This is a genomic window from Cryobacterium sp. Y29, from assembly GCF_002929825.1.
Classification (GTDB): Bacteria; Actinomycetota; Actinomycetes; order Actinomycetales; family Microbacteriaceae; genus Cryobacterium.
In genome coordinates this window covers 169,443-271,321 of sequence record NZ_PJJN01000034.1, presented here as the reverse complement: position 1 = coordinate 271,321, position 101,879 = coordinate 169,443, and the positions used below count along the sequence as shown (strand labels likewise).

93 protein-coding genes and 1 pseudogene (1 of these 94 only partly in view) are annotated in these 101,879 nt (G+C 64.2%); 56 read left to right on the top strand and 38 right to left on the bottom strand.

Annotated features, from left to right (window positions below; genetic code table 11):
• Nucleotides 1–289: 289 nt before the first annotated feature.
• Together CXY74_RS11575 and CXY74_RS11570 are read left to right on the top strand one after the other, a co-directional pair.
• Nucleotides 290–1,495 (top strand): lycopene cyclase family protein, encoded by a 1,206-nt coding sequence (locus CXY74_RS11575; RefSeq protein ID WP_158252356.1) that lies wholly within the window; start codon nt 290–292, stop codon nt 1,493–1,495.
• Nucleotides 1,496–1,557: 62 nt separating this feature from the next.
• Nucleotides 1,558–2,478: a Brp/Blh family beta-carotene 15,15'-dioxygenase gene (locus CXY74_RS11570; RefSeq protein ID WP_158252355.1), complete on the top strand. Its 921-nt coding sequence runs from the start codon at nt 1,558–1,560 to the stop codon at nt 2,476–2,478.
• A gap of 217 nt (nt 2,479–2,695) precedes the next feature.
• Here the strand turns inward: CXY74_RS11570 and ribA are convergent.
• Together ribA and CXY74_RS11560 are read right to left on the bottom strand one after the other, a co-directional pair.
• Nucleotides 2,696–3,292 (bottom strand): annotated as a pseudogene (gene ribA / locus CXY74_RS11565) (GTP cyclohydrolase II); the annotation flags it as partial.
• A gap of 95 nt (nt 3,293–3,387) precedes the next feature.
• Nucleotides 3,388–4,617 (bottom strand): NAD(P)/FAD-dependent oxidoreductase, encoded by a 1,230-nt coding sequence (locus tag CXY74_RS11560; protein WP_104200547.1) that lies wholly within the window; start codon nt 4,615–4,617, stop codon nt 3,388–3,390.
• 101 nt (nt 4,618–4,718) lie between these two features.
• Between CXY74_RS11560 and CXY74_RS11555 the strand changes: the two genes are divergently transcribed.
• The gene (locus CXY74_RS11555) at nt 4,719–5,387 is read left to right on the top strand and encodes a metalloregulator ArsR/SmtB family transcription factor (protein WP_104200546.1); all 669 of its coding nucleotides are present in this window, start codon (nt 4,719–4,721) and stop codon (nt 5,385–5,387) included.
• 64 nt (nt 5,388–5,451) lie between these two features.
• On the opposite strand, the gene CXY74_RS11550 is transcribed toward CXY74_RS11555, so the two are convergent.
• Entirely contained in the window at nt 5,452–5,949 is a 498-nt protein-coding gene (locus tag CXY74_RS11550; protein ID WP_104200545.1) for a MarR family winged helix-turn-helix transcriptional regulator, read from the bottom strand.
• A gap of 44 nt (nt 5,950–5,993) precedes the next feature.
• Here CXY74_RS11550 and CXY74_RS11545 point away from each other — a divergent pair, with 44 nt between their 5' ends.
• Nucleotides 5,994–6,902 carry an EamA family transporter gene (locus CXY74_RS11545; RefSeq protein ID WP_104200544.1) on the top strand — a complete coding sequence of 303 codons (909 nt, stop codon included), beginning with the start codon at nt 5,994–5,996 and terminating at the stop codon, nt 6,900–6,902.
• 89 nt (nt 6,903–6,991) lie between these two features.
• Here the strand turns inward: CXY74_RS11545 and CXY74_RS11540 are convergent, their stop codons facing one another.
• The 5 genes from CXY74_RS11540 to CXY74_RS11520 all read right to left on the bottom strand — a co-directional run bounded on the left by CXY74_RS11540 (nt 6,992) and on the right by CXY74_RS11520 (nt 12,375).
• Nucleotides 6,992–7,954, bottom strand: coding sequence for a RimK family alpha-L-glutamate ligase (locus CXY74_RS11540; protein WP_104200543.1), 963 nt, complete (start codon nt 7,952–7,954; stop codon nt 6,992–6,994).
• Between the two features lie 72 nt (nt 7,955–8,026).
• On the bottom strand, nt 8,027–9,601 hold the full coding sequence (locus CXY74_RS11535; protein WP_104200542.1) for an AbgT family transporter: 1,575 nt from the start codon (nt 9,599–9,601) through the stop codon (nt 8,027–8,029).
• A gap of 70 nt (nt 9,602–9,671) precedes the next feature.
• Nucleotides 9,672–11,000: a M20 family metallopeptidase gene (locus CXY74_RS11530; protein WP_104200541.1), complete on the bottom strand. Its 1,329-nt coding sequence runs from the start codon at nt 10,998–11,000 to the stop codon at nt 9,672–9,674.
• Nucleotides 11,001–11,111: 111 nt separating this feature from the next.
• Nucleotides 11,112–11,615 (bottom strand): SRPBCC family protein, encoded by a 504-nt coding sequence (locus CXY74_RS11525; protein ID WP_104200540.1) that lies wholly within the window; start codon nt 11,613–11,615, stop codon nt 11,112–11,114.
• Nucleotides 11,616–11,637: 22 nt separating this feature from the next.
• A complete protein-coding gene (locus tag CXY74_RS11520) occupies nt 11,638–12,375 on the bottom strand; it encodes a hypothetical protein (RefSeq protein ID WP_104200539.1) in 738 nt (245 codons plus the stop codon).
• Nucleotides 12,376–12,807: 432 nt separating this feature from the next.
• Between CXY74_RS11520 and CXY74_RS11515 the strand changes: the two genes are divergently transcribed.
• Nucleotides 12,808–13,101 (top strand): DUF1905 domain-containing protein, encoded by a 294-nt coding sequence (locus CXY74_RS11515; RefSeq protein WP_104200538.1) that lies wholly within the window; start codon nt 12,808–12,810, stop codon nt 13,099–13,101.
• Between the two features lie 135 nt (nt 13,102–13,236).
• On the top strand, nt 13,237–14,007 hold the full coding sequence (locus CXY74_RS11510) for a hypothetical protein (RefSeq protein ID WP_104200537.1): 771 nt from the start codon (nt 13,237–13,239) through the stop codon (nt 14,005–14,007).
• 95 nt (nt 14,008–14,102) lie between these two features.
• Here the strand turns inward: CXY74_RS11510 and CXY74_RS11505 are convergent, their stop codons facing one another.
• A complete protein-coding gene (locus CXY74_RS11505; protein WP_104200536.1) occupies nt 14,103–15,113 on the bottom strand; it encodes a heparan-alpha-glucosaminide N-acetyltransferase domain-containing protein in 1,011 nt (336 codons plus the stop codon).
• A 314-nt stretch (nt 15,114–15,427) separates the two neighbouring features.
• Between CXY74_RS11505 and CXY74_RS11500 the strand changes: the two genes are divergently transcribed.
• The 3 genes from CXY74_RS11500 (at nt 15,428) to CXY74_RS11490 (ending at nt 19,088) form a co-directional block, all read left to right on the top strand.
• Nucleotides 15,428–17,785, top strand: a complete 2,358-nt coding sequence (locus tag CXY74_RS11500) for a trehalase-like domain-containing protein (protein WP_104200535.1) — start codon at nt 15,428–15,430, stop codon at nt 17,783–17,785.
• Between the two features lie 101 nt (nt 17,786–17,886).
• Nucleotides 17,887–18,558 (top strand): TetR/AcrR family transcriptional regulator, encoded by a 672-nt coding sequence (locus CXY74_RS11495; RefSeq protein ID WP_104200534.1) that lies wholly within the window; start codon nt 17,887–17,889, stop codon nt 18,556–18,558.
• An 11-nt stretch (nt 18,559–18,569) separates the two neighbouring features.
• On the top strand, nt 18,570–19,088 hold the full coding sequence (locus tag CXY74_RS11490; protein ID WP_104126853.1) for a CarD family transcriptional regulator: 519 nt from the start codon (nt 18,570–18,572) through the stop codon (nt 19,086–19,088).
• Between the two features lie 255 nt (nt 19,089–19,343).
• On the opposite strand, the gene CXY74_RS11485 is transcribed toward CXY74_RS11490, so the two are convergent.
• From CXY74_RS11485 to CXY74_RS11455, 7 genes are all read right to left on the bottom strand, one after another.
• Complete coding sequence (locus CXY74_RS11485; RefSeq protein ID WP_104200533.1) at nt 19,344–20,402, bottom strand: YihY/virulence factor BrkB family protein; 1,059 nt, start codon at nt 20,400–20,402, stop codon at nt 19,344–19,346.
• Nucleotides 20,403–20,538: 136 nt separating this feature from the next.
• Nucleotides 20,539–20,712 (bottom strand): CsbD family protein, encoded by a 174-nt coding sequence (locus tag CXY74_RS11480; protein WP_104200532.1) that lies wholly within the window; start codon nt 20,710–20,712, stop codon nt 20,539–20,541.
• Between the two features lie 100 nt (nt 20,713–20,812).
• The gene (locus CXY74_RS11475; protein ID WP_104200531.1) at nt 20,813–21,418 is read right to left on the bottom strand and encodes a hypothetical protein; all 606 of its coding nucleotides are present in this window, start codon (nt 21,416–21,418) and stop codon (nt 20,813–20,815) included.
• Nucleotides 21,415–21,987, bottom strand: coding sequence for a DUF6286 domain-containing protein (locus CXY74_RS11470; protein WP_146070126.1), 573 nt, complete (start codon nt 21,985–21,987; stop codon nt 21,415–21,417). Before CXY74_RS11470 ends, CXY74_RS11475 begins: the two co-directional genes overlap by 4 nt.
• A 32-nt stretch (nt 21,988–22,019) precedes the next feature.
• Entirely contained in the window at nt 22,020–22,460 is a 441-nt protein-coding gene (locus CXY74_RS11465) for a hypothetical protein (protein ID WP_104200529.1), read from the bottom strand.
• Nucleotides 22,461–22,462: 2 nt separating this feature from the next.
• Nucleotides 22,463–22,657 carry a DUF2273 domain-containing protein gene (locus CXY74_RS11460; protein ID WP_233193350.1) on the bottom strand — a complete coding sequence of 65 codons (195 nt, stop codon included), beginning with the start codon at nt 22,655–22,657 and terminating at the stop codon, nt 22,463–22,465.
• Nucleotides 22,654–23,130, bottom strand: coding sequence for an Asp23/Gls24 family envelope stress response protein (locus tag CXY74_RS11455; RefSeq protein ID WP_104200527.1), 477 nt, complete (start codon nt 23,128–23,130; stop codon nt 22,654–22,656). Before CXY74_RS11455 ends, CXY74_RS11460 begins: the two co-directional genes overlap by 4 nt.
• 130 nt (nt 23,131–23,260) lie before the next feature.
• Here CXY74_RS11455 and CXY74_RS11450 point away from each other — a divergent pair, with 130 nt between their 5' ends.
• The 3 genes from CXY74_RS11450 to CXY74_RS11440 are packed head-to-tail and all read left to right on the top strand — an operon-like array spanning nt 23,261 to nt 24,818.
• The gene (locus tag CXY74_RS11450; protein WP_233193349.1) at nt 23,261–23,836 is read left to right on the top strand and encodes an RNA polymerase sigma factor; all 576 of its coding nucleotides are present in this window, start codon (nt 23,261–23,263) and stop codon (nt 23,834–23,836) included.
• On the top strand, nt 23,833–24,480 hold the full coding sequence (locus CXY74_RS11445; protein WP_104200525.1) for an Asp23/Gls24 family envelope stress response protein: 648 nt from the start codon (nt 23,833–23,835) through the stop codon (nt 24,478–24,480). The genes CXY74_RS11450 and CXY74_RS11445 overlap by 4 nt, the downstream gene beginning before the upstream one ends.
• On the top strand, nt 24,480–24,818 hold the full coding sequence (locus tag CXY74_RS11440; RefSeq protein ID WP_104200524.1) for a hypothetical protein: 339 nt from the start codon (nt 24,480–24,482) through the stop codon (nt 24,816–24,818). Before CXY74_RS11445 ends, CXY74_RS11440 begins: the two co-directional genes overlap by 1 nt.
• A gap of 63 nt (nt 24,819–24,881) precedes the next feature.
• Here CXY74_RS11440 and CXY74_RS11435 read toward each other — a convergent pair whose 3' ends face one another.
• Both CXY74_RS11435 and CXY74_RS11430 read right to left on the bottom strand, forming a co-directional pair.
• A complete protein-coding gene (locus tag CXY74_RS11435) occupies nt 24,882–25,508 on the bottom strand; it encodes a LysE/ArgO family amino acid transporter (RefSeq protein WP_104200523.1) in 627 nt (208 codons plus the stop codon).
• A 23-nt stretch (nt 25,509–25,531) separates the two neighbouring features.
• The gene (locus CXY74_RS11430) at nt 25,532–26,017 is read right to left on the bottom strand and encodes an Lrp/AsnC family transcriptional regulator (protein WP_104200522.1); all 486 of its coding nucleotides are present in this window, start codon (nt 26,015–26,017) and stop codon (nt 25,532–25,534) included.
• Nucleotides 26,018–26,166: 149 nt separating this feature from the next.
• Between CXY74_RS11430 and ald the strand changes: the two genes are divergently transcribed.
• Complete coding sequence (ald, locus tag CXY74_RS11425; protein ID WP_104200521.1) at nt 26,167–27,282, top strand: alanine dehydrogenase; 1,116 nt, start codon at nt 26,167–26,169, stop codon at nt 27,280–27,282.
• A gap of 41 nt (nt 27,283–27,323) precedes the next feature.
• Here ald and CXY74_RS11420 read toward each other — a convergent pair whose 3' ends face one another.
• Entirely contained in the window at nt 27,324–27,782 is a 459-nt protein-coding gene (locus tag CXY74_RS11420; RefSeq protein WP_104200520.1) for a MarR family winged helix-turn-helix transcriptional regulator, read from the bottom strand.
• An 828-nt stretch (nt 27,783–28,610) separates the two neighbouring features.
• Here CXY74_RS11420 and CXY74_RS11410 point away from each other — a divergent pair.
• Both CXY74_RS11410 and CXY74_RS11405 read left to right on the top strand, forming a co-directional pair.
• Nucleotides 28,611–29,873 (top strand): aldehyde dehydrogenase family protein, encoded by a 1,263-nt coding sequence (locus CXY74_RS11410; protein ID WP_233193348.1) that lies wholly within the window; start codon nt 28,611–28,613, stop codon nt 29,871–29,873.
• A gap of 46 nt (nt 29,874–29,919) precedes the next feature.
• Complete coding sequence (locus tag CXY74_RS11405) at nt 29,920–31,206, top strand: ATP-binding protein (RefSeq protein WP_104200518.1); 1,287 nt, start codon at nt 29,920–29,922, stop codon at nt 31,204–31,206.
• Nucleotides 31,207–31,263: 57 nt separating this feature from the next.
• Here the strand turns inward: CXY74_RS11405 and CXY74_RS11400 are convergent, their stop codons facing one another.
• Nucleotides 31,264–31,725 carry a hypothetical protein gene (locus CXY74_RS11400; RefSeq protein WP_104200517.1) on the bottom strand — a complete coding sequence of 154 codons (462 nt, stop codon included), beginning with the start codon at nt 31,723–31,725 and terminating at the stop codon, nt 31,264–31,266.
• Between the two features lie 293 nt (nt 31,726–32,018).
• Between CXY74_RS11400 and CXY74_RS11395 the strand changes: the two genes are divergently transcribed.
• The 3 genes from CXY74_RS11395 to CXY74_RS11385 all read left to right on the top strand — a co-directional run bounded on the left by CXY74_RS11395 (nt 32,019) and on the right by CXY74_RS11385 (nt 34,490).
• The gene (locus tag CXY74_RS11395; RefSeq protein ID WP_199183213.1) at nt 32,019–33,086 is read left to right on the top strand and encodes an ATP-binding cassette domain-containing protein; all 1,068 of its coding nucleotides are present in this window, start codon (nt 32,019–32,021) and stop codon (nt 33,084–33,086) included.
• Between the two features lie 146 nt (nt 33,087–33,232).
• Nucleotides 33,233–34,060 (top strand): ABC transporter permease, encoded by an 828-nt coding sequence (locus tag CXY74_RS11390; protein WP_199183212.1) that lies wholly within the window; start codon nt 33,233–33,235, stop codon nt 34,058–34,060.
• A 31-nt stretch (nt 34,061–34,091) separates the two neighbouring features.
• Complete coding sequence (locus CXY74_RS11385) at nt 34,092–34,490, top strand: VOC family protein (protein WP_104200515.1); 399 nt, start codon at nt 34,092–34,094, stop codon at nt 34,488–34,490.
• A 4-nt stretch (nt 34,491–34,494) separates the two neighbouring features.
• Here the strand turns inward: CXY74_RS11385 and CXY74_RS11380 are convergent, their stop codons facing one another.
• A complete protein-coding gene (locus CXY74_RS11380) occupies nt 34,495–35,355 on the bottom strand; it encodes a LysR substrate-binding domain-containing protein (protein WP_104200514.1) in 861 nt (286 codons plus the stop codon).
• 85 nt (nt 35,356–35,440) lie between these two features.
• Here CXY74_RS11380 and CXY74_RS11375 point away from each other — a divergent pair, with 85 nt between their 5' ends.
• Nucleotides 35,441–35,878 carry a DUF5997 family protein gene (locus CXY74_RS11375; RefSeq protein WP_104126833.1) on the top strand — a complete coding sequence of 146 codons (438 nt, stop codon included), beginning with the start codon at nt 35,441–35,443 and terminating at the stop codon, nt 35,876–35,878.
• A gap of 52 nt (nt 35,879–35,930) precedes the next feature.
• On the opposite strand, the gene CXY74_RS11370 is transcribed toward CXY74_RS11375, so the two are convergent.
• Nucleotides 35,931–36,593, bottom strand: coding sequence for an alpha/beta hydrolase (locus CXY74_RS11370; protein WP_104200513.1), 663 nt, complete (start codon nt 36,591–36,593; stop codon nt 35,931–35,933).
• A gap of 127 nt (nt 36,594–36,720) precedes the next feature.
• On the opposite strand from CXY74_RS11370, the gene CXY74_RS11365 reads away from it, so the two are divergent.
• Nucleotides 36,721–37,305 (top strand): NUDIX hydrolase family protein, encoded by a 585-nt coding sequence (locus CXY74_RS11365; RefSeq protein WP_104193455.1) that lies wholly within the window; start codon nt 36,721–36,723, stop codon nt 37,303–37,305.
• Between the two features lie 27 nt (nt 37,306–37,332).
• Here CXY74_RS11365 and CXY74_RS11360 read toward each other — a convergent pair whose 3' ends face one another.
• The 5 genes from CXY74_RS11360 to CXY74_RS11340 all read right to left on the bottom strand — a co-directional run bounded on the left by CXY74_RS11360 (nt 37,333) and on the right by CXY74_RS11340 (nt 42,189).
• Nucleotides 37,333–38,328 carry a nucleoside hydrolase gene (locus tag CXY74_RS11360; protein ID WP_104200512.1) on the bottom strand — a complete coding sequence of 332 codons (996 nt, stop codon included), beginning with the start codon at nt 38,326–38,328 and terminating at the stop codon, nt 37,333–37,335.
• A gap of 102 nt (nt 38,329–38,430) precedes the next feature.
• Nucleotides 38,431–38,922, bottom strand: coding sequence for a GNAT family N-acetyltransferase (locus tag CXY74_RS11355; protein WP_104200511.1), 492 nt, complete (start codon nt 38,920–38,922; stop codon nt 38,431–38,433).
• A 129-nt stretch (nt 38,923–39,051) separates the two neighbouring features.
• The gene (locus tag CXY74_RS11350) at nt 39,052–40,656 is read right to left on the bottom strand and encodes a DEAD/DEAH box helicase (RefSeq protein ID WP_104200574.1); all 1,605 of its coding nucleotides are present in this window, start codon (nt 40,654–40,656) and stop codon (nt 39,052–39,054) included.
• 251 nt (nt 40,657–40,907) lie between these two features.
• The gene (locus tag CXY74_RS11345; RefSeq protein WP_104200510.1) at nt 40,908–41,546 is read right to left on the bottom strand and encodes a DUF1684 domain-containing protein; all 639 of its coding nucleotides are present in this window, start codon (nt 41,544–41,546) and stop codon (nt 40,908–40,910) included.
• 46 nt (nt 41,547–41,592) lie between these two features.
• Entirely contained in the window at nt 41,593–42,189 is a 597-nt protein-coding gene (locus CXY74_RS11340) for a hypothetical protein (RefSeq protein ID WP_199183211.1), read from the bottom strand.
• A 58-nt stretch (nt 42,190–42,247) separates the two neighbouring features.
• Between CXY74_RS11340 and CXY74_RS11335 the strand changes: the two genes are divergently transcribed.
• Both CXY74_RS11335 and CXY74_RS11330 read left to right on the top strand, forming a co-directional pair.
• On the top strand, nt 42,248–42,688 hold the full coding sequence (locus CXY74_RS11335; protein WP_233193347.1) for an EVE domain-containing protein: 441 nt from the start codon (nt 42,248–42,250) through the stop codon (nt 42,686–42,688).
• Between the two features lie 36 nt (nt 42,689–42,724).
• A complete protein-coding gene (locus tag CXY74_RS11330; protein WP_104200509.1) occupies nt 42,725–43,990 on the top strand; it encodes a hypothetical protein in 1,266 nt (421 codons plus the stop codon).
• Between the two features lie 69 nt (nt 43,991–44,059).
• On the opposite strand, the gene CXY74_RS11325 is transcribed toward CXY74_RS11330, so the two are convergent.
• The 3 genes from CXY74_RS11325 to CXY74_RS18015 all read right to left on the bottom strand — a co-directional run bounded on the left by CXY74_RS11325 (nt 44,060) and on the right by CXY74_RS18015 (nt 46,170).
• Nucleotides 44,060–44,569, bottom strand: a complete 510-nt coding sequence (locus CXY74_RS11325; protein WP_104200508.1) for a SprT-like domain-containing protein — start codon at nt 44,567–44,569, stop codon at nt 44,060–44,062.
• 61 nt (nt 44,570–44,630) lie between these two features.
• A complete protein-coding gene (locus tag CXY74_RS11320) occupies nt 44,631–45,788 on the bottom strand; it encodes a sorbosone dehydrogenase family protein (protein WP_104200507.1) in 1,158 nt (385 codons plus the stop codon).
• A gap of 160 nt (nt 45,789–45,948) precedes the next feature.
• Nucleotides 45,949–46,170: a hypothetical protein gene (locus CXY74_RS18015; protein ID WP_233193346.1), complete on the bottom strand. Its 222-nt coding sequence runs from the start codon at nt 46,168–46,170 to the stop codon at nt 45,949–45,951.
• An 18-nt stretch (nt 46,171–46,188) separates the two neighbouring features.
• Here CXY74_RS18015 and CXY74_RS18010 point away from each other — a divergent pair, with 18 nt between their 5' ends.
• Entirely contained in the window at nt 46,189–46,500 is a 312-nt protein-coding gene (locus CXY74_RS18010; RefSeq protein ID WP_233193345.1) for a hypothetical protein, read from the top strand.
• Between the two features lie 77 nt (nt 46,501–46,577).
• Here CXY74_RS18010 and CXY74_RS11310 read toward each other — a convergent pair whose 3' ends face one another.
• Nucleotides 46,578–47,462, bottom strand: a complete 885-nt coding sequence (locus tag CXY74_RS11310) for a spermidine synthase (RefSeq protein ID WP_104200506.1) — start codon at nt 47,460–47,462, stop codon at nt 46,578–46,580.
• Between the two features lie 353 nt (nt 47,463–47,815).
• Between CXY74_RS11310 and rpoB the strand changes: the two genes are divergently transcribed.
• The 20 genes from rpoB (at nt 47,816) to CXY74_RS11210 (ending at nt 80,499) form a co-directional block, all read left to right on the top strand.
• Nucleotides 47,816–51,307 carry a DNA-directed RNA polymerase subunit beta gene (gene rpoB / locus CXY74_RS11305; RefSeq protein ID WP_104200505.1) on the top strand — a complete coding sequence of 1,164 codons (3,492 nt, stop codon included), beginning with the start codon at nt 47,816–47,818 and terminating at the stop codon, nt 51,305–51,307.
• 42 nt (nt 51,308–51,349) lie between these two features.
• Nucleotides 51,350–55,273 carry a DNA-directed RNA polymerase subunit beta' gene (locus CXY74_RS11300; protein ID WP_104200504.1) on the top strand — a complete coding sequence of 1,308 codons (3,924 nt, stop codon included), beginning with the start codon at nt 51,350–51,352 and terminating at the stop codon, nt 55,271–55,273.
• 272 nt (nt 55,274–55,545) lie between these two features.
• Nucleotides 55,546–57,216, top strand: a complete 1,671-nt coding sequence (locus tag CXY74_RS11295; protein ID WP_104200503.1) for a GspE/PulE family protein — start codon at nt 55,546–55,548, stop codon at nt 57,214–57,216.
• 18 nt (nt 57,217–57,234) lie between these two features.
• Nucleotides 57,235–58,467, top strand: a complete 1,233-nt coding sequence (locus CXY74_RS11290) for a type IV pilus twitching motility protein PilT (protein WP_104200502.1) — start codon at nt 57,235–57,237, stop codon at nt 58,465–58,467.
• Nucleotides 58,464–59,693 (top strand): type II secretion system F family protein, encoded by a 1,230-nt coding sequence (locus CXY74_RS11285; RefSeq protein ID WP_104200501.1) that lies wholly within the window; start codon nt 58,464–58,466, stop codon nt 59,691–59,693. Before CXY74_RS11290 ends, CXY74_RS11285 begins: the two co-directional genes overlap by 4 nt.
• A 149-nt stretch (nt 59,694–59,842) precedes the next feature.
• On the top strand, nt 59,843–60,274 hold the full coding sequence (locus CXY74_RS18310) for a type IV pilin protein (RefSeq protein ID WP_104200500.1): 432 nt from the start codon (nt 59,843–59,845) through the stop codon (nt 60,272–60,274).
• A gap of 37 nt (nt 60,275–60,311) precedes the next feature.
• Nucleotides 60,312–60,746 carry a type II secretion system protein gene (locus CXY74_RS11275; protein WP_104200499.1) on the top strand — a complete coding sequence of 145 codons (435 nt, stop codon included), beginning with the start codon at nt 60,312–60,314 and terminating at the stop codon, nt 60,744–60,746.
• A gap of 47 nt (nt 60,747–60,793) precedes the next feature.
• On the top strand, nt 60,794–61,321 hold the full coding sequence (locus CXY74_RS11270; RefSeq protein ID WP_146070125.1) for a hypothetical protein: 528 nt from the start codon (nt 60,794–60,796) through the stop codon (nt 61,319–61,321).
• A complete protein-coding gene (locus CXY74_RS11265; protein ID WP_146070124.1) occupies nt 61,312–62,718 on the top strand; it encodes a polymer-forming cytoskeletal protein in 1,407 nt (468 codons plus the stop codon). The genes CXY74_RS11270 and CXY74_RS11265 overlap by 10 nt, the downstream gene beginning before the upstream one ends.
• Nucleotides 62,719–62,724: 6 nt before the next feature.
• On the top strand, nt 62,725–63,813 hold the full coding sequence (gene pilM / locus CXY74_RS11260; RefSeq protein ID WP_104200496.1) for a type IV pilus assembly protein PilM: 1,089 nt from the start codon (nt 62,725–62,727) through the stop codon (nt 63,811–63,813).
• On the top strand, nt 63,810–64,478 hold the full coding sequence (locus tag CXY74_RS11255; RefSeq protein WP_104200495.1) for a hypothetical protein: 669 nt from the start codon (nt 63,810–63,812) through the stop codon (nt 64,476–64,478). The genes pilM (CXY74_RS11260) and CXY74_RS11255 overlap by 4 nt, the downstream gene beginning before the upstream one ends.
• Entirely contained in the window at nt 64,475–65,176 is a 702-nt protein-coding gene (pilO, locus tag CXY74_RS17730; protein ID WP_199183210.1) for a type 4a pilus biogenesis protein PilO, read from the top strand. The genes CXY74_RS11255 and pilO overlap by 4 nt, the downstream gene beginning before the upstream one ends.
• Nucleotides 65,177–65,501: 325 nt before the next feature.
• The gene (locus tag CXY74_RS11245; protein ID WP_233193344.1) at nt 65,502–66,674 is read left to right on the top strand and encodes a serine/threonine-protein kinase; all 1,173 of its coding nucleotides are present in this window, start codon (nt 65,502–65,504) and stop codon (nt 66,672–66,674) included.
• Between the two features lie 16 nt (nt 66,675–66,690).
• Nucleotides 66,691–72,798, top strand: coding sequence for an Ig-like domain-containing protein (locus CXY74_RS11240; RefSeq protein ID WP_146070123.1), 6,108 nt, complete (start codon nt 66,691–66,693; stop codon nt 72,796–72,798).
• Between the two features lie 19 nt (nt 72,799–72,817).
• The gene (locus CXY74_RS11235; protein ID WP_104200492.1) at nt 72,818–73,783 is read left to right on the top strand and encodes a MoxR family ATPase; all 966 of its coding nucleotides are present in this window, start codon (nt 72,818–72,820) and stop codon (nt 73,781–73,783) included.
• Nucleotides 73,780–75,168, top strand: coding sequence for a DUF58 domain-containing protein (locus tag CXY74_RS11230; RefSeq protein WP_233193343.1), 1,389 nt, complete (start codon nt 73,780–73,782; stop codon nt 75,166–75,168). Before CXY74_RS11235 ends, CXY74_RS11230 begins: the two co-directional genes overlap by 4 nt.
• Nucleotides 75,165–77,714, top strand: a complete 2,550-nt coding sequence (locus CXY74_RS11225) for a transglutaminase domain-containing protein (RefSeq protein ID WP_104200491.1) — start codon at nt 75,165–75,167, stop codon at nt 77,712–77,714. Before CXY74_RS11230 ends, CXY74_RS11225 begins: the two co-directional genes overlap by 4 nt.
• 21 nt (nt 77,715–77,735) lie before the next feature.
• Nucleotides 77,736–79,064 (top strand): DUF5684 domain-containing protein, encoded by a 1,329-nt coding sequence (locus tag CXY74_RS18305; RefSeq protein WP_158252353.1) that lies wholly within the window; start codon nt 77,736–77,738, stop codon nt 79,062–79,064.
• A gap of 3 nt (nt 79,065–79,067) precedes the next feature.
• Nucleotides 79,068–79,922, top strand: a complete 855-nt coding sequence (locus CXY74_RS11215) for a PP2C family serine/threonine-protein phosphatase (RefSeq protein ID WP_104200489.1) — start codon at nt 79,068–79,070, stop codon at nt 79,920–79,922.
• A gap of 109 nt (nt 79,923–80,031) precedes the next feature.
• Nucleotides 80,032–80,499, top strand: coding sequence for a hypothetical protein (locus CXY74_RS11210; protein WP_146070122.1), 468 nt, complete (start codon nt 80,032–80,034; stop codon nt 80,497–80,499).
• A 483-nt stretch (nt 80,500–80,982) separates the two neighbouring features.
• Here CXY74_RS11210 and CXY74_RS11205 read toward each other — a convergent pair whose 3' ends face one another.
• Nucleotides 80,983–82,617 (bottom strand): HNH endonuclease signature motif containing protein, encoded by a 1,635-nt coding sequence (locus CXY74_RS11205; RefSeq protein WP_104200487.1) that lies wholly within the window; start codon nt 82,615–82,617, stop codon nt 80,983–80,985.
• A 379-nt stretch (nt 82,618–82,996) separates the two neighbouring features.
• Here CXY74_RS11205 and CXY74_RS11200 point away from each other — a divergent pair, with 379 nt between their 5' ends.
• The 13 genes from CXY74_RS11200 to CXY74_RS11140 all read left to right on the top strand — a co-directional run bounded on the left by CXY74_RS11200 (nt 82,997) and on the right by CXY74_RS11140 (nt 96,424).
• The gene (locus CXY74_RS11200) at nt 82,997–84,718 is read left to right on the top strand and encodes a GspE/PulE family protein (protein WP_104200486.1); all 1,722 of its coding nucleotides are present in this window, start codon (nt 82,997–82,999) and stop codon (nt 84,716–84,718) included.
• A 195-nt stretch (nt 84,719–84,913) separates the two neighbouring features.
• Nucleotides 84,914–86,056 (top strand): type IV pilus twitching motility protein PilT, encoded by a 1,143-nt coding sequence (locus CXY74_RS11195; protein ID WP_104200485.1) that lies wholly within the window; start codon nt 84,914–84,916, stop codon nt 86,054–86,056.
• Nucleotides 86,057–87,286 (top strand): type II secretion system F family protein, encoded by a 1,230-nt coding sequence (locus tag CXY74_RS11190; RefSeq protein WP_104200484.1) that lies wholly within the window; start codon nt 86,057–86,059, stop codon nt 87,284–87,286.
• Between the two features lie 151 nt (nt 87,287–87,437).
• Nucleotides 87,438–87,890 carry a prepilin-type N-terminal cleavage/methylation domain-containing protein gene (locus tag CXY74_RS18300; protein ID WP_104200483.1) on the top strand — a complete coding sequence of 151 codons (453 nt, stop codon included), beginning with the start codon at nt 87,438–87,440 and terminating at the stop codon, nt 87,888–87,890.
• A 100-nt stretch (nt 87,891–87,990) separates the two neighbouring features.
• On the top strand, nt 87,991–88,389 hold the full coding sequence (locus CXY74_RS11180) for a hypothetical protein (protein WP_146070121.1): 399 nt from the start codon (nt 87,991–87,993) through the stop codon (nt 88,387–88,389).
• Between the two features lie 8 nt (nt 88,390–88,397).
• Nucleotides 88,398–89,072, top strand: a complete 675-nt coding sequence (locus CXY74_RS11175; RefSeq protein WP_104200481.1) for a hypothetical protein — start codon at nt 88,398–88,400, stop codon at nt 89,070–89,072.
• A complete protein-coding gene (locus tag CXY74_RS11170; protein WP_146070120.1) occupies nt 89,063–90,715 on the top strand; it encodes a polymer-forming cytoskeletal protein in 1,653 nt (550 codons plus the stop codon). The genes CXY74_RS11175 and CXY74_RS11170 overlap by 10 nt, the downstream gene beginning before the upstream one ends.
• Complete coding sequence (locus CXY74_RS11165) at nt 90,708–91,550, top strand: A24 family peptidase (RefSeq protein WP_104200479.1); 843 nt, start codon at nt 90,708–90,710, stop codon at nt 91,548–91,550. Before CXY74_RS11170 ends, CXY74_RS11165 begins: the two co-directional genes overlap by 8 nt.
• A 71-nt stretch (nt 91,551–91,621) precedes the next feature.
• The gene (gene pilM / locus CXY74_RS11160) at nt 91,622–92,674 is read left to right on the top strand and encodes a type IV pilus assembly protein PilM (RefSeq protein ID WP_104200478.1); all 1,053 of its coding nucleotides are present in this window, start codon (nt 91,622–91,624) and stop codon (nt 92,672–92,674) included.
• Nucleotides 92,671–93,330: a hypothetical protein gene (locus CXY74_RS11155; RefSeq protein WP_104200477.1), complete on the top strand. Its 660-nt coding sequence runs from the start codon at nt 92,671–92,673 to the stop codon at nt 93,328–93,330. Before pilM (CXY74_RS11160) ends, CXY74_RS11155 begins: the two co-directional genes overlap by 4 nt.
• A 4-nt stretch (nt 93,331–93,334) precedes the next feature.
• Complete coding sequence (locus tag CXY74_RS11150; RefSeq protein ID WP_104200476.1) at nt 93,335–94,003, top strand: hypothetical protein; 669 nt, start codon at nt 93,335–93,337, stop codon at nt 94,001–94,003.
• A gap of 221 nt (nt 94,004–94,224) precedes the next feature.
• Nucleotides 94,225–95,634 carry a type IV pilus twitching motility protein PilT gene (locus CXY74_RS11145; protein WP_304481666.1) on the top strand — a complete coding sequence of 470 codons (1,410 nt, stop codon included), beginning with the start codon at nt 94,225–94,227 and terminating at the stop codon, nt 95,632–95,634.
• A 142-nt stretch (nt 95,635–95,776) separates the two neighbouring features.
• Entirely contained in the window at nt 95,777–96,424 is a 648-nt protein-coding gene (locus CXY74_RS11140) for an A24 family peptidase (protein ID WP_158252351.1), read from the top strand.
• A 20-nt stretch (nt 96,425–96,444) separates the two neighbouring features.
• Here the strand turns inward: CXY74_RS11140 and CXY74_RS11135 are convergent, their stop codons facing one another.
• The 6 genes in view from CXY74_RS11135 to CXY74_RS11110 are tightly spaced (at most 9 nt apart) and all read right to left on the bottom strand, a layout consistent with a single transcriptional unit that may run on beyond the window.
• On the bottom strand, nt 96,445–97,305 hold the full coding sequence (locus tag CXY74_RS11135) for a type II secretion system F family protein (protein WP_104200474.1): 861 nt from the start codon (nt 97,303–97,305) through the stop codon (nt 96,445–96,447).
• A 9-nt stretch (nt 97,306–97,314) separates the two neighbouring features.
• Nucleotides 97,315–98,271: a type II secretion system F family protein gene (locus CXY74_RS11130; protein WP_104200473.1), complete on the bottom strand. Its 957-nt coding sequence runs from the start codon at nt 98,269–98,271 to the stop codon at nt 97,315–97,317.
• Nucleotides 98,268–99,758: a CpaF family protein gene (locus CXY74_RS11125; protein ID WP_104200472.1), complete on the bottom strand. Its 1,491-nt coding sequence runs from the start codon at nt 99,756–99,758 to the stop codon at nt 98,268–98,270. Before CXY74_RS11125 ends, CXY74_RS11130 begins: the two co-directional genes overlap by 4 nt.
• Nucleotides 99,755–101,068, bottom strand: a complete 1,314-nt coding sequence (locus CXY74_RS11120) for an AAA family ATPase (RefSeq protein ID WP_104200471.1) — start codon at nt 101,066–101,068, stop codon at nt 99,755–99,757. The genes CXY74_RS11125 and CXY74_RS11120 overlap by 4 nt, the downstream gene beginning before the upstream one ends.
• Nucleotides 101,065–101,811 (bottom strand): Flp pilus assembly protein CpaB, encoded by a 747-nt coding sequence (gene cpaB / locus CXY74_RS11115; RefSeq protein WP_104200470.1) that lies wholly within the window; start codon nt 101,809–101,811, stop codon nt 101,065–101,067. The genes CXY74_RS11120 and cpaB overlap by 4 nt, the downstream gene beginning before the upstream one ends.
• On the bottom strand, nt 101,808–101,879 hold the 3' portion of the coding sequence (locus tag CXY74_RS11110) for a TadE/TadG family type IV pilus assembly protein (RefSeq protein ID WP_158252350.1). It continues 945 nt past the right edge of the window; only the last 72 of its 1,017 coding nucleotides appear in the window; the start codon falls outside the window, past its right edge — the gene reads right to left on this strand; the stop codon is at nt 101,808–101,810. The genes cpaB and CXY74_RS11110 overlap by 4 nt, the downstream gene beginning before the upstream one ends.

Genomic DNA, 101,879 nt, shown 5'->3' with positions numbered 1-101,879 from the left:
ATCACGAGGGAGAACACGTTGTAGATGGTGTCGTACTGGGTCTGGGTTAGGGAGTCAGGTATCAAGATGTCCTCTACTGTCTACGAGCATTTGCCGAAATGACGGCGATCGAATCGAAAAATATAGCTAACCAAGTTATGTACCAAAACATACTCCGGCCGACAAGATTTTGCCAGCAAATTCGAGACCGATTCCGGGAAATGCTGATCGGTTTCGGGTTTCTCGCTAGGCTATTTTTGTAAATCACCCGATCCGCACCATGGCACGAGATCGAGTGCAAAGGAGTCGGATGATTCATGACGTGGACGCTGACCTCGTGATACTGGGCGCGGGCTTGGCCGGGCTCACTTTGGCGGCCCGGTTAGCTCGGGAGCGTTTCGGCGCGCGCGTCGTGCTGCTGGAACCTCGCACGGCCTATCAAGACGATCGCAGCTGGTGTTTTTGGCGACCGGAACAGCATGATCTGTCACATTTGGTCTCGCGACGTTGGAACACATGGACTTTTTCCGATGCAGCGGGTTTGACCGTTCGGCACCAGGTACCCGGGCTGGCTTACCAATACGTTCGGGGCAGCGATTTCTACGCGAGCGCGCAGGCCGACATTGCCGAGTCGCCGCGCGTCGAGCTATGCCTCGGGGTGCGTGCCGGCACGGTCACGGCGGTTTCGGGTGGCGTTCGGGTGGAGTCCAGCGCTGGCACGCTGTTGGCGCGTCAGGTGATTGATACCCGGCCCCGGGCTGCCGCGACGATGCTGTACCAGAGCTTCGTGGGACTCGAACTGGAACGTGATTGTCCGCTGCCGTTCGACCCTGGCGAGGTGACGCTGATGGGGTCCCTCGCGTCCGACGCCGAGGGCTTGGGCTTTGTGTATGCCTTGCCGCTGGGATCAAACCGCGCGATCGTGGAATGGACGCGGTTCGGCACGGCGCCGATCAACCGGGACCGCCTGGTCCTGGAGCTGGATCAGGTGCTTACCGGACTCGGCTTGGCTGACGCCCGCCGGGTGCGAAGCGAGGGCGGCGTGCTGGCTATGGGACTGGGCCGCCAGGCCGCGCCGCCAATCGCCGGCGTGGTGCATGCTGGCAACGCTGGCGGTGCGCTGCGGGCTGCTTCGGGCTACGGGTTCTTGCGCATTGCACGTTGGGCCCAGCTGTGCACGGAACGCCTGCTCGCGGGGCGGGAGGCCGTGGGACATCCGGAAGAACCTCGACTGCGACGCACCTTCGATCGCATTTTTCTGCAGGCTGTTCGAGCGCACCCGGAACGCACCGCAGAGTATTTTCTCGCCCTCGCCCGCGGCGTTCCCCCGGCCGCACTGGTGCGTTTCCTCAGTGACGGTGCGCGGGCCGCGGACTACGCGCGCATCATCTCCAGCCTGCCGTGGAGCCCCTTCATCGCCCAGCTGGCCGCGCCCACCGTGCTCAGCCCTGCACCGGCCCTGCCGGTCGCCGCGGACGTCACCGCAATGCCCAGCACGAGCACGAGCGAGCCGTGATGCCCGGCCAAACAGCTCCGTCTCGGCCGGGGTCCGCCCGCGTCAGGCCGCGGTGGCGCCGGGTGCCCGTCGAGACGGTGGTGTTCGCCAGCCTCGCCCTGCTCACCTTGGTCGTGCTCGGGTTGGGCCTGCCACTGCCCTCGCTCACGATTCAGATCGTGCTCCTCGGGGTGCTGGTTGGGATTCTGGGCCTGCCCCACGGCGCCCTCGATCCGCTGATCGCGCGCCGCGTCGGACTGTGGCGCACCCCACTGGGCTTCGCCGGATTCAACCTGGCGTACATTCTCGTCGTGATCGGCGTTGTGTTGCTTTGGCTGATCGCTCCGGTGGCGAGCCTGGTTACGTTCCTGCTCGTGTCTGCTGTGCACTTTGGGTCCGATTGGAATGCCGACCGGGCGTTGTGGCTGCGGTTTCTCGCCGGCTTCGGACTGCTCACTGTCCCGGCGCTGTCACATCCCGCGCAGGTGAGTGCCGCTTACGTGGTGCTGGCCGGAGACGGAGGCGCGATAGTGGCCAACGTGCAAGAGTGGCTCGGGCCGCTCGCCCTGGCCAGCTTGCTGATCGCCGCCCTGGTCGCCCTCCGACGTCGAGCGCACGAAAGCATTGAAATTCTGCTCGCAACCATGCTCGCGCTCGCAACAGATCCGCTCGTCTTCTTTCTGCTGTATTTCTGCGCGCTGCACAGTTTTCGCCACCTGAAGGCGGGGTTCCGTGCCGAACGTGGTGGTGGACGACTGTCTGCCCTGATGGTGATGGTTTACACCGTGGTGCCCATCCTTCTCGTGAGCGCAGTGCTGGTCTGGCTCGGCCCCGACGGCGCCCTCAGCGAGCAGATTCTGCAGGTAGTGTTCATCGGTTTGGCGGGACTAACCGTGCCGCACATGATCGTCGTCACTCAGGAAAACCGTCACCGGCGGGCGTCAAGACCACCCGATCATGTGGTGGGTGGCCGCGTCGCCAGTGGCCGGAAAGTTATTGATTGAGACGGTGAGGCGGTGAGGCGGTGAGGCGGTGAGGCGGTGGACCTGGAACGCTATTAGATACAAACCACGCCTAATTCGCGGGCGGCTGTGTTGGCGCGGAACTCTTGCGCAGTGCTGTCTTTTACCTCCGCATCAGTATGCGTGTGAAATTGATTGGGACTTATTGACCACCCGGGGTGGTGAGTAGACAAGACCCGGCGAGTCTTGCATTTCAGGATCAGAGTGCATGTTGAAGGAGATGTCCCATGCGATCACGTTTGGTGCGTAGATATGCGGAGTTGGCGGGATGGGCACCTGCTGTGAGTGATACGCGCTCGAGGACGGTGATCCCGTGCGCGGTGAGCTGGTCGACCTTGTCCGGGTTGTTGGTGAGCAGGCGCACCGCCTGCAGCCGGAGATTGTGGAGAATCGCAGCCGCGGCGGAATAATCACGGCCATCCGCGGGGAGACCGAGCGCGAGGTTCGCATCGAGCGTGTCTAAGCCGGCTTCTTGCAGTCGGTAGGCCTTGAGTTTGTTGACGAGTCCGATGCCGCGGCCCTCGTGGCCGCGCATGTAGATCACGACACCGCCATACTGATTGATTGTGTTGAGGGCGGAGTCAAGTTGGGGGCCGCATTCACATTTCTGAGATTCGAAGACTTCACCTGTCAGACATTCGGAGTGCACACGAACGAGGCAGCCGTCGGTTGGTGTGCCGGACACGACGGCGAGATGTTCGCTGCCGGTGACGAGGTCGCGGTAGGCGCGGAACTGGAAAGTGCCGTGCTTGGTCGGGACGGTCGTTTCGACTTCAAACGTGACACCGGACATCTCGATCGAACGAATGGTGCCGACACCCACTCCCTCCGCGGAGAGTACCGCGGTGGGTGCCCCCGAAGGGGTGATACTGAAACATGTTTCAGCCATGATCACAGCGATTCCAGTGGCACATGGGCATCCGTGAGCCGGGCGCGATCGACCTGGTTGCCGCGCCGGATGATGCCTTGCACGGCTTCGTTGACATCCCAGACATTCACGTTCATTCCAGCCACAACTTTTTCACCCGCGACCCAGAAGGCGATGAATTCACGGCCAGCCCGGTCGCCTCGATAGACCACCTCAGCTCCCCGCGCCAGGGGCCCGAATCCGGAGTACTCCATTCCGACGTCGAACTGGTCGGTATAGAAGTAGGGGATGTCGTCGAAGGACACCTTCTGGCCGAGCATCGACCGGGCCGCAGCCTTTCCACCATTCAATGCATTGGCCCAGTGTTCGCTGCGCAGTCGCAACTTCGCCACGGGATGGTAGGCATTGGCAACGTCACCCGCTGCGTAGATTGCCGGGTCGCTCGTGCGAAGGGATGCATCGACGGAGACACCGTTATCGATCGTTAGCCCCGCTGAGTCGGCCAGCTCAACGTTGGGCGTGGCACCAATGCCGACCAAGATGAGGTCCGCGGGAATGACCTCTCCGCTGGTGAGTTTCACAGCGGTAGCTCGGCCGTCCTGTCCGAGAACACTGTCAACGGACACCGAACGTCGCAGAATGACGCCGTTTTGTTCGTGGAGATCGGCGAACATTTGGCCGAGCTCGTCGCCGAGCGCGTTCGCCAAAGGGATCGGGTCGCGTTCAAGAATTGTCACGTCGTTTCCCAGGGTGCGCGCCGTCGCAGCTACCTCCATGCCAATCCAGCCCGAGCCGATCAAGATGAGGCGCAGGCTTCCGCCCGCAAGCAACGGGCGCAGCGTATCGGAGTCATCAAGCGTGCGCAGGTAGCGCACCCCGTCGAGGCCTGCCCCGGGAATCGACAGGCGGCGAGATGACGAGCCAGTGGCTAGTAACAGCTTGTTGTACGCGATGGCCTCACCGGCAGCGGTATGAATGAGTTGGCGGGGGGCATCGATGCGGGCAATAGAAGTGTCGAGGAGTAAGTCCACGTCATGTTGCGCGTACCAGTCCTGGGGATCTACGTAGACAGAGTCGCGGTCACTGGATCCGCTGAGGTAGTCCTTCGAGAGCGGGGGGCGGATATAGGGCCGGTGCGCTTCGGCGCCGATCAGTTGGATCGGCGCGGTAAAGCCTTCTTCGCGCAGCGTCCTGGCAGCGGACGCACCAGCAAGCCCTGCTCCGACGATGACATAACTCTGAGAATCCGGCATGTTTCCTCTTTACTGGTCTGCTGGCGAGCTTCGTAGCCCAACTTTAGGAGCCTTCCGTTTCTTTTGTCAAGATACTTTGTTTTAGAGTTACGATCATCACTATGAAGGAACAATCACGGACGGACGACATCTCCGCAATAGCGTCGCTCAGCGACCCGCTACGTCGCGCTTTGTTCGATCTTGTCTCCCAGAGCGCCACGCCGGTGGGCCGTGATGAGGCGGCCGAGGCGCTGGGCGTTCCGCGCGGGACGGTGGCGTTTCACTTGGAGAAACTTGCTCGATGCGGGCTGTTGGACACCGGATTTCAGCGCCGCACCGGCCGAACTGGTCCTGGAGCTGGACGGCCGGCCAAGCTGTACCGTCGCGCGGCCAACGAAATCGTCGTGTCCGTTCCGGGCCGATACTACGCTCTGGCCGGAGAGTTGTTGATTTCTGCCATCGAGCAATCTGACCGCACAGGGGAGCCCGCCCAGGAGTCGCTCGCTCGGGTGTCCGAAGAACACGGTCGTGCATTGGGCACGAGTGCCGGCTCATTGGACGCGGTGCTGCAGTCAACCGGATATGAGCCTTTGGATGATGGTGATGGCGGACTGCTTCTTCACAACTGCCCATTCCACCAGCTGGCGCAGAGTCATACCGAGACCATCTGCGCGGCCAACCTGGCCCTGCTGGAAGGGGTCGCGGAAGGTGCGGGTGAGCGCGCGCGCAAGGTGCAATTTGCACCGAAAGACGGATATTGTTGCGTGCGTATCGCCCGGAATGCCGAGTAGGCGGCAGGACCCGGCGCAAACCCCAAAGCGTTCACCGACGCAGCCCGCATCATCGGCCAGGCGCTCACTTGATGCAAATACTGGCGGCGGTACTGAGTCGTTGAAGGAGGTCCGCGAGAACGGTCTGCTCCTCATCGCTGAGCGCGGCGGTGATGGCAAGCTCGGTTTCGAGGTGATTGGGCAATGCCGTCTCGATGAGATCTCTGCCCGCATCGGTGAGTGCAACGAGCTTACCGCGACCGTCGCCGGGGTTTGCCTGGCGCGTGACAAGCCCGCGATTCTCCAGTTTGTTTAGTCGCTGGGCCACTGCGCTCGTTGAAATCATGGCCTCACGCGCCAACGCGAACGGGGTAATACGGTAGGGAACACCGCTTCTCAGAAGGGTCGCGAGCACGTCAAAGGCGGCAGCATCCAAGCCGTGCTGGGCGAATGTTCTGGCAAGTCGCGATTCCACGACGTGGGCGGTGCGACTTAATCGACCGATGACGGCCATGGGTGATACATCAAGGCTGGGCTTTTCTTTGCGCCACTGTTCAATGATTCGGTCAACGTGGTCCGGCATGACGCCATTGTACCAATTGCTAACCACTTAGGTATAATGACTAAGTGCTTAGCAATCGAACTTTCTTGTTGGTGACAACAGCTTTGGCCCCGGCGCTGTGGGGCACGACCTACCTGACAACCACGATGCTGCTGCCGGAGGATCGGCCGCTGCTCGCGGCTACGTTGCGCGCACTTCCTGCGGGAATCCTCCTTCTCCTGCTCTGCCGACGGTTGCCACGCGGCGCATGGTGGTGGAAATCCTGGGTCCTGGGCATTCTCAACATCGCAGCGTTCTTTGCGTTGCTCTTCATCGCGGCCTACCGACTCCCGGGCGGTGTGGCCGCGATCATGGGCGGTATTCAGCCGCTCGTCATCGCCCTTCTGGCCAGCCGCGTTCTCCACGAGCGTTTGACGGGCCGGGTTGGCATCGCCGGCGCTACCGGCCTATTCGGCGTGTGCCTCATCGTGCTCCAGGCCCAAGCCCGCCTCGACACCATCGGCCTCCTGGCCGCTCTTGGCGGAACCCTTTCCATGGCATCGGGGATCGTGCTCACCAAAAAGTGGGGGCAGCCCGCGCCCCCACTCACGACCACTGCATGGCAGCTCATCGCAGGAGGCCTCTCCCTCCTGCTCCTCATGCTCGTGATCGAGGGCCTTCCCGTTGCTCCCCTGACACCGCTTAACGTCGTCGGATATACCTATTTGTCGGTCATCGGCACCGCGTTCGCTTACGTCATGTGGTTTCGTGGAATCGCACAGCTTGCGGCAAGCACCACGGCCTTCCTTGGCTTACTCAGCCCCGTCGTGGCCATCCTCCTCGGCTGGATAATCGCCGACGAAGACCTCACCCCAGTGCAGATAGCCGGGATCGTCATCGTGCTCAGCTCAATCTCCGCCGCCATTATTTCCAGGCGCGCAACGCGTACGTGCTGCGGTGATGCTGATCTCTATTCTCAGCAGATCCGCATTTGACGAGGCTCACCGTTCGCGATCGCCGTGGGAGGGCATAATGTGCGACGTTACTCGTTTGGTGAGCAGTCCCCGGACCGGCCGCCCAGTACTCAGACTGCGAGCTTTTTGAGGTACCGCGCCAGGGCACGTGGAGCCGAACGAAGCGCCTCGGCCTCAACGGCCGCGTTGTAGTTCGTGTTGGTGTTCACGTCGTAGGTGAGCACTCGGCCGTCTTCGGCTTCGATGAATTCGATACCGCACACTTCCAACCCGTTCCGGCGCGCGAACTCGAGGTATTTCTCGATAATCGAGTGGTCGAAGTCTTCGCGCAGGCTGAACAGCTGCTGACCGGCTACGGGGGCGATAGTGGCGCCGGGAGGCATGATCAGCTCGCGCGTGATCGGGTCGATGGCGCAGGCATCCGCTGGGCACAGCTGGAAACCGCCGCGCGCGGTGTCGGCCTTGACGGCGTAGATGAACTCGCCGCCGACGATCTCGGCCCTGGTGATGAACGGTTGTGCAGCCTGGATGTATTCCTGAACCAGTGTGATGCCATCTTGCGGCTCCTCGAACTCGTCGGAAGCAACGTACTCGGCGAGCTCTTCGTGGCTCGTGAACTTGCGCACGCCCAGACCCTTGCCGCCCTGATTGTGCTTGGTCATGAACGGGGTGGGAAAGTCGCGTGCGGCGGTGAGGATTTGCTCGCGGCCCACCGCTGCCACGGTGCGCGGGGTGTCGATGCCAACGGCCTTGAGCGCGACCAGCTGCTCGACCTTACTCATTTCAAGCTCGAGCACACGTCGGCCGTTGACCGTGCGGCGGCCGTGGGCCTCGAGCCAGGCCAACACGGCGCGGGCGTAATCTTTGGACTTTCCATGGTCACGCGTGTGAGCGGATGCGCTGATGCGCGACCAGAAGATTCCTTCCGGTGGTACCGAATCCAGGTCGAGAACGCCGTTGGTGAGCAGCCATTCCTTCACCTCCATACCCTCTGCTTCAAAGGCCCGGGCGAACGGCGCAAACCATTCGGGGTTCTCGTGCAGGGCATAGATCGTGGGCTGGCTAACAGTCATGAAAATCCTTTCGGGTTGCACTGATCGTAAGGAGGCCCCGACGCAGGGTATTCCTTGGGTCTTGCGTCGTCACTACTGCGGGATCATGATGCCGTTGCCCGGGCCCATCGGCAGGTCGAAAAAGAAGAAGACACTCAGCACGGCCACCCAGGCGAGCCAGAACGTGACTGCGAAGGGCAGCATGCGGGCGATTATGGTGCCGAGCCCCGCCTGTGGCTCGTATTTGCGCAGCATCGTGAGGAGCACGATCATGTACGGATTGAGGGGGGTGAGTACCTGGGTGGCCGAATCGCCGACCCGGAAAGCACCCTGGATGAAGGCGGGTTCATAGCCAAGTAACACGAACAGTGGCACGAACACGGCGGCCATCAGCGTCCACATGGCCGAACCGGAAATGATGAAAAGGTTCAGCAGCGAGGCGAGCAGCACGAAGGCAACGACGGCCGAAAATCCGGTGAGGCCGATGGACTCAAGGCCCCCGGCTCCGGCAACGGCCAGCCAGCTTCCGATTCCGGAGAAATTGAACAGGGCGACGAACTGGCCGAGGATGAACGCGAGCACGAGGAATCCGCTCATGTCCTTGATGGCGTGCCCCATCACGCGGGGTACGTCACTGCCCCTGGCGATGGTTCCGGTGATCTTGCCGTACACCAGCCCCGGAATCACAAACGTGGCGAAAACGATGAACACGATCGAACTCAACAGGGGCGAGCGAGGCAGGAACCCGCCGTCTTCGTTTCGCCACGGGGATTCCGGAAGGAGCACGCCGACGAGGATCACTCCGGCGACGACGACGCCCGCCACGAATGCCCAGAACAGGCCACGATTTTCGGTGTCCGTGAGCCGCGTGTTCATCGCGGCGGGACCCGACGCGTTGTCGTCGTCGATGATCTCCTCGCGCGCGATCCCTTGGCGGCCTAGCCGCGGTTCGAGGATTTTGTCGATCATGAAGCCGGCCAGGGCGATGAGTACGACCGCGGAGACCACATTGAAGAAGTAGTTTGAAACCGGGGTCACAACGGAACCGGCATTGGGTAGGTTCTGTGTGACCGACGTGGTGATTCCGGCGAATAGGGCGTCGAGGCTTGTCACGAACAGCGAGGTCGAGTAGCCGGCACCTACGGCGGCAAACCCGCCGAGCAGCCCGGCGACGGGATGCCGGCCGGCGGCCTTGAACACCAGGGCTGCAAGTGGGGGGATCACCACGAATGCTGCATCCGACATGATCGACCCCACGACCCCCACGAACGCCACGGCGTAGGGCAGCGACCAGCGCGGCGCCGAACCGAAAGCCTTACGGATCAGCGCAGCGAGCAGGCCGGACTTCTCGGCAACACCGACCGCGAGCAGGATGGGTAGCACCGTCGCCAGCGGCGGGAAGCCCACGTAGTTGACCCCAATGTTCTGGGTGAACCAGGTGAGCCCCTCGGCGGTGAAGAAGCCCTTGATCACTGTGATCTCGTCGGTCCCGGGCAGCTGCACCGTGACGTTGGCCCAAGCCATGGCGGTCGACGCCACCGCCGTGAGTGCGAACAGCAGCAGGAAGAGCATGAACGGGTCGGGCAGCTTGTTGCCGACGCGTTCGATTCCGCCAAGGACACGGTCGATCAGAACGGTGCGCCGAGTGGGGATCTGTGCTGAAGACATGGGGACTACCTTGCGTCGGATGGAACGAAACGATCGGTGTGAGCGGAGTTAGGCAGTGCCCGGTGAGGCGTCAGTCGAAGAAGTGCGGCACATCGATGGCGCCGCCCTGCTCCGCGAACTCTGTGGCCACGCTTCGGCGCAATTCGGCGTCGCAGAGAAAATCCAGGGCGGTGAGGGCGAGACCGCAGGCGCCGTCGAGGGCGCCCGACTCTGCGGCATCCGTTGCGGCGGCCGCCGCGAATTCACGGGTGTGCAGGGCAACGTCGGATGCCGCAATCTTGATCAGTGGGTGGATACCGGGGATGCGATGGCTCACGTTGCCGAAGTCGGTGGACGCTGCGATGGTTTCCGACACCACGCCAAGCGGGAGTGGCTGGCGCCCGCGGCGCTGCTGGGCGGCGACCCAGCGACCGGTGAGCGCGCTGTTCGTGCGCACGGGGAGTGAGGGGGCGTGCTCGTCCCAGTCGATCTCAACACTCGTTCCCGTCATCAATGCCGCGCCGCGCGCGATGTCGTCCAGTCGCACGCTGAGGTCTTTGAGCGTGTCCGCGAACTTGGAACGGGCGTAGAGCTTGAGTACTGCGCGCTCGGGAATGATGCTCGGCCGTGTTCCCCCCTCACTGATTACAGCGTGCACGCGGTCTACCGGCGGCAGCTGTTGGCGTAGCAAGCCAACGGCCTGGTACGCCAGGGTTGCGGCGTCGAGCGCGTTGCGACCCATAAAAGGTTGAGCGGATGCGTGCGCCGCGACGCCCGTGAACGTCACGGTGAGCACGCGCCGGCCGAGCCACACCTGGTCGGCGAGGTCGTAGCCGTATGGGTGCACCATGATTGCGGCGTCGATGCCATCGAAGGCGCCATGCCTGGCCATTACTTCTTTGCCGGAAAAGCCTTCCTCGGCGGGAGTACCGAGAAAGAACACCCGGCCTCTGAATGCGCTGGGATTCTCCTTGAGAGTGTTGGCCAGTGCGAGGAAAGCGCCGACTCCGGTGGCGGCGATCACGTTGTGCCCGCAGCCGTGCCCGACGTCGGGCAAGGCGTCATACTCGCTGAGAATAGCGATGGCCGGGCCGTCGGCTGAGCCGATCTCGGCGCGGATCGCCGTGTCGAGTCCGTGCACGCCGAGCTGCGCGTCTATCCCATAGCGACCGAGCAGCTCCACCAGATAGGCGGAGCTTCGACGCTCGGCGAAGGCGATCTCCGGGTCGGCGTGCAGGGTGTGAACGACGTCGTTCAGGTCTGGGGCGAGCGCCTCTACCTGGCTTTCGACCGCGCTTACGAGTTCCTCCGGGGCCCCGGAGAAAGGCGACGGCACCGACTCATAGGTCTGTATCCTGCGGGCGGTTTCGGCCTGAAGCTTCTGCAGATACGTGGTACTCGGCACTGTGGAATGGCTCATATATCCACCCTAGACAGGGAGACTACCCGGTGTCGCCGTGCTGACCCATGCCGTCATCTTCAGAACCGGTGCTGGTAGCAGACATAATACGGCCACGGACGAGCGGCCCGGTCATGCCGGCGATTGCTCCCCCGACTTTAGGGAAACCTCGGCGATCCGCTTGATCGCGGCGAGGGTTTTCGGGATGCCGTCGAGGGCTTGCTGGGTACGGTCGGTGATCTGCGCGTGGGCGTCTCCGCCGAACTTCTCCTTGAACATGGCGATCCCGCCCGGCAGGAAGTCCCAAGACTCAGTGAGTTTCGTCCCGGTCTTTGCGGCCGCGAAGCTGAAGCCCCAGCGGACGAAGCTGCCGCCCACCACCCAGGCGAACTCGTGACCGCGCTCTGCCGTCACCACCTCAGACCGGGTCTGCCAGGTCCGGTGCGGGAGCTCGTTGCGCCCGGTGAACCAGGCGCCCACCCGACCGGCCTCGGCTTCGTCGTCCCACCAGCACGATGTACAGACCGGGCTCCATTCGCCGGTGCGGGTGATGTCGGAGAGTAGGTCGTAGAGAAACGTGGCCGACGCCTCGACGATGACCGACTCCTGGTGGCTGAGGATGCGTGTCTCACTCATGCATTTACCCTAACGAACGGAGTCACTTCTTCTGCCGCCGACTGCCGCCGTGCCAGTCCTCCTGCTTTCCGGCCGTGTCCGTGTCGACTCCGAACGCGGCCAGCTGTGGCTGCTCGCGCAAGCTGCGTTTGAGCTCGGCAAAACCCGGGAAGCGTGCCAGAGCGACCACGTGGTCCCACAACTCGGCCGCCGAGTCCTCGTGGGGCAGCCGGCTGATCACCGGCCCGAAGAAGGCAACACCGGCGGGCGGCTCGAAGTGGATGATGGGCGTGCCCACGTCTTTTCCTGTCAGCGAGAGCGCCTCGTCTGTCTCCTGCTGGATCTCCAGGTCCCATGATTCGTCATCGAGAGCTTCCGCCAGCTCGAGCGGCAGGCCCGCCTCGGCGAGGATCGGCTCCACGAACTTACGCGTCCCGCGGAGCTCACGTACCTCGCCCTCGGTCCGCTGGTCGTCATAGCCGGGGGCAGTGTCGAAGATGTGGGTCCCGAACGCGGCGTACAGCGGCGCTACCGCCTCGCGTCCGTGCTCCGCTCGCGTCCGAGCGGCTACCCGCAGGAGCCGAAGCCCCGCGGTGTGTCCAGCCTCGTACTCGGGAGGAAAGTGCGCGTCGTAGTCGACCCGGGCATTAATCAGGCGCAGCGAGATGAACCGCCAGTCCACGGTGTAGTCGCGCTGCTTTTGCACCTGTCGCACCCACTTGCTGGTCATCCAGGCAAACGGGCAAACCGGGTCGAAGTAGAAGTTGATGTCGGCGTCCATGCGACCACCCTAGGACAGTGCCGCACACACGACCGAGATCGACCTGTCGAGGTGGGCACGACGGGCGCCCTCTCACTCGATCGGTGCTTGCGCTGGATCAGGACGGTGGTGAGCTGTTGCGTGGACATCGAGCACCTGCGCACCCTGCTGAGAATCACCCGTTGGGCGCTGGGGGCGGATCCTGGGGCTGCACACTGGCCCTCATTTACGCCGAGCGCTATCCTCAGCACATGCGTACCCTGGTCTCCGTCACGATGACAGAGTCCTCGTTTTACCGAACCGCTATTTCCGGTTACAGTTCGCACGCATCGTGGCGGGCTATTTCTCACACGAGGCTTGGCTCGAAGAGGACCAGCTGCTGCGGAATGCCGACCTTCTCGCCAAATTCCTTGGCGTGCGTTTCAGAAGCACTAGAGAGATAGGAGAGGAATCATGCCTGCCCAGGAGGACTACCCGCACAATATCGATGCCACCTTCACGGCGACAGTCACCACCGAGCGCAACAGCGGCTGGACCTGCGTTGTCATGCCTGAGTCGGGAATTTTTTTCGGCACCAGAAAGCCTGTGAAAGTTGCCGGCACGATCGACGGGCATCCTTTTCACGCGACACTGCTCCCGATGGGCGATGGAACGCACATGGTTCCGCTCAAGGCAGCCCTGCGCAAAACAATCGGCAAAGTGATCGGCGATGAAGCTGAAGTTCACCTCGATCAACGATTCAGCTGACCGCGATATCGGTCGAAATCCAGTCGTCGGCCGCCCGTCATCTGTCGGACTGGTTGACGCCTGTGCCATGTCGACAAAAGTGCGGCCAGACCGCATGCTGCTGGGAGACCACCCCGTGGTCGATAAACTTTGGGTATGTCAGACCAGCACTTCGAGCAGGATGAAACCCTGCGCCTGCCGACCATCCAGTTTCGCGTCGTTCTCGATCTGGGCCCCCGGCTCGCCGCGGCCGTCACCCTACCGGCGGAGCTGGCGCACCCCGACCTGTTCGCCGACCGCGACGATGAGGGCGGGGCGCTCAACCTGTCGATCGACTTCGACAGTGGCCAGCTGCACGTGCTGCTCGACGAGGCCGGACCCAGCTTTCACTACCACGGCACAAGCGATCCGTTCGAGAGCCCGTGGCCAGCCGATCAGACCGAAAAATTGCTCGAGTGGGCGCTCATCCTGGTGCAGGAGATCGACGCCCTCGATGAACTGCTCGACTCGATCTTTGAGGCCGCCGAGTGGTTCGAGCAGGGGTTTACACTCTACGTTCCCGAGACTGAACCGACCCAGCTCGAACTGATTGAAGTCGGAATCATCGGCGAGCTGCTGACGCTGCCGTGGCTCGGTTCTGGGCGCGTCGACCACGAGCATGTCGAGGGGGATAACCACCCGATCGCCCTGCTCTGGAACATGAACAACGACGACCCCGACACGCCGATCGCCCGAGCCTGGCTCGACCTGGAGTCCGGCGAGCCGCGAACGGCCGCCGAGCCGGGGGTGGACTGGAACGCCGTAGCCATGAGTGAAGACGAGGTTCTGGAGTGGCTCGTCGGTATCTACACGAACCACCACGTGGCCCCGACACCCGAGGCGCAGATCATGCGGGCGGCGCTGGAGCGCATTGGCGGCATCCGCTGAGCCGACATTAATGTTGTGTGGCTGGTCATTTTCGACTCGGCGCACTGTTGGTCGGGTTGATGGCGGGCATCCGTGTCACGCGCAGCCGCGCGTCGCTAGCGAAAGCGTGGCGCCCGGGCCAGCGCGGCGAGCAAGCGTTCCAGGGGGCCCTTGCCGAGAAAATAACGCCACAGGCTGGCGCCGATGAAGGTGATTAGCAGCATCCCGATCAGCAGCGGCCAGCCGGGATAGTCGATTTCGGTGCTGCCGGCGATAACGGCCAGGGCGAGAATCTGCAGGGTGTAGACGGTCAGTGCCATCTGGCCCGTCGCCCCGACCGGCCAGAGGATCACGCGCAGCGCACGCCCCACAGACCGCCGCCGAACAGCGGTGAGCCAGAGCAACGCTCCAATGAGTGCCACCGCGACCCCGCCGGAGCCGATCACCTCGGCGATCGATCCGGAATGGGCCGCGGCGTTGACCCCGGGGAGCACGATGGCCGCGCCGTAGCCGGCGACCACCGCTGCTGTTCCGGCACCGACGAGGGCTACTTGGGTTTTCGCACTGCCCAGATCGGAGCGCGCGATCATGAGCCCGGCCAGCAGAAAAGGCATCCAGATGAGCACCGGGTAGGTGCCATTGAGAAAGAAATAGTCGACCAGGTAGGCGAGCGGCGGCCGGGCGGCATCCACTTCGCCCTGGGCGGCGCCCAGCAACGGTGCGCCGAAGAGAAAGACGACGCCGACCAAGGCGATCAGCCACCGCTGTAGAAAAAGCATTGGAATCAGCAGCAGAAACATGAGGGCGTAGAAGTGCAGAATGACGGCAACGCCGCTCTGCAAGCTGGCCAACACGATGCCAAGCAGAAACAGGACGAGCGCGCGCACCACGATGCCGGTCACACGCTTGGAACGCTGGCCGCGCGCGAGCGGATGCTGTGACCCGGTCATGATACCGAGCGATACCCCGGCCAGGGTCGCGAACAAAATCGAGGATCGCCCGTCGGCGAGCAGCTCGGCGTCACTTAGGCGCGGGATGGCATGCGCCACGAACATGCCGATGATCGCCAGGCCCCTGGCGATGTCGATGGCGACGACCCGTTCGTTCGCGTCGGCCCTGTTGTGCATGAAAACAGGCTACGGGTTCATCCGGGCAGGTTCGCGCTGAGGTTGCCCGAGACCGCGGGTCCTCGCGGCACGCTTTCCGGTTCGCGGCGTCCCTTGGTAGGGGTGCTGCGAGCGCTAACGAGTGCCGTGAGCACGAACGCGTGCCGCGAGCCGATACCGGGAAGGGTAGACGGCGAGCGGGTGGGGGGCCGCCTGATTCTGACAACACCCAGCGAGAAAGCGGGTCGCCCGCAGACCGGCCTGCGGCAAATGGTAACGTCGCTAGGTCTAGCAACTGGTTTGACGGTCGACGCCCTTCTGCAAGGAACCTCCATATGCCCCATCGCATGAATCTTTCCAAGAACCTCCCACGCACATTGACGGGGCTGTCAAGCGAGATACTGCAGGATCTGCAACAACTCGCCCGCACCCCGTCTCTGCTCGTGGCCTGCAACTACGGAGGCACGCTGTCCCATCACGTTGCCTCGAGCGTGCCGTCCGTGCTGTTGGCCGAGTCTGCGACCGCCCTGCGCGCCCTCGCCGCCCTGCCCAATACCCATACGGCCGTCATGTCGGGGCGCCCGCTGCGCGACCTGGCCGCGGATTCCCGGCTGCCGCGGGAGGTACACCTGGTCGGGTCGAACGGAGCCGAATTCGACTCGGAATTTTTTGACGCCCCCGAGCCCTCCGATGAGTCCCAGGATTCCGGCATCGCGCTCGACCGGCTGCGCACCCGTCTCGGCGTCAGCGCAGCGTTCTTCGCCGGCGATGCCGCAAGCGACGAAATGGCCATGAACACCTTGCACGGCCCCGACCTCGGCATTCGCATCGGCGACGACGAATCCGTCGCCGCTCACCGCATCAGCGGCCCCGAAAAGCTCGCCCAGATTCTGGCCCTGCTGTTCGAGCTGCGCAAGGACTGGCTGTTCGGTCAGCACGTCGTCGCCATTGAACGCCACTCCATGATCGGTGACGGCACCTCGACCGCCCTCGTGACGCCGGAGGCGCGCATCTGTTGGATGACGCATCCGCTGCCCGATTCCGGCTCGTTGTTCGCGAGTATCCTCGGCAGCGAAGAAGCCGGACACTTCTCGATCGAACCGGTCAAGAAGAGCCGCGTGCTGGGCCAGCGCTACGTCGACAACACCATGATCGTTGAAACCCGCTGGGCCGACGTCACCGTCACCGATTACATCGAGCCGTCCCCACTCGGCATCACCAACCTCGTACGCAAGCTGACCGGCACGGGGCTTGCCCGCATCGTGTTCGCGCCGCGGCCCGACTACGCCGTCGCATTCTTCAACATGCACGCGACCGACGGTCTGGTGACCATCACCGGCACTGCCGACCCGATCGTGCTCTCGGCGGCCGGCGTCGAGTTCACGGTCACGAGTGACGGCCGCAACGAAACGGCCACCGCCGTCGTCGACCTCTCGCAGGGCGCGATCATGCTCAACCTGCGCTGCGGCGACACCGAGCCGTACACAGCGGATGCCTCCGGCGAAGCGGCGCGGCGCGGCGCGGTCATGAACGACTCGCGTGCCTGGGTCAATTCATTGTCACTGCCGAGCGTGAAGCCCTCGCTCGTCGGCCGCTCAGCCCTCGTACTGCGCGCCCTCTGCTACGAACCGACCGGAGCGGTACTCGCCGCTTCCACGACATCGTTGCCCGAGGGAATCGGCGGCACGCGCAACTGGGACTACCGCTACTGCTGGCTGCGCGACGGCTCGATGACGGTCAAGGCGCTCGTCGACCTCGGTTCGACCGACGAGGCTGATGGATTTCTGCGCTGGCTGGCCGGGGTCGTGGATGACAGTCCCGGCGCGCAGTGGCTGCATCCGCTCTACTCGGTCACCGGATCGTCGCTGTCTACCGAAGCAAGCCTCGAGTCGCTGCCCGGCTATGCCGGCTCCCGCCCGGTACGCATCGGGAACGCCGCCGACAATCAGGTGCAGATCGACGTGTTCGGGCCGGTCGCCGAACTTATCGACACCTTGAGTGCCCGGCAGGGAACCCTCTCGGACTTTCAGTGGCACCTGCTCACCGAGATGGTCGACGCCGTCACGAGCCGCTGGCACGAACCCGACCACGGCATCTGGGAGGCCCGGCGCTCGCCGCGGCACCACACCTACACGAAGACGATGTGCTGGGTGACCGTGGACCGGGCCATCCGTACCGCGGTGCGGCACGGACGCGACGTGGGAACGGGCTGGATCGAACTTGCCGCCACCATTCGCGAGGAGGTATTGCGCGAAGGCTGGAGTGAGGAAGCCCAGTCGTACACCGTGGCCTACGACAGCCCCGACCTCGACGCTGCCGTGCTGCACATCGGACTGTCGGGCCTGCTCGACGTGACCGACGAGCGCTTCCAGCTGACCGTGAGTGCGGTGGAGCGCGAACTGCGCGTGGGCCCGACGGTGTTCCGCTACCGCTACGACGACGGTCTGCCCGGCCTCGAGGGTGGCTTTCACATTTGCACGACCTGGCTGATCGAGGCTTATGTGCTCACCGGGCGTATCGACGAGGCTGAGGCACTGTTCAATCAGCTCATCTCCCTGGTCGGTCCGACCGGATTGCTGTCCGAGGAATTCGACCCGGCCACCGAAACCCACCTCGGCAACCACCCACAGGCCTACTCGCACCTCGGTTTCATCCGGTGCGCGCAGCTGCTCGACGAGTACCGCAGGCGCTAAGAGTGTGCGGCTGACTCGCGAAGGGGCATCTTTTTTCGCGAGTCAGCCGTGAAACGGTCCGTTATCTCGGACACGTGTCCGAAAAGTGTTAGTATCATGTAATGACTTCGTTGACTGACCCGCGCCTGCAGGCGATTCAGGTGCAGTCAGATGTTCAGCTTGAGTCGAAGCTCACCCACGATCCGCGGGCGGAGCGCACCAGGCAGCTCATTCTCACGGCGATTCGTGCTCTGAACGCCCAGCCGGGGGCATCAGTCTCGGTCGCCGAGATCGTGCGCCTGGCCGGGATCAGCCGTAGCTCGTTCTATGCGCATTTTGCGAGCCTCGACGTGCTTGCCGCTGAGCTGCTGCAGGCACAGTTCGCCGACATCGGCTCGGCGGGGCTGGACCTGCCGCGGCCGAGGACCGGTGAAAATGCCTCACGCCTCGGCTATGCCCGCCTCGTCGCGCACATGGTGGAAAACTTTCCCCTGTACGCGAGCGTGCTGGAGTTGCCGCTCACCCGCAGCGCGCACGACCAGATCATCGAGGCCTACGCCACCCGCATGCTGCAGTCGGTGCTCGTCTTTGACGATGCGGTAAACGCCAAGTTGGTCACCACTTACGTTGCCGGCGGCGCGCTCACCCTGATTGGTGCGTGGATGCGCGGTCACCTCGACGTCTCTGACGACGAACTCGTCGACCAGCTCGTAGCGCTGCTGCCGGGTTGGCTGCTCGAACCTGAAATCTTAAGCGCAACGCCTGTTCGCGTTGCATCACCCACACAAAACTGAAGGCACATTCTATGAAGATCGAAATCGGCGAAACCCTGGTCTATCCGCACCACGGAGCGGTCACCATTACGGCCCTCGCGACCCGCAACATCAAGGGCGTCGAGAAGCAGTTCATGACCCTCAACGTGCACACGAGCGCGCTGACCATTCAGCTGCCGGTCGACAACGTCGAGCTCGTCGGCGTGCGCGACGTCATCGACGCCGCGGGTGTCAGCGCTGTGTATGAAATTCTGCAGAACGCCTTCACCGAGGAGCCGGGCAACTGGTCACGCCGTTATAAGGCCAACCAGGAGAAAATGGCCAGCGGCAGCGTGTACCGGGTCAGCGAGGTCGTGCGCGACCTGTGGCGTCGCGACCAGGACAAGGGCGTCTCTGCCGGCGAAAAGCGGATGCTCGAAAAGGCCCGTCAGATTCTCGTCTCCGAACTCGCTCTGGCCCAGGGCCTGACCGACCAGGAAGCCGGCGACCTGCTGCTCATCGAAATTCAGAACTACGTCGTCAGTGATGAGCCGGTTGAAATAACCGTTTAGTCGGATTGACCGAACACCCTCGTTCGCCTTGCGAGCGAGGGTGTTCGTGTGTGGGCACTCCAGGGCTAGCGGAGCTTGGGACCAGCGGGGCGCAGAGCAGCGTGGTCAGTGCGGTGAGCGGGCCGACCGCGGTCGAGACTCCCCAGCCGATGCACGCGGCCAGCGCAAACAGGGCGGGTCGGGAGACAGCGTTCCGCGCTCGGGTCTGGAGCAAACGAAACGACGCGGCAGAGGGTCCGGGCGTCCTGGAAATCGTCAGGGGCGCGGGCCGGCGTTGGCTTTGCGGATGCGACGGCCGTCGGTGACGGTCTGCATCTCTTTCAGGGCGGCTTTCTGGCTCTTCCTGGTGCCGCGAGGGGGTAGCTGAATGTTCTGCTCGGCGGCGATGCCCGCCTGCAGCTGGCGGCCACGCTCGAGTTCGGCGTCGAACTCCGCACCAAATAACAAGGCAAGGTTGGTCAGCCACAGCCAGAGCAGAAAGATGACGATTCCAGCGAGCGAACCGTAGGTCTTGGCGTAGTTCGAGAACGTCGCGACGTAGAACCCGAATCCCAGGGACGCGACGACGATCGCAACGAGGGCGACCAGTGCTCCGAGGCTCAGCCAGCGAAATTTCGGCTGGCGCACGTTTGGGGTGAAGTAGTACAGCACCGCGATCAGCAACACGACGGTGGCCGCAAGCACCGGCCACTTGGCAATGGACCAGACCAGCTGCACGGTCTGGCCGAGGCCGAGGGCGGCGCCGACGGCATCCGTGATGGGGCCGGAAATGGCCACAGTCAACACGGCTACGAGCAGCAGGGCGATGCTGATGACGGTGACGAGCAACTGCGTGGGCTTGAGCGTGAGAAATGACCGGCCCTCGTCGATCTCGTAGATGCGGTTCATGGCGCGGCTGAAGGCTCCGACATAACCGGATGCCGACCAGATCGCGACCGCGATCCCCGCCACCAGTGCAAACCCGGCGGACGGCGCGGTGCTGAACTGTTCGATCGGCCCCGAAATGACGTCGAGGGCGTCGCCGGGGGCGACCGAGGCGAGAATCGTCAGCAGGGTGTCGGCGGACTGCCGCCCCTGACCGAACACGCCGAGCAGCGAAACCAGGGCGATGAGCATGGGAAACAGCGACAGCACGGCGTAGTAGGTGAGCGACGCCGCGATGTCGGTGCACTGGTCGGTGCTGAATTCGCTGAGCGTGCGTTTGAAGACGTATTTCCAGGAGGACTTCGTGACCTTGGCCGGCGTGTCCGGCTTGCGGTCGTCATCGGGGGCAGGGGCGCCGGTGAGTTTCTGGCTTTGGCCCGTGTCTGCCATAAAAGTCTCCTGCTCGGTTCGAGTGAAGCCGCAGGTCGCGGTCGGTCGGGCGATGGCGACCTGCGGACAGAAAAATCTACTGCGTTCTGACTAGATCTCAGGGTATGTCGCGTGCTCGGAGTCAGCAGATCTCGAACTATTTTTTGAAGACATCCTTGATGTCTTCGCCGACCTTCTTGGCGCTCGCCGCGGTCTGGTCGGCACGTCCTTCGGCGACCTTGGAGTCGTCGTTGGTGGCCTTGCCCACGGCCTCAGTGGCCTTGCCCTTGAGGTCCTGCGCGGCGTTTTTGATCTTGTCGGATGCACTCATGGTGTTCTCTCTTTCGCGAGGTGTTTCTGGGGGAGTGTTCGGCGCGGAAGCGCTGAACGTCAGTCGGGGGTGAATGTCGGTGAGAGGCATCTTCAAGGATTTAGGGAACGCGCGTGGTGCGACCGGTACGCACCCGGAAGCCTCCGCTGATCTGCAGCAGGGCGGGGATGCGTTGGCCGAGGAGTTCATCGAGGGCAAGCAGGGCCTGTTCGACGACGTGCACGACGTCGGTCGGGGAGGTACCTCGTCGACAGGTCACCGAGACCTTGAGTACGGCGTCGCGGGACACCCGGTAGGTCGAGACGCGGGTCGATAAGAACTCGGGGTGCTCGCCGAGTGCGTTGTGCAGCGCTTGCTCGGCAACCGTCGAATCAACCTGTGTGGTGCCCCAGTCCGAGGTCTGTTCACTGATGAGGTGGCCGGAGTGGCCGCGGCCCTGCCGCAGAATGAAGCTGAGCAATAGGCCAACCACGGCCAGCAACAGGGTGAGGACGATGATCCAGATCCAGCTATTTCGCGTGTTGCCGAGCGGCGTAGATTGGAGCCAGCCGGCGACCGTGCCGCCAACCCTCTCAGCAACCGTGGTCCATGCATCCCGCAGTGTGACTTGCGTTGCGAGCAGGCCGAGCAGAGTGGCCACGGCTAGCAGCGAGAGCCCGGTCACCAGGATGACGCTGCGGTTGAGCGCGCGGTTGGTGTTGTTCACGTTCCGACCTTTCCGCCATGGGCCACGACGACCCGGGTCTGCAGTGTCGGTCGCAGGTGCAGGCCATCGAGCTGGTCGCGTACGGCGTGCTGCACCGAGTCGCGCTGCACCGGTTGCCCCGATGTCGGCACGAGGTGCACCGTGGCAAGTCGACGGGAAATACTGACCCGGGTGTCGTCGGGGTTGATGCCGCCCACGCGAGCGGCGCGCCCGGCCAAAGCGGACGCGATCACCTCGTCATCGACGACGGTCACCGTTCGCTCCGAATCGATCAGATGCCGCGCTCTTCGCCCGGGCGTGACCGCGACGACCAACAGGACGACGGCGACAAGGGCGCAGGCGAGCGCAATGGTGATGAGTAGCGAAGCCGGCATAGTCGAAACGGATGCAACGCCGGCTGCCAGTTCGGCCGGGGTCGCCAGCAGGGCCGGTTGGTTGGTCATGAGCAGCATAATCTCGGTGCCGACCCAAGCGCAGAGCAAAATGACGACACCCGCCACGGTGATGGCCGCCGCTGACCGAGGCGAATGCAGTTCACGCCGGCTGATGCGCGTGTAAATTGGCGTCATCGGTTCTGAAGACCGATCGGCCGGTGCCGAGTTCATTGCACCCTGCGTTCTTGTTGCACGTCAACGCCGGTCAGTCGCACGGTGACACGGCCGACATCGGCGCCGGTGAGTTCTCCGACGCGATGAAGAATTTCGGCTTGCGACCGAGCCGACCGGGCCAGAATTGTTCCGCCAGTGCGCGCGATGACGGCTGGGTCGCGGGTGATGCGGGAGAGGGCGACGACGCGGATGGTGGTGCTGATCGTGAGCGCGAGCCGGCCGTGGTCGTCGCCGAGCTCCACGCGGACTTCACCGGAGGGAACGCCGAGCGATTCCGCAGTGACCATCGAAACGACCTGGCGGAGCGCCCGGGGCACGATGCGGGTGCGGCCGCGGGGCGGGGGAGGCGTCACGGTCGTGGGCGGAGTACCGTCGTTCGGTGCGTCGTGTACCGCTCCGCCGAGAAACCACTCGTTTGTGGTATCGGTCGCCACGCTCACGATGATGACCGCTTTCCCTGAAACGCTCCGATCAGTGAGCCGAGGTCGAGACGACCGTCAACCACGCGGCCGATCAGGGCGCCGACCAGCATGGACAGGGCAACAAACAGAAACGCCCAGAAACCCAGAATCACCCAGGTCAGGGCGAGAATCGCACCGACCATCATTCCCGTTCGGGATGCGTTAGTCACCGCAGTGCGGCTTTACTCGGCTCAGCATCGGCATCGTCGCTGGGCAGGTGAATATCGATGATCGTCACGTTGACCTCGGTGACTTCGAGGCCGACGAGGTCTTCAATGGCGCGAATAACGCTCGAGCGGATATCGTCGGCCACCTGCTGCAGCTGTACCGGGTACTCGGCGACGATTGTCACGTCGACCGCCACCTGCGTTTCTCCCACCTCGACCGAGATGCCCTGGCTCACGTCGGTACTGTTCATTGCTTCACGAATGGCTCCGAGGGCGCGGGCCGCGCCGCCGCCGAGCGCGTGCACGCCGGAGACTTCGCGGGCGGCGATGCCGGCCACCTTGGCCACGACGCCGTCGTTAATGACGGTCTTGCCGGTTCCGGTGGCGGACTCACCGGTCAGCGGTAGGCTGATCGGGGCGCGGCTACGCGGGGTCTTGCTCGTCGATGCGGGGCCGTTGCTGTCGATGAGGTCCATGGAAAAAGCTCCTTCGTATAGGGCCGTCTGGTCTAGCCAGAACAAATTGTTACCTGTAAGACGAAACATGTGGCGTATTCGTCACACAAAGATGAGAAATATTCTGGACTAGTTTGCCTAAGGAGGGGAGGTGCCCGGCAGAGTGCGTGAGCAGGTCGCGTCGCCGCTCGATGCGGCTGCCGACCAAGTGCTCGCCGACCGCGCTGCCGATGGCGACCTGCGTGCCTTCGAGGTTCTCGTTCGTCGGTACGGCCCGCTCATGCGGGTTTACGCGACCCGGGTTCTCGGTTCAAATGACGAAACCGACGACGTGGTGCAGGAATCGTTCATCACGGCCTGGCAGCAGCTCGGCACTCTCGAAGACGGCAAGGCTGTCAAGAGTTGGCTGATGCGCATCGTTGGCCGTAAGAGCATCGATCGGCTCCGCGCTCGACGCCCGCATGTCAATATCGACGACACGGATGCCCCGGCGCCCGAGAGTCATGCCCCACACGTCCTCGCTGAGGTGGAGTCCGAGACCGAAGCGCTCGCGCGAGTGCTCGCGGGTCTTCCCGTGGATCAACGGCGCTGCTGGACCCTGCGCGAACTCGCCGAGTACAGCTACGGTGACATTGCCGTCGAGCTGAACCTGCCGCTTTCCACCGTGCGCGGACTGCTGGCCCGCGCTCGCAAGACCCTGCTGCGACAGATGGAGGATTGGCGATGACCGAACGGACACCGGCGAACCGGCGCTTTTTCGCATTCGACCTCGACAGTACCGAAGGGGAACAGGCTGGCCTGAACGGTTACACCATCGAGCAACTCAGCGACTACCTTGATCGCAACCGGATGCCCGCCGACCCAGGCATCGACGATTCGCCCGACTGTGAGATCGCCCTGCGCGGTCTCGAACGACTGCGTCGAGCGCAGCGGTCATTGCTTGAGCAAGACCTCGAACGTGAATCCCGGCGCGACGACAGCTGGGTGTCGTCCATTCTCAACAACATTACGCTGGAGGCCCATGCCGGCCGGGAGATTCCGCTGGCCCACCCGTCTCCGATCGCGCGCCTCGTCGTGACGGAGGGCGCCGTGCGTGGCATGCTGCGGGAAACCGGCGATCGCATGCAGAACGTGTTCGTCGGCCGGTGCGTGCTGGTCGGCGACGTCAGCGTGCCTGGCGCACCGATCTCCATCCGGGTCGATGTAACTGTATTCCCCGGTGAGAATATACCGCGGCTGGCCGATCAGCTACGAGACGCGATGTATGCCACTTTGAGTAAATATACGGAGCTGGTCGTGGTGGCCATCGATATCACCGTGAGTGACCTGCATTCGCTGCCCGATGCATCCGCTCACGAACAGGAAAAATGATGACCACGGACGTTTCTTCTTTCGACCAGCTGGACGCATTGGTGCGCCGGGTGCCCGGTGTCGCCGCGCTGTATCCGGCCGGGTCGATGGTGGCCACCGTAGTCACCGCCACCCTCGATGCGGTGGCCCATCGAGCGCCCGCAGCGCCCCTCGTGCACATTGAACAGCGGGCTGACGGCGTTCGAGTCACGGCCAGGATCGGCATCGGTGCAACAAAGTCTTCGGGTGACGTGAGCGGTCGGGTGCACGACGTGATCGCCGCGCACCTCGAGCAGGGAGGTAACCCGCCGGTCGTGCAGATCGTCGTGATCGTGGCCAGCGTGTGGCTGAACGTCTAGCCGATCACGGATAGTCGCGCTGCTCGGCAGGGCAGGGCAGGGCACTTGGCGCGAGTAGCAACGCTAGACGCCGACCGCCATTTTCACGCCGAGGGCGATCATGACCACGGCGATGAAGGCGTCGAGCACTCGCCAGGAGCTGCGCTTTGCGAATAAGGGCCGGAGCATCCGTGCACCGAAACCGAGCGCGAAGAACCAGACGAAGCTCGCCGTGATTGCTCCTGCGCCCCACCACCAGCGCTCGTTCGTCCCCTGCTGGTTCGCCACCGATCCGAGAAAAATCAGGGTGTCGAGATAGACGTGCGGGTTGAGCCAGGTGAGCGCGATGGTCGTCGCGACGGCGGCCCGGGTGCTGACCGTTGTAGTCGCGGCCGCTACGAGCACGCCGGGGCGGAAGGCGCGCACTGCGGCGAACGCACCGTAGGTGAGCAGAAAGCCGGCGCCGAGCACCTGCACGATGACCAGAACGACCGGGGCGGCTCGAATAAGAGCACCGATTCCCACGATGCCGGCCAGAATGAGCACGGCGTCGGAGACCGAACAGATCAGCACCGCAACGAGCACGGTGCGGTTCCGCCCCGCAATACCGAGCCGCAGGATAAACGCGTTCTGGGCGCCGATCGCGATGATGAGCGCGAGTCCGGTACCAAAACCGAACAGGGTGGGCAGAATCGTGTCGGCGAGGTTCATGTCGTGGACAGTTTAGGGGCGCGCTATTCGGGGGCGACGCCGTTGTAGAAATGCTCGAACACCATGCTGGTACGGGTTGACGCGACCGCGGGATTGGCTGAAAGGTTGTCCAGCACGAAATCGCGCACATCGTCGGTGTCCCGGGCCGACAGGTGAATGATGAAGTCCTCGGACCCGCCGAGAAAATACAGCTGCACGACGCGCGGCATCACCCGGATCGAATCGCGAAAGGCCGGGATGTGCGTGCGGGCGCCTGCGCGAATGCTCACACTGATCAGCGCCTGCAGGCCGAGTCCGATCGCTTTCGGGTCGACCATGGCCGTGAAGCGCGTGACGATTCCGCGGCTGACCAGCGAGCGCACCCGGGAGACACACGTGGATTCGGCGATACCAGCCGCGCTGGCCAGCCGACTGTTGGTAGTGCGGGAGTCCGCCTGCAGCGCCGCGACCAGGATGCGATCGACCTCGTCGAGGGTTTCGACCACCCGAATCCTCTTCGTTTCCGTCATCTCGCATCTCCTGACAACCGCATATTTAGTGGAATATTCTTGAAGTCTGGCAGATTCTACGGATTTTACCTAGCCGAAACGAATCAATAGCAGTCTTACCTCAGTCGCAGCCGATATGTTCGGCGCTGGCAACCCGAAACGGAGCAGACATGTTGGTCGGCATTCCCACCGAGATCAAGAATAATGAGAACCGCGTGGCGATCACTCCGGCCGGTGTTCACGAACTCACTCGGCGCGGCCACGAGGTCGTCATCGAGAAGGGTGCCGGGCTGGGCTCCAGCATCACCGACGATGCTTTTCGGCTAGCCGGGGCGTCCATTGTCGACACCGCCGCCGAAGTCTGGGCCAGGGCCGACCTGCTCCTGAAGGTCAAAGAGCCCATTATCACCGAATACCCGTTGATGCGCCCGGGGCAGGTGCTGTTCACCTATCTGCACCTCGCGGCATCCGCTGAATGCACTGAGGCTCTGATGAAGTCCGGCACAACCGCGATCGCCTATGAGACCGTGCAACTTGCCGACCGCAGCCTGCCGCTGCTCTCGCCGATGAGCGAGGTCGCTGGCCGCCTCTCGGTGCAGGTCGGTGCCTACCACCTGATGAGCGCCAACGGCGGCAGTGGAATTCTGCTCGGCGGTGTTCCCGGAACCCCCAAGGCCAAGGTCGTCGTGATCGGCGGCGGCGTGGCCGGCGAGCACGCCGCTGCTAACGCGCTGGGCATGGGCGCCGACGTGACCATCATCGATCTGTCGCTGGCTCGCCTGCGCCAACTCGAAGCCCGTTTCAACGGCGAGATCCAGACGCGCGCGTCGACCCAATACGAGATTGCCGAGCAGGTGCGGGAGGCTGACCTTGTTATCGGCTCTGTGCTCATTCCGGGTGCGCAGGCTCCCAAACTCGTCACCGACGCCATGGTTGCTGCGATGAAGCCCGGCTCCGTGCTCGTAGACATCGCGATCGACCAAGGCGGATGCTTCGAGGGATCGCACGCCACCACGCACGACAACCCCACCTTCTTGGTGCATGACAGCGTCTATTACTGCGTTGCCAACATGCCCGGCGCAGTGCCGGCCACGTCGACGCGCGCACTGACCAACGCCACCCTGCCCTACGTCGTCGCGCTGGCGCAGAAGGGGTGGAAGCAGGCCATCGCCGAAGACTCCGCTCTCGCCCAAGGCCTCAACGTGCACAACGGCCGCATCACCAACGCGCACGTCGCGTCTGCCTTCCACGCCGCCGTGTTGGCGGTATCCGACGCGATCGCCTGAGCCGGCCCCCAAGCGGTATCTGTCCAGCTGGCGCCGGCGGGTCAGGACGTCGCGACGATAACCCCGTGCAGTGCATCGCGCAGGCGAAGCAGGTCGTCCAGCGGCAGGTTGAGCGCTTCGACGACCCGCGGCGGGATGGTTTCAGCCACCGCCCGCAGGTCATGTCCGCGGTCGGTCAGCGTGATATCGAGCGTTCGTTCGTCGGCCTCCCGGCGTTGCCGCCGCACGTAGCCGGTGGCTTCGAGCCGCTTGAGCAGGGGGGAGAGAGTCGCCGGCTCGAGGCGGAGAGTCTGGCCGAGGCCCTTGAGTGTGCGCGGGCTCTCGTCCCACAGAGCGAGCATGACCAGATACTGCGGGTGCGTAAGCCCGAGTGGCTCCAGAATGGGCCGATAGAGGGCTATGACGTTGCGCGAGGCGATGGCCAGGGCGAAGCAGACCTGGTTGTCGAGGGCAAGGGGGTTGTCGAGGGCGAGGGGGTTGTCAAGCGTTGACGATGTCATGGGTGTCCCCTTTTCGGCCCGTTGTCCTTTATGTCTTTAGTTAGTACACTAACAGTTATGATACACGGCAAGATACCCTTTTCGTTCGGCACAGGACCCGGCGGCTTCACTGCCTGGCTGAACGGTCGCCTGTTTCCCATTCTCGGACCGCCGCCGGTTGGTTTGAGCGGGTCCGATCTGCTCCGCGCACAGCCTGCGCCCGTGCGTGTCTGTCCGGTCTGCGCCCAGCCAATGGACCAGCACGACATCGACCGCAGTGGCGAGCGTACCCAGCTCCACTGTCCGGTAGCCCTGCCCTAGCCAGCCGCCTCGCGCGGATGCCGGGCGCAGACGTCCGCCAGGCACCAGTTATCTGCCCCGGGTGAGTCTGGGCGCCAATCACGGGAGATCAATGTCCACGACGGCAGACCGCGCTGACCTCAACACGTCACAGCTCGACCTCGCGATCGCCGAGTTGGCTGCAGGAAGCGTGCAGTGGGGGGTGACCCCGCTCGCAGCGCGTAGCGATCTGCTGGCGCGCACCGCAGTATCCGTTTCTGACGAGGCCGAGCGGTGGGTGGCTGCTGCGGCTCGTGCCAAAGGTCTAGATTCCTCGTCGCTGCTGATCGGCGAAGAATGGCTGACCGGACCGTACGGGGTGCTCACCACGTTGAATGCGCTCGGCCGCACTCTGCGGGCGCTCGCTTCCGGGCGCAGCCCGCTCGCCGGCCAGAGATTGGAGCGCGCGCCGGGCGGTCGCGTCACGGTTTCCGTATTGCCCCTAATGCGTGGGATGGGCTGCTGCTCCACGGATTCAGTGCCCGGGCCTGGCTGCGGCCGGGCGTCACTGTGCGGCGGGCCCGTGTATCGGCCGGCTTGGGCCAGCTCGCTCCGACAGCGACCGGCGGGGTCGGTCTCGTGCTCGGTGCCGGCAACATCAGCTCGATCGCCCCGCTCGATGTGCTGTACGAGCTCGTGGCGCACAATCGGGTCTCAATACTCAAACTCAACCCCACCTTCGACGGACTACTGCCGATCTATCGGGCGGCTCTCGCCCCGCTCATCGCGCAGGGCCTGCTGCGCATCGTCACCGGCGGCGCCGACGTGGGTCACTACCTGGCCCACCACGTGGACATCAGCCATGTGCACATCACCGGTAGCGCGACCACCCACGACGCCATCGTGTTCGGTGGGTCCAAGACTCCCCGTCTCGGTAAACCGATCAGCAGCGAACTCGGCGGAGTATCTCCGATCATCGTGCTGCCCGGCCGGTGGAGCCCCAAGGACCTGCGATACCAGGCCGAACACGTGGCCACCATGCGGCTGCATAACGGCGGCTACAACTGCATCGCCGGGCAGGTGCTCGTGCTGAGCGCCGCCTGGCCGCAGAAGCACGCATTTCTCGCCGCGGTCGCCGCTGCCCTCGCTGCCGCGCCGACACGACCGGCCTGGTACCCCGGCAGCGACGAGCGGATGCGAGCGGCCCGCGTTGCCTACCCGGCCGCGCAGCCGATTCCCGGCGGGCGCCTGCTCGTAGATGTGGCGAATTTTGCCGCATCTTCTTCCACAGAAAATATGCTGACAACGGAATACTTTGCACCCGTGCTCGGCGTCGTCGAATTGCCGGGGGATGATCAGGCCTATCTTGACGCCGCCGTTCGGACCGTTAATCGTGATTTTCTCGGCACTCTCGGTGTGACTATTATCGGGTTGCCGAGTACCATTCGGCGGCTTGGCCCGGGGTTTGAACAGGCCGTTACGCGCCTGCAGTATGGAACCATCGCGATCAACGTCTGGACCGGCGTCGGCTTTCTCTCGGCGGCGGCACCGTGGGGCGCTTTCCCAGGGCACACCCTCGATAAGATACAGAGCGGCATCGGAGTGGTCCATAACGCGCTCCTTCTTGATGAGGTGGAGCGCACCGTGGTGCGCGGTCCGTTTCGCCCGTTTCCACGCTCGGTCGCCCACGCCGAGTGGGCGCTGCTACCCAAGCCGCCGTGGTTCGTGTCGGCTAGAAGCGGCGTGCGCACAGCCCGCCTGCTGACCGAATTCGCCGCCCATCCCTCCGCGCGCAAACTGCCTCGCATTCTCGTCGCCGCATTTCACGCCTGATCGCATGTAATAGATTGGCTGCACACCCAATGATGCGAGGATCACGATGACTGGCTGGCGACTGCGCGACTTTCACTCCGACGATCTGGACGGCATTTTGCGTCTGTGGGAAGAGATCAAGGCCTCAGACACAGAGCCGGTCTACGGCCTCTCCGAGGTGCTCGCCTCCTGCCAGAAGGATCACGCCGTCGTAGCGGTGCACGGCGAGGAGGTCGTCGGCGCAGCCGTCGGCCGCGCTGCTCACGCGCAAGGCTGGATCGTTTTTTTGGCAACCGCCGAAAGCTGGCAGAGCCAGGGGATCGGCACGGCCATGCTCGCTGCCCTCGAGAGCCGCATGGCCCCGCACGGCATGACCAAACTGTCAGCGCTCATGCCCGAATCAGAGACGAACGTCGATCCCTTTCTCAATCGCGGGTTCGAGGTGAAGAAGAACCTGCGCTACTTCGAGCGGCACATTCCCGTGCAGCGGGAGGAGCTCAAACTGCTCGGTGAGCTGGGCGGACGCGTACTGCCGCGCGACCTGTGGCAGAAGGTCGGCGGGATGGAGCGTGAGAAGGAACTGCTTGAGCGCCGTTTGGTCATGCCCTTGGCCAAGCCCGAACTCGCTGAGCAGTACGGTGTATCGCCGCCCAAAGCCGTCGTACTGTTCGGCCCTCCGGGCACGGGCAAGACCACCTTCGCCAAGGCGATCGCCTCCCGCCTGGAGTGGTCTTTCGTCGAGGTCTTCCCCTCCCGCCTCGCCACCGACCCGCAGGGCCTCGCTGGCGCGCTGCGGGAAACCTTTTTGAAGATCGCCGAGCTCGAACATGCGGTCGTGTTCATCGACGAGGTCGAGGAGATCGCCGCCCAGCGCTCCGGCGAACCGCCCTCGGCTATGCAGGGCGTGACCAACGAACTGCTCAAGATCATCCCGGCATTTCGCGAACAACCCGGTCGCCTGCTGGTCTGTGCGACGAACTTCATTCGCGCACTCGACTCCGCCTTCCTTCGCCACGGACGCTTCGACTACGTTGTACCGATCGGGCTGCCGGATGTCGCCGCCCGCCAAGCCATCTGGGAACGCTACATTCCCGACGCCGTATCGGGGGAGGTCGATCTCGCGATTCTGGTCGAGCAGAGCGACGGGTTCTCCCCGGCCGACGTCGAATACGCCGCCCATCGGGCCTCCCAGCACGCGCTTGAGAAAGCTCTCTACAAAGCCGGTGCTGGGCCCGCTATCAACGGCCCCAGCACCGAAGATTATGAGGTCGCAATCTCCGAAACCCGCCGAACCGTGTCCGACGAGGTCGCAGCCGAGTTCCTCGAAGACATCGAGCGCCTCGCCCGGCTGTAGGAGCGACTCTGCTTGAGCGAGAGTTTCGGCCAATCGATGGTCGTCTCAGTCGTCGCGCTAGCGCCGACTGCGGTGTAGTGCGACGGCGACGAGTGCTTGCCAGATGACAAAGCCCTCGACGGCGAGTGAGAGCAGACCGAGCGGTTCCAGCCAGTTTCCAATGTCACCCGTGGCCATCGGCATACCCACGGTGCGATTGACGATGAAGCCGATGATGACGGCTGCCGACAGCGTGGCGGCGGCGAGAAAATCAATTCTCGACCCGACAACCAGTACCCGCTCAACGAGGACGGCCGCGACGAGGATGATCCCGATATAGGCGACCGCCAGATACGGAGTTTCGCTGAATTTACCGGGCAGATCAAGGATGTGGATCGCCCCCACGACGGCGAGTGAAAGTCCGACAGTGATGCGGCGCACAAGCAGGCTCTGGTGGATCATGCGCTCGCCCGTGTTCTCCCGGTGCAGCGCGGTGGACTGCACGTATTTCTCAGTTGATTGCGTGGTGGTCGTTGACATAAATACCTCTCCGAGGGGTGTTTCCCTGACCAAATAGTGACAGGTGTTCAGCTTCTCGAGCCGATTCATTGGCAGTGCATAGCGTCCTCCGTGGTTGCTGCCAGAAATAGACCATGATTCTGAGATTCTCACAGGGAGCGCCCATTGGGTCACCCCGGGCTGGCGTTGGCGGCGTAGCGCCGGGCCCTCGTGCGAGACATCGGTTGTCAAAGGAATCCGGCCCGGTTAACATCGCAGGTAAGACGATTCGACATCTGCGCAATTTCTCGATATCCAGGCAAGGAACCGATTTCGTGATCATTGAGGCCCAAGGCCTGACCAAGACCTACCAGTCCAAGAGCGGGCCGGTGCACGCGCTCGCCGGGCTCGACCTGCAGGTTCCCCGTGGCACGGTCAAAGCCCTGCTCGGCCCGAACGGCGCCGGAAAGACAACGGTCGTGAAGATGCTCACGACCCTGATCAGGCCGGATACCGGCACGGCCGTCATCGACGGAATCGACATCATCCGCCACCCGAAATCGGTGCGACGCATTATCGGGGTCTCCGGCCAGTACGCAGCGGTCGACGAGAACCTGACCGGATTCGAGAACCTGGAGATGGTCGGCCGCCTGTACCACCTCGGTGGCGCGGCCGCGCGCAGACGGGCTCAGGAACTCATCGACCTGTTCGAGCTGACCGCCGCTGGCAACCGGCCCGTCAAGGGATTCTCCGGCGGTATGCGGCGGCGCATCGACCTCGCCGGCGCCCTGGTCATCAACCCCAAGATACTCTTTCTCGACGAACCGACGACCGGACTCGACCCGCGCAGCCGCATCGCCCTGTGGGATGTCATCAAGCGTCTCGTCGCCGACGGCACGACCGTGCTGCTGACGACGCAATACCTCGAAGAAGCCGACCAACTCGCCGATGACATCGTCGTGATCGACGACGGCCGAGTCATTGCCGAGGGCACCTCAGATCAGCTCAAAGCCCAGATCGGTGGGCACCGCGTGGTGGTGGCCCTGGTCGATGCCACCGACGTCGGGACTGCCTGCGAGATCCTGGCCCGCCACGGCTCGGGCGAGCCCTCGGTGTCGACCGACGGCCGCGGAGTCGAGGTTGCCGTCACGGACGGCCCGACTGCGCTGCAGAACATGCTCTCCGACCTCCGTGCGGCAGAGGTCAACCTGCACGATGCCGGCATGCGCCGCCCCACCCTCGATGACGTATTCCTCAGGCTGACCGGGCACAAAGCCGATCTCACCGTTACCGACAACGACACGAATGCCAGCGGCCCCAAGCTGTCGAAGCGAGCGCAGGCCAAGCGCGCGCAGAAACGCGCGGCGGATGCGGACGCCTCTGATGTGGAGAAGGTGACATGAGCCCCCGACACTCCGCCGTGAGGCCCGAGCCCGTCACACCCGAGCCCGTCACACTTGAGCCCGTCACACCCGAGCCCGTCACACTTGAGCCGTTACGGTCTGAGCCCGCCGAAAACGAGCCGGCCCGCGAGCGAAATGAATCTCGAGTGGGCACACTGCCCCCGCTTCCTTCCTGGAATCCGCTTTCTCTCTGGTACTCCGACGGCTGGACGGTCACCAAACGCAACCTCATCAAGATCAAGCGTTCGCCCGACATGCTCGTCTTCGCGGTGATCCAGCCGATCATGTTCGTACTGTTGTTCAGCCAGGTGTACGGCGGAGCGATCGCGGTCCAGGGCAGCGACTACACGCAGTTTCTGATGGCGGGCATTTTCGCGCAGACGGTCGTGTTCGGGGCGACGTTCTCCGGCGCGGCCATGGCACTCGATCTCAAGGAAGGCATCATCGACCGCTTTCGGAGCTTGCCGATGAACGCATCCGCTGTACTCATCGGTCGAACGAATGGCGACCTCGCGCTGAACACCATCTCCATGATCATCATGATGGCGACCGGCCTCGCGGTTGGTTGGCGGGTCAACACCTCGGCGCCTGAATTCCTGGCGGGAGTCGGCTTGTTGCTGCTGTTCGGTTACGCCTTCAGCTGGGTGATGGCGCTGCTCGGTATGAGTGTGAAAAGCCCGGAGGTCATCAACAATGCGTCGTTCCTCATCCTCTTCCCGCTGACCTTCGTGTCGAACGCGTTCGTACCGAGCGAGACCCTGCCGACGCCGCTTCGTGTCTTTGCCGAGTGGAACCCGGTGTCGTCGCTCGTACAGGCCGTGCGGCAGCTGTTCGGCAACCTGGGCACCGCGCCGGTGCCTGATATCTGGACCATGCAAAACCCTGTCCTGACCGTACTCATCGGCATCACTGTGATGTTGCTGGTATTCGTGCCGCTGTGTATTCGCAAGTTCGCCTCGATCAGCTCCCGCTGATCGAGTACTGTTCCGACTGAAGGAGTCACTCATGTCCCAGACCGAGCACAACGTCGGAATCGTTGCCGGCTTCAGCGGATTCGCGGTTTCCGACCTCGATGCTGCGCGCACCTTCTACGCCGAAACCCTCGGCCTTGAGGTCAAGGTCGAGGAGATGGGGATGCTGAGCATCGCCCTTCCCGGCGGCGCACCGGTCATCGCCTACCCGAAGCCGGATTTCGTGCCGGCCACCTATACGATTCTCAATTTCGCGGTCGTCAATCTCAATGCGACCGTCGACGAACTCACCGAGCGCGGTGTGGAGTTTTTGCGCTATGACGGTTTCGAGCAAAATGACAAAGGCATCGCGGCCGGCACCGGAGCAGGCCCCGATATTGCCTGGTTCACCGACCCCGCCGGCAATATTTTGTCGGTGCTCCAGAACCCGTAGTTTCTTAGTGCCCGCGGCCTTTGCCCTTGTTGGGGTTCTTGGTCGGCCGGGTTCGGCCGGGGGCGCTCTCGGTTCTCTTGCGCACAGCAGGTTTCGCTTTTGCGGCGGCAACCCGAATGGCCTTCGCAGCGGCCTTCGCTTTATCGGTCTTCTTCGGTTTGCGCGGTGGCTTTTGCGGGCGGCCATCGCTTGAAACCTCGGGCTGCTCTCCAGCTGCGGTCGCGGCGGCGTCGGCCGCAGCGGGCGGGCCGGCATCCGTTCGCGAACTCGCCTTGGAGCGCCCGCGCACGATGCCGATGAACTCTTCGATGTCGTCGGTGGTCTCCCGGGTGATCCAGGCGAGGGCGATCTGGGTGTCGGCCACGTCGGTGACCGGGCGGGAGATGACGTCTTTGCGGCCGTACAGCCGGGCAATCGAGTGCGGCACGATGATGATGCCGACGCCGGCAGCGACCTGCTCCATGGTCTCGTCGAGGTCTCGCATCAACGGCAGGAGCCGACGGCTGCCGTCGCGCACCTCCGCGGCAATGTCGCGCCACTCGGGCACGTCATCGGGGTTCTGCAGCAGGTGTTCGTCGGCCAGATCGGCCAGCAGTACGGTCTCAGACTGCTCGATGACGTGATCCTTCGACGCGACCACGACGGGAATCTCGTTGTACAGGTTGATGACGCTCAGGTTGGTGTCATCGATCGGGAGTCGCACGAGGCTGACTTCGGCCCGACCGTCGTGCAGCACTGAAATCTGCTCAGCGGCCTCGGTGCGAAACACTGTGAGCGGCACGTCGGGGCGACGGTCGCCCCAGATGCGGGTCCATTTGGTGGGGGTGACACCGGCGACGAAGGCGATAGAAAAGCTCACCGGCATCCTTTCTCAAAACTTGCGGCCGCGCATTTACCAGCAGCGTGCGATTTGCCCAAACGAGCGCCCTCTCAGGCTATACGCTTGAACAATGAGTTCCGAAAAGAAGCCCCAGACCATGAAGCCCGCCACGGCGGCCCAGAAACTCGGGATTCTGCTCGACGCGGCACCGGCTGGGTTCCAGACCGAATTTGTCAGCCGCACCGAGTTGGCCGAGCTCATGGCGAACCCGCCCGAATGGTTGGTCGAGTTGCGCGCCAACGGTCCGCACCCGCGCCAGGTTGTCGCCGCCAAGCTTGGCGTCTCCATCTCCGGCCTGGCCCGCAGCGAGATCACCGACCCGCTGAGCACCGCCGAGATCGCCGCCCTGCTCCAGCAGCCGCCGGCCTGGCTCGTGCTGGAACGTTCTACCCAGGCCGGCGTGCGCGCCGACCAGATCGCAGTGAAAGACCGCGACGCCCAGCGCGCGGCCAAGAAGGCGCACGTTGAGCGCCAGGCCGCCCAGGAGCAGGCCAAGCGCGACCGCTAGCAATTTCGTCCCGTGGTTCGATCACGCTGACCGCGCCCGGTCCTGAGCACTCCTAGGCGATCGGTTCAATCGCACTGTCACCGTACTGGGCGCTCAGAAAGTCGACGACGTCGTCGAGTTCGGCCTGAGAGATCGAGTGGGGAAGTCCCTCATAGATGCGCTTGGTGAGCGTGCTGTGGCCGGGCAACCAGGCCTGGGTGCGCTCTACCGCGCTGGCCGGAATGATACCGTCGGCGGTTCCGCGCCCCCAGAACACCGGAACCGGCTGATCCGCCAGTACGGTGTCACCGGGTTGTGAGGCGGTCGCGACGAACCCGGAGAGAGTCACCGCGAAGTTGAACCGATTCGGCGAGGCGCGCAGCAGCTCGAGCGCCATGGCGCCGCCCTGCGAGAATCCGAGCAGACCGATAGACGGATGCTGCTGCGGCAGGGCATCGAGCCAGTCAAGCACCGCGGCGACGGCCGCGTCCACCGTCGCGGTGTCAGGATTGCCCGGGTCACTGATGGGAAACCATGCCCATCCCGCGCCGACCGGCAGGGGCGCGCGCAGCGCCGCGATCACCGGTTCGAGCGGCAAATGTGGAGCGAGCGAAAACAGGTCGCCCTCGTTCGAACCATAGCCGTGCATGATGATCAGCAGCGGTCGATCAGTCTGATCGGCGCCGCTCGTCGACCAGAGTACGGCAGCAGTGTCGATAGGGGTGCTAGTGGTCATGGGGTCCTCCCCGGTACGCGCGACGCGTGGGCGCCGCGCACCCCATACTTTCATTGCTTGGCGCGCTTCTCACACCGAGCAGCGCCGTGCGTGCGCGCGCGGTGGCCACGTAAGACAGAATGGCACTATGAGCGTGCGAACCCCTGACCCAGACCCGGACTGGACGCCGAAGCCCCCCGCGGGCGCCCCGAACACGAATCCGGGTTGGCTGAAAGACGTCGAGCTCGCCGAGATTCGCCGGCGGCTGCCGATTCTCTACATCGAGGCCGTGCCCGTTCGGGTGGATGGCCTCGGCCAGGTCGTGGAGGTGGGCGTGCTGTTGCGCGCCCGACCGACCGGCGAAATGACCCGGACCCTGGTCTCCGGCCGCGTGCTGTACGGCGAAACCCTTAGGGACGCACTGTTTCGTCACCTCGAAAAAGACCTCGGTCCGATGGCTTTTCCGCAGCTGCCGACCAGCCCCGTGCCGTTCACCGTCGCCGAATACTTTCCCATGCCCGGCATCACCGCCTACACGGATGACCGCCAGCACGCCGTCTCGCTGGCCTACGTCGTTCCCGTCAGCGGTACCTGCGACCCCCGGCAGGACGCGCTCGAGATCACCTGGATGACGCCGGCCGAGGCCGCATCCCCGGGCGTATCAGCCGAAATGGAAGGTGGCCGCGGCACCCTGCTGCGCGCAGCCCTCGCCTCGGTCGGCCAGCTGTACTGACGCGCTCAGCGTGTCACGGCCCGGCCGCTATTTGGACGGCGGGAGCGCCGAACCGAGGCCAAGCGTGTTGAGGAACAGCTGTACGTAGCGGTCAACGTCGACGTCGAGGGCAACTTCAGCGGCCTCCCACTCGCCAACCAGGCCGTGCACGATGTCCTCGCCCGGATGCGTACGCTTATCGACGAGCGTCTGGCCGCGGCCGTAGCCGGACAGCTGCACCCGTAGGGGCAGCATCGCCGTCTCCAATGCGCCCGGGTCGACCAGGGCGCAGAGGGCGCCGGCATCGCCGATCAGCCCAGAGTAGTCGGCGTTGCGGCCCGCACCGGGCGCGATCCGGTTGCCGAGGAGCTGACCGACAACGCGGGCGAGGTCGGAGTCGCTGTGCATGAGTGCCGTGGTGACGTGCTCCGGAATCGCAACCTGGTTGAACACGTCGAGTCCGTACATAAAGGTGGGCACGCCGGAATCAAGCACGATGGCCGCGGCTTCCGGGTCGTGCCAAACGTTGAATTCAGCGACGGCGGTGGCGTTGCCAACCGTGGTAGATCCGCCCATGAAGACGATGCGCTCGATGTTGCTGACCACATCGGGGTACTGGCGCAGCAACAGCGCCAGGTTGGTTTGCGGGGCCAGTCCAACCAGGGTGACCGGGTGCGGGCTGGCCACAATCAGCTTGCGCATGAGCTCGACCGAACTGATCGGCTCTGCGCGTCGGTCGGTCGGCGGAAGCTGCAGGGTGCCGAGGCCACCTTCGCCGTGCACGTGCGCGGCCGATCGGGCTGGCTCGAGCAGAGGGCGCCGGGCGCCGGCAGCGACAGGAATATACGGGGCACCTGCGACATCGAGAATACGCAGGGTGTTCTCGACAACGCGCTCGAGCGAGGCATTGCCGGCCACGCAACTAATGCCGAGCACGTTGATGCCCGGGTGAGCGAGCGCGAACAGAATAGCCAGAGCGTCGTCGACCCCGGTGTCAACGTCGAGGATGACGGGGATCGCCTTGAGGGCCGCGGAATTAGTCATCCGCTCACCCTATTACTTTGAATATGCCCCCCAAATCCCATGGGGGGTTTTTGAGCCGTAATCGAGCGCTGTCGGGCGAAGTTCGCACGTGTGAGCGGGCCCCTATCGAACCAGGCGCACCTCGTGCAGTCTCTCGCCGAGCACCTCTTCGTTGCGCTCGAGACCATCCGCGAGGTAGCCATTTCGGGCGTAGAAAGCATGGGCCCGGGGGTTGTCTGCGGCTACCCACAGCGACGACGGGCCCGGGTCGACGACAGAATCGAAGAGCTGCTGGCCAACGCCTAAACCGTGATTGGCCTCGAGCAAGTACATGAAGAACAACTCGTTCGGGGTGGGATGGTCACCGTCGCGCGTCGGTCCGCTGCCGGCGAAGCCCACAATTTCGCCATCGACGAGCACGACATGCTGGCGGTACTGCGCGCCCTGGGCCGTGAAGCGGCCCCAGAGAGCGGCCAGACGCTGCGGCCGCAGCTGCGACAGGGCCGCCTGGCTGAGCAGATGATCGTAGGTTTCATGCCAGCAGGCGGCGTGAACGCGGCCCAGGCTTTCGGCATCTGTTGCACTGACGGGTCGAACGACAACTGTGGTGTTCATGGTTCGACACTAACCGTGTTTGGGAGTGCGTCGTGACGCTCGGATACCGCAAACGGGCCGATCTCGAAAAGAGACCGACCCGTTTTCACTGTTGTTTCAAGCGGATGCTGCGGGATGAGCCCGTGAAGACTAGCCCTGCGAGCGACGCGGAGCCGAACGACCGGCGCCACCCGAGCCCGGTCCGCGAACGAGTCCGCCGACCTGGAGGCTGCCGACGCGCGCTCCGCCGGAACGGCCAGCGGCCGAACCGGAACGAGGTGCGTTGGCGGCGCCAGCCGGACGACCAGATCGCTCGCGACGAGCGCCGCCGGCCGAGGCCGCGTCGCCGCCACGGCCACGGCCGCCGTCGGTGCGCTCGGTGCGGGCACCGTCGCGATTTGCCCCGGAGCGGCTGGCACCGGCATCGCGGCCGCCACGGCTGGAGTCACCGTCACGGCTGGGGCGAGCACTGCGCTCGCCCTGGGCACGGCCGCCCTGCGAACGGCCACCCTGCGAGCGACCGCCCTGGGACTGGCGCTGCTGCTGCGGTGCCTCGACGCGGGGAGCCGGCTTGACGTAGGCGGCGACGTCGCCGACGAGGGCGTCAACGGCGGGAGATGCAGAATCCACGCGCTGCGGGGTCACCTTGATGGCGGCCTTGCGCAGCAGAGCGTCGGTGTCGCGCTTCTGCTCGGGCAGCACCACGGTAACGACGTCACCGGCGCTGCCGGCGCGGGCGGTACGGCCCGAACGGTGCAGGTAGGCCTTGTGCTCGGCCGGCGGGTCAACGTGGATGACCAGTTCGATGTCGTCGACGTGCACGCCGCGAGCGGCGACATCCGTTGCGACGAGAACCTTGACCGTGCCGGCGCTGAACGCGGCCAGGTTGCGGTCACGGGCCACCTGCGAGAGGTTTCCGTGCAGGTCGACGGAGGGAATGCCCGCGTCGGTGAGGCTCTTGGCGAGCTTCTTGGCCTGGTGCTTGGTGCGCATGAAGAGGATGCGACGGCCCGAGCCGCTCGCCAGCTTCTGCACGAGCTCTTTCTTGGCGTCGACGCCGGACACCTCGAAGACGTGGTGGGTCATGGCCGAGACAAAGCTGTTGGCCTCGTCGACCGAGTGCATCACCGGGTCGTGCAGGAAACGCTTGACGATCTTGTCTACGCCGTTGTCAAGGGTGGCGGAGAACAGCATGCGCTGGCCGGTGCCGGGTGTCTTGTCGAGAATGCGGGTGACGACGGGCAGAAAGCCGAGATCGGCCATGTGGTCGGCCTCGTCGAGCACGGTGATCTCGACGGTGTCGAGGTTGACAAAGCCCTGCTTCATGAGGTCTTCGAGCCGGCCGGGGCAGGCCACGACGATATCGACGCCGGCCTTGAGAGCGGCAACCTGACGGCCCTGCGAGACGCCACCAAAGATGGTGGTGGTGTTGAGGCCGTAGGCCTCAGCAAGGGGGGTGATCGCGTTGGTGATCTGGGTGGCGAGCTCGCGGGTCGGCGCGAGGATCAGGCCGAGCGGACGGCCCGGGCGACGCTTGCCGCCGGCGAGGTTGCCGCCGAGGCGCGAGACCATCGGGATGGAGAAGGCCAGGGTCTTGCCCGAGCCGGTCTTGCCACGGCCGAGCACGTCGCGGCCGTTCAAGGTGTCCGGAAGAGTATCGACCTGAATCGGGAAGGCCGTGTCGATTCCCTGGGAAGAGAGAACCTTGACCAGGGGAGCAGGCACGCCGAGCGTGCCAAAGGTTGTAGACAAAATGGTGCCTTTCAGGGCATCAGTCTCCTCGCCCGCTCGCTTTACCGCGCAGCGGTAAGCAAACCAGGAGGATTCACATGGCGAAGGTGCCGAAGGGCACATCCGTTCGCCGTAAGAATGTTTCATTCGAAAAATCAGGCCAGCCCTGGTGGGCCGCCGGATAGAGAAGAGGGCGTTCTACGACGCAGCAAGCGCAACTACGCGTTCGCAAGTACTCCTACTCTAGCGGATGCTGTCAAATCGGCGGCAGAGCCCTAGAAATGGTCGCCGCGGTAGAGCTCGCCGACCGGCACCTCGACGTCGATAATGTTGCCGCCCTGCGGCAGTGGGCAGGCCCACATCGGGTCGTACGCGCAGGAAGGATTATAGGCGAAGTTGAAGTCGAGGATGAGGCTGTCGTCGCCCGTGCCCGGGCCGAGGTCGGCGCCCTTGATGGTGTCGAGAAGGTAGCGTCCACCGCCATAGGTCCCGTCGCTCTTGCCAGCGAGGGCGTCTTTGAGCGGCAGGAACAAGCCGCCGCCGTAACTCGCCAGCCGCCACACGTCGAGCGAACCGAGGTAGGGCAGCCGCACGGTGCCGACCAGGTCGAATGGCACAGTGCCGTCAGTTCCCGTTTCCACGTTCATGCGATACGACTGTTCGGCCCCGTGCACCTCTACCTCGAAGCGCCAGTCGGGATCATAGGCGGCAATCGGCAGTCCGGTGAATGCCGCGCGGTCCTCGCGCAGCAACGGTGACGACGGATGCCCGGCGAACAGTTCATCTCGCCCGGAACGCCACAGTTCATGCCCGCTCGCCGGGCTGGTCGCGCTCAGCTGACGCACCCCCGCGTACAGTCCGGTCACAAGGCGACGCCAGTCGGCGATCTGTAAGGCAGTGAGGGTAGAGCTCATAGTGGCTACGCTACCGCCGAGGGCATGATTCACACGAAGCGATCTGCTACGACTCGGCGTTCCCAGCCTTCTCGGTGTCCTGGGCCTTCTCGGTGTTCTCGGCCTTCTCGGTGGGGGTCACCCGTTGCTCCGAAGGCACGAAGTCCGGGTCGTCGATGCCGATGTCGTACTGCCAGTGGGGCGCGAGATGCTTCAGGCGCAGCATCCGCCATTGCCAGAACGCCCAGAAGGTCGGCCAGAGCGCGATCGTCGCCGGGCGTCCGCGAAAAATGAGCTGGTCGCGGTACAGCGTTTTGCCGGTGCCGGCCGGGTCAGGGGCGATCGCCATGCGGTGGTCCCAGAGCGTGACCGCACTCAGTGCGCCCGACACACCACGACCGGTATCGCGCAGAATTCGCACCCCATCGGCACGGTGCGTCGAATTGGCCAGCCGAATGACCTGGGTGCCCATCGGCACCAGACCGAGCATGGAGAATTCGGCGGGGTGTTCGCCCGGCTCCCAGCGGGTGGGAAAACCGTCGGCTTCGAGCGACTCCACCGCCATGAACGGGCTACTCACCTCACGGAAGACGGCCGGGCTGTGGATGGCGTGCCAGGCGGCATCCGGTGGGCAGTCGAGGATCTCTTTGAGCAGTACGCGCATTGACCCAGTTTGGTCTGCGCGTGGCGTGCGGCACAACTAAATGCAGTACAAATGAAAGGTGGCAATTCGGTTCTGGCTCGGCGTTGTACACCGCGAGCACGTGCTGCGCGGGGTCGATTTGGGCATCGCCCGCGCCAACCGCGGTGCCGGAGACCTCCTCAAGCAAATGGGGGAAGCTGATGGCATCGTCTACTACTCGCCGAAGACCGCGATCGAGGGCGATCCGCTCAGGGAGTTCACCGCGATCGGCCGCATAGCGGATGCCCACGCCTATCAGGTGGGCGACCCGGGTAACTCGTGGCGGCCCTGGCGACGCCGGGCCGACTACGACCTGGATGCCTGGCCCGCGAGCATCCGCCCGCTGTTGTCGGTGCTGCAACTGACCCAGGGCAACCCCAACTGGGGGTTCCAACTGCGGCGCGGCGTGCTTGAAATCTCGCGGCACGACTTCGAGATGATCCGGCAGCAGATGCGGCGGCCTTCTGCCGACGACCGGTAGGGCGTTTGGTCAGTATTTTTTTATTAGACTCAGCGCATGAATGGCGATCTCTGGTGGGTACCCTCGGTCATCGTTGTCGGCCTCGTGGCAGCCGGAGTCTGGGCGCTGGTGGCAGCCTCGCGCCGGCGCACGCGGACCCGGCTCGGGCAGGTGAGCGCGGCCGCCACTGAGCTGGAGCGCAGCGCTTCGAGCAGCTTGGTGCGCGCCGACGACCTCGTGCAGGACGCCAGCGACGAACTCAGTTTTGCCATCGCCCAGTTCGGTGAATCTGCGACGCGGGAGTTTGCGGCGGCGCTCACGACGTCCAAGCATCAGCTCAGCGACGCCTTCGCGCTGCAGCAGAAGCTCGACGACGCTGTGCCGGATACCGCTCTAGAACGCACCCGCTGGAACCAGCAGATTGTTCAATTCGCTGATGAGGCGACCGCCCGGCTGAGCAACCAGGCCCGCAATTTCACCGCCAAACGCGGCGTTGAACGTAATGCCCCGCAGCAGATTGATGAATTGCGCCGACGCCTCGATCGAATGTCTGATCGGGTTGCCGGCGGCGCGAACACCCTGGCCCGACTGGGCTTGAGCTATTCCGCGGCGGCGCTCGCGCCGATCAGCGGCAACGTCGGTCGGGCCGGCACCGCCCTCGAAGGGGCGCGGGCGAGTGCCGATGCCGCGGTTACCCGCCTCGAAGCAGCGTCGCCCGAACCGGTGGGGGAGCAGTTGCAGGCTGCAGAGCACGCCCTATTTCAGGCAACCCAACTGCTCGATGCGATCGAAACCGGCGAAGACCAGCTTCATCGCGGCTTCGCGAACCTGCAACAGGCACTGGATGCTGCCAGCTTGGAACTCGCCGAAGCCCGCGCCCTGCGCGACAATCACGAGGAATCCGACACGAGCGCGTCACTCAATCACGTCATCACCGACGCCGCAGTGGTCCAGGCATCGCTCCGCGAGCCCGTTCGGCTGAGCGACCCGGCCGCAGATCTCTTGACCCTTGAGACAGCGATGAACGGGCTGGACAGCATCCGCTCGGAGGCGCGCAACCGCCAGCTGCGCCTCGACAACGCCCGAACGGCCCTGGCCGGCGCGCTGCTCACCGCGCGCAGCCAGATCACGCTCACCCGAGACTTCGTGGCTGCCAATCGGGGGCGGGTGCACGCCGCCGCGCGCACCCGCCTCGCCGAAGCCGAACGGCAGCTCGCGCTCGCCGTGGCCGAGGGCGACCCGGTGACGGCGCTCGATACCGCGCGTCGAGCGATGACGCACGCAACGGACGCCGACGCCCTCGCCCGCTACGACGTGCACTGACCCGCGGCCGCCGAACGTCGGTCAGCGCGAACGTCGGTCAGCACGAACGTCGGTCAGCGCGAACGTCGGTCAGCGCGGCGTCAGCCGTGGCCCCGCGGAGGCCGCCGCCCGGCGCCGGATGGCCGGTGTGATTTCGCGCCGCAGCCATCTGATGGCGTGGGCCTGGTCGAAGCGGCGCGCGCACAGGCCACAAGCCAGGGGCCGGGTGGGCTGCCGATACCGAAAGTGAGTGTGGCCGGCCGGGCAGATGCCCACCCACGGGGCGAGCTCATTGGCGATCTCGCCGTCGTGGGTGCGCTTGCCGTCGTAGCCGAGGTCGAGTGCCATTTTCTTCCAGCGGGGTCCGTGCCCGGCGCGCGGCCCGGCCAAGGCATGCGCGACCTCGTGCAACAAGATCTGGTGCACGTCGTCGTCGGCATAACGGGAGGCGAGGTAGCGCGAGACAGTGATGTGTTTCGAACTGAAATTGCAGAGGCCTGCCCGCTTCTTGGCATTGTCGAATCCGAAGGTCCAACCGGGGTCGAGGTGCGCCGCGATGAGCGCGTCGGCCCACCGGCGCACCTGCGTGAGATCGGCCATCAGGGCGCCTGCGTTCTCGCGCCGCAAGAGGGCATCCGGGCGAGATGTGTCGTGTGGATCATCAGGGGCCGACCACTACCTGAAAGAGCCGGTCGTCGCCGGCCGCCGGGGAACCCCGGCCATCCGTGTTGTTACTCACAAACCACAGTGTGCCAGCAGGGCCCGACACCACGTCGCGCAACCGGCCATAGTCCTGCGCAAACCACTCGGTGGGTTCGGTTGTGGAGGACGGGCCGGTGATGGGGATGCTCCAGAGTCGTTGACCGCGCAGGCTCGCCATGAAGATGGTGTCGTTCACGATGGTGATGCCGCTCGGGCTGGCCTGGTCGGTCGACCACTGCTGTTGAGGATCGATATAGGCCGCGTCACCGGCTTGGCCTTCGACCAGCGGCCAGCCGTAGTTGCCGCCGGGAACGATGCGGTTGAGCTCGTCCCAGGTGTTCTGGCCGAACTCGCTCGCCCACAGCTGCCCGCGTGAGTCCCAGGCGAGCCCCTGCGGATTTCGGTGCCCGAATGAGTACACCACGGTACTGAAAGGGTTGTCCTCCGGTACGCCGCCGGTCGGTGTCAGGCGCAGAATCTTGCCGCCGAGCGAATCCAAGTTCTGGGCGTTGGCCGTGTCTCCGGCGTCTCCGGCGGTCGCATAGAGCAGGCCGTCCGGCCCGAACGCGATGCGACCACCATTGTGGTTGCCGGCCCGCGGGATCGAATCGAGTACGAGGGTGGGCGCCCCGAGGGTGTGGCTGCCCGGCGAGCCGGCCAGCGGCATCCGCTCGATGCGGTTGTCGGTTGCGGTCGAAAAATAGGCATAGACCCAGCCGGCACCGCCGGGAGCCGCTTCGTCGGCCAGAAAAGCCAGGCCGAGCAGCCCGCCCTCACCATTGGGCTGTGCGGCTTCGATCGTGCCAGCTACGCGCAAGCTGCCGCCGGGAAGTAACTCGCGCACCCGGGTCGTGTCGCGTTCGCTGATGAGGGTGGCGCCGCCGGGCAGTCGCAGAATCGACCACGGAGCCTGAAGCCCCGAGGCGATCACGACAGGTTCTGCGACCGGATGCACCGGCGTCAGGTCCGCGGTCCCGGTCGCGCCGGGCGCGGAGGAGGCTGGTGTCGACGTTATCGGGGTGGCGCGCGGCGCCTCCGCGCTGCACGCGGCCAGAGCTAGAACCAGCAGGGCGGCCGACGCTGTGGCAGTCGCTCGCCGAAACGCATGAAAAGTCACCGTTCACCTCGCCTTCGTGGTGAATACAGCATGCCGTAGAACGCGCCCGACGGCCAGTAGCCCGCCACGACGCACCGTAACTCCTGCAGTTTGCGGCGCCGCTCCCCGGGCGCCGCGAGATTGTGCGGGTGGCTGAGTTGCAGGCATCGAATTGCAGGAGTTATGCGGGAAGGGAATTGGACCCGCGGGCAGCGATGTGCGACTCCACTACTGCAACGGCGAGCAGTGAGCTGTCGAGTTCGTCGGCGTCGGCGCCGTCTTTCTCGCGCAGAAAAACGGCAGCGGTGAAGTCCGCAAGCGCGCCGTCGAGGTTGCCCTGATCGAAGTACACCTTGCCGCGGTGCTGCCGGGCGTAGGCCGCCAGCCGGGTCCACTCGTGCACCTCAGAGTCGAGGATGCAGTGGGTCAGTTCGCTCGCGGCCTCGTCGAGCTTGCCCTGAAACTGCAAAACCTGAGCGCGACGGATGCGACTGGCCACCGCCTGCTCCCGGTTGCCGGTGAAGCGGGACTGGCGCAGCGCCTCGTTCGCAATTTCCCAGGCTTCGTCGAGCCGACCGACCAGACGCAGCAGGGCGACCTTCTCGTTGAGGGCGGCCAGGCTCCGCAGGTTGCCGAGCTCGACGAGCCGCTCGCCGGCGGCCAGCAGGTCAACTTTTTCGCGCAGAGTGATGGGGTCGTAACCGATGATGAAACTCAGGGTGTGTTCCTGTAATGACGAGGGCGGCCGGGGCCGCGCGGGATAAACGGGTGCCCCCAGAATACCGCCGCCGATGCGAATCCGGTCGCAGGTCAGTGCCCAATCTGAAACACCGTGCGGCCGGGCAACGGCGACTGCGTCGACGTCTCGTCGGTCGCCACGAGCGACCCGGCCATGAACTGCTTCAGCTCGGTACCCTCGATCACCTTGGCCGGGTGCGGTCCGTTCGCAAGCAGCCGGGGAATCCAGTTGAGGTCGATCGGGGTGTGCGCGGCGATGAATACGATGTTGCCGAAGCGGCGGCCCTTGAGCACCTGCGTCTCGGCGAATCCGATCACGTGCGGAAACACCGCCGAGAGGGTTGCGGCCTGGCCACGAGCGAACGCGAGGCCGGGGCCATCCGCTACGTTGACGGCGAGCACGCCGCGCGGCGACAGCAGCGGAGCGGCGAGAGCGAAGAATTCGCGGCTCGTGACGTGTTTCGGGGTGCGCGCGCCCGAGAAGATATCCACCACGACAAGGTCGACGGCTCCCTTGAGTCCGGCCGGCAGCTTGCCGAGCACCTCGCGGGCATCGCCGTGGCGCACGCGCAGCTGGGCGCGCTTGTCCCACGGCAAAACCTCCCGCACGAGGTCGATCAGGTCGCTCTCGATCTCGACGACCTGCTGGCGGGAGCCCGGCCGGGTCGCCTCCACATAGCGCGGCAGGGTCAGCGCGCCCGCTCCGAGGTGCACGGCGGTGATTGGCTCGTGTGGTTCCCCGAGCAGGTCGATGACGTGCCCGATGCGCTGGATGTACTCGAAGAACAGCTCATCGGGGTGGTCGATGTTCACGTGCGACTGCGGCGTGCCGTCGACCACGAGCTGAAAGCTGCCGGGGGTGAACCGGTCCGGTTCGATCACCGCCGTGTGCCCGCTCAACTTCAAGACGACAGCCGGATGCTCGTCGGATGCCTCACCCTTACGCCCAGTACTCATGGTTCCAGTCTGCGCCCTGGCTGCTCGCGATCTGCGCGCACCATCTGTTCCGAGAGCATAAGACGTGCCGCTTTGCGGTGGCCAAGCGGGCACTTCGTGAGCTTCTGCGGTGGGCAGTGCGGCGGGTTATACCTGAGAATTTACACATATGCAAGATTCGGGTGGACATCCCGCTAATTGGGGCATATGCTTACTCCTTACGCTCCCAGAAAAACCTTGCCTTCATATTGCGGTCGGCTTTGCGTGTTCAAGCCACCTTGAGGCACATTTCCTACGAGATTCTTTCCTAGGGTCTGCGGAGTCATCACCAATAACAATAACTAGACCTGACGGGGTCCACGGAGGTTATTTCCTTGGCTGCTGCGCGCAACGCAACCACCAACTCACCCAAGAACGGCCGCTCAGCTGAGCGCCTGTCGTTCGCAAAGATCAGCGACCACTTGAACGTTCCGGATCTGCTCGCTTTGCAGACCGAGAGCTTCGACTGGCTAGTCGGCAACGACATCTGGAAGGCTCGCATCGCCGAGGCCCAGAAAGCCGGCCGCCAGGACCTGCCGAATCGCACCGGGCTCGATGAGATCTTCGAGGAGATCTCTCCCATCGAAGACCTCGGCGAAACGATGCAGCTGTCCTTCACCAACCCGGAGCTCGAGCCGGAGAAGTACACCATTGATGAGTGCAAGGAAAAGGGTAAGACCTACTCAGCACCCCTCTACGTGAACGCTGAGTTCATGAACCACCTCACTGGTGAGATCAAGACCCAGACCGTGTTCATGGGTGACTTCCCGTTGATGACCCCCAAGGGCACCTTCGTGATCAACGGCACCGAGCGTGTCGTCGTGTCGCAACTGGTGCGCTCCCCGGGCGTGTACTTCAACCGCGAGCAGGAGAAGACGTCTGACAAGGACATCTACTCCGCCCGCGTCATTCCGAGCCGTGGTGCCTGGCTTGAATTCGAGATCGACAAGCGCGACCAGGTTGGCGTGCGCATCGACCGTAAGCGCAAGCAGTCCGTCACCGTGTTCCTGAAGGCCCTCGGTCTCACCAGCGAGGAGATCCTCGAGGAGTTCAAGGGCTACGCGTCCATCGAGCTCACCCTCGAGAAGGACAACATCCTCACCAAGGAAGAAGCCCTCAAGGACATCTACCGCAAGCTCCGTCCCGGCGAGCAGGTTGCCGCCGAGGCTGCGCGTGCGCTCCTCGACAACTTCTTCTTCAACTCCAAGCGCTACGACCTGGCCAAGGTTGGTCGTTACAAGATCAACCGCAAGCTCGGCCTCGAAGCGCCGCTGAGTGACTCCGTACTGACGCTGGCCGACATCCTGGCCACCATCAAGTACCTGGTTGCCCTGCACGACAACCAGACCACCCTTCCGGGTCTGCGCGACGGCAAGATGACCGACATCAACATTGACATCGACGACATCGACCACTTCGGTAACCGTCGTATCCGTGCTGTTGGCGAGCTCATCCAGAACCAGGTGCGTACCGGCCTGTCCCGCATGGAGCGCGTCGTTCGTGAGCGCATGACCACGCAGGACATCGAAGCGATCACCCCGCAGACCCTGATCAACGTGCGCCCCGTCGTGGCCGCGATCAAGGAGTTCTTCGGTACCTCGCAGCTCTCGCAGTTCATGGACCAGAACAACCCGCTCGCCGGATTGACGCACAAGCGTCGCCTCAGCGCGCTGGGCCCGGGTGGCCTCTCCCGTGACCGCGCCGGCGTCGAGGTGCGAGACGTTCACCCCTCGCACTACGGCCGCATGTGTCCCATTGAGACCCCGGAAGGCCCGAACATCGGCCTGATCGGTTCGCTCGCCTCGTTCGCGCAGATCAATGCGTTCGGTTTCATCGAGACGCCGTACCGTCGTGTACTCAACAACAAGGTCACCGAGACGATCGATTACCTCACCGCGAGCGAAGAGGACGACTTCATCGTCGCCCAGGCCAACGCGCCGCTCACCAAGGACTCGCACTTTGCCGAGGCCCGCGTGCTCGCTCGTAAGAAGGGTGGCGAGGTCGACCTCGTTCCCGCTGAAGACATCGGCTACATGGATGTCTCGCCACGTCAGATGGTGTCGGTCGCGACCAGCCTCATTCCGTTCCTCGAGCACGACGATGCCAACCGCGCACTCATGGGTGCCAACATGCAGCGTCAGGCGGTGCCGCTGCTGCTCAGCGACAGCCCGCTCGTCGGAACCGGCATGGAGGTCTACACGGCCATCGACGCCGGTGACGTGCTCACCGCGCTGAAGCCCGGTGTGGTCTCCGAGGTGTCGGCTGACGTCGTCACCATCCAGCTCGATGAGGGCGGCACGCAGGACTACTACCTGCGCAAATTCTCGCGCTCCAACCAGGGCACGAGCTTCAACCACCGCGTGATCGTCAACGCCGGTGAGCGCATCGAAGCCGGCGAGGTTATCGCCGACGGACCCGCCACCGACCAGGGCGAACTCGCCCTCGGAAAGAACCTGCTCGTGGCATTCATGCCGTGGGAAGGCTACAACTTCGAGGACGCGATCATCCTGAGCCAGAACCTGGTCAAGGACGACACCCTCTCCTCGATTCACATCGAAGAGTACGAAGTGGATGCCCGCGACACTAAGCTGGGTAAGGAAGAGATCACTCGCGACCTTCCCAACGTGTCCCCGGACTTTCTCGCCGACCTCGACGAGCGTGGCATCATCCGTATCGGAGCCGAGGTTCGCCCCGGCGACATCCTCGTGGGCAAGGTCACGCCGAAGGGCGAGACCGAGCTTTCCGCCGAGGAGCGCCTGCTGCGCGCCATCTTCAACGAGAAGAGCCGCGAAGTTCGCGACACGAGCTTGAAGGTTCCCCACGGTGAGCGCGGCACCATCATCGGTGTCAAGGTATTCGACTCGCAGGACGGCGACGACGAGCTCGGCTCGGGCGTCAACCAGCGCGTGGTCGTGTTCATTGCCCAGAAGCGCAAGATCACCGAGGGTGACAAGCTCGCCGGCCGTCACGGCAACAAGGGTGTCATCTCCCGCATTCTGCCGATCGAGGACATGCCGTTCCTCGCCGACGGAACCCCGGTCGACATCATCCTCAACCCGCTCGGTATCCCCGGTCGCATGAACTTCGGCCAGGTGCTCGAAACGCACCTCGGTTGGATTGCGAAGCAGGGCTGGAACGTCGAGGGTAAGCCGAAATGGGCTGCTCGTCTTCCGGAGCACGCCTTCAGCGCCGCCCCCGGCACGAAGGTCGCCACCCCGGTATTCGACGGTGCGCTCGAGATCGAGATCGAGGGTCTCCTGGACTCCACGACCCTGACCCGCGACGGTGAGCGCCTCATCGGTTCCACCGGAAAGACCCAGCTCTTCGACGGCCGCTCCGGCGAGCCGTTCCCGATGCCGGTGTCCGTTGGATACATGTACATCCTGAAGCTCCACCACCTGGTCGACGACAAGATCCACGCTCGTTCGACCGGCCCGTACTCCATGATCACGCAGCAGCCGCTGGGTGGTAAGGCGCAGTTCGGTGGACAGCGTTTCGGTGAGATGGAGGTGTGGGCGCTCGAAGCATACGGAGCCGCCTACGCCCTACAGGAACTCCTGACCATCAAATCTGACGATATCCTCGGCCGCGTCAAGGTGTACGAAGCCATCGTCAAGGGTGAGAACATCCAGGAACCCGGCATTCCCGAGAGCTTCAAGGTTCTGATCAAGGAAATGCAGTCGCTGTGCTTGAACGTCGAGGTGCTCTCGGCCGATGGCACCGCAGTCAGCCTGCGCGACACGGATGATGAGGTGTTCCGCGCTGCGGAAGAGCTCGGCATCAATATTTCCACCCGGTTTGAGTCGTCGTCCATCGACGACATCTAAGCCTGGCCCGAAGAAACTTCGAAAACTTTCCAAGGAGAGAAATTGCTCGACGTAACAACATTTGACGAGCTTCGTATTGGCCTGGCTACCGCTGACGACATCCGTCGTTGGTCGCACGGTGAGGTCAAGAAGCCCGAAACCATCAACTACCGCACGCTCAAGCCGGAAAAAGACGGCCTGTTCGGTGAGCAGATCTTCGGCCCCTCGCGGGACTGGGAATGCTCGTGTGGCAAGTACAAGCGTGTTCGCTTCAAAGGAATCGTCTGCGAGCGTTGCGGTGTAGAGGTCACGAAGTCGTCGGTGCGCCGTGAGCGCATGGGCCACATCGAACTCGCTGCCCCGGTCACGCACATCTGGTACTTCAAGGGTGTGCCCTCGCGTCTCGGCTACCTGCTGGACATGGCTCCGAAGGACCTCGAAAAGGTCATCTACTTCGCCGCATACATGGTCATCACGGTTGACGAAGACGGTCGCCACCAGGACATGCCCGGCCTCGAGAACGAGCTGCGTCTCGAACTCAAGACCATCGAGTCGAGCCGCGACTCGCGTATCGCCGATCGCCTGCAGCGCCTCGAAACCGACCTCGCAGCACTAGAGGCCGAAGGCGCCAAGAGCGACCAGAAGAAGCGCACGAAAGACGCCGCCGAAAAGGAAATGGGCCAGGTTCGTAAGTCCCTGGACGAGCAGATCGCGCATCTCGAGCGCGTGTGGGAAGACTTCCGCACCCTCAAGGTCGGCGACCTGAAGCCGGAAGATTCCGTTTTCCACGAGCTCCAGGACCGTTTCGGCATGTACTTCGAGGCCTACATGGGCGCCGAAGCCATCAAGAAGCGCCTCGAGGCCTTCGACCTGGTCACCGAGAGCGAAAACCTGCACCTGCAGATCGCCGAGGGCAAGGGTCAGAAGAAGATCCGCGCCATCAAGCGCCTGCGCGTGGTCAACGCGTTCATCATGACCGGCAACTCGCCGGCCGGAATGGTGCTCGACGTCGTTCCCGTGCTCCCGCCGGAACTGCGCCCGATGGTTCAGCTCGACGGTGGCCGGTTTGCCACGAGCGACCTGAACGACCTCTACCGTCGTGTGATCAACCGCAACAACCGCCTGCGTCGTCTGCTCGACCTCGGTGCTCCCGAGATCATCGTGAACAACGAAAAGCGCATGCTGCAGGAGGCCGTCGACGCACTGTTCGACAACGGTCGTCGTGGTCGCCCCGTTACCGGTACCGGTAACCGCGCCCTGAAGTCCCTGAGCGACATGCTCAAGGGAAAGCAGGGTCGGTTCCGTCAGAACCTGCTCGGCAAGCGCGTGGACTACTCGGGCCGTTCGGTCATCGTGGTCGGTCCGCAGCTGAAGCTGCACCAGTGTGGTCTGCCCAAGCAGATGGCGCTCGAGCTGTTCAAGCCGTTCGTGATCAAGCGCCTGATCGATTTGAGCCACGCTCAGAACATCAAGGCCGCCAAGCGCATGGTCGAGCGCTCACGTCCGCAGGTCTGGGACGTGCTCGAGGAGATCATCCGCGAGCGCCCCGTCATGCTCAACCGTGCACCCACCCTGCACCGCTTGGGCATCCAGGCCTTCGAGCCTCAGCTCGTTGAAGGTAAGGCGATCCAACTGCACCCGCTCGTCTGCGCGGCGTTCAACGCCGACTTCGACGGTGACCAGATGGCTGTCCACCTTCCGCTTTCCGTTGAGGCCCAGGCCGAGGCACGCATCCTGATGCTCGCCTCGAACAACATCCTCAAGCCGTCTGACGGCCGCCCGGTGACCCTGCCCACCCAGGACATGATCATCGGTCTTCACCACCTCACCACGATGAAGGAAGGTGTGGTCGGAGAAGGCCGTGCTTTCTCCAGCGTGTCAGAGGCCATTCTCGCGTTCGACCAGAAGTCGCTCGACCTGAATGCCAAGGTGCGCATCCGCTTGACCGACAAGTACTTCACCGAGGGCACGCAGCCCGACGGTGTCGAACTGGTCAACGGTCAGGCTGTCGGAACCGTTCTGGTCACCACGAGCCTTGGCCGCGCCATCTTCAACGAGGCGCTCCCGGCCGACTACCCGTACTTCGAAGACGTTGCCAACAAGGTCACCATGTCGACCATTGTCAACGACCTCGCGGAGCGGTACGTCAAGGTAGAGGTTGCTGCAACCCTCGACCGGATCAAGGATGCCGGTTTCTACTGGGCAACCCGTTCCGGCGTGACCGTCGCGCTCAGCGACATCCTGACGCCTCCGAACAAGAAGGAGATCGTCGCCGGTTACGAGAAGCAGGCTGCCAAGGTTCAGGCGCAGTTCGAGAAGGGTCTCACGACCGACCTCGAGCGTCGCCAAGAGCTGATCCAGATCTGGACTCGTGCCACGGAAGACGTCGCCGCAGCAATGCAGTCGAACTTCCCGGCCGATAACACCATCAACCGCATGGTCACCTCTGGTGCTCGTGGTAACTGGCTGCAGGTGCGCAACATCGCCGGCATGCGAGGCCTCGTGAACAACCCGAAGGGTGAGATCATCCCTCGCCCGATCATCTCGAGCTACCGCGAAGGCCTGTCCGTCGCCGAGTACTTCATTGCTACTCACGGTGCTCGTAAGGGACTGGCCGACACGGCTCTGCGTACCGCTGACTCGGGGTACCTCACCCGTCGTCTCGTGGACGTCTCGCAGGATGTCATCATCCGCGAAGACGACTGCGGAACGACGAAGGGTCTCGAACTGCCCATCGCCGGAACCGACGCCACGACCGGTGCGCTCCTGCGTGACGAAGATGGCGGACTGCTGGTCGACTTCAACGTCGAGAACGCGGTCTACGCTCGCAGCCTGGCCGCAGCCGCGGTCAACGCTGCCGGTGAGGTCATCGCCGACGCCGGAGACGACGTCGGAGACGTGCTCATCGCCAAGCTCATCGCCGGTGGTGTCGAAACCATCAAGGTGCGCTCGGTACTCACCTGTGAGTCGGCTGTCGGTGTGTGTGCGGTCTGTTACGGCCGGTCGCTCGCTACGGGCCAGCTCGTCGACATCGGTGAGGCCGTCGGTATCATCGCCGCGCAGTCCATCGGTGAGCCCGGCACCCAGCTGACCATGCGTACCTTCCACACGGGTGGGTCGGCATCCGCTGACGACATCACCCAGGGTCTGCCGCGTGTTCAGGAGCTGTTCGAGGCGCGTACCCCCAAGGGTGCGTCACCCATCGTCGACTCCGCCGGACGCATCACGATCGAGGATTCGGACAAGGGCCGCAAGGTCATCCTGACCCCCGACAATGGCGACGAAGCAATCGCCTACCCGGTGCTGAAGCGTTCGACCCTTCTCGTTGAGGATGGTCAGCACGTCGATCTCGGACAGCAGATCATCATCGGCGCCGTCGACCCGAAGGAAGTTCTTCGCGTCAAGGGTGTTCGCGCGGTGCAGAAGCACCTCGTCTCCGGTGTGCAGGAGGTCTACCGTTCGCAGGGTGTACCGATTCACGACAAGCACATCGAGGTCATCGTTCGCCAGATGCTTCGCAAGGTGACCGTCGTCGAACACGGTGACACTGGACTGCTCCCGGGCGAGCTCGTTGACCGGTTGAAGTACAACGACCTCAACCGCACCGCGCTCACCGAGGGCAAGAAGACGGCATCCGCTCGCCAGGAGGTCATGGGTATCACCAAGGCTTCCCTCGCGACGGAGTCCTGGCTGTCGGCCGCTTCCTTCCAGGAGACCACCCGGGTTCTGACCCAGGCGGCCATGGAAGGCAAGAGCGACCCGCTGATGGGCCTCAAGGAGAACGTCATCATCGGTAAGTTGATCCCGGCCGGCACCGGTCTTCCCCGCTACCGCGACGTTAGCGTCGAGGCAACGGAAGAGGCCAAGGCTGAGCGTTACCCGAACCGCATCTTCACCGAAGATGCCACGTTCGCTGAGGGCGACCTGAGCTTCGTCGACTTCGACAGTTTCTCGTCGGACGACCTGACTCCGGGAACGTACAACTAGTACCCAGCAGCTCTCAACGGATGGCCCCTGCTTCGGCAGGGGCCATCCGTCGGTTAAATAGACCTGCGACGGGCTGGCGAACGGATGCCGTGGGGCGGCTTCGCGCGCCGCCCTCCGTCGCCGGGCCCACCTTGTGAACGCGGGCCCAGTTTATAGACTGGGCCCGCGGACGGGGCCCGGGCCCCGTCCGCACAGGGGGCGGTCGGGGAGAGGGCGCGGGGGCCGTATACTCGAGCTTTAGAGTACACGTAACCAGTTCGGGGGAGAACCGCGTGGCAACCCTGACCGAGATTCTCATCCTGCACGGTCTGCTTCCGATCGAAGCCCTCGACACCCTGCTAGCGGGGGATCCTGCCGATGAGGGCGCCGTTCGGGGGCTGGTTGATAGTGGAGTGATCACCGAGTTGCAGTTCGCAAAGGCGCGGGCCGCCCAGGCCAACCTTCCCTTTGTCGAATTGCTCGAGTATGCGGTCGAAGCGAGTGCCCTCGCCCTCGTGTCGGCGCTGCTCTGTCGACGACACGAAGTGCTGCCAATCGGAATTGACGGCGGGCGGCTCGTGCTCGCTATGGTCGACCCCGGCAATGTGTTCGCGCTCGACGATGTCGGCGAAGCGTCTCGACTGCGAGTGTCCCCGGTGGTGGCCGAACGCAGCGACCTGCTCGCGGCGATCGCGCGCTTCCATCGCGCCGATGACGAACTCAGTAACCTCACCACCGCACTCGAGGAGGAGAACGATTCGAGTATGGCGGCGCCTGAGGCGTCCGATGAGGCGCGCGACGATGCCGCACCCATTGTGCGCTTCGTCAATTTGCTGGTGAGTCAGGCCATTCAGGATAAGGCCAGCGATATACACATCGAACCGGGTGAGGTCAGCCTGCGAGTGCGATACCGCATCGACGGTGTTCTGCACGAGATGCCGAGCGCACCGAAGAGCATTCAGAACGGTGTCATCAGTCGCCTGAAAATCATGGCCGACATCGACATCGCCGAGCGCCGCAAACCGCAGGACGGCCGTATGTCCGTCAGCCACGGTGGCCGCAAGATCGACCTGCGCGTGGCCACCCTGCCGACGGTCTGGGGTGAAAAGGTCGTCATGCGTATCCTCGACAACTCGACCACGAGCATGGACCTGCGCGATCTGTCCCTGCTCGACCACAACTATGACGCCTTCAAAACGGCATACTCGAAGCCTTACGGAATGATCCTGGTGACCGGGCCCACCGGGTCGGGCAAGTCGACGACCCTCTACACGACCCTGTACTCGGTGGCTCGCCCGGAGATCAATGTGATCACCGTCGAAGATCCGGTGGAATATCGCATGGTCGGTATCAACCAAGTGCAGGTGAATCCGAAGGCGGGACTCACCTTCGCGAGTGCTCTGCGCAGCATTCTGCGGTGCGATCCCGATGTCGTTCTGCTCGGTGAGATTCGCGACCACGAGACCGCCCAGATCGCTATCGAGGCAGCGCTCACCGGGCACCTCGTGCTCTCCACCCTGCACACCAATAACGCACCGAGCGCGATCACGCGTCTCACCGAAATGGGAATCGAACCCTTTCTCGTGGGCAGCGCGCTCGACTGCGTCGTCGCCCAGCGCCTGGCCCGCCGCTTATGCGAACGCTGCAAAATTCCGGACCTTCGGAGCCGGGAGCAGCTCGCGCACCTGCGATTTCCGCTCGAACCGGAGCTGGCGCTGCCCGTCATCTATCAAGCGAACGGATGCGCCAGCTGCTCCAATACCGGCTACCGTGGGCGGCTTGCCGTGCACGAGGTGATGACGGTGACCGAGGAGATCGAACGGCTGTGCGTGGCGCGTGCGTCGAGCGCGGAGATCGCGCACACCGCCCAGGAGCAGGGAATGGTCAGCCTCCGGGACGATGGCTGGGCCAAAGTCGGGCTCGGGTTCACCTCGGTGGACGAAATTCTGCGAGTGGTCGCTTAGGTCGAAAGGACAGTCACGATGAGTCAGGAAATTTACGAGATTCCGGTCACGCCGCCGGGCGTCGCTGCGGAAAGCTGGCCGCTCGACGACCCCGATCTTGACGTCGGGCCGGACCCCGCGCTGGTCGCGGCGCTGCGCGAGGTTGTCGTTCAGAGCGCCTCCGACCTGCACGTGACGGTGGGGGCGCCGCCGTGCATCCGCCTCGACGGCGGGCTGCGGCCGATTGCCGGCGCCGCGGTGTGGAAGCGTGACAAGGTCGCCACGGCGTTGTTCAGCCTGCTGACCCGCGAGCAGCGGCGCCAGTTCGAAGAGGAACTCGAGCTCGACTTCGCCTACACGACCGCGGGAGCCCGGTTCCGGGTGAATTACTTTCAGCAGCGTGGGAGCGTAGGTGGTGCTTTTCGCCTGATTCCCGGGGCGATCAAACAGCTCGGCGAGCTCGGTGTGCCCGATGCTGTGGCCCAGTTCGCTCAGCTGCCCCGAGGCCTGGTGCTCGTGACCGGTCCCACCGGATCAGGTAAGTCGACGACCCTGGCCGCGCTCATCGACCTGGTCAACCGCACCCGGGCCGACCACATCGTCACGGTGGAAGACCCGATCGAGTTTCTGCACCAGCACCAGAAATCCCTGATCAACCAGCGTGAGGTCGGCCACGACACCCATAGTTTCGCATCCGCTCTCAAACACGTGCTGCGTCAGGACCCCGATGTGATTCTTATCGGTGAATTGCGCGACCTCGAGACGGTCTCGGTGGCCCTGACCGCGGCCGAGACCGGCCACCTCGTGTTCGCGACCCTGCACACCCAGGATGCCGCTCAGACCATCGACCGGGTCATCGACGTGTTTCCGCCGTACCAGCAGGGGCAGGTGCGGGCCCAGCTCGCTGCGACCCTGCAGGGCGTCGTCTGCCAGGCATTGGTGAAGAAGGTCGGCGGCGGCCGGGTCGTCGCGACCGAAATTCTCATCGTCACGCCAGCCGTCGCCAACCTCATTCGCGAGGGCAAGACCTACCAGATCGCCTCCGCCATGCAGGCCGGACGAGCCCTGGGCATGCACACTATGGACCAGCACCTCGCCGAACTCGTCAACGCCGGGTCGATCACCCGCAAGGCCGCTGAAGACAAGGCGCAGGACCAGGAGAGCCTCGCCCAACTGATACGCAAATCGGACAGCAGCGACCTCGCCGCCGGGCCGTCGGGGTTTGACGGCATCGACTTCGGCGACTCGTACTCCAACCGGGAACAGCAATGACCGCCAGTGGTGTTTTCGCGTACAAGGGCCGCACCGCGGTCGGCAAGATCGTCACCGGTCGACTGGATGCCGCCTCCGAGAACGCCGCAATGCAGCGCCTGCGCGGCATGGGGCTCGCGCCGATTTCGGTGGCTGAGGTCAACGTGGGTACCGGGCTCAAACGAGAAGTGCGCATACCCGGTTTCAGCAAGGGAATCGGGCTGAAGGACCTCGCCGTCATGAGTCGACAGATGGCGACCATGACGAGTGCCGGGCTGTCCCTGCTGCGTACCCTGAACATCCTTTCGGAGCAGACCGAGAACCCTCAACTTGCCCGCATTCTGGCGACCATTCGCACCGAGGTGGAGACCGGGTCGTCGCTCTCCGAGGCGATGATGAAACACGCCGCAGTGTTCCCCCCGATCATGATCAACCTCGTGCGGGCCGGGGAGACCGGCGGTTTTCTTGAAAGCTCACTCACCTCGGTGGCCGCCAACTTCGAGTCGGAGGTGAAATTACGCGACACGATCAAGTCCGCGCTCGCGTACCCGGTCGTGGTGCTCATCATGGCCGTGCTTGCTGTAATCGGCATGCTGATCTTCATCGTGCCGGTGTTTGAGAAGATGTTCGCGGGCCTCGGCGGGGAGTTGCCGCTGCCGACCCAGTTTCTCGTAGTGCTGTCGAAAATGATGGTCTGGCTCGGGCCGCTGCTGCTCGTGCTCGGCGCCGCCTGTGCGTTCTGGTGGCGCACCAACAAGAACACCGAAGCGGTTCGTCGCCGGGTCGACCCGTTCAAGCTCAAGTTGCCGGTGTTCGGGCCCTTGCTCATGAAGCTCGCCATTGCGCGGTTCAGCCGAAACTTCTCGACCATGATCGCCGCCGGCGTACCCATCTTGCAGTCGCTGGCCATTGTCGGCGAGACAAGCGGAAACTGGGTTATTGAATCCGCGCTGCGCAAAGTGGCCGAGTCGGTGCGCCAAGGCGGGTCGATCGCCGGGCCGCTGGCACAGGCGCCGATCTTCCCACCTATGGTCGTGCAGATGATCGCCGTCGGCGAAGACGCCGGCGCCCTCGAGCAGATGCTCGCCAAGGTTGCTGACTTCTACGACCAGGAGGTGCAGGCCACCACGGAACAGCTCACGGCACTCATCGAGCCGCTGATGATCGCGTTCATCGGAGTGGTGATCGGCGGCATGATCGTCGCCCTCTATCTGCCCATGTTCAGCATCTTTGAATACGTGAAATAGCCGGTCTGGGATTGCTGGCATAAGTTTTCGTGATGGCCCCCAATTAAGGGTAGAAAACCGTAAGATCAGATCTAGTGAGAGTGTGGCATTCTCCATATTCCCACTTTCCCACGCCCACAGCAGATCCACAGCATAAGGAAACCACGCTCATGATCCGACCTCTAATCCACCGCACCCTGCACGCACTCTCCCGCACCCGCACGGCGATTCGAGAACGGCAACAGGGCTTCACCCTCATCGAGCTGCTCGTGGTCGTGCTCATCATCGGCGTGCTCGCCGCCGTGGCGATTCCGATCTTCCTCAACCAGCAGGAGGGCGCCAAGGACAGCGCCGTCAAAGCCCAGATCACCCAGGCGAAGACCGCCGTTGTCGCCGAGATGGTCACCAAGGGATTCCCGGCGAGCCTCGATGTCGCGAGCGCGTACACCGAGAGCAAAGAGGTCGTCGTCGTGCTGACCGGGTCGGCCACCGCCTTCTGCATCGAGGGAACATTTAAGGATTCCGATCACTCCTTCGCCATTGATGACAACGGCGCCGCACTCGAAGGCACCTGTAGCGCCGCCTTCCTCGCGGGTCCGTAACCGCGCTGTCGTTACCCATTTATGAAAAGGGGCAACCATGCCCACGCGGCTGAAACGCAACCCGAAACCGTGCAGCGAAAGCGGCTTCGGAGTGGTCGAAATTGTCGTGGCCATGTTCCTCATCGGGCTCTTAGCCGTTGCCTTTCTGCCGATTCTCGTGCAGAGTGTGCGCGTCTCCGACACGAACGTGACCATCGCCGAGGCGACTCAGGTCGTGGCCCAGCAGCTGGAGCGGGTCGGGGCTGCCGGGTCGAGTTGCTCGGCGGTCAAGGCCGTCACCGCGAGTGTTCCGGCGGCGGTGGAAACGAAACGTGGTTTCCTGCAACCGCACTTGAGGCTCAACCTGCCGTCTACCGACGTCTGCGCCGAGCCGTACCTACGCGTCGTACAGATGAGGGTGTGGGCATCGTTCGTGGGGTCGAACGACGAGCTGGCCGCCGCGGAAACCCTCATTCTGTTGGACGCGCCATGACTTGCTGCGCGACGTCAGCTTCGGGCCCTCTGGACTCGGGATACACCTTGATCGAACTTCTTGTCTACATGAGTTTTACCGTCGTGGTACTCACGATCATCGGCGGCATGCTGATCAGCTCGGTGGGAACAGAACGGGACGTGCGCAGCACGACCGAGGCGACCAACCTCGGACAGCTGATTAGTCGGTCAGTGCAATCAGGGGTGAGAAACGCCTCGCAGGTCTCGCTGCAGAGCATCGACGACACCCAGTTTCTGGTGGCGCGAACCGCGGGCGGCGCCACCTCCGTGGTCTGGTCGTGCCAGGCATGGTTCTACACTCCGGCTGACGGTGGCTCGCTGTACACGAAGCGCACTTCACCGGCAAGTCTCATCACCGCACCCGTCTCTGGTGATCTGGGTAGCTGGATCAAGTTGGGCGACGGCGTCAGCACGACCGGTGCGGCGGTCTTCGGCGGGGTAAACGACCGCATCACCGTAGCCCTCACCCTCGACGCCGGCGCGCAAAAACCCGTGGTCGTCAACACGACGGTGACGCCGCGCACACTCGCAACGATTGGTGAACCATGCTTATGAGACGCGACGGTGCCAGCGCTGAGGACGGCAGCGCACTCATGGCGGTGATCGGTGTCATGGGCGTGATGATCGTGATCACCCTCACACTGACCGCGGTCACTCTAAACGCGCTGGATTTCACTGAAAGCACCCGCGCCTCGGTGCAATCGGTGGCGGCCGCCGAAAGCGGTGTCAGCGCGGCCGAACTTAGTTTGACCCAGGGCATCTGCTGGCCCAGCTACTCTCGATCCTCGCCACAATTCACAGCCGAGGTGGCATATTCCCTGAGCTCGACCGACAACGTATGGGTGGCGGGCTGCCCCGCCGCCGGCGTCGCGGCTGTGCGCTTGCGCGTTGAGTCAACCGGAAGCTCGCTGACCGGGTCGGCGTCGGATAGGACTCGAGTTGAGGCGATCTTCGAGTACGAGTCAGCCGTCTCCCCGGGCGTGCAGCCGAGCGGCGCGGCCATGTATCTCTATGGCGGTGTCGTGTTCATGAACAATGCCGACCTGCTCGTGGCCGAGTCGGGTCGGGCGGCCATCCAGGTAAAGAACGGAGACGTATCGTGCTCCAATAACACGGTGATCGAGGGTGATGTAGTCGTCTCGACCGGCAGCCTCAATATCGGCGGATGCTCCATCGAGGGTAACGCGTGGGCCACCGGTGCCGCGACGCTCGGCGCCGTAACGGGCAACCTCACCGCGGCGAGCGTGAATCTGACGGAGGCCGAACGGGCCAGCAGGATCGGCGGTGTCTACACGCGCTATACCGTCGGAACACCGATTCCCATGGTGCCGCCCTGGGTCGATCTCGACTACACACCGAGCGACTGGATCGACGCAAGCGGAGTGCCGTATAAAGTCGCGACAATCGGGGCTGGCTGCACCATCGACGCAACGACCCTCTCTGCAGCCGCGAACGGTGGCAGACCCGTCATCATCAACGCCCTGGCTGCGTGCCCTTCTGGTGTCACCGCCGCCGGTACGGTAAAGCTCAGCTCCGATGTCGTGATTTTCGCCGACAAATTCACTTTCGTCAACAACGTGCATTTTCAGTCCTCGTCGACATCTCGACATAAAGTCTGGTTCATCACGCCCGACCGGGTGGCCGACCACCTGCCCACCTGTGGCGCGTCGCAAGGCGACTTTGTGATGAAGAACAGTTTCACGGTAGCGCCCACACTCGACGCCATGACCTACACACCCTGCCGGTTCAACGCCATGAATAATTTCGAGTGGCGCGGCCAGCTCTATGCGAACGGGGCCAACGACTTCAAGAACAACACCCGGTTCGAATCGGCGCCGCTCGGCCTGCCGGGAATCGACCTCGACACGGGCACGGTGACCGGAGGCGGCTCGGCTGGCGCTGTTCCCCGGCTGGGAAACATGACGTCAATGAGGGACCTGAGTAATGGATAGCACACCGTGACGCGCCACGTCGTTGGCATCGACATTGGCCGGGCTTCGCTGCGGGCGGTCGAACTGGCCGATGCTGACCGGGAACAGCCGACCATTGTGCGATTCCATGAGGAGGCGTTGCCCGACGGCGCAGTGGGACGCGGCGAGGTACTCGAACCCAACACGGTCGCCTCGCAGCTGAAACGGTTGTGGGCGGGCGGCAAATTCACCAGCAGGAATGTCGTCATCGGTATGGGAAACCATCGGGTGGTTGCTCGAGACCTGACCGTTCCGGCGCAGTCGATTCGGAGCATCCGTGAGGCGTTACCGTTTCAGGTGCAGGATCTGCTTTCCGTTCCGGTGTCTGAGGCCCTGCTGGACTTTTATCCGATCAAGGCCGTTCCCGGCGATGGCCAGTCGGGGCCGCAGCTCAACGGACTGCTGATCGCCGCGGTGAAGGAAGTGGTTTTGCGAAACGTTCGGGCGGTGCAGTTGGCCGGGCTCAACCCGGTCGCGGTCGATTTGATTCCGTTTGCCCTCAGCCGTGCCATTCGTCGGGGCCGCCCCACCGACGATGTGGTTGCGCAGATCGACGTCGGAGCCGGGACAACGAGCATCGTGATCACCGCGTGCGGAGTGCCCCAGTTCGTGCGGCTCATTCCGGCCGGCGGTGACGACCTCACCCAGGCACTCAGCGCGCGGCTCGACCTGCCCGTCGATCAAGCGGAGGCCCTTAAACGCGCCTCCAGCATCGGCTCAAGTGGGCCGCTCCCGGGCGGGTCAGCGGATGCCGCTGGGCCGGCCGATATCGCGGCGATCGCCGGGCTCGTCATTCACGAGGGCGTGAGTGAACTGCTCGCCAGCCTGCGGAACACCGTGAACTACTTCATCCACACCCGGAGCGACCTGCCCGTGACCCGTGTCGTTCTCACCGGGGGCGGAGCACGGCTCGGCGGGTTCGCCGCGCAACTCGCCGAACTCACCCGACTGCCGGTCGCACCGCCGAACCCGACCGGCGGCCTCGCCGTTGGTCGAGGAGTCGACACCGAGCGGCTGGCGAATTCAGGCGGCGACTATCTCGTCGCCCTCGGCCTCGCACTGGGACGCACACCATGAGTGCGCCGAAGACAGATCACGACCCGGTCATCGGCGGTGACCCCCGGGTCGATCTGCTGCCGCCCGAAATCACGGCGGAACACAAAGGGCGCAGGCTGCGGCGGGGCCTCGCCGTCGCGGTCGTCGCGGTCGTGCTCGTCACGGGCGCCGGCATCGCGGCCGCCACCTGGGAAGCCGCGCGTAGTCAGGCCAGCCTCGCCGTCGTGCAGACGCGCACGACCGAACTCCTGGCGGCGCAGAGCGAATACATCGAGGTGCGCCGGGCGCAGGAGGACGTCGACGCGACCATCGCGGCCCGCCGGCTGGCGACATCCGTTGATATCGACTGGACCGATTATCTGCAGCAGATTCGCGCTCGACTGCCCGGCGACGTCGTGATCGGCGCCGTGGTGCTGGACGCGGGTTCGCCGTGGGTGCCGTACGTGCAGGCGAGTGCGCCCTTACAGCCGAGTCGCGTGGCGACCATCAGCCTCACCCTGACCAGCCCGACCCTGCCGAGTGTTCCCAACTGGCTCGACGCGATGGCGACCCTGCCCGGGTACGCCGACAGCGCACCGACCCGGGTGGCGTTGCTCGACTCCGGTGCGTACGAGGTGAGTCTCACGCTGCACGTCAACGCCGAGGCGTTCTCCAACCGATTCGCAGAAGCCGAGGTGAGCCAGTGACGACGACAAAGTGGTGGCTGGTGGGGGCGATGCTCGTCATCGCGCTCGTCGTGCTGGCCGGGTTCACCTTGGGGATATCGCCCAAGCTGGAGGAGGTGGGCGTGACCCGCGCGACGCGAACCGCAGCCCTCGCCCAGAACGAGGTCTACGAACAGCAGCTCGCGGCCCTGCAGCGTGAATTCGACGGCCTTGAAACGGTGCAGGACGAACTTGCGGTATTGCGGGCGGCGATCCCGGAGGGTGCGGCGCTGCCGGCTCTTATCGGCCAGCTCGATGCCATTGCCGGTCGCACGTCGGTCACTGTGACTGAGTTCACGTCGGCCGACGCGATGCCCTATGTGCCGGTCGTGCCCGCGGCCGACACGATCGCGCCTGACTCGACGGCGCCCGATTCGACGGCGCCCGATTCGACGGCGCCCGACTCGACGGTGCCCGGCACGACCGCGCCCGACACCGACGCCGCTGGTTCAGCGGCGCCGAGCCCGCTGGTGACCGCGGAGAATTTTATCGCCGTGCCGGTCACGATCTCGGTCACTGGAAGTTTCGACGCCGTGCTGGAATTTCTTGACGGCGTGCAGAACGGGCAGCGTCTGCTGACGGTTACCTCGTTCAGTTCTGGCACGCCCGCTGCTGACACTCCCAACCGGGTGACGGGCCAGATCGCGGGGATTGTCTATGTGCTTCTCAACGTGGGCTGAGGTCTGCGCTGAATGAGGTGCGTGCGTGCGTGCGTTCGACCGGACGAACGGTTTCGTATTGGTCGGTCGGATAGTCGGCTGGAACGTGCGCCCACATGCGCGGGTTGGCCTGCAGGGTGATTCTCCTGCCGGCAACCAAGAGAAGGTGCTGACGATGGCGTCAACCAATGCACTCTTTTTCCCCAGACAAGCGGGTACGACCGGAGCCCATTACCCCCATTATGGGGGTGTGCCATTTCCCCGAGTGGGTGACAGGGTCGAGTGTCGTGGTTAGGCTTAAACGTGAGACCGGCTGAGTCTTTGCGAGCCAACACAAAGACGCACCATGGAAACAAAGCAGGTCGGGGGAGCGATGGGTAGGCGGCTTCCTTCTGCTCCGCCCGTTTTGTCGGGCTACACCTACGTGCGCCCCCTCGGCACCGGTGGATTTGCCGACGTTTTTCTCTTCGAACAGAACATGCCTCGCCGTTCCGTTGCGGTCAAAGTGCTGCTGCAGGACATCGTCAACGACGACGTGCTGCGCTCGTTCAACGCCGAAGCGGACGTCATGGCGCGGCTCAGCTCGCATCCGTCTATTCTCACCGTGTACAACGCCAGCATCTCTGCCGATGGCCGCCCGTACCTGGTCATGGAATTCTGCCCCGGCTCCTATTCGTCGCGAGAACGCGCAGTAGCGCTGCCGGTAGCGACCGTGCTGAGCGTTGCCGTGCGCATCGCCTGCGCCCTCGAGACGGCGCATCGTTCCAAGGTGCTGCACCGTGATATCAAGCCATCCAATATTCTCACGACCACATTCGGCGGCCCGGTGCTCGGTGACTTCGGCATCGCCGCCTCCCTGGCCGGCGGCGCTCGCGACGAGCTGTTCGCAATGTCGCTGCCCTGGAGCGCACCGGAGGTCGTCGACGAACGCACCAGCGGCACGGTAGCAACCGAGGTCTGGTCATTCGGCGCCACCATCTACTCGCTGCTGGCCGACAGGGCGCCGTTCGAACTGCCCGCGGGGTCCAACGGGTCGCGCGCGCAACTGAAACAGCGCATTGGCCGAGCGAAATTCACCAGCATCGGGCGAGCGAATGTTCCCGCCTCCCTCGAGAGTGCCCTCGCCCGCATGATGAGTCGCGATCCCGCGGCCCGCCAGGCGAGCATGCTCGAATGTGCCTACGACCTGCAGCGCGTGGAGCGGGACCTCGGACTGCCCCTCACCGCGCTGGAGGTAGCCGACGAAGCCTGGGCATCTGCTGGTGCACCGGTGGACTTTGACAACCACGAATCGCGCGGCGCTGTCATCTCTGATGTCATTGTTCCCACCCTGCGCCCTGGCCCCCGGCGCAGCGCGCGCCTTCCGGCGTCCCCGACCCGCGAAGGTACCCTGCTCGGCGATCACGACACCGGGCGCACGCGATTTACGCCGCTCAGGCTGAGTCTGCTCCTGTCTGGCGCTGTCGTCGCCGGCATCGGCGGCACCATCGGTGCCCTCGTGATCGCCGGTGTGATCTGATGGGCGGGGTGTTCTGATGGCCGGCAAACGGGCTCGTCGTCGCCTGCCCGGGCTCTCGAAGGCTCGCCTTGGTGTGATTCGCATTGCAGCGGTCGCCGCGATCGGGGCGTTGCTGGCCACGGTGGCGATCGTCGCTGATGGTTTCGATGTGAAGCAGACGCCAGTGAACGCGAGTTCGATCTGGGCATTGCAAAGCGGCGACGGCAACCGGTACGCCCGCGTCAACACCGACCTGGGCGAACTGGACACCGTGAAAACAGTGCCAGCACCCAGCGAACTGGTGCAAACCGATTCCACCGTGCTGCTCTTCGCCCAGAACAACGAAAAAGTGGTCGACGTGAGCCTCGCGGCACCGATCAACCTCGGCGACGACGCGGGCGATTACGACAACACGCCGGCCGGAACCCGCACCATCGTGTCGTCGAGTTCCTGGGTCGGCTACCTCACGACCGCGGGAGCGGTCTTGGCCGGGGCAGTCGGCGCTGGGGAAGAGCCTCGCTCAGTGAACCCCTACGCCGACGACGAGGTCACCCCGGGCGAGCTGCCACGCGCGTACCGCTCCGACGCCATCGCGATCACGCCTGACGGGGTGCTCTACAGCTACTCCAGCGCGGCAGAAAGCATGCTGCGCTATTCCATCGTTGACGACAAGATTCTCGGCGAGGACGCTGTCACCGACGGTCCGGCCGAACCCGGAAGTCAGCTGAGCGTCGTCGGTGACAGCTGGGCGTTGCTCAGCGTGGCCGGTGACGAACTGTGGCTGGCCGGCCAAAACGCACCGGTCGCGACTGACCTGAGCGAACTGGCCGTGCTGCAACGCCCGAGCACCGCCGCCGACGACGTGCTTATCGCCGACCAGACCGGCCTGGTCGCCTTTGCCCTGACCGACGGTGCCCGTACCGAACTGGTCGGCAATTCCGAGACGGTACTCGGGGCTCCCGCTGCGCCGACCCCTTTTAAAGGAGAGCGCTACGCCGCCTGGCTACCCGCTTCCGGTGCCGGCGGCACCCTGTTTAGCGAGAACGGCGGCGAATCCGTTCTCAGCTACGGCGCGGTCACTCCGAACGGCGACGCCGCGCCCGCGTTTCGTGCCAACGAGTCACTCCTGATTCTCAACGACACCCAGAGCGGATGGGTGTGGACCGTTCCCGGCGGCGCATTGGTCGCGAGTTCCCAGGACTGGACCCTGGCCGCCGCCGAAGAGCCCCAGCGCCAGGACAACGTAGAAGAAGCCTCCGAAGTCGTCGAACCGAAGGCCCCCGTGGCCGTGCCGGATTCTTTCGGCGTGCGCGTCGACCAGCTCGTTCCGCTGCCGGCGTTGCTCAACGACCACGACGCCAACGATGACGTGCTGAGCGTCGTGCCGGCCTCGGTCACCGGCCTCGATCCCGATTTCGGCACAATCACCGTCACGGATCAGAACCAGGCACTTGCCGTGCAGGTAACCCCCGGCGCCAGCGGCTCGGCAACTTTCAACTACGCCATCACCGACGGCTCCCGTACCGGCGGCCTCGATTCGCCGTCGACCACGGTCACTCTCACCGTGCACGGCAACGATGTGAACACGGCGCCGGTCTGGTGCGGTACCGACGGCTGCCTGCAAGACTGGCCGAGCCCAGAGGTGCAACCGGGCGGAACAGTGACCGTGCCGGTGCTGCCCGGCTGGGTCGATCCCGACGGAGATCCCATTTTCGTCGCATCCGCTGTCAACACCACAGACATCGGCTCGGTTAGCGTAACGCCGACCGGCGTGCTCGTCTACAAGCACCCGAATGCGGCCGAACAGTCCGCGCAGTCGGCCACGATTCTGGTGCGCGTCTCCGACATCCATGGCGCTTCGACCGAGAAGGTACTCACCATCGTGGTCACGCCAACGCCGCGGCTCACGGTCGAACCCTTCGCGCTGCTCGCGTCGGTGAACGAGCGGCTCACGGTGAACCCGGCCGAGCACATCTCGGGAGCTGCCGGCCTGTACCGCGTCACCTCGGCGACGACCCCGTCGAGCGCCGAGGGGTCGACCGTGAGCATTACCGCGAACGGCACCGCCATCGACTTCATTGCGACCACGATCGGCAACTACACGGTTAGCCTCACCATCGCCGACGACGTAGCCGAGGTCGTATCGCTCGTGCGCATTTCGGTGGTGTCAGCGGATGCTCAGGCCCTCACCACGTCACCGGTGACGGTTTTCGTGCGACCCCAGGCCGACACCAGCGTTGACGTCTTCACCGCCGTCTCCAACCCGGCCGGACGTGTGCTGTTGCTCGGCGAAGCCATTCCCGAGACCGCACTCGGTGCTTCGCTCAGCGTCGACGTCGTCGGGCAAAACATTTTGCGGGTGCGCGGCTCCACCGCCGACGAACGGCCGGGCAAGCTCGGCACCGTGCGCTACACCGTGTCGGACGGCACCGAAAATCCGCTCTATACCGTGCGCGGCGAGGCCACCGTCTACCTGCTCGCGGCATCCGTTCCGCAGGCTCCGATCGCCAGAAACGACAGCGTCTCGGTGCGGGTCGGTGCCCAGATCGACATTCCGGTGCTCAACAACGATGTGGCGCCCGACGGCAACATCGTGATGCTCAACGCCGGGTCCGTGCAGAACCGCAGCGACCGTGGCCTCGCCTTCGCAGCTGGCGTCGAACTGCGTTACCTCGCCCCCGACGAACCGGGCAGCTACGAGCTCGCCTACAGCGTGTACACCGCTGGCGCTCCCGAACTCATCGACTCGGCCGTAGTCTCGGTGGAGGTGCTCGCCAACGGCGAGAACACGGCTCCGCAGCCGCACACCCTCTACGGTCGGGTACTGTCGGGCGAGACGATCGAGATTCCCTTCAACAGCTTCGGCACCGACCCCGACGGCGATACCGTCGTGCTCGATCGGGTGCTGACCCAGCCGGCGCGCGGCACGGCCTCGCTCAATGCCACCGGGGATGCCATCGTCTTTTCCAGCCCACGCGACTATCACGGCGCCATCGAATTTCAGTATCGCGTGCGCGACACCGCCGGGTCCGCCGGCGTCGCTCTCGTGCGCATCGGCGTGCTCGACCAGCGTTCCAATCCGAGCCCGATCACCTTCAGCGACTACGTCGAGGTGCAGGCAGGGCCGGGCAACCAGGTCGTCGTTTTTCCCGCCGCCAACGACATCGAACCCGGCGGCGGCAGCCTGACCCTGAGTGCGGTCACCCCCGACGCGGCGGTCGGCACCGATGAGTATGACGCCCTGGCGCAGCGCATCGACTCCGTCACCGATGAACGAGTGGTATTCACGGCCGGCGACGAACCGGGCCTACTCACCTTCGTGTACTCGGTGACCAATGCCAACGACGACGTCGGCCAGGGCCTCATCGTGGTCAAGGTTGTGCGTACCTCGGTGCCCGACTATCCGATCGTGATCGACACGACCCTGACCCTTGACGAACGAGACGGGTTCCCGAACGGCATCGACGTGGTCACCGACAAGGTGTCCTGGAACTCTGGTGATGTTTCTGACCTCACCCTGACTCTGTGGGGTGACCACCCGGGCCTCGACGTGTCCGGCTGGAAGATCAGCGGCGACGTTCCCGACGAAGGACTGCTCGCACCGTTCGCCGTGACCGGACCAAATTTTCAGGGTGTCGTAGTGACTACCTATGGGTTCCTGCGCATTCCGGCGAAGGATGCGACCATCATCGCGCTCAAAAAAGTAAACGTCGACCAAAACGTGCGGGAAGACGCCTCCGTCAGCTTTGATCTGACGAGCCTCGTATCGATTCCCGCTGATTCCACGCTGGAACTGCAGCGCACCGGCATCCGTTCGTCGGGGGAGCGGGGCAACGCGACGTGTACGTTCGACTCCGGCACGACGGTCACCTACACGGCCGGTTCCGACGCTCCGTGGACCGACTCCTGCACGGTACCGGCCCGCATCGACGGGCAGAAGGACTACACGCAGCTGGTCGTGCCGATCGTGGTGGAGCCGCTCGACCCCCAACCGGAACTGCGGCCGGCGGCGCTCACTGCAAGCCCCGGCTCGGAAGTCATTCGTTACGACCTCAGCCACATGGTCGAATGGCAAGGCAAGGATGACGTGCCGGCACTGACCTTTACGATCAACTACTCGTCTGACCAGTTCACCGTGACGCAGGACGGCTCGATTCTCACGATCAGTGTCGCTGACAACGCCGTGGCCGGCCGCGAGGCAGCGGTCACGGTGAGCCTGTCGAGCCACCGCGAGGCGATTGCGGCGGCGCTCGTACTCAAGGTGGGCCCGGCGCCGAGCGAACTACCCAAGGGCGGCACCGTGGCGACGACCTGCACCCAATCGTCGGGATCGAGCTGCTCGATTGCGGTCGTCGGCACCGCCGGCGAGGTCAACCTCTACCGGGGCACCCCACTTGAACTGGTCTCCGTCACTGCCCCGAGTACCTGCGTGGGAGTGTCGTTCGCGGTCGAGAATTTGCGAAACGTGCGGGCCACCTGGTCTGGTGACACCGCCGGCGGGGTCTGCGAGGCGAGCTTTGTGGTGCGCGACGCCCAGGGCAAGCTCAGCGCCGGAAGCCGCAACGGGGTGGTAACGGTTGACCTGCGGGGCTACCCGAAGGCGCCGAACGCCGTGGCCCAGATCGCCTACGACGACCGAACAATCACACTCTCGGTCAGTCCCGGCGCTGCCAACGTCGCCTACCCGGCCTTGGCGGGTTTCAACCTGTACCGCAACGGTGCGTCGGTCGGCCGCTGCGACGCGTCGGGAGACTGCAGCGTGATCCGAACGACCGCGAATGGCCAGAAAGACCGCTACGAGGCGAAAGCCGTGAACGCCGTCGGTGAATCGCGCAGCGCCGTCAGCGTGACGGCGTGGTCGTATGACACGCCGGGCATGGGCGAGCTCGCGGCCGAACCGGTCTTCCAGCAAGGCACCACGAGCGCGTCGACCGGTGCCGTCTCCGTGACGATCGAGAACAACGACCCATCAACCAACCGTTACAGCGTCAACGGCAGGGAACAACGGGTTCAGACGCCAGGTACCGGAACGACCGAGCTCACCCTCGCGCTTCGTGTCGGCAACCAGACCGTGACCGTAACCCCCCTCAGCCGGAATGACCAGCCCGCTGGCAGCGGCCCGACCGAGGAGACGACGTCTCAGGCCGTGCGCGTTGCCGGATCGCCCGAGATTACCAGTGCCGGTTCGCTGAGCTCGCAAAACCGGTCGATCATCGTTCGAGACGCCCGGTTTGACGCGAATTTCAGCGCACTGCCAGCAGACGTGCTGTACGTGGCCTCGCTCACCGAGGGTGCAAGCTGCAGACTCACTCCGGCCGGCTTCACCTCGGCTGGAGCGACCACCTCGGACGATCCCACAATCGGTAATCTCGCCCAGCACAAGAAATACTTTGTGACGCTCTGCTATTCCAACGGCTACGGCGTCACGATGGCCAACGCCGGAGCGATCACCACGTGGGAGGCGCCGGCAGGCCCGGGCGACGGCGAGTACACCTACCTGGTGGCGCCGCCGGCTAATGGCCAGTACCTGATCGAGGCGCCTACGTCGTCGGCGCCGGTGCCGACCGGCTTCAGGACCGACTTCGAGCGTTTCGACGAGACCACCGGCTCGACCGTTTTCGGCGCCGACCCTGGTATCCGCGTGCGGTACTGCCTGAGCGCCGATTCAACCCTGTGCAGCGAGTGGTCAACGGTCACGGCAGTCGACCCCAACCGCGCCTGGCAAGTGGAGTACGCGGTGCCGAGCCTGAATAACAACGGATGCGGCGCCGGCGGCACCCTCAAAGTTGCCATGGACGCGACCTCCGCCGGGCTGGCTGAGGCCCGGGTCACCTCCGCCTTCTACAACGTGCCGGATGAAAATGGGCCGCGGTGGAGCGAGTACCCGGGCGATGTGGTTCCCGTCGATGCCACCCAGGTCAAGGACGTGGCCTGGACCCTCACCTGGCAGGCACCCGAAACCTCCGGTCTCGACGAGGTAGCCGGCACGACCACACCCACCCCTGTCGACTGTACGTCCAGCCTGCCGACACCGACACCGACACCGACACCGTCTCCGACACCGTCTCCGTCTCCGACACCGACTTCGTCTTCGACTCCGTCTCCGTCTCCGTCTTCGACACCGACTTCGTCTTCGACTCCGTGACACTGAAAGAGCTACACACATGACAATCACCCCGGAACAGGCAGACTGGTTCACCGCGACCTTCACGATGATGGTCGACAACGTGGAGCAGGTCGTCCTCGGCAAGCGCCACGTGATCGAACTCGCCTTCACCGCGATGGTCAGCGAGGGGCACCTACTGCTCGAGGACTACCCGGGCACCGGCAAGACCTCGCTCGCCCGAGCCATGTCGCAGACCGTGCAGGGTGTCTCCACCCGTATTCAGTTCACCCCCGACCTGTTGCCCGGCGACGTGACCGGCATCACCGTCTACGACCAGAAGACCGGCGAGTTCGAGTTTCACAGCGGACCCATCTTCGCCAATGTCGTACTCGCCGACGAGATCAACCGGGCCAGCCCGAAGACCCAGTCGGCGCTGCTCGAAGCGATGGAAGAGGGCAACGTCACCATCGACGGCGTCACCCGCTCCACCGGGGTACCGTTCCTCGTCATCGCCACCCAGAACCCGATCGAGCAGGCCGGTACCTACCGGCTGCCAGAAGCCCAGCTCGACCGGTTCATGATGAAGGCCTCGCTCGGCTATCCCGACCTCGCCTCGACTATTCGCATTCTCGAAGGCACCGCTGACGTGCGCCACGAACTTGCCCCGGTCATCACCCCGCAGGCGCTCGTGAGCATGAGCGACATTGCGCGCTCAGTGTTCGTGAACCCGCTCGTCTATGACTACATCGGCCGCCTGGTCGAGGCCACCCGCGACGCCCGCCAGGTGCGCATGGGCGTCAGCGTGCGCGGCGCCCGGGCCCTCACCAAGGCCGCCAAAACTTGGGCCGTCGCCCACGGCCGCACCTTCGTCACCCCCGACGACGTCAAGGCCCTCGCCGACCAGGTGTTGGCACACCGCTGCGTGCTCGACCCCGAGGCCGAGTTCGATGGCGTCACCGCGAGCGCCGTCATTGGCCAGATTCTGCTGAACGTCGTTCCGCCCAGTCGGAGCGACCTGGCGTGAGCTTTCACACCGAATCGCGTCGCGCACGTACATCGACGCTGACGCGCGCTTCGACCCGGACCAGGTCTGCCACGCATACCCGGTACAGCACCACGCGCACGAACACGTCGACGACGTTGACCCTCGTGGGCGCTGTCGTGCTCTGGATGCGCGTGTTGCGAACGGTGCGAACCGGTGTGAAGGCATCCGTCGAATGGGTCGGCGAAACGGTTACACCGGCCGGCTGGGTGGTGGTCGCCACTGCCATCGTGCTGTTGCCGTTCGGCCTGGTCTTCGGCTGGACCGAGCTGATCGTCACGGGCTGTGTGGCGGTGGCCCTCATTCTCATCTCGCTGCCTTTTCTGGCCGGCGGCCGCGCCTATAGCGTGGATTTCGTCCTGCCGGTCGATCGGGTCGTGGCCGGTTCCGAGGTGCTCGGCACCCTCACCGTCACCAACGTCTCCAAACGGCTCGAGCTGCCGGGGCGCGTCGACGTTCCCATCGGCAAGGGGCTCGCGGATGTCTACGTGCCGCTGCTGCGCGCCGGCCAGGTTCACGAAGAGTATGTTCGCGTGCCGGCCTACCGCCGCGGGGTCATCGACGTGGGCCCGGTCACGACCGTGCGCAGCGACCCGCTCGGTGTGCTTGGACGCGAAGTTGCCTGGGCCGACGTCAACCGATTGTTCGTGCACCCGGTGACCGTGTCGATTCCGAGTACGAGCGCCGGTTTCGTGCGCGACCTCGAGGGCAACCCCACGAGCGATATCGTCGACTCCGACATCTCTTTTCACGCCATTCGCGAGTATGCGCCCGGTGACGGGCAGCGGCACATCCACTGGAAGTCCACCGCGAAGACCGGCAAACTCATGGTTCGACAGTTCGAAGAGAGCCGACGCTCACGCCTGGCCATCGTGCTGAGCCTCAATGCCACCGAATACGCCTCCGAGGATGAGTTCGAGATGGCGGTCAGTGCTGCTGGCTCGCTCGGCGTGCGGGCGATTCGCGATGGGCGGGACCTGGCCGTCGTGGCGAGCGAGGAGATCCCCGATATCGTGCGCAGCAGCATCCGTTCTGTGCGCAGCCTGAGCGTCGTATCGACGCGCACCCTGCTCGATGACCTCACCGCGATCGAAACCAGTCCACACGCGATGCACGTCGAAGACGTCTGCGTGCTCGCCGCGCAGGTGGTGCCCGATATTTCCATCGCGTTCGTGGTCTGCGGGTCCGCCATGACCGCGCGGCGATTGCAAGCCCTCACCCTCAAATTCGCCGGCAACGTGCAGGTCGTCGCTGTGCTGTGCAACCCCAACGAACAGCCAAGTTTTCGTGACCTGGCCGGCACCAGCGTGCTGACCATCGGCGTGCTCGACGACTTTCGCGCCCTGCTGAGCCGAAGAGCGGCATGAGCGCGCCCGTACAATACCGTGCCCACGTGATCAACGGCGTGTTCATCGTGGCGATGATGCTCGTTGCCGTCTGGGCGGCCTGGCCGATCTACCAGGCCACCAGCTACCTGATCATGGCGGCCGGAGCGGTTCTGACCGGGGTGGCGCTCGCTTGGCTTGGGGAGCGCTGTGGCTGGTCGTGGTTCACCGTGCTGCTCACCGTGCTCGGCGCCTACCTTGTGCTTGGAGTTCCGCTCGCGGTGCCGACCGCCCTCACGGGTATTGACGGCGTACTCGGTGGGCTGCTCGACCTGGTGACTGCCACGGTGTTCAGCTGGAAAGAGCTCGTCACCATTCAACTGCCGGTCGGCTCGTATCAGTCATTGCTCGCCCCGGCCTTTCTCCTGTTTCTCGGCGGCACGACGGCCGCGCTCTCGTTGGCCTGGCGCGGCGGCCGGCTCGTGGCCCTCGCCGTGCCGCTGATCTTTGGCGTACAACTGTTCGGCCTGGTCTTCGGATCGAGCGCTGTGAGCGTTCCGTTGACCGTGGTCGGGGTGAGCGTGCCGGCTCCGCGCGAAAGCCTGATCGGTCTGGCCGCTCTGCTGCTCGCCTTCGGCTTTCTGGCCTGGCGCACCCACCTGGCCCGAAGCGCGGCGCTCGCCCTGGCTGCCCGGACGACCGGGGTACGGCGCACCCTTGGCGGCCTCGGTGGTCGCATTCGTCGGGCCATTCTCGCCCTCGGGGTACTCGTGCTTGCCATCGGCATCACCCTCGGCGGACTCTCGGCCGTCGCGGCGACGCCGACCCGTGAGGTGCTGCGCAGCAGCATCGACCCGACCGTCGAACTGCGCGAGTACGTCAGCCCGCTCAGCCAATACCGCAGCTACTTCAGCGCCGAGCAGTACGACGCTGAGCTGTTCACGGTGACCGGCACTGCGGTCGACGACGGCACCGCCTCGCACGTACGCCTGGCCGTGCTCAGCTATTACGACGGTGAAGTCTTTCGGGTCGTGAACCCGGCCGACGGCGAGAGCGACCACACCACCGCCTTTGCTCGGCTGCCGCACTTGCGCGGCGTTAGCGCCGACAGCGACACCACCCGCTTCGACATTGCCGGGTACTCCGGCGTCTGGATGCCGGGGGTCGGCGGGCTGTCGAGCATCCGCTTTGCCGGTGATCGCGCTGCTGACCTGAGCGACGGCTTCTTCTACAACGCGGGTACGGCATCCGGAATTCAACTCAAAGCCCTCACCAACGGTGACCGCTACACGATCCTCTCCGAGCGGCAAGCGGATGCGACGGACCTGGCCGGTCTCGCCGGCCCGGCCAGCAGCTCGATCGATGACACGCTGATTCCGCAGAGCCTGGTCGATTGGGTCGACGCCCAGGCAATCACGCGTGATGGCGCCGGTTTGGCCGAACTGGTCACCCGCCTGCGCGAGCGCGGCTACCTCAGCCATGCTCTGACCGTGCCTGCGGTGGCTTCCTGGACCGCCGACCTCGGCGACTACCAGTTCTCGCCGAGCCTGTCGGGGCATTCGGTCGCCCGCATTGACGCGCTCTTCACCGCGCTGCTCGAGAAACAGAACAGCACGACCGCCAGCGAGAATTCCCAGCTCGTGGCTGGAGTCGGTGATGACGAACAGTTCGCCGTCGCTGCCGCTCTGCTCGCCCGTCACCTCGGATTTGCGTCTCGGGTGGTGCTGGGATTCACCCTCGGAGCGGCCGAGGCTGCTGATTCGGACGTACCCGGCGATTGCCTCGCGGGTGTCTGTTCGGGGCAGAACCTCGCGGCGTGGGTGGAGGTCGGCAACGGCGATGGCACCTGGGTCACCGTTGACGCGACCCCACAATTTCAGAACCCGCTCTCACCCATCGACGACACGATGCGCGACCCGCAGTACAACACCGAGGTCATCGCCGAGGGAGCGACCGAGCAGCGCGCGCCCGAGGCCAACCCCACCAGCGGCGAAGATCAGCAGGAACAGGATCCGGTTACCGGCCCCGACCTCGCTTGGCTGTTCGCGGCCCTCAAGATCGGCGGCATCAGCCTGGCCACACTGCTCGCGATCAGCACGCCGTTCCTGGTTATTCTCGGCGCCAAACTCAAACGCCGCCGTGACCGGGCGCGGGCTACCGACGTGTCGGCGCGGTTCGCCGGCGGCTGGGACGAATACATCGACGCCGCCGTCGACCGTGGCCTGGCAGACCAAGGAAGCATGACCCGGGTCGAGACGGCCGCGCACTACCAATCGGTCGGTGGCGCACAGCTCGCGACCCTGGCCGACCGGGCCGTCTTTGGCGAAACATCGCCGCAGGCCGCCGATAGCGACGCGTTCTGGGCACTCGTCACGGTCGAGCGAGCGAGCCTCGCGGCGAGCGGGACGAGGCGCCAACGCCTGCGCGCTGCCATCTCTCTGCGCTCTTTTTCTCGGCTAGCCAATGCCGGCCCACTCTTCACTTTTCGACCCAGCGCATCTCGACGCGACGTCATCATCGTGCGCCTGAACCGGCGCGACACCAGCAGAATGGGGGAGCGGCCGCCCGTCAGCGGCCGCAAAGCATAAATGGATGAATCATCTGGAGCTATGATCACGATAATCGCGGTCGCTGTGCTGGTCGGTCTCGGCGTGTACGTCTTCTCGTCGATCGGTCTCAGTAAAGTCTTTGTGAAGCTCGGAGAACAGGCCTGGAAGGGCTGGGTGCCGATCGTCAACAGCATCACCCTGTATGAACTCGGCCGTTATTCAGCCCTGTGGGTGGTTGGTCTGTTTATCCCTGTCGCGAACGTAGTGGCCCTCGTCGTGCTCGTGCTGGCGGTCAACAACGTTAACCGGCGTCTCGGCCGCGGCGGTGGCTTCACCCTGCTCTACCTGGTCAGCAGTCCCATCTGGGCCGGCGTGCTCGGGTTCGGCAAGTCTGTTGACACCGGCTGGATGCCCGGTATCCCCGCGACCGGGTACGTTCCGTTCGCCCCGATGACGCCGCTATCGATGACGCCGGCACCGCCGCCGGCTCCCGCACTGGCCGGCCACCACGTGCTGACACCGATGCCGCCCGCGCCGCCCGCGCTGCCGGACGTGCCAGCTCAGCTTGCCGTTGAGCTACTTCCCCCGGCCCCGCCAGCAGCGTTTCCTGCGACCACAGCGGCCGCCCCGCTCGCGCCTGCCGTTCCGCACGGCCTGCCCAGCGGTCCGCCGCCGTTCTACGTGAGCGCGCCTCCGGCCCCAGCTCCAACCCCTGCCTCGCCCGTGTCGTCAGCCCCGGTCGTTGTTCCTGCGCCGCCGGTCGTCGCTGCGCCGCCTGCGCCGCCGGTCGTTGCTGCGCCGCCTGCGCCGCCGGTCGTCTCTGCACCGACGGCGCCACCGGCGCCTACGGTCATCTCTGCGCCGGTCGCCGCGCCGGTGAATCCATGGGCTCCGCCAGCGCCGGTCGTTCAGGCAAGCACTGCACCGGTCCCCACAGTGTTTCCGGTCGCGGTTGCAGCGCAGGTTTCTGCGGTCATACCCCTCGCAGCACACGCCAGCGAGGTATCTGAAGACGAATCCGAGGACGACGACGAGACCATGATCGTCGTGCGTCGTATGAAGCCGTGGACGCTCGAAACCGAACACGGGCTGAAAGTCTCGCTCACCAAACCGGTAGTGCTGCTCGGCCGCAACCCCGCGCGAGGCGGGGCACACGTAGACGCACAGTTAGTTCCACTGCATGACCCGGGCAAGACGGTGTCGAAGACCCACGCCCGCCTGGATTTTATCGATGGAGCGTGGGGTATCAGCGACTTGCACTCGACCAACGGTGTCGTGCTCATCGATGGCGGAGGCTCTGAAAATGAGCTCGATGCAGGTGCGAGTGCGCCCCTGACCGATCGGTTCCTTCTCGGGGAACTCGCGGCGCGCATCTACCTGGAGGCCTGAGCCATGGCGCACCTGAATGACACTCGATCGAACAGTGCCGGGGTCTCGCTGCAGTGCGGCTCACGCACAGATGTCGGCCGCAAACGACACGAAAATGAAGACTCGCTGCTAGCGTCTCAACCCGTGTTCATCGTCGCCGACGGCATGGGCGGGCTCGAAGCCGGCCAGCGAGCCAGCTCGGCCGTGATCGCTGAGTTTCAGGCCTGCGTCGGCCGCGTCGATGTTGCGGCCGGGGACGTAGTGGCTGCGGTTGAGCGCGCACACACCAGGGTTCGCGCCGTATCGGATTCGACCGGGCGCGGCGCGGGCAGCACCCTCACCGGTCTGGTGCTCATCAACCACGAGGGTTTGCCGCAATGGCTCATCGTGAACGTCGGCGACTCGCGCGTTTACCGCCTGCACGGCGGCGAGTTTCAGCAGCTCACCGTCGACCATTCCCTGGCTCAGGAACTCATCGACGACGGTTCACTTTTGAAAGCGGATGTCGCCAACTTCGCGCGAAAAAATGTCATTACTCGCGCGATGGGCGCCGACAACAGCAATGCCGACTATTGGCTGCGCCCGGTCGTGACCGGCGAACGCCTGCTGGTGTGTTCTGACGGCCTCAGCGGCGAGCTTTCCGACGAGGCTATCAAGGCCGGATTGACCCTCGGCGGTGGCACCCAGCAGACGGCGGATGCGCTGCTCGCCGGCGCCCTCGAACACGGCGGACGCGATAACGTTTCCGTGATCGTGATCGATGTCATCGCCGGCGGGGTCAGCTCGTGGCACGGCGTCCCGGTCGGCGACGACCAGTCCGACACCCGCACCGAAGACACCCGACCGGTGCAACGAGTGGCTCGCAATGCGGCCCGCTGAACCAGCAGGGGTCGCTCTGCCCGACATTGATGACACCATAATCGTTGAGCGAACTGCAGACGAACATACGCGTATTGTGCGGCGCGCGAATGACGATTACACCCGCCGCGTGGTACGGCAGCCCCCCACCGAGGTAGGGGATTCTGGGGACACGCCGCACGAGGATGACCCGACTACCAACCAGGCCAACGAGGCTACCATGCAGTCCTCCAGGGGCAGTACGGCCACCGATACGCTGTTGAGCCAGCGGCGGGCGACCGCCCCCGTGCACACTCCGGTCGTTGATTCCCTGCAACGCCGATACCAGCCGCCGCAGGTGCAGAGCGGTGCGAGTGTGCGCTACGCGGCGCGGCCGACTCCGACGATTATTTCACCGCAGACCCCGGTGCCAATACCCGACGTGCTGCCCGACCTGGCCCGCCTCCGCCTCGCTGACGCGGCCGCCGAGATTCGCAAGCGTGCCGAAGTCACGAAACGTCGCCGTCGCCGATTCACGCTGATGGCGATCATCTCGAGCACCGTTCTGGTCGTGCTCGCAGCAGCTGCCTACACCGTTTTCACGATTCTCACGTGGTGATCGCGCCGCGTCTGATCGCCACCCCGGAAAAGACAGCAGATCCGGCGGCATCCGCTCGGGGCCGCGGTCGAGAAACTGCTCGGCGACACCGCCTGCGGGCCTGATGGAGCCGAAGCGGCGACAATTCGAGCGACCGTGGAATCGACTGTGCCTCCGAATGGGGCCAAGCCGAAGCCGGCGTTGGGCGTACGGTTTTTCCCGGTCTGAACGCCTATTTCGAAACAGCGACCCTGCGCGTGGCTACCGATGGGTATGAGGTGCATCACGTGGCCGGGCCCGAAGATGCCCTGCAGCCCAACCGCACCCTGTGCGACGGCGATAGCTTCGTGACGGTGACCGACGAGGGGCAGCTGTCACCTAGAGCAGACGGCTGTTCGCCCGAGGCCTGGCCGGGACCTCGCGTCTTCGTGCCCGGTAGAAACCCGTTGCGCGCACGCGGAATCTAGCGCGCAGAAATCTCGACGCCTAGAAGCTTCGCTATTTTCAGATTGCGGAACCGGATCGGTCTGATAGCCCGGGCGGCAGGGTTCGGCTTAGTTGCGCCAGGGTGGTTCGGGGCTGGGGGTGTTGGCGCGGTGGCTGTGGGTGGGGCGCCAGGTTTGGGTGGGGTCCCAGAGGAGTGGGCCGCGTATTTGGGGTTGGCCGTNCGCGCACCTGGGGTCTGCCACTGATCATGCGGATTGTCCATCCGTTGGTGTTGATGGTGTGGTGGTGGAACCAGCAGAGGAGGACGCCGTTGTCGATGTTGGTGGGGCCGTGTTGGTGCCAGGGGATGACGTGGTGGATTTCGCTCCAGCGGGCGGGGGTGGTGCAGCCGGGGATGATGCAGCCTTCGTCGCGGGCGGCGATTGCGGCGCGTTGTTTGGTGGTGAAGCAGCGGACGGTGTCGCCGAGGTAGAGGATGGTGCCGGTGGTGCCGGTGGTGCCGGTGGTGCCGGTGGTGCCGAAGATGACGTGTTGGGCGCCGCCGGCGCAGATGGCTTCGTTCACCCGGCGAAACGAGATGGGGGCGTCGACGCCGTCGATCCAGCCGACGCCGCGACCGCTTTCAAGGTCGGTGGCGTTGATGTGGATCATGACGGTGGGGGCGGCGCCGCCCATGGTGGGGGTCTTCGGATCGCGCGCGGCCGCTTCGAACACACAGCGGAGGATGTCGGCGCGTTTCTCGCCGGCGGTGCGGGAGTCGCCGTCGTAGCGGGCGTCGCCGGTGAACGGGTCGGCGCTGAATCGCTCACCGTCCACGCTCGTGTCGACACCGTCCAGCACGCTAGGGTCGTCGAGGGGTGTGGTGGGTTCGAATCGGGGCGTGCGAGACCGGGCTGACAGGTAGGTGTCGAAGAGGGTGTCCATGATGCCGCGCAGCTCGGGAGTGACATCGGCGCGCAGCGGGTAGAGCCCGTGGTGCAGCAGCCCGAACGTCAACGTGCTCTTCGCTTCGACGGTGTCGTCGTTGGGGGCGGTACCGTCGGGATCGAGCCGGCCCTGCCACTCCAAGGCCTGCGCCCGCAGCAGGTCAGGCGCGAAGCGGATGCCGGCCCCGGGCAGTCCGACGGTTTCCGGGGTGATCGCGCCGGTCGCGGAGGCGACCAGGGCACGTTCCACATGGTCAAGATCATCCTGCAGAACTTTTCCATGAAGGGCGGTGAGGGTGCCAGCGATGATCTCTGCCGCTTCCAGGCCGAGGTCGCCGCGGACCAGTGCTGCGGCGATGACGGGGTACCGCGCGGGCACGGGCAGTCCCATCGGCGTGCGTTCCACGACGGTTTCGCCCAGCTTCAGACGCCGTTTCGCTTCGCGGCTGGAGATACCGGCGAGTTGGGTGATGAATTCAACCCGGTTACGGCATCCGTTTTGGAAGGCGAGGCACCCGTTGCCACGGTCGGTCTCAGCGCGCACGCCGATGTCGGTGGTGGCTCGTAGCCTGGCACCATCAACCTTGCGACCGAGCTCTTCCAACGCTGCCATGACCGCGATGGCTTCAGCATCATCCAGGTGACCAAACCGTGTTCCATCCAGAACAGAGCCCAGCAATGCACCAGCCTGACCGATGCCCCAAACCCGAGAACCCTCGGGTTCCGGCACAGAGCCGGTTGCAGCGGGCGGAGCGGTGAGGGTCATGGCGTCAGTGCCTCCTTCACCCCCAAGTCTAGCCCGAATCAACCATGGAAGCGAGTAAATCTCAGCATAAAAGTGATGCCAGATCAGAAGTTTCTTCTCATCGACGAGAGTAGAGAAATGGTTGTTTTAGGAAGCACCGATTTACCCGCTCTCGCGAGATGCACTGCAACGGGGGTGGACGAGCGATCTTTCACGAGACGCATTATGGGCAAAGTCACCCCTGAACTGGGTCCGCTATAGGGAGCGGCACCATCGGTAGGAACGGGTTCAGCCATTGCCCACCGCGATAACGTAAAGAGTCAGTATCGTGCCGCGACTGCGGTGTACCTCCACGGGGGCACATTGAGCTGACTAAGAACCCCGGGGGAGCCGCGCACACGTGACCAGCCTGACCGAAATTTTAATCGTGCACGGCTTGCTCCCAATCGAGCAGCTCGACACCGTGCGGTTGAACGACCGCGCTGACGAAGCTACGGTGCGCAACCTGGTCGAGATGGGCACGATCACCGAGCTGCAGTTCGCCAAGGCACGTGCCGAGCAGAAAAACCTGCCCTTTGTCGAGCTACTGGATTATCCCGTTGACCGGCTGGCCGTGGCCAAAGTGCCCGCCGCCGTCTGCCGCCGGGCCAACGTGCTGCCCATCGGCTTCGAAGACGGTCGTCTCGTGGTGGCCATGGTCAACCCCGGCGACGTATTCGCAGTGGACGACGTGCGCGAGGCTGCCCGCATGCGGGTCAGCCCGGTCGTCGTCGAGCCGTCTGATCTGCAAGCGGCCATCGCCCGCTACCATCGTGCCGACAACGAACTGATCGACCTCAGCACCACCCTCACGGCCGACAGTGAGGAGCCCGACGACACGACGACACCTGCCGAAACGGATGACGCGGCACCGATCGTGCGCTTCGTCAACCTGTTGGTCAGTCAGGCGATTCAGGACAACGCGTCGGATATTCACATTGAACCCGGCGAGAACGACGTGCGCGTACGTTACCGCATCGACGGCGTGCTGCACGAGATGCAGAAGGCGCCGTCAACCATCGCCGGCGGCGTCACCTCGCGCATCAAGATCATGAGCGACCTCGATATCGCGGAGCGCCGCAAACCTCAGGATGGCCGCATGTCCGTGCACCACAACGGTCGTACGGTCGACCTGCGTGTGGCCATTCTGCCCACGGTCTGGGGTGAAAAAGTCGTTCTGCGAATTCTTGACAACGCGACCTCGTCGATGAGCATGGACGGCCTCAACCTGCTCACCGATAACTTCAACGAGTACGAGATGGCGTACACCAAGCCCTACGGCATGATTCTGGTCACCGGGCCGACCGGTTCGGGCAAGTCGACTACCCTCTACACGACACTGCACGCTATCAACCGGCCGGAGATCAACGTGATCACCGTCGAGGACCCGGTCGAATACCGCATGCACGGGGTCAACCAGGTGCAGGTGAACCGCAAGGCGGGCCTCACCTTCGCCGTGGCGCTGCGTTCCATTCTGCGTGCAGACCCCGACGTCGTGCTCCTCGGTGAGATTCGAGACCAGGAGACCGCGAAGATCGCCATTGAGGCCTCGCTCACCGGTCACCTCGTGCTGTCGACCCTGCACACCAATGACGCGCCAAGCGCCATGACCCGGCTGATCGAGATGGGTATCGAGCCATTTCTGGTGGGTTCGGCACTGGACTGCGTTGTGGCGCAGCGGCTGGCCCGGCGCCTGTGCGACCGTTGCAAGGTACCCGACGATCGCACCGACCTGGCCTTTCTGGGTTTTGTGGTCAATCCGGCAGTGGGTTACGTCTCGAACCGTTCTACGATCATGCCGGAGATCGGTCCGGCCATCGATCCCACCACAACGGGCACCATCATCTATAAGCCCGCCGGGTGCGCCAGTTGCTCGCAAACGGGCTACCGCGGACGACTCGGCATTCACGAGGTCATGACGGTGTCCGAAGAAATCGAGCAGCTTACCGTGGCACGCGCCTCGAGCGCGCAGATCGCAGCCGCGGCACGCAAGCAGGGAATGATCACGATGCGTGAAGACGGCTGGGCCAAGGTCGCCCTCGGGCTGACCTCGATCGACGAGGTGCTCCGTGTGGTTTCCTAGCGTTTGGGATGCCCCGGTTGGTCACCGACGGACCGCGCAGGTACCTCGGTGAGGTCGCCCGACTTCGGTTATGCCGTGCAGGAATCCGATGACACCGAATATGGGGAGCCGGGCACTGGCGCGCCCGCGTCTACCGTTGATATCCGTGCCAGGAGGCTTCTGCGGTCCGAATCATCGGCCCAATTTGGCACACCGATGCCCGATCCCGATCTGCTCACGGCACTGCGACTCGTGTTGAACGACGGAGCGAGCGACTTGCATATTTCTGGCGGTGCACCGCCAAGCATGCGCGTTGACGGTTTCCTGCGGCCGATTCCCGGGTGGGATCGTTGGTCGCCCGAGAAGGTCGCCTCCGCTCTTAGGAGCATTCTCTCGCCCGAGCAGCGGAAAGAATTCGATCAGGAACTCGAGCTCGACTTCGCCCACACGGTGGGGAGCACCCGCTTTCGGGTCAACTTCTACCAGCAGCGCAACACGGTCGGCGGCGCCTTTCGTCTCATTCCGAATGAGATCAAATCGTTGGCCGAGCTGGGCATTCCGGAATCTGTTGCACGGTTTGCGCACCTCCCGCGAGGTCTCGTGCTGGTCACCGGTCCCACCGGTTCCGGCAAGACCACGACCCTGGCCGCAATGGTTGACCTGGTGAATCGCACCCGAGACGACCACATCGTGACGGTGGAGGACCCGATCGAGTTCATTCACGAGGGCAAGAAAGCGATGATCAGCCAGCGTGAGGTCGGGCGGGATACGCACAGCTTCGCATCCGCTCTGAAGCACGTACTGCGCCAGGACCCCAACGTTATATTGATCGGCGAGCTGCGTGACCTCGAGACGATCTCGGTCGCTTTAACCGCCGCTGAGACCGGCCACCTCGTTTTATCCACCCTGCATACCCAGGATGCCGCCCAGACCATCGACCGCATGATCGACGTTTTTCCGCCGCACCAGCAGGCGCAAGTGCGCGCGCAGTTAGCGGCCACCCTGCGCGGAGTGGTCTGCCAGACGCTCGTGCGCAAGATCGGCGGCGGACGCGTGGTCGCGACTGAAATTCTGGTGACCACGGCAGCCATCGCAAACCTCGTGAGAGAAGGCAAGACGCACCAGATAGCTTCGGCGCTGCAGTCGGGTCGATCGCTTGGCATGCACACCATGGACCAGCATCTGGCCGAACTCGTCGACGCCGGCCAGATCACCCGCGAGGCCGCCGAGGAAAAGGCAATGGACGTCGAGGTGCTCAAGCAGCTCGTGCACCGGGTTGATCCGACAGACGCCCCGGTGGGCGGCCTGAGCACTGGCGAAATTGACTTCAATGATTCGTTTTCGCCCGGGAGGCGTTAGATGTCCACCGGAACCTCTTTCAGCTACACCAGTCGGGACTCCCGCGACCGCGTGGTCAAAGGCCGTATGGACGCGGCCTCGGAGCGGGCGGCGCTTTCACAACTGCGCACCATGGGACTCTCGCCCATTACAATCGCGCCGGCCCGCAAACTCACGAGGCTTAACACAGATCTGAGCATTCCGGGGTTTCAGAAGCCCATCGGTCTGACCGACCTCGCCGTGATGAGCCGTCAGATGGCAACCATGACCCAGGCGGGGCTGTCGCTTTTGCGCACACTGAATATTCTCTCGGGGCAGACCGAGAATAAGCAGCTCGCCCAGGTGCTGGCAGTCATTCGCGGCGACGTCGAGACCGGCGTGTCGCTCTCAGACGCCTTCGATAAGCACGACGTGGTGTTTCCCCCGATTATGGTCAACCTGGTGCGCGCGGGGGAGATCGGTGGTTTTCTCGGAGACGCCCTCAACTCCATCGCCGAGAACTTCGAGTCAGAGGTGAAGCTGCGCGACACGATCAAGAGCGCGCTCGCCTACCCGGTAATCGTGCTGGTCATGGCGCTTCTCGCCGTGGTGGGGATGCTCATCTTTATCGTTCCCGTTTTCGAGAAGATGTTCAAGGGCCTCGGCGGCGACCTGCCCCCGGCCACTCGAGTGCTCGTCGTGCTCTCCAACGGCATGATCTGGGTGGCCCCGGTACTACTCATTGCCGTCATTGTTTTCGCGGTGTGGTGGCGCAAGAACAAGCACAGCTTGGCCGTGCGCCGCGTGGTTGACCCGTTCAAGCTCAAGCTGCCCGTGTTCGGCCTACTGCTCACCAAGCTTGCCATTGCACGGTTCAGCCGCAACTTCGCGACCATGATCGGCGCCGGCGTGCCGATACTGCACTCGCTCAAGATCGTCGGCGAGACCTCGGGTAACTATGTCATCGAGTCGGCCCTCGGCAAGGTGCAGGAATCGGTGAGCCAGGGCCGCTCCATCGCAACACCGCTCGCCCTCGAGCCGATTTTTCCGGCCATGGTCACACAGATGATCGCCGTGGGAGAGGATGCCGGTGCGCTCGAGCAAATGCTCACCAAGGTCGCCGATTTCTACGACCAGGAAGTTCAGTCGACCACCGAGCAGCTCACCGCGCTCATCGAGCCACTCATGATTGCCGTCATTGGCGTGATCATCGGGGGCATGGTCGTGGCGCTCTACCTGCCCATGTTCAGCGTTTTCGACTACGTCAAATAGCCGCCAGGAGTCACAACCCCCGTTTAGGCTGCACTCCCACTGGGGGTAGTCGGCCCGCCGAAAAAACAACGGTTCACCGTGGAGGCCAACCTAGGCTTGAAAACGGGCAAGCCACTGCATTGCTACCTGCTGAACAACGCAAAGGACACACATGAACCGCTTCTTCACAACAGCCCTGGTCAATAAGCGCACGGCCATCGGCGAGAAGGAGAAGGGCTTCACGCTCATTGAGCTTCTTGTGGTGGTACTTATTCTCGGTGTGCTCGCCGCGATCGCCATCCCGATCTACCTGGGCCAGCAGGACAAGGCCAAGGACAGCGCTGTGGCAGCCGCCATCACCAACGCGAAGACGGCCGTTGTCGCGGAACTGGTTGAAGGAACCGAGCTCTCCACCCTTGAAACCGGCTTTCCGAGTGGCCTCACCGCGTACACCGCGAGCGCAGAAATTTCAGTCGCCATGGAGGTAACTTCTTCGACGACTTTCATCATTACCGGTACCTGGGGTCCGATTGCCGACCTCGATCACGATCATTACATCACCGAAAAGGGCGCTGCGGTAGAAGGTCCGGTGCCTGCCGCCGCGTCGCCCGCCGTTCCGGAGTAACACTGCCTCACCGTCTTTTCACCGGGGGCGTCCCAGACGCCCCCGGTGGTCGAAAATCGCCCGTAGTGAAAGGGAACTAGTGCGAGTCGGACACCTCTCCGTGACTAATTCTCGACCCGGCGAGGCAGGCTTCGGCATGATCGAGATTGTCGTGTCGATGCTGCTGCTCTCCCTGCTCGCCATCGCCTTTCTGCCGATGCTCGTCACGTCGTTGCGAGTCTCGGTCTCCAACACCACCCTCGCCTCGGCCACCCAGCTCGTCGCCACTCAGATGGAGAACATCCGTTCCATCGGCACGACCTGCGCGCCGCTCCGCTCGCATGCTGCCACGCCGCCGGCCGCCTTCGACCCCGACGGCCGTGCCCTGCAGCCCAGCTTCGATCCGATCACCTGCCCGCTCACCTACCCGGCAACAGTACCGGTGCACGTCTTCGTGACTGAGGTGTCGACCAGTGAAATTCTGGCCGAAGCGACCACGAGTATTTTCGTGAACGGCTAGGCCACGGCATGTTTGCGAGAGCACGTCACCACCAGCATGATGTCGCGTCGGGCACCGGGTCGAACCAGCGGCGACAGCGCGGTGAAGGCGGTTACAGCCTCGTTGAACTGCTCATCTATTCGAGCCTGCTCGTGATCATTCTGACCATCGTGGGCGGCATGCTGCTCAACACCCTGACGTCTAAAGCCAAGGTGCTGGAGAGCGCAGACGCAAATGCCGTCAGTCAGCTGATCTCCACGTCGGTACACTCCGGTGTGCGCAATGCCACGGCGCTTCAGGTCACCGACAGCGCGAATCCCGATATCGATGACCAGCTCTTTGTGATCACAGCCGTCAGCAGCGATCCGGCAGCCCTGGCGACCGCGCGGGTCTGCCAGGCCTGGTTCTACACCGAGTCCAACGGCGGCGCCATGTTCTACCGGCGCGCAGCGCCTCCACAAACCTTCGTTGCCCCCACGCCGGACGCCCTCGCCAATGACATGACCGGCTGGACCTTGATGGGTAGCGGCCTGTCTGCCGCCTTCGCCCAACCCGTCTTCAACCCTGATGTCACTCCCGACCACCGGGCCGTCACCGTCAACTTCACAATCAACGCCGGTGGTGACAGCAGCCCGGCGCTGATGTCGACCAAAGTCACGAGCCGCCAGGGCGCGGCACCGTCCACGGAGCCCACATGTTTCTAATTGGCAAGACCTCTTCTCTCCGGGCTGGCGAACGCGGAAGCAGCATGCTCGCCGTAATCGGCCTCATGGCCGTAGCAGCAGTGGCCACCATCGCCATTGCTGGTTCCACCATGAACTCTCTCGGTGTGAGCAGCGCGACCCGCGCCGGAGTGCAGGCGCAATCGGCGGCGGAAGCGGGCATCGACGATGCCCTTCTCAAGTTGACCAACAACACCTGCACGGTGGCGAACTGGAGCACCAGCAGCCCGGCTTCGGCGGTGTTGGTCTCGTACTCCACCAGTGCGACCTCTGACATCTGGTTCAGCGCGTGCCCGTCACCGGCGGCGGTCCGGGTTAAAGTTCTAGCGACCGGCGAAGCTGTCGATGTCGGTGTTGGGGGCAATACCACGGGCGACACGCGCACGGTCGAAGCGATCTACGCCTACGTGCCGGCTGACACCGACACTGCCGGCGCAGGCTCCGCCCTCTACTCCCACAATTTCGGAACCTTCGCGGGCTCAAGCCAGTTGAACTCCGTCGACGGGTCTGAGCCTGTGGTGCAGGTGCGCCATGGCAACGTTTCCTGTGACAGCACCCACAGGGCTGATACCAGCATTCTCAACGCCGATCTAGTGATCGCGGACGGAGGGCTCGAAGTCGGGGCGACCTGCACGATCGTCGGTGACGTCTGGGCCACCGAACCTGTCGCCCTGCACGATTTAGCTCAGGTGCGCGGCAACATCGTGGCGCCGAGCGCAGAGTCCATCGACGACACCATCATCCACGGCAGCATCTGGACCACGGGGGCGACGGTGCTGGAATCTTCTGCGTGGATCAAAGGTTCGGTCACGGCCGGTTCGCTGAGCATGATCAACAGCGCAAAAATCGACCACGACGCCTGGTCCGCCGGCGAGACGACCATCGGCCACAGTACGAACGTGATCACCGGTCACCTGACGACTCAGTCCCTCGCCAACAGGGGGCCCGGCGTCATCACCGGCGGCACGACAGTGGTTGCGGTCGGTCCCGGAGCGGGTTCAGCACCGGCTCCGGCGCCATTTGTGCCCGACTGGGTCGATGTCAACTATGACCTGACAGATTGGCCCGGGTTTCAGGTGGCGACGATGAACCATGGCTGTAGGCTCGCAGACATACAGACAGTCGCAAACTTATTCACGGGTCCGGGAATCATCGACGCCCGCGAGTGCCCTCAAGGCGTTTTCCTGAAGGAGAATAACGTGACCTTGAGCTTGCCCCAAGACCTGGCGATTTTTGCGGATCGATTCGAAATCGGCCTCGACGCGCAGATCGATGCGTCGGGAGCCACGCCTCGCAAACTATGGCTGATCTCGCCCGATGAGACGGCCGACGGATCGCCCACGTGCCGGAATCCCAGCGACTACTCGGACATTACCCATGTTTTCATCGTGCAGGCTCCCGTGACGGCCATGCTCTACACGCCGTGCTCGATTGACCTCGGTTTTTCGGCGCAGTGGCGCGGCCAGCTCTACGGTGGCACCGTCGGCATAGCTGGAACAGCGACGCTGCACTACGCACCAGTGGGTATCCCCGGAGTCGACCTGTCCACGGGAATAACACCGAGCGCGGGCGAATCGATTGCACACCTCGGCGCACGCGTTTCGATTCGAGACCTGAATGGATAGCACTATCGCGGGGGTATTCGGCATCCTGGGAGCCCTCATCGGCTCTTTTTTGAACGTGGTGATCTACCGCATACCGGCCGGCCGCTCCATCGTCTCCCCGCCGAGTTCGTGCAGCAGCTGCGGCGCGCGCATTCGATCGTACGACAACATTCCGGTTGTGAGCTGGCTCGTGCTGCGCGGTAAATGTCGCGACTGCCAGGCGCCGATTTCGCCTCGTTACCCGATGGTGGAACTTGGCACCGGGGTCTTCTTCGCGGTCGTCGCCCTCTGGGTGTTCTCGACCGCTGATTTTGGCTGGGCGAGTGTCACTGCCAACGACAATACCCTCGCGATTCAGCTCATCGTGCTCGTGGCGTTCCTCTACCTGGCGGCGATCAGCGTTGCCCTGGCCATGATCGACCTCGACACTCATACCCTGCCGAACAAGATTCTGCTGCCGGCCTATCCAGTCGCCGCAGTGTTGCTCACTGCGGCCGCCCTCGTGGCCGGCGAACCGGGTCGGGTACTGACCGCCCTCATTGGGGCGGCGGCATTGTTCGGTCTATACCTGGCCTTGGCACTGATCAGTCCCGGCGGCATGGGGCTCGGTGACGTCAAACTTGCCGGGCTGCTCGGCTTATACCTCGGCTATCTGGGGTGGGGGCCCCTGATCGTGGGGGCATTCGGTGCCTTTCTGCTCGGCGGCGCGTTCGGGCTTCTTCTGCTGGCCACCCGCAAGGCCAAGCGCCGCAGTAGCATCCCATTCGGCCCGTGGATGCTCCTGGCGGCCTGGCTCGGCGTCTTTTTCGGTGACCAGATAGCGATCGGCTACCTCACGCTCTACGGCCTCGCGTAATTGGCAATTGTCACGGCCAGGCCCACTTCTCGACCACCGCTTACAGATCAAATTCTTACTGGGGGAAACAAATGACTACTCGTGTGGTCGGACTCGACATCGGCACCACCGCCGTGCGCGCCGTAGAGATGCGGGATGCCGAAACGGATCATCCCGTGCTCGTGCGCTGCTATGAGGAGCCGCTGCCCTTTGGCGCGGTCAGTCGCGGTGAGGTACTCGAACCGGCTGTCGTCGCCGCGGCGCTGAAACGGATGTGGTCGACCGGCGGTTTCACGACCAAGGACGTCGTGCTCGGTATGGGTTACCACCGCATGGTCGTGCGCAACCTGACCGTGCCCAAGATGTCGCTGCGCCGCATTCGTGAGTCGCTGCCATTTCAGGTGCAGGACCTGCTGTCGTTTCCCACCGCGGAGGCATTACTCGACTTCTACCCTATTGCCGAGGTCGACAGCGAGGGCGAGTCTGGCCCGCAAATTTCCGGGCTGCTGATCGCAGCCATGAAAGGAGTCGTGCAGTCGCATATCAAGGCCGCCAGGCTGGCCGGGCTGCACACCGTCACCGTTGACATCATGTCATTCGCTCGCAGTCGTGCCATCAACCGTGCGGTGACCGCCCCCGAGGTGATTGTGCAGATTGATATCGGTGGCGGTTCGTCGAGCGTACTGGTTTCTTCGAATGCCGTGCCGCAGTTCGTGCGCGTGATTCCTTCCGGCGGCAATGAGTTCACCAAGGCGCTGCGCGTGCGCCTCGGCCTTGACGAAGAGGCGGCAGAGTTGCTCAAAATGCGGCTGGGCCTACTGGATGAGGTTGCACCAGAAGATGAAATAGCCGCCACCATCATTCGGGAGATCACCTCGGAACTGCTGGAAAGCCTGCGCAACACCATTGCTTACTTCACGAACAGTCGTCCGGAACTACCCATCGGCCGCATCGTGCTCACGGGCGGGGGCGCTCGACTCGCAGGCTTTGGTGCCGCGCTCAGCGAGCTGACCCGTTTTCCGGTGGTTCCGGCGCAACCGTACGGCGCACTCGAACTCGGTCCCGATGTCAGCCAGGAATATCTCAAAAACTCCCAGTGCACGTTCGTTGCTGCGCTCGGCCTCGCTCTCGGGAGTAAAGCATGAAACGCACATCGGATGGCCGCGAGCTGATCCTCGGCGGAGAGCCACGCGCAGACCTGCTGCCCCCCGATCTCAAGGCCGCCCGCCAGGGCCGGCTGCTCCGCCGAATTATGGCGATCGTTGCGGCCGGCATCGTGCTGGTCGTTATTGCCGCCGTCGCAGCCGTGTCTCTCGAGGCGGGGCGGGCACAGTCCCGGCTCGACGCATCCGAGGCCCGCACCACTGAATTGCTGCTGGAATCTGCAAAATATTCGGAGGTGCGCACTGTGCAGAATCAAATCGACCTGACAACGGCGGCGCGGCAGCTGGCTGCTGCCACCGAGGTCGATTGGCGTGCTTACCTGGGGGCCGTGCGAGCAAGTCTGCCCTCTGATGTCACCATCCAGGCGATTACCGTCGGATCCGGCACGCCGTGGGCGGAATACGAGCAGAGCAGCGTTCCCCTGTACAACCCGCGTGTTGCCAGCCTGACGCTGAGCCTAACCAGTCCGACATTGCCCGCTGTTCCCATGTGGTTGACGAACCTGCGCACGCTTCCCGGCTATGCGGATGCCCACCCCGGTTCGGTGACCCGCACGGAAACCGGCCAGTACGTCGTTGAACTGGTCATCAATATCAATAAAGATGCGCGATCAAATCGCATCGCTGGGGGACAGTGACGCTATGACGCGCAACAGACTATTCGGTGCCGTGCTGATCTTGATCATTGGCACGGCGGTGGTTCTCGGCGGGATGCTGGGGATCGCGCCAAAATTGGAAGAGATTCAGGCCACAACGGCGCAGCGTGAGGTCATTCTGGCGCAATATGCAGAGCACGAGGCCGATCTGATCGTTCTGAAACAGGACTTTGCCGGAATCGCGGAACTTCGCACCTACCTCGCTACCCTGCAGAGCGGGGTACCGATAGATGCCGGCATTCCCGATTTTCTGGATGAGCTGGAAATCATTGCCCGCCAGAACAATGTGACACTGGATTCGCTGGTTATCAGCGATGCTGTTGCCTTTCAGCCCGCCGCCGAACCGGCAATCGACGGTGGCGCTGTGGCGGCGCCAGGCACAGGCGTGGATTCCGCAGCCGTCGCATCCGCTGTTCCCGCCACATCGTCGGTACTCACCCCGGAAAACTATCTGGCTATAACCGTTGCATTGACGATCGCCGGTGCTCACAGCAATCTCTTCGACTTCGTGGCCGGCCTTCAGCACGGCCAGCGCAGCATCGCGATTTCCACGGTGGCGACCGATGCCGGTGCGGGAGAGATCGTGAACGATATGACCATCCTCGGCACGATCTACGTTCTGCTGGATCCAGATGGTGTGCTGCTCGAGCGCTAATCGGCACACCCCCAGATCGCGGGCTACCGCCGCGAAACGAGCTTCAATAACGTTGCGCGTGGCGTAGACCTCCTGCGAACAAGACTTACCCTGACTCCATTCTGGCGAGGCCTGCAACGACTATTCGTCGCACCCTGGGCGAGAGTGGTCGCGTACCCGAACGGCCCTGCCTGTTCGCGGCAATCAGTACCCGACACGCTTGCTCCGAGAAGGAATCGCTCATGAACGACCCGAAAACCTCCCTAGCGCCACACGACACCCGCATGCCCGGCGAGCTGGCGGGCTTCACCCCGGTATCGGCCAGCGCCGCAGTGAGCGCCACCCACCACGACGAAATTCGTGTGTTGCCCACCAAGCGTCGTCGCACGCGCGTGGCACTCCGTAGCGGTCCCGGCGACTGGATTCCGCGCGGTGTCGACCCGGCGGTACCCGATGTGCTCGGCGCACCCGACGTCGACCTGATCGAGGCCCTTCATGAGGTGGTGCTGCGGCAGGCGTCCGACCTGCACGTATGTGTCGCCGCTCCGCCGAGCATTCGCCGCGACGGCGATCTCGGCCCGGTGGGCGCCGGTCCGGCCTGGTCGAGCCTGAAAGCAGACCGGGCCATCCGCAGTATTCTCACGCAAGCCCAGCAGGTCATCTTCGATCGAGACCATGAACTCGATTTCGCCTACACGCTGGAGGATGCCGCGGTCACCGGTGGGTCCAGTCGGTTTCGGGTCAACGTGCACCAGCAGCGCGGCGCGGTTGGTGCGGTCTTTCGGCTCATTCCGCAGGAGATCAAAGACCTCAAAGCCCTGGGCATCCCGCAATCGGTGTCGGCATTCGCCGGGCTGCCTCGCGGGCTGGTGCTCGTGGCCGGGCCAACCGGCTCGGGAAAATCCACAACGCTGGCAGCCCTCGTCGACCTCGTGAACCGCACCAGGGCCGACCATATCGTCACCGTCGAAGACCCGATCGAGTTTTTGCACGCTCACAAGAAGTCCCTGGTGACCCAACGCGAGGTGGGACACGACACGGCGAGTTTCGCATCCGCTTTGAAGCACGTGCTGCGGCAGGACCCCGACGTGATTCTCGTTGGTGAGCTGCGCGACCTCGAGACGATCCAGGTAGCGCTGACCGCCGCCGAGACCGGTCACCTCGTGTTCGCGACGCTGCACACGCAGAGCGCGGCGCAAACGATTGACCGAATCATCGACGTCTTTCCGCCGCACCAGCAGAACCAGGTGCGGGCGCAGCTCGCCCAGACCCTGCAGGGCGTGGTCTGCCAGACCCTCGTGAAGTGGGCGGACGGGGCCGGCCGGGTCGCGGCGACCGAGGTTCTCGTCACCGCCCCGGCCATCGCCAACCTCATTCGCGAGGGCAAAACGCACCAGATCGAGTCGATGATGCAGACCGGTCGGGAACGCGGCATGCACACCATGGACCAGCACCTCGCCGAACTGGTCAACACGGGGCAGATCACCCGCACGGCCGCGCTGGCCGAGGCCCACGATATTGCCGGGCTCGAACTGCTCATTCACCGCACCGAACCGGTGGCCGGGGCTTTTGCCTTCGCGACGGTCGGCGCCGGGTACGACCCCGGCCACGACGCCGACAACAACGTCGGGTTCTCCCGCGCGGTGCTTTAGGCAGCGTCATCCGCTGCTGCGGTAAAGTCACTCGTACGGCAGGATGCGCACTGGAGCGAGACCGGCTGCGCCGCCGGTTGTGCCCCCGGTACCCCCAAAATGGGAGTATGCGTTCGGGCTTAAATGCGCAAAACTCCGTAGAGTGACCCCTGATTCTCTGCTCGTGATCCTGGCGGGCGCGCTTGGTTTGGCGCTGGGCGTGCCATTAGCCCTTCTGGCCGAGCGAATGCTCCAAAGCCCTCGCCGATTGGGGTGGAGAACTCGTGCGACGGCCGGGGTTTCGGCCGCGGCGTTGTTCGTGTTCCTGACCGGCCAGTTTGGCTTCAGCCCCCAGTTGGCGCCATTTCTGATCTTTGCGACAGCATCCGTGGTGCTCTGCATTGTCGACCTGGTCGAGAAGCGACTGCCTAACGTGATTGTGCTCCCTACCACCGCAGTGGTCCTGGTCTCGCTTGCGCTGGCCGCAGTGGTCGACGACCACTTGGAGGCGCTATTCGGCGCGCTGCTCGGTGGCACGGTATTCTTCAGCGTCTACCTCGTGCTGGTGCTTGTGTCGCCCAACGGCATAGGCATGGGCGACGTGAAACTTTCCGTCATGATCGGTCTCGCACTCGGCTATCTTGGCTGGAGCACCGTGCTCCTCGGCCTGTTCGCAGGCTTTCTGGTCGGCGGCATCATTTCTTTGCTCGCTTTGGCCGTGCGAAAGGTAACCCTGGGGAGTTCCATTCCGTTCGGCCCGTCCATGCTGCTGGGTGCGTTCATCGCAATTCTGCTCCCGACCTGGCTCTAAGCACGGTAGACCGGTCGCGCCTACGAGAAAGCTTCGACCATGCTGAGCACGGCGGGTGTGAGCAGCACGATGAACAACACCGGCAGGATGCAGAAAATCAGCGGAAACAGCACCTTGACCGGGATCTTCATCGCCTTCTCCTCGGCCCGCTGGCGACGGCGTACCCGCATTTCCGCCGCTTGCACCCGGAGCACGTCGGCGATGGCGATGCCGTAGGTATCGGCCTGGATGACGGAGCGTGTGAACCGGCGCAGGTCCGGTGACGAGGTGCGGCCACTCAGAGCTTGGTAGGCGTCTTTGCGTGCGCGGCCAATGCTCATGTCCTGCAGAGTACGAATGAATTCCTCGGCGAGCGGCCCCTTGCCGTTCGTCGCGGCCTTGGCCATGGCCGCCTCGAAGCCGAGGCCCGCCTCCACTGAAATCGTCATCTGGTCGAGGGTGTCAGCGAGAGCGAGCTGAATCTTTTCCTGCCGCTCTTGCCCCCGACTTTGAATGAGCAGGTCGGGCACGAAAAAACACAGCACGGTGAGTGCACCGCCGAGCCCGAACCGCAGCATGACCGGGTCGCCGCTGATCCACCACAGCGCGAGGAGCGCGCCGCCCGCAGCTAAGACCAGTTTTGCAATGAGGATCTTGTCGATCGTCCACCCGGGCGGGCGCCCGGCGAGCGCGAGTCGATGATCGAGCATGCCGAGATACCCCTTGGGGGCGGCGTCGCGCACGCCCGTGATGAACGAACCGCCGGTGAAGAGCGAACCCGAGGGCGCGCCGGTGCCTGCGGTGACTTCGCGCGGCCCGCGACCACCGACCAGGATGCCGACGAGAGCTCCGAGCCCGCCGGCAACGGCCAGAGCGGCGAGGATGGCAATGAGTGAGGGCATGGGATTCTCCTAGAACTTCACTTTGACAACGACCATCATCCACAGCGAACCGATCCCAAGCAGGATGGCTGCGACGACGAGGGCGGCGATTCCCCAGATGCTGCTGAAGAAACCGCCGAAATAGCTCGGCTGGGTCAACAACAGAAACGTGAAGACGCCGATGGGCAGCAGGATCAGCACCCAGGCACTCATCTTGCCTTCCGCGGCCAACGCTTTCACCTGCCGCCGAATTTCGTTACGTTCGCGGATGGTGTGGCTCACCTGGTCGAGCACCTGGGACAAGTTGCCGCCCACTTCACGGTTGATCGCGATCGCCTGGGCAACCCATTGAAAGTCGTCGCTGCGCATCCGCATTGCGGTGTTGTCGAGGGCGTCTCCCAGATCGCGCCCGATCCGGGTTTCGTTCACGACTCGGGCGAGCTCATCGGACGTCGGTGACTCCGTCTCGTGCGAAGAGGCGTCGACGGCGCGGAGCAGGCTGTGGCCAGCGCGAAGCGAACCGGCGAGAAGGGTGAGCGATTCGTCGAGCTGTTCGGCGAATTTGGCTCGCCTGCGCCCGGCCCGCAGGCTGATCAGCACCTTGGCACCGATCGGGGCGAGCGCAGCGAACGTGACCATGAGCGGCACGACCCAAGCCGACCCGGTACCGAGAATCAGCCCGAGCAGCGACAGAACGATGGCGGCAGAGATGACCATGAGTACGAAGCCTGACGGTTGCATCCGGATGCCCGCCTGCTCCAGTTCCGCCTCGCTGAACGGAGCCCGGCCGCCCCGGCGGAGCGCGCCATCGATCACTTCGACCGTGCGGTCGGTCATCTTGGTCAGGGTCGACGTCTCGATCGCTCCGGGCGCGCGGCGGCGTTCCAAGGGCACGCGTGGCGCGGACGGCGCGATCACCAGGAACACGAGAACTAGGAGGGCGATCAGTCCGGCCCCAACCCCGACGTAGAGAATGACCTCGTTCATCGCTGTGCTCGTGTCGTCAGTTCAGCCTGGAACACGCCCGGCGAGAGTTCGATGCCCAGATCGCGAAACTTGTCGGCAAACCGTGGTCGTACCCCGGTGGCGACTGCGCGGCCGATGAGATGTCCGTTGGCGTCGGTGCCGGCACCGTGGTCGAAGATGAAGGCATCCTGCAGGGTGACGATCTCGCCCTCCATGCCCTGCACCTCGGTGACGTGGGTGATGCGGCGAGTGCCGTCCTTGAGTCGACTGATCTGCACGATCACGTCGATTGCCGAGGTGATCTGCTCGCGAATGGCGCGCAGCGGCAGGTCCATCCCGGCCATGAGCACGAGGGTTTCCAGCCTCGCGATCGCGTCGCGCGGTGAGTTGGCGTGAACCGTCGAGATGGAACCGTCGTGGCCGGTGTTCATGGCCTGCAGCATGTCGAGGCTTTCGCCGCCGCGGCACTCACCGATCACGATCCGATCCGGGCGCATGCGCAGGGAGTTGCGCACCAGGTCGCGGATGGTGATTTCACCTTTACCCTCGATGTTCGCGGGGCGTGATTCGAGACGGATGACGTGTTCCTGTTGCAGCTGCAGCTCCACGGCGTCTTCGATCGTGATGATGCGCTCGTCGGACGGAATGTACCCGGATAGCACGTTGAGCAGGGTCGTCTTGCCGGTTCCGGTTCCCCCGGAGACGATGATGTTGAGCTTCGCTTTTACGCAGGCATCGAGCAACTCCGCCATGTCCGGGCTCAGTGTGCCGAATCCGATCAAGTCTTTGACCGTGAGCGGTTCGCGAGAGAACTTACGAATAGTCAGTGAGGAACCATCGACCGCAAGTGGCGGAATGATCGCGTTCACTCGCGAGCCGTCGGCGAGGCGCGCATCCACCAGCGGTGACGATTCGTCGATGCGCCGACCGACCTTGGAGACGATCCGCTCGATCACGCGACGCAACTGCGCTTCACTCGTGAAGCGGGAGAGGCTGAGGCTGAGGCGCCCGTTTCTTTCGACGAAAATTTGGTCGTGGCCGTTGACCATGATCTCGGATACGGCTTCATCAGCGAGCAAGACGTCGAGCGGACCGTAGCCGAGCACGTCGGCATCGATCTCGGCGATGAGTCGGTCGCGCTCCTCGTCGCTGAGCGGTACCTGCTCGGCCGAAACGATGTTGCCCAGCTCGGCTCTTGCGTAGGCATGCAGCTGCTCTTCGCTCAGGCTGGGGTCGTTCAGGCGCGACCCGATGCGTTCGAACAGCTCCTGAGCAGCGCGTTCCTTGATATCGGCGAGTGGATCAACAGGGGGTTGTGAAGCGGCTATCGGTGCGGGGGATGGCACGGGCGCAGCTGTCACCGATGATGCAGGGGGCAGGGAAGAAGCGTTCGCCAAAGCCGCCGGGACAGCGTTTGATTTCACCAGGGCTGGTGCCGGAGCTTTTTTGTCAAAGCGGTGGTGGGGGCCTTTTTCTCGCACCGCGTCCACTCGTTCGGTCAGTTTCATGCCACAACCACCCTTCGGTGTAGGCGGCCGTGTTTACGCGCCGCCGTCGGGTCGAATCGGCGCACCAATGCGGTGAGCGCCTTTGATGCGGAGTTTCTCGAGCCGTCTGCCAAGATGGGCACGCCTCGGTTCGTCGACAGTGCCACCAGTTTGGACCGCCGAATGGCGATATCTACCGGTACGCCGATCGTCGCCTCGATATCGCGCACGGACAGGCCGCTGGAGCGGTCGCCCAGGTTCAGTACTACATGGCGAGTCGGCGGCACAATGCCGATACCGGCCAGCGCGGCCAGCTCCTTGCGGAGTCCCCGTGCACTCGGCACGGACATGTCGCAGACGACCACGGCATCGGTGGCCAACTCCAGGGCGGCCAGGGCGTGGTCACCGAGACCGGGCGCCGTGTCGATCACGACGAACCGGAACACTTCAGAGAGTTGCCTGATCAGATGGCTGAGCTGCTCGCCGGTCACCCGGTCGCCGTCGACCGGGGTGTCCGCACCACAGACGGTGTAGAAACCGCTCTCGTGCGGGGTGAGGTACGTCTTGAGCACCATCGTGTCGAGCTGTGCGGCGTCAGTGACCGCGTCGGGCAGGGTGTGCGCCGGCGTGAGCGACAGCGCAGTGGCGACGTCGCCGAACTGCACGTCGGCGTCGACGAGAACCACCGAGAGGGGGGCTAGCGCGGCCAGCCCGACGGCAAGGTTCGTGGCGACTGTGGTCTTGCCGACGCCACCCTTCGCCGACACGACGGCGATGACCTGGCAGCGGATGCCGGCGGCCGCTGCGACCGTCTCGATGGCCGGCGGAACAAGGGTGGAACCGTCGGGATCCCCGGCCGAAGTTGGGAAGGCGTCCGATTCCAACTCAGGCTCGAACCCGAGCCAGACTTCTGGTACTTCTTCCGCATCTGGCCGGTGGGGATCCAGCACGCTGTCGGGTTCAGCCCGGGAGTACCGCGCACGGGTCGGTGTGAGTAGGGCCACCTGCTCGTCGCGGGGGCTCAGGACCGCGTGAATGGTCAGGTCGGAGACCCACTGGTCGGTTCCCGCCTGGTCTTTACGCACGATCACGATGCCCACCCCGGGGTAGAGGGTGGCGAGTCCGGTCGAGAGTACGCCTGTTTGCCCGTGGGAGAGAGCTGACCCGAGCAGAGCCACGTCGGGTCGGTCTGCCGCGTGCAGTCGACCGAGCACGGCCGAAGGTCCGAAGGCCAGAAACTGTCCCTTGACCAGGCTGAGGGCGGCCCCGAAGAGAATGTGCAGGCGGGTCTCGAATCCATGGCTGTTGCCGATCAGCAGTAGGCGGCTCATTCGAAGACCGCGTTGCCGTCGACGATGCGCGAGCCGGTCTCGTCGGCTTCCTCGGTCTCCAGGGTGAGCCACACCGAGCCAAACGTCTGGCCCCAGACGAGTTTTTCAATGTCGAGCGTGGTGCGGGCGAGGGTGACCATGACCGAGCTGACCGGCTCGGACGCCGCATCCGCTCCTTCCTCACCCTTCGCAGGCGACGTCTTGGTTCCCGCCTGTACGGAGGTCACGAGCACCTTGTGAAAGACCTGCTTGCTCACCGGCTGCTCCTCGGTGCCGCCGGCGGGCTTCATCGACGCAGTGATGACCACGCCGACGGTGTCGCCGGCCTTGATCGTGCCGCCGACGACATTCTCGACGGGCAGGGCGATGGTGACAGACTGCATGCCGTCAGGAACTTTGACGTCGCCGCGCGCGGCGAGCTCGGCCGAGTTCACCCAGCGGGAGGTGAGGAGCTGCTCGCCGGGCTGGAGGGTGGTATCCGCCACCCGGCCAGCGAGGGCGCTCAGCTTAGTGACGCGACCGGGCACCGCGGCAACCGCGGGCATCTTCTTCTCAGCGATGAGCTCGCCAATCGCCTCCGCGGCGGTGCCGGCGGGGATCTCTTCGGTCACGACATAGACGGATACCATCTCGGCGCCGTTGGTGGCACGGGCGTCTGCGCTTCGCACATAACCGGTGAGCACGACGGTGCCCACTACGGCCAGCACGATCGCGAGGATTGCTCCAATGAGGCGGGTTTTCATGGCATCTCCCTTGGTTCAGGTGGAATTATAAGTCTGACGACGTCGGCGTTGAGGTCGGGTCCGTCGAG

Excerpts from the sequence above, each read along its gene's own strand:
- CXY74_RS11575 (WP_158252356.1), top strand. The coding sequence starts at position 290 with ATGATTCATGACGTGGACGCTGACCTCGTGATACTGGGCGCGGGCTTG.
- CXY74_RS11560 (WP_104200547.1), bottom strand. The coding sequence starts at position 4,617 with ATGCCGGATTCTCAGAGTTATGTCATCGTCGGAGCAGGGCTTGCTGGT.
- CXY74_RS11555 (WP_104200546.1), top strand. The coding sequence starts at position 4,719 with ATGAAGGAACAATCACGGACGGACGACATCTCCGCAATAGCGTCGCTC.
- CXY74_RS11550 (WP_104200545.1), bottom strand. The coding sequence starts at position 5,949 with ATGCCGGACCACGTTGACCGAATCATTGAACAGTGGCGCAAAGAAAAG.
- CXY74_RS11540 (WP_104200543.1), bottom strand. The coding sequence starts at position 7,954 with ATGACTGTTAGCCAGCCCACGATCTATGCCCTGCACGAGAACCCCGAA.
- CXY74_RS11535 (WP_104200542.1), bottom strand. The coding sequence starts at position 9,601 with ATGTCTTCAGCACAGATCCCCACTCGGCGCACCGTTCTGATCGACCGT.
- CXY74_RS11530 (WP_104200541.1), bottom strand. The coding sequence starts at position 11,000 with ATGAGCCATTCCACAGTGCCGAGTACCACGTATCTGCAGAAGCTTCAG.
- CXY74_RS11525 (WP_104200540.1), bottom strand. The coding sequence starts at position 11,615 with ATGAGTGAGACACGCATCCTCAGCCACCAGGAGTCGGTCATCGTCGAG.
- CXY74_RS11520 (WP_104200539.1), bottom strand. The coding sequence starts at position 12,375 with ATGGACGCCGACATCAACTTCTACTTCGACCCGGTTTGCCCGTTTGCC.
- CXY74_RS11515 (WP_104200538.1), top strand. The coding sequence starts at position 12,808 with ATGCCTGCCCAGGAGGACTACCCGCACAATATCGATGCCACCTTCACG.
- CXY74_RS11510 (WP_104200537.1), top strand. The coding sequence starts at position 13,237 with ATGTCAGACCAGCACTTCGAGCAGGATGAAACCCTGCGCCTGCCGACC.
- CXY74_RS11505 (WP_104200536.1), bottom strand. The coding sequence starts at position 15,113 with ATGCACAACAGGGCCGACGCGAACGAACGGGTCGTCGCCATCGACATC.
- CXY74_RS11500 (WP_104200535.1), top strand. The coding sequence starts at position 15,428 with ATGCCCCATCGCATGAATCTTTCCAAGAACCTCCCACGCACATTGACG.
- CXY74_RS11495 (WP_104200534.1), top strand. The coding sequence starts at position 17,887 with ATGACTTCGTTGACTGACCCGCGCCTGCAGGCGATTCAGGTGCAGTCA.
- CXY74_RS11490 (WP_104126853.1), top strand. The coding sequence starts at position 18,570 with ATGAAGATCGAAATCGGCGAAACCCTGGTCTATCCGCACCACGGAGCG.
- CXY74_RS11485 (WP_104200533.1), bottom strand. The coding sequence starts at position 20,402 with ATGGCAGACACGGGCCAAAGCCAGAAACTCACCGGCGCCCCTGCCCCC.
- CXY74_RS11480 (WP_104200532.1), bottom strand. The coding sequence starts at position 20,712 with ATGAGTGCATCCGACAAGATCAAAAACGCCGCGCAGGACCTCAAGGGC.
- CXY74_RS11470 (WP_146070126.1), bottom strand. The coding sequence starts at position 21,987 with ATGACGCCAATTTACACGCGCATCAGCCGGCGTGAACTGCATTCGCCT.
- CXY74_RS11455 (WP_104200527.1), bottom strand. The coding sequence starts at position 23,130 with ATGGACCTCATCGACAGCAACGGCCCCGCATCGACGAGCAAGACCCCG.
- CXY74_RS11445 (WP_104200525.1), top strand. The coding sequence starts at position 23,833 with ATGACCGAACGGACACCGGCGAACCGGCGCTTTTTCGCATTCGACCTC.
- CXY74_RS11440 (WP_104200524.1), top strand. The coding sequence starts at position 24,480 with ATGACCACGGACGTTTCTTCTTTCGACCAGCTGGACGCATTGGTGCGC.
- CXY74_RS11435 (WP_104200523.1), bottom strand. The coding sequence starts at position 25,508 with ATGAACCTCGCCGACACGATTCTGCCCACCCTGTTCGGTTTTGGTACC.
- CXY74_RS11430 (WP_104200522.1), bottom strand. The coding sequence starts at position 26,017 with ATGACGGAAACGAAGAGGATTCGGGTGGTCGAAACCCTCGACGAGGTC.
- ald (WP_104200521.1), top strand. The coding sequence starts at position 26,167 with ATGTTGGTCGGCATTCCCACCGAGATCAAGAATAATGAGAACCGCGTG.
- CXY74_RS11420 (WP_104200520.1), bottom strand. The coding sequence starts at position 27,782 with ATGACATCGTCAACGCTTGACAACCCCCTCGCCCTCGACAACCCCCTT.
- CXY74_RS11405 (WP_104200518.1), top strand. The coding sequence starts at position 29,920 with ATGACTGGCTGGCGACTGCGCGACTTTCACTCCGACGATCTGGACGGC.
- CXY74_RS11400 (WP_104200517.1), bottom strand. The coding sequence starts at position 31,725 with ATGTCAACGACCACCACGCAATCAACTGAGAAATACGTGCAGTCCACC.
- CXY74_RS11385 (WP_104200515.1), top strand. The coding sequence starts at position 34,092 with ATGTCCCAGACCGAGCACAACGTCGGAATCGTTGCCGGCTTCAGCGGA.
- CXY74_RS11380 (WP_104200514.1), bottom strand. The coding sequence starts at position 35,355 with ATGCCGGTGAGCTTTTCTATCGCCTTCGTCGCCGGTGTCACCCCCACC.
- CXY74_RS11375 (WP_104126833.1), top strand. The coding sequence starts at position 35,441 with ATGAGTTCCGAAAAGAAGCCCCAGACCATGAAGCCCGCCACGGCGGCC.
- CXY74_RS11370 (WP_104200513.1), bottom strand. The coding sequence starts at position 36,593 with ATGACCACTAGCACCCCTATCGACACTGCTGCCGTACTCTGGTCGACG.
- CXY74_RS11365 (WP_104193455.1), top strand. The coding sequence starts at position 36,721 with ATGAGCGTGCGAACCCCTGACCCAGACCCGGACTGGACGCCGAAGCCC.
- CXY74_RS11360 (WP_104200512.1), bottom strand. The coding sequence starts at position 38,328 with ATGACTAATTCCGCGGCCCTCAAGGCGATCCCCGTCATCCTCGACGTT.
- CXY74_RS11355 (WP_104200511.1), bottom strand. The coding sequence starts at position 38,922 with ATGAACACCACAGTTGTCGTTCGACCCGTCAGTGCAACAGATGCCGAA.
- CXY74_RS11345 (WP_104200510.1), bottom strand. The coding sequence starts at position 41,546 with ATGAGCTCTACCCTCACTGCCTTACAGATCGCCGACTGGCGTCGCCTT.
- CXY74_RS11340 (WP_199183211.1), bottom strand. The coding sequence starts at position 42,189 with ATGCGCGTACTGCTCAAAGAGATCCTCGACTGCCCACCGGATGCCGCC.
- CXY74_RS11330 (WP_104200509.1), top strand. The coding sequence starts at position 42,725 with ATGAATGGCGATCTCTGGTGGGTACCCTCGGTCATCGTTGTCGGCCTC.
- CXY74_RS11325 (WP_104200508.1), bottom strand. The coding sequence starts at position 44,569 with ATGGCCGATCTCACGCAGGTGCGCCGGTGGGCCGACGCGCTCATCGCG.
- CXY74_RS11310 (WP_104200506.1), bottom strand. The coding sequence starts at position 47,462 with ATGAGTACTGGGCGTAAGGGTGAGGCATCCGACGAGCATCCGGCTGTC.
- CXY74_RS11290 (WP_104200502.1), top strand. The coding sequence starts at position 57,235 with ATGAGTCAGGAAATTTACGAGATTCCGGTCACGCCGCCGGGCGTCGCT.
- CXY74_RS11285 (WP_104200501.1), top strand. The coding sequence starts at position 58,464 with ATGACCGCCAGTGGTGTTTTCGCGTACAAGGGCCGCACCGCGGTCGGC.
- CXY74_RS18310 (WP_104200500.1), top strand. The coding sequence starts at position 59,843 with ATGATCCGACCTCTAATCCACCGCACCCTGCACGCACTCTCCCGCACC.
- CXY74_RS11275 (WP_104200499.1), top strand. The coding sequence starts at position 60,312 with ATGCCCACGCGGCTGAAACGCAACCCGAAACCGTGCAGCGAAAGCGGC.
- CXY74_RS11265 (WP_146070124.1), top strand. The coding sequence starts at position 61,312 with ATGCTTATGAGACGCGACGGTGCCAGCGCTGAGGACGGCAGCGCACTC.
- CXY74_RS11255 (WP_104200495.1), top strand. The coding sequence starts at position 63,810 with ATGAGTGCGCCGAAGACAGATCACGACCCGGTCATCGGCGGTGACCCC.
- CXY74_RS11245 (WP_233193344.1), top strand. The coding sequence starts at position 65,502 with ATGGAAACAAAGCAGGTCGGGGGAGCGATGGGTAGGCGGCTTCCTTCT.
- CXY74_RS11240 (WP_146070123.1), top strand. The coding sequence starts at position 66,691 with ATGGCCGGCAAACGGGCTCGTCGTCGCCTGCCCGGGCTCTCGAAGGCT.
- CXY74_RS11235 (WP_104200492.1), top strand. The coding sequence starts at position 72,818 with ATGACAATCACCCCGGAACAGGCAGACTGGTTCACCGCGACCTTCACG.
- CXY74_RS11225 (WP_104200491.1), top strand. The coding sequence starts at position 75,165 with ATGAGCGCGCCCGTACAATACCGTGCCCACGTGATCAACGGCGTGTTC.
- CXY74_RS18305 (WP_158252353.1), top strand. The coding sequence starts at position 77,736 with ATGATCACGATAATCGCGGTCGCTGTGCTGGTCGGTCTCGGCGTGTAC.
- CXY74_RS11215 (WP_104200489.1), top strand. The coding sequence starts at position 79,068 with ATGGCGCACCTGAATGACACTCGATCGAACAGTGCCGGGGTCTCGCTG.
- CXY74_RS11195 (WP_104200485.1), top strand. The coding sequence starts at position 84,914 with ATGCCCGATCCCGATCTGCTCACGGCACTGCGACTCGTGTTGAACGAC.
- CXY74_RS11190 (WP_104200484.1), top strand. The coding sequence starts at position 86,057 with ATGTCCACCGGAACCTCTTTCAGCTACACCAGTCGGGACTCCCGCGAC.
- CXY74_RS18300 (WP_104200483.1), top strand. The coding sequence starts at position 87,438 with ATGAACCGCTTCTTCACAACAGCCCTGGTCAATAAGCGCACGGCCATC.
- CXY74_RS11175 (WP_104200481.1), top strand. The coding sequence starts at position 88,398 with ATGTTTGCGAGAGCACGTCACCACCAGCATGATGTCGCGTCGGGCACC.
- CXY74_RS11170 (WP_146070120.1), top strand. The coding sequence starts at position 89,063 with ATGTTTCTAATTGGCAAGACCTCTTCTCTCCGGGCTGGCGAACGCGGA.
- CXY74_RS11165 (WP_104200479.1), top strand. The coding sequence starts at position 90,708 with ATGGATAGCACTATCGCGGGGGTATTCGGCATCCTGGGAGCCCTCATC.
- pilM (WP_104200478.1), top strand. The coding sequence starts at position 91,622 with ATGACTACTCGTGTGGTCGGACTCGACATCGGCACCACCGCCGTGCGC.
- CXY74_RS11155 (WP_104200477.1), top strand. The coding sequence starts at position 92,671 with ATGAAACGCACATCGGATGGCCGCGAGCTGATCCTCGGCGGAGAGCCA.
- CXY74_RS11150 (WP_104200476.1), top strand. The coding sequence starts at position 93,335 with ATGACGCGCAACAGACTATTCGGTGCCGTGCTGATCTTGATCATTGGC.
- CXY74_RS11145 (WP_304481666.1), top strand. The coding sequence starts at position 94,225 with ATGAACGACCCGAAAACCTCCCTAGCGCCACACGACACCCGCATGCCC.
- CXY74_RS11135 (WP_104200474.1), bottom strand. The coding sequence starts at position 97,305 with ATGCCCTCACTCATTGCCATCCTCGCCGCTCTGGCCGTTGCCGGCGGG.
- CXY74_RS11130 (WP_104200473.1), bottom strand. The coding sequence starts at position 98,271 with ATGAACGAGGTCATTCTCTACGTCGGGGTTGGGGCCGGACTGATCGCC.
- CXY74_RS11125 (WP_104200472.1), bottom strand. The coding sequence starts at position 99,758 with ATGAAACTGACCGAACGAGTGGACGCGGTGCGAGAAAAAGGCCCCCAC.
- CXY74_RS11120 (WP_104200471.1), bottom strand. The coding sequence starts at position 101,068 with ATGAGCCGCCTACTGCTGATCGGCAACAGCCATGGATTCGAGACCCGC.
- cpaB (WP_104200470.1), bottom strand. The coding sequence starts at position 101,811 with ATGAAAACCCGCCTCATTGGAGCAATCCTCGCGATCGTGCTGGCCGTA.